This is a genomic window from Halonotius roseus (genome assembly GCF_006861655.1).
Taxonomy (GTDB): Archaea; Halobacteriota; Halobacteria; order Halobacteriales; family Haloferacaceae; genus Halonotius; species Halonotius roseus.
This window is the reverse complement of the sequence record NZ_SESI01000002.1, coordinates 408,775-521,700: the sequence shown is the minus strand read 5'-3', so window position 1 is coordinate 521,700 and position 112,926 is coordinate 408,775. Positions and strand designations below refer to the sequence as shown.

The 112,926-nt window shown below is 62.0% G+C and carries 111 protein-coding genes and 1 tRNA gene (1 of these 112 only partly in view); 45 read left to right on the top strand and 67 right to left on the bottom strand.

Annotated elements, in window-relative coordinates; translation table 11 throughout:
- Positions 1-491, bottom strand: the start of a protein-coding gene (locus EWF95_RS08730) for a beta-ribofuranosylaminobenzene 5'-phosphate synthase family protein (protein WP_142443672.1). 502 nt of this gene lie to the left of the window's left edge; 491 of the gene's 993 nt are visible here — the first part of the coding sequence; the start codon lies at positions 489-491; its stop codon lies beyond the left edge, outside the window.
- 78 nt (positions 492-569) lie between these two features.
- Entirely contained in the window at positions 570-2,228 is a 1,659-nt protein-coding gene (locus tag EWF95_RS08725) for a potassium channel family protein (RefSeq protein WP_142443671.1), read from the bottom strand.
- A 157-nt stretch (positions 2,229-2,385) separates the two neighbouring features.
- On the opposite strand from EWF95_RS08725, the gene EWF95_RS08720 reads away from it, so the two are divergent.
- From EWF95_RS08720 to EWF95_RS08710, 3 genes are read left to right on the top strand one after another with little or no spacing between them, the layout of a single operon-like run.
- The gene (locus tag EWF95_RS08720; RefSeq protein ID WP_142443670.1) at positions 2,386-4,062 is read left to right on the top strand and encodes a CTP synthase; all 1,677 of its coding nucleotides are present in this window, start codon (positions 2,386-2,388) and stop codon (positions 4,060-4,062) included.
- The gene (gene guaA, locus EWF95_RS08715) at positions 4,063-4,980 is read left to right on the top strand and encodes a glutamine-hydrolyzing GMP synthase (RefSeq protein ID WP_142443669.1); all 918 of its coding nucleotides are present in this window, start codon (positions 4,063-4,065) and stop codon (positions 4,978-4,980) included.
- Positions 4,977-5,306 (top strand): DUF7126 family protein, encoded by a 330-nt coding sequence (locus EWF95_RS08710; RefSeq protein ID WP_142443668.1) that lies wholly within the window; start codon positions 4,977-4,979, stop codon positions 5,304-5,306. Before guaA ends, EWF95_RS08710 begins: the two co-directional genes overlap by 4 nt.
- Here EWF95_RS08710 and EWF95_RS13550 read toward each other — a convergent pair.
- Positions 5,303-5,461, bottom strand: coding sequence for a hypothetical protein (locus tag EWF95_RS13550; RefSeq protein ID WP_185911747.1), 159 nt, complete (start codon positions 5,459-5,461; stop codon positions 5,303-5,305). The genes EWF95_RS08710 and EWF95_RS13550 overlap by 4 nt on opposite strands.
- A 232-nt stretch (positions 5,462-5,693) precedes the next feature.
- Between EWF95_RS13550 and EWF95_RS08705 the strand changes: the two genes are divergently transcribed.
- The gene (locus tag EWF95_RS08705; protein WP_142443667.1) at positions 5,694-6,674 is read left to right on the top strand and encodes a hypothetical protein; all 981 of its coding nucleotides are present in this window, start codon (positions 5,694-5,696) and stop codon (positions 6,672-6,674) included.
- A 235-nt stretch (positions 6,675-6,909) separates the two neighbouring features.
- On the opposite strand, the gene ppc is transcribed toward EWF95_RS08705, so the two are convergent.
- Positions 6,910-9,603 carry a phosphoenolpyruvate carboxylase gene (gene ppc / locus EWF95_RS08700; RefSeq protein ID WP_142443666.1) on the bottom strand — a complete coding sequence of 898 codons (2,694 nt, stop codon included), beginning with the start codon at positions 9,601-9,603 and terminating at the stop codon, positions 6,910-6,912.
- 161 nt (positions 9,604-9,764) lie between these two features.
- Between ppc and EWF95_RS08695 the strand changes: the two genes are divergently transcribed.
- From EWF95_RS08695 to EWF95_RS08685, 4 genes are all read left to right on the top strand, one after another.
- On the top strand, positions 9,765-10,613 hold the full coding sequence (locus tag EWF95_RS08695; protein WP_142443665.1) for a ubiquinol-cytochrome c reductase iron-sulfur subunit: 849 nt from the start codon (positions 9,765-9,767) through the stop codon (positions 10,611-10,613).
- Positions 10,614-10,679: 66 nt separating this feature from the next.
- A complete protein-coding gene (locus tag EWF95_RS08690; protein WP_185911746.1) occupies positions 10,680-11,054 on the top strand; it encodes a hypothetical protein in 375 nt (124 codons plus the stop codon).
- 49 nt (positions 11,055-11,103) lie between these two features.
- A complete protein-coding gene (locus EWF95_RS13545) occupies positions 11,104-11,280 on the top strand; it encodes a hypothetical protein (protein WP_185911745.1) in 177 nt (58 codons plus the stop codon).
- A gap of 162 nt (positions 11,281-11,442) precedes the next feature.
- The gene (locus tag EWF95_RS08685; protein WP_185911744.1) at positions 11,443-12,624 is read left to right on the top strand and encodes a CobW family GTP-binding protein; all 1,182 of its coding nucleotides are present in this window, start codon (positions 11,443-11,445) and stop codon (positions 12,622-12,624) included.
- On the opposite strand, the gene EWF95_RS08680 is transcribed toward EWF95_RS08685, so the two are convergent.
- Together EWF95_RS08680 and EWF95_RS08675 are read right to left on the bottom strand one after the other, a co-directional pair.
- Positions 12,621-13,805, bottom strand: coding sequence for a hypothetical protein (locus EWF95_RS08680; RefSeq protein ID WP_142443663.1), 1,185 nt, complete (start codon positions 13,803-13,805; stop codon positions 12,621-12,623). The genes EWF95_RS08685 and EWF95_RS08680 overlap by 4 nt on opposite strands.
- A gap of 79 nt (positions 13,806-13,884) precedes the next feature.
- Positions 13,885-14,565, bottom strand: a complete 681-nt coding sequence (locus tag EWF95_RS08675; protein ID WP_185911743.1) for a cysteine hydrolase family protein — start codon at positions 14,563-14,565, stop codon at positions 13,885-13,887.
- Between the two features lie 318 nt (positions 14,566-14,883).
- On the opposite strand from EWF95_RS08675, the gene EWF95_RS08670 reads away from it, so the two are divergent.
- The gene (locus EWF95_RS08670) at positions 14,884-16,149 is read left to right on the top strand and encodes an urea ABC transporter substrate-binding protein (protein WP_142443661.1); all 1,266 of its coding nucleotides are present in this window, start codon (positions 14,884-14,886) and stop codon (positions 16,147-16,149) included.
- A 120-nt stretch (positions 16,150-16,269) separates the two neighbouring features.
- Here the strand turns inward: EWF95_RS08670 and EWF95_RS08665 are convergent, their stop codons facing one another.
- Both EWF95_RS08665 and EWF95_RS08660 read right to left on the bottom strand, forming a co-directional pair.
- Complete coding sequence (locus EWF95_RS08665) at positions 16,270-18,225, bottom strand: molybdopterin biosynthesis protein (RefSeq protein ID WP_142443660.1); 1,956 nt, start codon at positions 18,223-18,225, stop codon at positions 16,270-16,272.
- Positions 18,222-19,490: a molybdopterin molybdotransferase MoeA gene (locus EWF95_RS08660; RefSeq protein WP_142443659.1), complete on the bottom strand. Its 1,269-nt coding sequence runs from the start codon at positions 19,488-19,490 to the stop codon at positions 18,222-18,224. Before EWF95_RS08660 ends, EWF95_RS08665 begins: the two co-directional genes overlap by 4 nt.
- Before the next feature lie 91 nt (positions 19,491-19,581).
- On the opposite strand from EWF95_RS08660, the gene EWF95_RS08655 reads away from it, so the two are divergent.
- The 5 genes from EWF95_RS08655 (at position 19,582) to EWF95_RS08635 (ending at position 25,362) form a co-directional block, all read left to right on the top strand.
- A complete protein-coding gene (locus tag EWF95_RS08655; protein ID WP_142443658.1) occupies positions 19,582-19,941 on the top strand; it encodes an Hsp20/alpha crystallin family protein in 360 nt (119 codons plus the stop codon).
- The gene (locus EWF95_RS08650) at positions 19,942-21,627 is read left to right on the top strand and encodes an ABC1 kinase family protein (protein ID WP_142443657.1); all 1,686 of its coding nucleotides are present in this window, start codon (positions 19,942-19,944) and stop codon (positions 21,625-21,627) included.
- A gap of 264 nt (positions 21,628-21,891) precedes the next feature.
- Positions 21,892-23,451, top strand: coding sequence for a rhomboid family intramembrane serine protease (locus EWF95_RS08645; protein WP_142443656.1), 1,560 nt, complete (start codon positions 21,892-21,894; stop codon positions 23,449-23,451).
- 156 nt (positions 23,452-23,607) lie between these two features.
- Positions 23,608-24,549 carry an NAD(P)H-binding protein gene (locus EWF95_RS08640; RefSeq protein ID WP_142443655.1) on the top strand — a complete coding sequence of 314 codons (942 nt, stop codon included), beginning with the start codon at positions 23,608-23,610 and terminating at the stop codon, positions 24,547-24,549.
- Between the two features lie 90 nt (positions 24,550-24,639).
- Positions 24,640-25,362, top strand: coding sequence for a DUF7530 family protein (locus EWF95_RS08635; protein WP_142443654.1), 723 nt, complete (start codon positions 24,640-24,642; stop codon positions 25,360-25,362).
- A 121-nt stretch (positions 25,363-25,483) separates the two neighbouring features.
- Here the strand turns inward: EWF95_RS08635 and EWF95_RS13540 are convergent, their stop codons facing one another.
- Positions 25,484-25,657, bottom strand: coding sequence for a DUF5786 family protein (locus tag EWF95_RS13540; RefSeq protein ID WP_185911742.1), 174 nt, complete (start codon positions 25,655-25,657; stop codon positions 25,484-25,486).
- 123 nt (positions 25,658-25,780) lie between these two features.
- On the opposite strand from EWF95_RS13540, the gene EWF95_RS08630 reads away from it, so the two are divergent.
- Positions 25,781-26,851 (top strand): DUF5784 family protein, encoded by a 1,071-nt coding sequence (locus EWF95_RS08630; RefSeq protein ID WP_142443653.1) that lies wholly within the window; start codon positions 25,781-25,783, stop codon positions 26,849-26,851.
- A gap of 75 nt (positions 26,852-26,926) precedes the next feature.
- Entirely contained in the window at positions 26,927-27,928 is a 1,002-nt protein-coding gene (locus tag EWF95_RS08625) for a succinylglutamate desuccinylase/aspartoacylase family protein (RefSeq protein WP_142443652.1), read from the top strand.
- A 154-nt stretch (positions 27,929-28,082) separates the two neighbouring features.
- On the opposite strand, the gene EWF95_RS08620 is transcribed toward EWF95_RS08625, so the two are convergent.
- The 9 genes from EWF95_RS08620 to EWF95_RS08580 all read right to left on the bottom strand — a co-directional run bounded on the left by EWF95_RS08620 (position 28,083) and on the right by EWF95_RS08580 (position 37,407).
- Positions 28,083-28,556, bottom strand: a complete 474-nt coding sequence (locus EWF95_RS08620; RefSeq protein ID WP_221886634.1) for a luciferase domain-containing protein — start codon at positions 28,554-28,556, stop codon at positions 28,083-28,085.
- Between the two features lie 57 nt (positions 28,557-28,613).
- Entirely contained in the window at positions 28,614-29,933 is a 1,320-nt protein-coding gene (locus EWF95_RS08615) for an MFS transporter (RefSeq protein WP_142443651.1), read from the bottom strand.
- 481 nt (positions 29,934-30,414) lie between these two features.
- Complete coding sequence (locus EWF95_RS08610) at positions 30,415-31,314, bottom strand: DMT family transporter (RefSeq protein ID WP_142443650.1); 900 nt, start codon at positions 31,312-31,314, stop codon at positions 30,415-30,417.
- 22 nt (positions 31,315-31,336) lie between these two features.
- Positions 31,337-32,230 carry a DMT family transporter gene (locus EWF95_RS08605; RefSeq protein WP_142443931.1) on the bottom strand — a complete coding sequence of 298 codons (894 nt, stop codon included), beginning with the start codon at positions 32,228-32,230 and terminating at the stop codon, positions 31,337-31,339.
- A 154-nt stretch (positions 32,231-32,384) separates the two neighbouring features.
- Positions 32,385-33,182 carry an ABC transporter ATP-binding protein gene (locus tag EWF95_RS08600; protein ID WP_142443649.1) on the bottom strand — a complete coding sequence of 266 codons (798 nt, stop codon included), beginning with the start codon at positions 33,180-33,182 and terminating at the stop codon, positions 32,385-32,387.
- A gap of 3 nt (positions 33,183-33,185) precedes the next feature.
- Positions 33,186-33,953 (bottom strand): ABC transporter ATP-binding protein, encoded by a 768-nt coding sequence (locus EWF95_RS08595; protein WP_142443930.1) that lies wholly within the window; start codon positions 33,951-33,953, stop codon positions 33,186-33,188.
- A 58-nt stretch (positions 33,954-34,011) separates the two neighbouring features.
- Positions 34,012-35,199 carry a branched-chain amino acid ABC transporter permease gene (locus EWF95_RS08590; protein ID WP_142443648.1) on the bottom strand — a complete coding sequence of 396 codons (1,188 nt, stop codon included), beginning with the start codon at positions 35,197-35,199 and terminating at the stop codon, positions 34,012-34,014.
- 1 nt (position 35,200) lies between these two features.
- Positions 35,201-36,142, bottom strand: a complete 942-nt coding sequence (locus EWF95_RS08585; protein WP_142443647.1) for a branched-chain amino acid ABC transporter permease — start codon at positions 36,140-36,142, stop codon at positions 35,201-35,203.
- A gap of 8 nt (positions 36,143-36,150) precedes the next feature.
- Positions 36,151-37,407: an ABC transporter substrate-binding protein gene (locus EWF95_RS08580; RefSeq protein ID WP_142443646.1), complete on the bottom strand. Its 1,257-nt coding sequence runs from the start codon at positions 37,405-37,407 to the stop codon at positions 36,151-36,153.
- A 166-nt stretch (positions 37,408-37,573) separates the two neighbouring features.
- Between EWF95_RS08580 and EWF95_RS08575 the strand changes: the two genes are divergently transcribed.
- Entirely contained in the window at positions 37,574-38,404 is an 831-nt protein-coding gene (locus EWF95_RS08575) for a proline dehydrogenase family protein (RefSeq protein WP_142443645.1), read from the top strand.
- 73 nt (positions 38,405-38,477) lie between these two features.
- Here EWF95_RS08575 and EWF95_RS08570 read toward each other — a convergent pair whose 3' ends face one another.
- On the bottom strand, positions 38,478-39,200 hold the full coding sequence (locus EWF95_RS08570) for a helix-turn-helix domain-containing protein (protein WP_142443644.1): 723 nt from the start codon (positions 39,198-39,200) through the stop codon (positions 38,478-38,480).
- 222 nt (positions 39,201-39,422) lie between these two features.
- Between EWF95_RS08570 and EWF95_RS08565 the strand changes: the two genes are divergently transcribed.
- Positions 39,423-40,943: an aldehyde dehydrogenase family protein gene (locus EWF95_RS08565; RefSeq protein ID WP_142443643.1), complete on the top strand. Its 1,521-nt coding sequence runs from the start codon at positions 39,423-39,425 to the stop codon at positions 40,941-40,943.
- A gap of 262 nt (positions 40,944-41,205) precedes the next feature.
- Here EWF95_RS08565 and EWF95_RS13765 read toward each other — a convergent pair whose 3' ends face one another.
- A complete protein-coding gene (locus EWF95_RS13765) occupies positions 41,206-42,315 on the bottom strand; it encodes a hypothetical protein (protein WP_246055666.1) in 1,110 nt (369 codons plus the stop codon).
- 513 nt (positions 42,316-42,828) lie between these two features.
- Here EWF95_RS13765 and EWF95_RS08555 point away from each other — a divergent pair.
- The 7 genes from EWF95_RS08555 to hepT all read left to right on the top strand — a co-directional run bounded on the left by EWF95_RS08555 (position 42,829) and on the right by hepT (position 50,734).
- Positions 42,829-43,758, top strand: coding sequence for an NAD-dependent epimerase/dehydratase family protein (locus EWF95_RS08555; RefSeq protein WP_142443642.1), 930 nt, complete (start codon positions 42,829-42,831; stop codon positions 43,756-43,758).
- A 100-nt stretch (positions 43,759-43,858) separates the two neighbouring features.
- Positions 43,859-45,091 (top strand): lysylphosphatidylglycerol synthase transmembrane domain-containing protein, encoded by a 1,233-nt coding sequence (locus EWF95_RS08550; RefSeq protein ID WP_142443641.1) that lies wholly within the window; start codon positions 43,859-43,861, stop codon positions 45,089-45,091.
- 46 nt (positions 45,092-45,137) lie between these two features.
- Positions 45,138-46,340 (top strand): alpha-1 4-glucan-protein synthase, encoded by a 1,203-nt coding sequence (locus tag EWF95_RS08545; RefSeq protein ID WP_142443640.1) that lies wholly within the window; start codon positions 45,138-45,140, stop codon positions 46,338-46,340.
- 24 nt (positions 46,341-46,364) lie between these two features.
- The gene (locus EWF95_RS08540) at positions 46,365-47,507 is read left to right on the top strand and encodes an extracellular solute-binding protein (protein ID WP_142443639.1); all 1,143 of its coding nucleotides are present in this window, start codon (positions 46,365-46,367) and stop codon (positions 47,505-47,507) included.
- 1 nt (position 47,508) lies between these two features.
- Positions 47,509-49,746 (top strand): DUF7846 domain-containing protein, encoded by a 2,238-nt coding sequence (locus EWF95_RS08535; protein WP_246055664.1) that lies wholly within the window; start codon positions 47,509-47,511, stop codon positions 49,744-49,746.
- A gap of 125 nt (positions 49,747-49,871) precedes the next feature.
- Complete coding sequence (gene mntA, locus EWF95_RS08530; protein ID WP_185911740.1) at positions 49,872-50,297, top strand: type VII toxin-antitoxin system MntA family adenylyltransferase antitoxin; 426 nt, start codon at positions 49,872-49,874, stop codon at positions 50,295-50,297.
- A complete protein-coding gene (hepT, locus tag EWF95_RS08525; protein WP_142443637.1) occupies positions 50,297-50,734 on the top strand; it encodes a type VII toxin-antitoxin system HepT family RNase toxin in 438 nt (145 codons plus the stop codon). The genes mntA and hepT overlap by 1 nt, the downstream gene beginning before the upstream one ends.
- 65 nt (positions 50,735-50,799) lie before the next feature.
- Here hepT and EWF95_RS08520 read toward each other — a convergent pair whose 3' ends face one another.
- The 3 genes from EWF95_RS08520 to EWF95_RS08510 form a co-directional block, all read right to left on the bottom strand.
- Positions 50,800-51,447 carry a dolichyl-phosphate hexose transferase gene (locus EWF95_RS08520; RefSeq protein WP_246055677.1) on the bottom strand — a complete coding sequence of 216 codons (648 nt, stop codon included), beginning with the start codon at positions 51,445-51,447 and terminating at the stop codon, positions 50,800-50,802.
- A 215-nt stretch (positions 51,448-51,662) separates the two neighbouring features.
- Positions 51,663-53,288 (bottom strand): GMC family oxidoreductase, encoded by a 1,626-nt coding sequence (locus EWF95_RS08515; RefSeq protein WP_142443635.1) that lies wholly within the window; start codon positions 53,286-53,288, stop codon positions 51,663-51,665.
- Positions 53,285-53,818: a gluconate 2-dehydrogenase subunit 3 family protein gene (locus EWF95_RS08510; RefSeq protein ID WP_142443634.1), complete on the bottom strand. Its 534-nt coding sequence runs from the start codon at positions 53,816-53,818 to the stop codon at positions 53,285-53,287. The genes EWF95_RS08515 and EWF95_RS08510 overlap by 4 nt, the downstream gene beginning before the upstream one ends.
- 111 nt (positions 53,819-53,929) lie before the next feature.
- Between EWF95_RS08510 and EWF95_RS08505 the strand changes: the two genes are divergently transcribed.
- Entirely contained in the window at positions 53,930-55,552 is a 1,623-nt protein-coding gene (locus tag EWF95_RS08505) for an ABC transporter permease (RefSeq protein ID WP_142443633.1), read from the top strand.
- Between the two features lie 19 nt (positions 55,553-55,571).
- Here the strand turns inward: EWF95_RS08505 and EWF95_RS08500 are convergent, their stop codons facing one another.
- Positions 55,572-56,651: an anthranilate phosphoribosyltransferase gene (locus EWF95_RS08500; RefSeq protein ID WP_142443632.1), complete on the bottom strand. Its 1,080-nt coding sequence runs from the start codon at positions 56,649-56,651 to the stop codon at positions 55,572-55,574.
- Positions 56,652-56,741: 90 nt separating this feature from the next.
- Here EWF95_RS08500 and EWF95_RS08495 point away from each other — a divergent pair, with 90 nt between their 5' ends.
- The 3 genes from EWF95_RS08495 (at position 56,742) to EWF95_RS08485 (ending at position 58,408) form a co-directional block, all read left to right on the top strand.
- The gene (locus tag EWF95_RS08495) at positions 56,742-57,080 is read left to right on the top strand and encodes a ferredoxin (protein WP_142443631.1); all 339 of its coding nucleotides are present in this window, start codon (positions 56,742-56,744) and stop codon (positions 57,078-57,080) included.
- A gap of 44 nt (positions 57,081-57,124) precedes the next feature.
- A tRNA-Leu gene (locus tag EWF95_RS08490) sits at positions 57,125-57,209 on the top strand.
- Positions 57,210-57,913: 704 nt separating this feature from the next.
- On the top strand, positions 57,914-58,408 hold the full coding sequence (locus tag EWF95_RS08485) for a DUF5813 family protein (RefSeq protein ID WP_142443630.1): 495 nt from the start codon (positions 57,914-57,916) through the stop codon (positions 58,406-58,408).
- 20 nt (positions 58,409-58,428) lie between these two features.
- Here the strand turns inward: EWF95_RS08485 and EWF95_RS08480 are convergent, their stop codons facing one another.
- Together EWF95_RS08480 and EWF95_RS08475 are read right to left on the bottom strand one after the other, a co-directional pair.
- Positions 58,429-58,659, bottom strand: a complete 231-nt coding sequence (locus tag EWF95_RS08480) for an Lrp/AsnC family transcriptional regulator (RefSeq protein WP_142443629.1) — start codon at positions 58,657-58,659, stop codon at positions 58,429-58,431.
- A gap of 2 nt (positions 58,660-58,661) precedes the next feature.
- Positions 58,662-59,351, bottom strand: coding sequence for a potassium channel family protein (locus tag EWF95_RS08475; protein WP_142443628.1), 690 nt, complete (start codon positions 59,349-59,351; stop codon positions 58,662-58,664).
- Positions 59,352-59,493: 142 nt separating this feature from the next.
- On the opposite strand from EWF95_RS08475, the gene EWF95_RS08470 reads away from it, so the two are divergent.
- Entirely contained in the window at positions 59,494-59,811 is a 318-nt protein-coding gene (locus EWF95_RS08470) for a hypothetical protein (RefSeq protein WP_142443627.1), read from the top strand.
- Between the two features lie 29 nt (positions 59,812-59,840).
- On the opposite strand, the gene tmk is transcribed toward EWF95_RS08470, so the two are convergent.
- Positions 59,841-60,422 carry a dTMP kinase gene (gene tmk, locus EWF95_RS08465; RefSeq protein ID WP_142443626.1) on the bottom strand — a complete coding sequence of 194 codons (582 nt, stop codon included), beginning with the start codon at positions 60,420-60,422 and terminating at the stop codon, positions 59,841-59,843.
- Positions 60,423-60,547: 125 nt separating this feature from the next.
- On the opposite strand from tmk, the gene EWF95_RS08460 reads away from it, so the two are divergent.
- From EWF95_RS08460 to cofG, 4 genes are all read left to right on the top strand, one after another.
- A complete protein-coding gene (locus EWF95_RS08460) occupies positions 60,548-61,447 on the top strand; it encodes a complex I NDUFA9 subunit family protein (protein ID WP_142443625.1) in 900 nt (299 codons plus the stop codon).
- A gap of 310 nt (positions 61,448-61,757) precedes the next feature.
- Complete coding sequence (locus EWF95_RS08455) at positions 61,758-62,936, top strand: tubulin/FtsZ family protein (protein ID WP_185911739.1); 1,179 nt, start codon at positions 61,758-61,760, stop codon at positions 62,934-62,936.
- Between the two features lie 39 nt (positions 62,937-62,975).
- A complete protein-coding gene (gene cofC, locus EWF95_RS08450) occupies positions 62,976-63,620 on the top strand; it encodes a 2-phospho-L-lactate guanylyltransferase (RefSeq protein WP_142443624.1) in 645 nt (214 codons plus the stop codon).
- A 64-nt stretch (positions 63,621-63,684) separates the two neighbouring features.
- Complete coding sequence (gene cofG, locus EWF95_RS08445; RefSeq protein ID WP_142443623.1) at positions 63,685-64,845, top strand: 7,8-didemethyl-8-hydroxy-5-deazariboflavin synthase subunit CofG; 1,161 nt, start codon at positions 63,685-63,687, stop codon at positions 64,843-64,845.
- A gap of 1 nt (position 64,846) precedes the next feature.
- Here the strand turns inward: cofG and cofH are convergent, their stop codons facing one another.
- On the bottom strand, positions 64,847-66,250 hold the full coding sequence (gene cofH / locus EWF95_RS08440; RefSeq protein ID WP_142443622.1) for a 7,8-didemethyl-8-hydroxy-5-deazariboflavin synthase subunit CofH: 1,404 nt from the start codon (positions 66,248-66,250) through the stop codon (positions 64,847-64,849).
- A gap of 212 nt (positions 66,251-66,462) precedes the next feature.
- Here cofH and EWF95_RS08435 point away from each other — a divergent pair, with 212 nt between their 5' ends.
- The 3 genes from EWF95_RS08435 to EWF95_RS08425 all read left to right on the top strand — a co-directional run bounded on the left by EWF95_RS08435 (position 66,463) and on the right by EWF95_RS08425 (position 68,760).
- Positions 66,463-67,218, top strand: a complete 756-nt coding sequence (locus EWF95_RS08435; RefSeq protein WP_142443621.1) for a hypothetical protein — start codon at positions 66,463-66,465, stop codon at positions 67,216-67,218.
- 139 nt (positions 67,219-67,357) lie between these two features.
- A complete protein-coding gene (locus EWF95_RS08430; protein ID WP_142443926.1) occupies positions 67,358-67,603 on the top strand; it encodes a PRC-barrel domain containing protein in 246 nt (81 codons plus the stop codon).
- 131 nt (positions 67,604-67,734) lie between these two features.
- The gene (locus EWF95_RS08425; protein ID WP_142443620.1) at positions 67,735-68,760 is read left to right on the top strand and encodes a phosphoribosylaminoimidazolesuccinocarboxamide synthase; all 1,026 of its coding nucleotides are present in this window, start codon (positions 67,735-67,737) and stop codon (positions 68,758-68,760) included.
- Between the two features lie 18 nt (positions 68,761-68,778).
- Here the strand turns inward: EWF95_RS08425 and EWF95_RS08420 are convergent, their stop codons facing one another.
- From EWF95_RS08420 to EWF95_RS08400, 5 genes are all read right to left on the bottom strand, one after another.
- Positions 68,779-69,885 carry an agmatinase family protein gene (locus EWF95_RS08420; RefSeq protein ID WP_142443619.1) on the bottom strand — a complete coding sequence of 369 codons (1,107 nt, stop codon included), beginning with the start codon at positions 69,883-69,885 and terminating at the stop codon, positions 68,779-68,781.
- Positions 69,886-70,037: 152 nt separating this feature from the next.
- The gene (locus EWF95_RS08415; protein ID WP_142443618.1) at positions 70,038-71,087 is read right to left on the bottom strand and encodes an AbrB/MazE/SpoVT family DNA-binding domain-containing protein; all 1,050 of its coding nucleotides are present in this window, start codon (positions 71,085-71,087) and stop codon (positions 70,038-70,040) included.
- Between the two features lie 124 nt (positions 71,088-71,211).
- Positions 71,212-72,780: a sodium:solute symporter family protein gene (locus EWF95_RS08410; RefSeq protein ID WP_142443617.1), complete on the bottom strand. Its 1,569-nt coding sequence runs from the start codon at positions 72,778-72,780 to the stop codon at positions 71,212-71,214.
- Positions 72,781-73,059: 279 nt separating this feature from the next.
- Positions 73,060-73,491 carry a hypothetical protein gene (locus tag EWF95_RS08405; RefSeq protein ID WP_142443616.1) on the bottom strand — a complete coding sequence of 144 codons (432 nt, stop codon included), beginning with the start codon at positions 73,489-73,491 and terminating at the stop codon, positions 73,060-73,062.
- 49 nt (positions 73,492-73,540) lie between these two features.
- A complete protein-coding gene (locus EWF95_RS08400) occupies positions 73,541-74,509 on the bottom strand; it encodes a formyltetrahydrofolate deformylase (RefSeq protein ID WP_142443615.1) in 969 nt (322 codons plus the stop codon).
- Positions 74,510-74,653: 144 nt separating this feature from the next.
- Between EWF95_RS08400 and EWF95_RS08395 the strand changes: the two genes are divergently transcribed.
- Positions 74,654-75,778, top strand: coding sequence for an ORC1-type DNA replication protein (locus tag EWF95_RS08395; RefSeq protein ID WP_142443614.1), 1,125 nt, complete (start codon positions 74,654-74,656; stop codon positions 75,776-75,778).
- Between the two features lie 72 nt (positions 75,779-75,850).
- A complete protein-coding gene (gene rpiA / locus EWF95_RS08390; protein WP_142443613.1) occupies positions 75,851-76,543 on the top strand; it encodes a ribose-5-phosphate isomerase RpiA in 693 nt (230 codons plus the stop codon).
- A gap of 118 nt (positions 76,544-76,661) precedes the next feature.
- On the opposite strand, the gene EWF95_RS08385 is transcribed toward rpiA, so the two are convergent.
- Positions 76,662-76,829 carry a DUF1931 family protein gene (locus tag EWF95_RS08385; RefSeq protein ID WP_021041298.1) on the bottom strand — a complete coding sequence of 56 codons (168 nt, stop codon included), beginning with the start codon at positions 76,827-76,829 and terminating at the stop codon, positions 76,662-76,664.
- A 214-nt stretch (positions 76,830-77,043) separates the two neighbouring features.
- On the opposite strand from EWF95_RS08385, the gene EWF95_RS08380 reads away from it, so the two are divergent.
- Positions 77,044-77,349 carry a GIY-YIG nuclease family protein gene (locus tag EWF95_RS08380; protein WP_142443612.1) on the top strand — a complete coding sequence of 102 codons (306 nt, stop codon included), beginning with the start codon at positions 77,044-77,046 and terminating at the stop codon, positions 77,347-77,349.
- Between the two features lie 89 nt (positions 77,350-77,438).
- A complete protein-coding gene (gene serA / locus EWF95_RS08375; RefSeq protein WP_142443611.1) occupies positions 77,439-79,025 on the top strand; it encodes a phosphoglycerate dehydrogenase in 1,587 nt (528 codons plus the stop codon).
- A gap of 133 nt (positions 79,026-79,158) precedes the next feature.
- On the opposite strand, the gene EWF95_RS08370 is transcribed toward serA, so the two are convergent.
- The 6 genes from EWF95_RS08370 to EWF95_RS08345 form a co-directional block, all read right to left on the bottom strand.
- On the bottom strand, positions 79,159-79,740 hold the full coding sequence (locus tag EWF95_RS08370) for an archaellin/type IV pilin N-terminal domain-containing protein (protein WP_142443610.1): 582 nt from the start codon (positions 79,738-79,740) through the stop codon (positions 79,159-79,161).
- Positions 79,741-79,958: 218 nt separating this feature from the next.
- The gene (locus tag EWF95_RS08365) at positions 79,959-80,540 is read right to left on the bottom strand and encodes an archaellin/type IV pilin N-terminal domain-containing protein (protein WP_142443609.1); all 582 of its coding nucleotides are present in this window, start codon (positions 80,538-80,540) and stop codon (positions 79,959-79,961) included.
- 216 nt (positions 80,541-80,756) lie between these two features.
- Positions 80,757-82,151: a threonine synthase gene (gene thrC / locus EWF95_RS08360; RefSeq protein WP_142443608.1), complete on the bottom strand. Its 1,395-nt coding sequence runs from the start codon at positions 82,149-82,151 to the stop codon at positions 80,757-80,759.
- A 39-nt stretch (positions 82,152-82,190) separates the two neighbouring features.
- Positions 82,191-82,571, bottom strand: coding sequence for a helix-turn-helix domain-containing protein (locus tag EWF95_RS08355; RefSeq protein ID WP_142443607.1), 381 nt, complete (start codon positions 82,569-82,571; stop codon positions 82,191-82,193).
- A gap of 30 nt (positions 82,572-82,601) precedes the next feature.
- Entirely contained in the window at positions 82,602-82,853 is a 252-nt protein-coding gene (locus EWF95_RS08350) for a hypothetical protein (protein ID WP_142443606.1), read from the bottom strand.
- Between the two features lie 39 nt (positions 82,854-82,892).
- Complete coding sequence (locus EWF95_RS08345) at positions 82,893-83,600, bottom strand: DUF5828 family protein (protein WP_142443605.1); 708 nt, start codon at positions 83,598-83,600, stop codon at positions 82,893-82,895.
- A 500-nt stretch (positions 83,601-84,100) separates the two neighbouring features.
- Between EWF95_RS08345 and upp the strand changes: the two genes are divergently transcribed.
- Both upp and EWF95_RS08335 read left to right on the top strand, forming a co-directional pair.
- Positions 84,101-84,778 (top strand): uracil phosphoribosyltransferase, encoded by a 678-nt coding sequence (gene upp, locus EWF95_RS08340; RefSeq protein ID WP_142443604.1) that lies wholly within the window; start codon positions 84,101-84,103, stop codon positions 84,776-84,778.
- A gap of 115 nt (positions 84,779-84,893) precedes the next feature.
- Positions 84,894-85,280, top strand: coding sequence for a hypothetical protein (locus EWF95_RS08335; protein ID WP_142443603.1), 387 nt, complete (start codon positions 84,894-84,896; stop codon positions 85,278-85,280).
- Positions 85,281-85,286: 6 nt separating this feature from the next.
- Here EWF95_RS08335 and EWF95_RS08330 read toward each other — a convergent pair whose 3' ends face one another.
- The 20 genes from EWF95_RS08330 to EWF95_RS08235 all read right to left on the bottom strand — a co-directional run bounded on the left by EWF95_RS08330 (position 85,287) and on the right by EWF95_RS08235 (position 102,528).
- Positions 85,287-85,919 (bottom strand): IMPACT family protein, encoded by a 633-nt coding sequence (locus EWF95_RS08330; RefSeq protein ID WP_142443602.1) that lies wholly within the window; start codon positions 85,917-85,919, stop codon positions 85,287-85,289.
- 39 nt (positions 85,920-85,958) lie between these two features.
- On the bottom strand, positions 85,959-86,408 hold the full coding sequence (locus EWF95_RS08325; RefSeq protein WP_142443601.1) for a hypothetical protein: 450 nt from the start codon (positions 86,406-86,408) through the stop codon (positions 85,959-85,961).
- Position 86,409: 1 nt separating this feature from the next.
- Positions 86,410-86,910 (bottom strand): amino acid-binding protein, encoded by a 501-nt coding sequence (locus tag EWF95_RS08320; RefSeq protein WP_142443600.1) that lies wholly within the window; start codon positions 86,908-86,910, stop codon positions 86,410-86,412.
- A 4-nt stretch (positions 86,911-86,914) separates the two neighbouring features.
- The gene (gene hisB, locus EWF95_RS08315) at positions 86,915-87,526 is read right to left on the bottom strand and encodes an imidazoleglycerol-phosphate dehydratase HisB (RefSeq protein WP_142443599.1); all 612 of its coding nucleotides are present in this window, start codon (positions 87,524-87,526) and stop codon (positions 86,915-86,917) included.
- Positions 87,527-87,859: 333 nt separating this feature from the next.
- Positions 87,860-88,594, bottom strand: a complete 735-nt coding sequence (hisA, locus tag EWF95_RS08310; RefSeq protein ID WP_142443598.1) for a 1-(5-phosphoribosyl)-5-[(5-phosphoribosylamino)methylideneamino]imidazole-4-carboxamide isomerase — start codon at positions 88,592-88,594, stop codon at positions 87,860-87,862.
- Between the two features lie 51 nt (positions 88,595-88,645).
- Complete coding sequence (flaJ, locus tag EWF95_RS08305; RefSeq protein WP_142443597.1) at positions 88,646-90,391, bottom strand: archaellar assembly protein FlaJ; 1,746 nt, start codon at positions 90,389-90,391, stop codon at positions 88,646-88,648.
- A 9-nt stretch (positions 90,392-90,400) separates the two neighbouring features.
- On the bottom strand, positions 90,401-92,077 hold the full coding sequence (locus tag EWF95_RS08300; RefSeq protein ID WP_142443596.1) for a type II/IV secretion system ATPase subunit: 1,677 nt from the start codon (positions 92,075-92,077) through the stop codon (positions 90,401-90,403).
- A 2-nt stretch (positions 92,078-92,079) separates the two neighbouring features.
- The gene (locus tag EWF95_RS08295) at positions 92,080-92,838 is read right to left on the bottom strand and encodes an ATPase domain-containing protein (RefSeq protein WP_142443595.1); all 759 of its coding nucleotides are present in this window, start codon (positions 92,836-92,838) and stop codon (positions 92,080-92,082) included.
- 3 nt (positions 92,839-92,841) lie between these two features.
- A complete protein-coding gene (locus EWF95_RS08290; protein ID WP_142443594.1) occupies positions 92,842-93,297 on the bottom strand; it encodes a flagellar protein G in 456 nt (151 codons plus the stop codon).
- A 2-nt stretch (positions 93,298-93,299) separates the two neighbouring features.
- A complete protein-coding gene (locus EWF95_RS08285; RefSeq protein ID WP_142443593.1) occupies positions 93,300-93,731 on the bottom strand; it encodes a flagellin in 432 nt (143 codons plus the stop codon).
- Positions 93,721-95,676, bottom strand: coding sequence for a FlaD/FlaE family flagellar protein (locus EWF95_RS08280; RefSeq protein WP_142443592.1), 1,956 nt, complete (start codon positions 95,674-95,676; stop codon positions 93,721-93,723). Before EWF95_RS08280 ends, EWF95_RS08285 begins: the two co-directional genes overlap by 11 nt.
- A gap of 103 nt (positions 95,677-95,779) precedes the next feature.
- Positions 95,780-96,286 carry a chemotaxis protein CheD gene (locus EWF95_RS08275; protein ID WP_142443591.1) on the bottom strand — a complete coding sequence of 169 codons (507 nt, stop codon included), beginning with the start codon at positions 96,284-96,286 and terminating at the stop codon, positions 95,780-95,782.
- 16 nt (positions 96,287-96,302) lie between these two features.
- The gene (locus EWF95_RS08270) at positions 96,303-97,487 is read right to left on the bottom strand and encodes a chemotaxis protein CheC (protein ID WP_142443590.1); all 1,185 of its coding nucleotides are present in this window, start codon (positions 97,485-97,487) and stop codon (positions 96,303-96,305) included.
- 1 nt (position 97,488) lies between these two features.
- Positions 97,489-97,851, bottom strand: a complete 363-nt coding sequence (gene cheY / locus EWF95_RS08265) for a chemotaxis protein CheY (RefSeq protein WP_142443589.1) — start codon at positions 97,849-97,851, stop codon at positions 97,489-97,491.
- Between the two features lie 75 nt (positions 97,852-97,926).
- On the bottom strand, positions 97,927-98,676 hold the full coding sequence (locus EWF95_RS08260; protein ID WP_142443588.1) for a DUF7500 family protein: 750 nt from the start codon (positions 98,674-98,676) through the stop codon (positions 97,927-97,929).
- A gap of 101 nt (positions 98,677-98,777) precedes the next feature.
- On the bottom strand, positions 98,778-99,251 hold the full coding sequence (locus EWF95_RS08255; RefSeq protein ID WP_142443587.1) for a hypothetical protein: 474 nt from the start codon (positions 99,249-99,251) through the stop codon (positions 98,778-98,780).
- 131 nt (positions 99,252-99,382) lie between these two features.
- Entirely contained in the window at positions 99,383-99,961 is a 579-nt protein-coding gene (locus EWF95_RS08250) for an archaellin/type IV pilin N-terminal domain-containing protein (RefSeq protein ID WP_142443586.1), read from the bottom strand.
- A 334-nt stretch (positions 99,962-100,295) separates the two neighbouring features.
- Positions 100,296-100,883: an archaellin/type IV pilin N-terminal domain-containing protein gene (locus EWF95_RS08245; RefSeq protein ID WP_142443585.1), complete on the bottom strand. Its 588-nt coding sequence runs from the start codon at positions 100,881-100,883 to the stop codon at positions 100,296-100,298.
- A gap of 206 nt (positions 100,884-101,089) precedes the next feature.
- On the bottom strand, positions 101,090-101,665 hold the full coding sequence (locus EWF95_RS08240; protein ID WP_142443584.1) for an archaellin/type IV pilin N-terminal domain-containing protein: 576 nt from the start codon (positions 101,663-101,665) through the stop codon (positions 101,090-101,092).
- Between the two features lie 284 nt (positions 101,666-101,949).
- Entirely contained in the window at positions 101,950-102,528 is a 579-nt protein-coding gene (locus tag EWF95_RS08235) for an archaellin/type IV pilin N-terminal domain-containing protein (protein WP_142443583.1), read from the bottom strand.
- 302 nt (positions 102,529-102,830) lie between these two features.
- On the opposite strand from EWF95_RS08235, the gene EWF95_RS08230 reads away from it, so the two are divergent.
- Complete coding sequence (locus EWF95_RS08230) at positions 102,831-103,163, top strand: ArsR/SmtB family transcription factor (RefSeq protein WP_142443582.1); 333 nt, start codon at positions 102,831-102,833, stop codon at positions 103,161-103,163.
- A 6-nt stretch (positions 103,164-103,169) separates the two neighbouring features.
- On the opposite strand, the gene EWF95_RS08225 is transcribed toward EWF95_RS08230, so the two are convergent.
- Entirely contained in the window at positions 103,170-103,913 is a 744-nt protein-coding gene (locus EWF95_RS08225) for an RAD55 family ATPase (RefSeq protein WP_142443581.1), read from the bottom strand.
- Between the two features lie 221 nt (positions 103,914-104,134).
- Here EWF95_RS08225 and EWF95_RS08220 point away from each other — a divergent pair, with 221 nt between their 5' ends.
- Positions 104,135-104,731, top strand: coding sequence for a HalX domain-containing protein (locus EWF95_RS08220; protein ID WP_142443580.1), 597 nt, complete (start codon positions 104,135-104,137; stop codon positions 104,729-104,731).
- Between the two features lie 4 nt (positions 104,732-104,735).
- Here EWF95_RS08220 and EWF95_RS08215 read toward each other — a convergent pair whose 3' ends face one another.
- From EWF95_RS08215 to EWF95_RS08190, 6 genes are all read right to left on the bottom strand, one after another.
- The gene (locus EWF95_RS08215) at positions 104,736-106,208 is read right to left on the bottom strand and encodes a single-stranded-DNA-specific exonuclease RecJ (protein WP_142443579.1); all 1,473 of its coding nucleotides are present in this window, start codon (positions 106,206-106,208) and stop codon (positions 104,736-104,738) included.
- A 236-nt stretch (positions 106,209-106,444) separates the two neighbouring features.
- On the bottom strand, positions 106,445-107,191 hold the full coding sequence (locus EWF95_RS08210; protein WP_142443578.1) for a uroporphyrinogen-III synthase: 747 nt from the start codon (positions 107,189-107,191) through the stop codon (positions 106,445-106,447).
- A complete protein-coding gene (gene cobA, locus EWF95_RS08205) occupies positions 107,188-107,979 on the bottom strand; it encodes a uroporphyrinogen-III C-methyltransferase (RefSeq protein ID WP_142443577.1) in 792 nt (263 codons plus the stop codon). The genes EWF95_RS08210 and cobA overlap by 4 nt, the downstream gene beginning before the upstream one ends.
- The gene (gene hemC, locus EWF95_RS08200; RefSeq protein ID WP_142443576.1) at positions 107,972-109,159 is read right to left on the bottom strand and encodes a hydroxymethylbilane synthase; all 1,188 of its coding nucleotides are present in this window, start codon (positions 109,157-109,159) and stop codon (positions 107,972-107,974) included. The genes cobA and hemC overlap by 8 nt, the downstream gene beginning before the upstream one ends.
- Before the next feature lie 51 nt (positions 109,160-109,210).
- Entirely contained in the window at positions 109,211-110,548 is a 1,338-nt protein-coding gene (hemL, locus tag EWF95_RS08195; RefSeq protein ID WP_142443575.1) for a glutamate-1-semialdehyde 2,1-aminomutase, read from the bottom strand.
- Between the two features lie 218 nt (positions 110,549-110,766).
- Positions 110,767-112,452: an ammonium transporter gene (locus EWF95_RS08190; RefSeq protein WP_142443574.1), complete on the bottom strand. Its 1,686-nt coding sequence runs from the start codon at positions 112,450-112,452 to the stop codon at positions 110,767-110,769.
- Positions 112,453-112,926: the final 474 nt, after the last annotated feature.

Genomic DNA, 112,926 nt, shown 5'->3' with positions numbered 1-112,926 from the left:
ACCGGGTGGCGGGCGGCGACCGGCGGCACCGTCCAGTCGCCGTCCTGTGGCCGGTCGGTCGTGAACCGCGCGGTCGGATGGCCGCCGTCGAGGACGAAGCCGCCGGCCTCGAAGGTCGCCACGCCGATCCCCGAGCGGCCCCCGCGACCAAGAGCGGGGGCGATCTCCCGAACTGCAATCCCTTTGTCGTACGCGCCGGCGACCGCCGTGGCGACAGCGAGTGCCTGCTGGGTACCGCTTCCGAGACCGACGTGTGCCGGGAGCTGCTGGTCGACCCGCAGTGAGACCCCGTCGACACCCAACTGCTCGCAGACCGTTTCGGCGACCGATTCGATCGCCGGCGGCGCGTCGACCGCGTCGGCGGGGGTTGCCGACAGCGATACCTGCGGCCCCTCAAGGGCGACACCGAGCGCCCCGTAGAGTCGGCTGTGGGACAGCGAGAGGTTGCTAAACCCGAAATGAAGCCGCCCACCGACGGCGACCTGTGTCATGTGACCGCTTCGACAGCCGGGGGTATTCAGGTTTCGACAGCGGCAGCCTCCGGGGGTAGCGGCCGCGATCGATCGCGGCTATCCACAGAACTCTTCGAGGAAGGTGTTGACACCGCTGTCGCTGCCGGCGATGACAAGGCGGTCGTCGGCGTCGATCCGGAAGTCGGCATCGAGATCGGTCAGCGTCGTGTCGTCGCGTTCGACGGCGACGACGGTACAGCCGGTTCGCGCTCTGATCTTCGCGCCCTCCAGCGTCTCGCCGGCAAGCCCCGGTGCTGTCGTCTTGATGATCTCGACGTTGGTCTCGATGCCGAGGATCTCCTCGTCGTCGATGACAAGCGACGCGATCGATCGGCCGCTGACCGTCGCCAACGAGAGCACGTAGTCCGCGCCCGCACGGTAGGTTTTCGGCACCGCGCCTCCGGTTTCGGCGCGAGCGATGATCTCCGTCTCCGGATCAAGATCGCGGACGATCAGCGTCGCAAACTCGGTGGCGGTCTCATCCGGGATCGCCAACACAACCGACGCGGCCCCGTCAACACCGGCCGATTCGAGCGTCTCGGTGACCGTTGCGTCGCCGACGATGTCGACGCCCGGTTTCTCCTTTTTGTCGACGACCGTATGTGCGATATTGGCCGCCGAAAGCAGCTCCGAGACGGCCTGGCCGACCTGCCCGTAGCCGACGATGATCGTCTTCCCGCGGCCGAACTGCCGGATGCGAGAGCCGGTCGCGCTGCGGAGCCGATCTAAGGCGGCTCGATCGCCGGTCACCAACAGTGTCATCCCGCGCGCCAAGGGGGTCTCCAGCGGCGGCGGCGTCGTGAACTCGCCTTTGTACCACACGCCGACGACGTTGACGCTGTACCGGTCGCGGATGTCGCTGTTGGCCAGCGTTTGGCCGGCGAGTTCGCTGTCGCCCCGGACGGGGATCTCGCCGAGTTCGAGATCCTCTCCCAGCCGGATCGACTCACCGAGATCGGCCTCGACGGTGGTCGTTACCTTCCGTGCCAGCCCCTCACCGAGCAGCTGTCGCGGTGTCACGACGTGATCCGCGCCGGCCAGCTCGTGGTAGCTGGTGTGGGCTGGCTCCTCGACGACGCTGACGACGGTCACCGTCTCGCTGAGCTCCCGGGCCGCAAGCACGATGCTCGCATCGACCCGATCGGAGACATCGGCGACGAGCGCGCGGGCGGTGTCGAGATTCGCGCTCCGCAGGGCTTCCGTCGACTGTGGATCACCGGTGATGACGCTGTAGCCGTCGGTGTAGAGCTCGGCCGCCTGGTCGTCGTCGGGTTCGACAAGCACGTAGTCGGTATCCGCCGACTCAAGCTCGGCGATCAGCTCGCGGGCGCGATCGGTGTAGGTACAGACGACCACGTGATCCGCCAACTCGTCGTCGACGGCGGTCGGCACCGAGACCGAAAACGCATCCCGAAACCACGGCAGCAACACGGCCGGCAAGGCGAGAAAGAACAGGCCGACGCCGGTGAGATCCAACAGCACGACCAGCGCGTTCATCTCCGGGCTTTTCCAGGGGGCATCCGAGCCGTAGCCGGTGGCGGTGATCGTCTCGACGACGACCTGTCCCGAGTGAAACAGCGAGATCTCCGTCCCCGGTGGCGGGTAGGGGCCGGGCTCGAAGGCGCGCATCCCGGCGTCGTAGACGACCGCCATGACAACGACAAAGACAGCGACAAAGACGACGAAGTAGGCCACCCGCTTCCGGAGACTTCGCATACCCGAGCAATGTGGTGGGTGTAGAAAACACCGGCGTCTGGCGGCGACGAGAGCAGTCATCTTCGTGTCGGCGTGGTAGCAAACAACAGAACCCAACGATCCGACAGCCCATCGCGTCCATCGAAACCGTTTTCATGAAACCTGCCGCACAGTCGGTATGCCACCCGAACCGACCACCGAATACGACCCCACGCTGGGGGAGAAGTTTATTTTCGTCACAGGCGGCGTGATGTCCGGGCTCGGAAAGGGGATCACCGCCGCGAGCACGGGCCGCCTGCTGGCGAATGCCGGCTTCGACGTGACCGCGGTCAAGGTAGACCCCTATCTCAACGTCGACGCCGGGACGATGAACCCCTACGAGCACGGCGAGGTCTACGTCCTCAAGGACGGCGGCGAGGTCGATCTTGATCTTGGCAACTACGAACGCTTCCTCGGGATCGACATGACCTCCGACCACAACGTGACGACGGGCAAAACCTACCAGAGCGTCATCGAAGCCGAGCGCGCCGGCGACTACCTCGGCAAAACCGTCCAGATCATCCCGCATGTCACCGACGACATCAAACGCCGCATCCGTGAGGCCGCCGAAGGCACCGACGTGTGTATCGTCGAGATCGGCGGCACCGTCGGCGACATCGAGTCGATGCCGTTCCTCGAATCCTTGCGACAGTTTGCCAGCGAGGAACGTGACGAGGATCTGCTCTTCATGCACGTCACGCTCGTCCCGAACTCGATGAACGGCGAGCAGAAGACCAAACCCACCCAACACAGCGTCAAGGAACTGCGATCGATCGGGCTTCAACCCGATATCCTCGTTGGGCGCAACGAGGAGCGACTCAACACGAAGACGAAGACGAAGATCGCCCGCTTCTGTGACGTGTCGACCGATGCCGTCTTTTCGAACCCCGATGTCGACGACATCTACAAGGTGCCGCTGATGGTCGAAGACGAAGGCCTCGACGAGTACGTGATGAAGCGGCTCGGGATCGACGCCGACGCGGTGCCGAAGGCCGACCGATCCCAGCGGTGGCGGGATCTGGTCACCCGCGAGCGAACCGGCAGCGTCGAGATCGCCCTCGTCGGCAAATACGGCCTCGAAGACGCCTATATGTCGATCCACGAGGCCCTGAAACACGCCGGCATCGAACGCAAAACCGACGTGGACGTGCTGTGGGTTGATGCCGACGAAATGGAAGAAAAACACGCCGAGCGGATGGAGTCGGCCGACGGGATCATCGTCCCCGGCGGCTTCGGCTCCCGTGGCGCGGAGGGAAAGATCGACGCCGTGCGCTACGCCCGCGAGAACGACGTGCCGTTCCTCGGGCTCTGTCTTGGCTTCCAGATGGCCGTTATCGAGCAGGCCCGCAACGTCCTCGGCCTCGATGGCGCGCACTCCGCCGAAATCGACGAGGACACCCCCCATCCGGTCATCGACATCCTGCCCGAACAGAAGGAGATCGACGACATGGGCGGGACGATGCGCCTCGGCGCGCACGAAACCCAGATCGAACCCGCCACGCTGGCCGCCGAGATCTACGAGGCTGACTCCTGTACCGAGCGGCACCGCCACCGCTATGAGGTCAACCCCGAGTATATCGACGAACTGGAATCCGGGAACATGGTCTTCTCCGGTGTCTCGGGCCGCCGGATGGAGATCCTCGAATTGGAGGATCATCCGTTCTTCCTCGGGACGCAGTTCCATCCCGAGTTCCGCTCACGGCCCGACCGCGCGAGCCCGCCGTTCGTGAGCTTCCTCGATGCGGTGATGGAGCGCAATCAGGCACCGGATCGTACCGAAACCGACGACGACACCGAAACCGAGGCGACCATTTAGATGGTAAACCCAACCGAGTTCATCGACGAGGCAGTCGAATCGATCAGCGAGCAGATCGGCGACGACAACGCGATCATCGCACTCTCCGGCGGCGTTGACTCCTCCGTGGCGGCGACGCTGGCCTATCGGGCGGTCGGCGACCAGCTAACACCGGTCTACGTCGACACCGGCCTGATGCGAAAAGGCGAAACCGAGCAGATCCGCGAGACGTTTTCGTTCATGGACTCCCTCCAGATCGTCGACGCCCGCGAGCGGTTCCTCGACGCGCTGGAGGGCGTCACCGACCCCGAGGAGAAACGCAAGGTCATCGGCGAGCAGTTCATCCGCGAGTTCGAACGCGAGGCGAAGGAAACCGACGCCAAGCAGTTAGTGCAGGGAACCATCTACCCCGACCGCATCGAGTCGGAAGGCAACATCAAATCCCACCACAACGTCGGCGGGCTGCCCGACGTGGTCGATTTCGAGGGGATCGTCGAACCCGTTCGCGACCTCTACAAGGATGAAGTCCGCGAGGTCGCCCGCGAACTCGACCTCGAAGAAATTATCTCCGAACGCATGCCGTTCCCCGGCCCCGGCCTCGCAGTGCGGATTATCGGCGAGGTAACCCCTGAGAAGGTCGAAGTCGCCCGCGAGTCCTGCCACGTTGTCGAAGAAGAGCTCGAAGAGTACGAACCGTGGCAGGCTTTCGCCGCCGTGATCGGAAAAGCGACGGGTGTCAAGGGCGACAACCGCGTTCACGGCTGGGTCGTCGCCGTCCGGTCGGTCGAGAGCCGCGACGGGATGACCGCCCGCGCCCAGGAGATCGACTGGGATACGCTCCAGCGCATCCAGAGTCGCATTACGGGTGAAAACGACAACGTCGCCCGCGTCGTCTACGACGTGACCCACAAACCGCCGGCGACCATCGAGTACGAATGAGCAAGACCGCAATCGTCGCCGGCCCTGATCCCGACGGCCTCGGCAACGCACTCGCAAGCGAGGGCTTCAGCATCACTCAGATCGAGGATGTGGTGTCGTCGTCAACGCTGGAAGCCGCCGGCATCGACGCCGCCGCGATGTTGGTACTGACCGATGTAGGCGAGGCCAGCGGGATCCCCGTGGCGAAGGAACTGAACCCGGATGTGCGCGTGGTCGTCTACAGCGAGCAGTCGCTGCCAGAGGTCGCCACGCGGCAGACGGATCTGGCTGTCGATCCCGCGTTGTTGGATGTCAGCGTCGTCGCCGAGGAGTTGGCTGCGGACTAGCTTTCGTCGTCGAACGTTTCACGAACCGACGCAAAAACGAGACTGTCGTGATCGAACGGTTCAGCGCGCCCGAAGGTCGCCGCTCCAGTATCGCGGAACGCTTCTTCGCCCCACTCATCGCCGTAGGTCACTGTCTCCAGTTCAGTTTGACTCATGGGACATCACCTGTTTACTCGAACACAGTCTCTCAGCATAATTCTTCTTGCGCAGCTCAAACGGTGTCGCCGAGGAGTTGGCTGGCAGCGATCAGTAACTCCTATAAATTTCTTTTGACGCTTAGTCCGAGTTGTAATCCGACGAAAACGGGCGCAACTGTGGCTAAAACACGGTAATTCGAGGCTACTGCTATCCGGGTTGAAGTGGGAACCGCCGGTAGGCCGAATCGCAATGAACCGAACCACGATCATGGCAGTGGTGATGGCCGTCTGCCTGCTGGCCGTCCCGATCGCCTCGGGTGCGGTCGCAGCCCAGACCGCCGACGAGGCGACCAACGAGACGGAACCCAACGAGACTGAGGAGGGCGACGATACGTCCGATGACGACGCGTCAGATGCTGACGGGTCAGAGGATGCTGACGATAGCGACGCTGAGAACGAAACCGACGATGCCGACAACGAGAACGACGATGCCGACGATGCCGACAGCGACGACGCCAACGATGCCGACAACGAGACCGATGTCGCGTACGACGCGACGCTCGACAACGGCACGGTCACCGTCTCGGTGACCGAAAACGACTCGGCTGTCGCAAACGCGACCGTCGCGGTCAACGAGACCGTGGTCGGCGCGACCGACGGGAACGGCACCGTCGCCTTCGACCTCGGCAATCGCTCGGCGGTTGCGCTCTCGGTGACCGTCGACAACGTCACCCAGACGACCGTCTACGCGGTTGAGGACGGCTCGCTCGTGGCCCAAGACGACGAGGGCCCGCCGACAGCGATGCCGGAGCCGGTGCCTGATCAGGTCTCAACGATTCACGAGATCATCAGCGCGTTCCAGAACGGCGAGTACGACAAGCTCGGGCCGATCGTCTCCTCGGCAGCCGGCAACGGCAACGGGCCTGAGAACCCGGGCAACGGCTCGGGGAACGCCCCCGACCGACCGGGCAACGCTGGCAACGCGCCACCACAGGCCGGCAACGCCGGGAACGCACCCGGGCAAGCCGATCGCGGTGCCGAGAACGCGCCTGGCAACGCCGGAAACGCGGGCGCGGTCGACGCTGACGATGCCGGTGACGCCGCCGACAGTGACGAGAACGACAGACCGGGTCGCAACGGCAACGGCCCGAGCAACGCCGGAAACGCCGGCAACGGAAATCCGGGCAACAGCGGTAACGGAAACGCCGGCAACGGAGGTGGTGCCCCCTAATCGGTAGCAGTACGCACACTCTGTGATCGGTGTCACTCCACTCCGATCATCTTCCGGGCACGCCCACACGCCATCTGAGGCACTCCTCGGCGTGTGGGTTGCGGTTCTCGCTGACGCCCTCCACGATTGCGGTCACGCTTTTGCAACCGTATGTTCGGCTGTTGAGCGAGAGCGTTCGACGACAGCAACGCAACAAAAACAGCACCGACCGACTCAAAACCGCCGAGTCGACGCGTTATCCGGTATTTTTCATCCCGGCAGCGATCCCATTGACCGTCAGCCGCAGGGTTCGCTCCTCGGCCTCGGTGAGATGCGTCTGGCTCAACAGGTGGGTCTGCAGCAGATTCAGCGGATCGACGTAGGGGTTCCGGCGTTCGAGACTCTCCTCGAACCACTCACGCCGCAGCAGCGAGCTTCGGCCGGTGATCTCCAGCATGTATTCGACGGTCTGTTCGTACTCGGCTTCGAGCCGGGGTTGGAACTCCTCGCGCAGCTCGCTGTCGGCGAGGGCGGCGTACTCGTCGGCGATCTCGAGATCCGTTCGCGCAAGCGCGATCGTCGCCCGATCGAATGTCGTCCGGAAGAACGGCCACTCCTCGTACATCTCGGCGAGCGTGTCGAGATCGCCGCCATCGTCGAGATAGGCGTCGATCCCTGCGGCGATCGAGTACCACCCCGGCAGGATACACCGCGATTGGGTCCAGGAGAACACCCACGGGATCGCCCGCAGATCCTCGACCGATCGCTCCTCGGAGCGGGAGGCCGGCCGCGAGCCGAGGTTGAGGTTCTCGATCACCGTGATCGGCGTCGCCTGCTCGAAGTAGGAGACGAAGCCATCGGTTTCCAGCAGGTCGCGGTAGGCCTCGCGGGCGGCGGTGGTCATCGTGTTCATCGCGTCGCTCCACTCGTCGGGCACCTCCTCGATCGGCTCTTGGATCGCGTTGTGGCGGGCCCGAATCTGGGCGTCAAGCATCTGTTCGAGGTTGCGCTCGGCGATCCGCGGGGTGCCGTACTTCTCGGCGATGACCTCACCCTGCTCGGTGAACTTCACCTGACCGGTCACGGTCTCGTTGGGCAAGGCGAGCAGCGCGCGGTTCATCGGGCCGCCACCCCGTGAGATCGAGCCGCCGCGGCCGTGGAACATCCGCATCGTGACGCCGTAGTTCTCGGTGATCTCCGCGAGGCGACGCTGGTTGTTGTAGAGATCCCAGTTGGCGGCCATGAACCCGTTTTCCTTGTTTGAGTCCGAATACCCCAGCAGGATCTCCTGGGTGTTGCCGCGGATCTCAAGAGCCTGTTTGTAGGCCTCGTTTTCGAACAGCGTCCCCATGATCCGATCGGCCCCGTTGAGCGCGTACTCGGTCTCCAACAGCGGGACGATGTCGATGCCGACATGGTCGGGCAGCGAGACCACATCGACCTGATCGGCGAGGAAGAGGACTTCGAGGGCGTGGCTTGGCTCCTCAGCCATCGAGATACAGTAGGTGTCGATGGCCTCCATCCCGTACTCCTTCTGCCAGTCGCCGAGCGCGAGAAACCGGTCGATGACCTTCTGGGACTCCTCGCTGAGCTCGCCCGGTGACTCCATATCGAGCAGCGGTTCGTCCTGAAGGATGGCGTCGGTCAGGAGCTCGACGCGCTCCTCTTCATCGAGGCCGCGGTAGTCGATCCCCTCGTTTGCGAGGGCCTCATCGAGGGCTTTGGTGTGTTGGATGCGGTGATCCCGGAGGTCGAGGCTGGCCAGCGAGAAGCCGAAGGTGTCGACCTGTCGGATCAGCGGCTGGATGTACGTGTCGGCGATGTCGACACCGCCGTAGGCCCGCAGGCTGGCGTCGACGGTTTCGAGATCCGCCAGCAGCTCCTCGCTTTCCTCGTAGCCGCCGGGCCGGACATCGCCGACGCGGTCGAGTCGCTCCCGCATCAGACCGAACTTCTGGCGGTAGGGCTCCTCGGGGTACCGCTCCTTGGCTTCCTCCGAGACCGAGGGGAAGCGTTCGATGTCAGCCTCCAGTGAGGATTTGAACGCGCCGGTCGTCGCATACCGGTCGCCGTCCTGACTCAATACGGCCGAGAGCCGCTTGAGCCGGGTTTTGTACCGATCAAGGACGATATTCCGCTGGGTTGCCAGCGTCTCGTCGGTCACGTCGACGGTGACGAAGGGGTTGCCGTCACGATCGCTGCCGGCCCACGACCGGAACTCGAAGAGCTTGGGGATATCGATATCGGGGTACTCGTCGGTGACGGCCTCCTCGAACTCGGAGTAGACCTCGCCGACGACATCGAACAGCGTGTTTTCGAGATACCACTGGATGTTGCGCGCCTCGTCTTGGGGTTCGGGCTGTCGCTGTCGAACCTGCCGGGTCTGCCAGAGGCTTGTCACCTCGGCGTTGATATCCTCCCAGACATCCTCGGCTTCCTGGTCGGTGAGGTTGTGTTCGTCCAGCGTCTGGAGGTGGTCGCCGATCGAGCGGAGCTTGGCCTTGATCGTTCGGCGGCGGGCTTCCGTCGGGTGGGCGGTGAAGGTCGGCTCGATCAACACATCGTCGAGGATGCCCTCGACGCCGTCGGCGTCGACATCGGCCTCGGTCAGCGTTTCGACGGTTCGATCGAAGCTGTCGTCGAGGGTGCCTTCCTGAGAGCCTGTCCGTACTGCCCGGACGCGTTCGCGCTCCTCGGCGAGGTTGATGAGCTCGAAGTAGGTGGTGAACGCGCGGGCGATCTCGCCTTCCTCACCCGGTGAGAGCTGATCGATGGTTTCTCGCAGCTCCTCGCGGGAGTCGATCTCGTCGTCGCGGTAGGCGATCGCCGTCTTTCGGAGGGATTCGACGGTTTCGAACGCGTCGCTTGAGGTTTGTTCTTTCAGTACGTCACCGAGTAGGGCACCGAGTTCACGGACATCCTGCCGCACACCTCGGTTGTGCAAAGACATACCGTATGGTAGAACAACCCACTCGTAAAAGTCTCACCACATCGGCTATCTGTTCGATTTCGACAGATATACCACGCGAGAGGAGACAAGCAGGCTGATTTCGGTTGGTTCGGGGGGCGGATATTCGTCATGCTTTTCACGCCCGCGACCAACCGTCAGTTATGAGCGAAGACGACAAATATCCCCCAGAATCCGGGCGACGGCGGTTCGTCAAAGGCGTCGTCGGCGGTGGCGCGCTCGCCGGCGTTGGCGCGACCGGTGCGGTTTCTGTCAACTCACTCACCACCGCCTCAGGTGCGGGTGGTGGGACGGTCGAAGCCCGCGTTATCGAGAACACAGCCGGCCCGGCCCCGCGCGGGATGCCACAGATCCCCATCGAGATCGACGATGAGGGGTTCATCAAGGGTGTCTGGCCGGAAGTAACAACGGAGACACAACAGGGGGTTGAGTTCGAGGTCGCCAAGGCGGAGGATTTCAAGGGTTCGGGTGTCACCTACTCCCAGGAGTGGTTCCAGTACTGCGGGCTCGAATCGAACAACGCACTCGTTCCTAGCTACGAGTCGGACAACTACTTTGTCGCCGTCGAAGGGCCCGATTACGCGTGGCAACAGGAGGCGAAATCGGAGGGCGATCAGTTCAACATCAGCGATTTCGAGGATTACACCGAGTGGGGCAACGGGATCGGCCAAGCAGGGCTCGGCAAACCCGCGGAGGCAAAGTGGCGATCCGCCGATTCGGAAAACCTGGTTCCGGTGAATATCATTCGATCCGACGCTATCGAAGAGGCCGCCCAGGATGATCCGTGGCTGCAGGCCAGCACCGACCAAGGCGTTATGGCGTGGCTGAACAAGTGTACGCACTTCTGCTGTGTGCCGGGATACAAGGAACTCACCGGCTCGGCGAACTACGACGCCGAGGATCGGGTCTACTGTCAGTGTCACCAGTCGGTGTACAATCCGTTCTCGATCGTCAGTGCGATCTACGTCGGCCGGCCGCGACCGGACGACTAACGCTGTAGCATAACGGCCACCGTCGCCGACCCGCGTCTTTTTCAGCGTTCTCCGCCGAAGGCCGCTATGAGCGACCGCGCCGCCTTCACCGACGACCGCGACCGTGCCCGCACGCTGTTGGACGACGACTCCATCACCGCGCTCCATCTGGGCGTGATCCGCGACGACGAGACCGTCGACACCGTCGTCGCCAGAGATCCGACCAGCGATTACGAACCGAGCATTCACACCCTCTCGTTGTTGGCGACCCACATTCGGGCGGTCGCCGCCGAGGCCGGTGCCGACTACGAGGCTGTCGCCGCCGACGCGGCAGCGATCGCCGGCCAGCTCGATGAGCTGCCGATCGAAGGGGCGGCTGACGAGATCGACGAGGCGATGGCCGATGCTGAGAACACCACCGATACAGCGACCGATGTCGACGAAGACACTCACGACGAGTGACTCGGGTGGAGAACAACCGTTTTGTGTCGGGCTGATCGGAGCGTCGTGTATGAACGACAGCCAGCTACCGGACGGATCGCTCCCCGCAAAAGTGGTCGCGCTGCCTGCGTTTGTGGGGCTGTTGGTACTCGGCATCGCAAACGGCGGCGGGTTCACGCCGCTCGGGATCGCACAGGCGGTTCCGGCGGCGGTCGTCATCGGCGGTTTGATCGTTCGGTTTCTCTGATCGAGCCGATAGCCGCAGCTGCCGATGAGCTTGGGGAACGAGTTGTCGACACTCCTGTTGATGAAACGGGGCGTGACCGCGCTGAATCCGATTTATTTGTCTTTTTTCACGATGACAGAACATAACAGCAGAGATTTACCAATATATATTGTGAGTTGTTGCATGCAAGAAGTAATTCCAGTTACGCTATTATCAGGAACACTTGGAGCTGGTAAAACGACATTTTTGAAACAAATCATAACATGTGAACATAATTATAGGATGGGAGTTGTGATTAACGATGTAGGTGAAATCAATGTGGATGCAAACTTAATAGAGAGACATGTTGAGAGCGACGAAATGATTGAGCTCTCAAATGGATGTATCTGTTGTAGTATGCGAGGAGATCTGGAAGATTCATTAATTGAGTTAGCAACCACGGAGGAACTTGACCACCTACTTATTGAGCCTTCTGGTATAAGTCATCCAAAACCGGTTGCAAAAGAACTGATTCAGGGGCGTTCTTCTGCATACTATGATCTTGATAGTATCATAACTATTGTTGATGCTCGGAATTTCTACGATAACTTAGTTGATAAAAAAATCGGCACGGACGGTAATTCAAATAACAAAAAACCACTCCCGAATCAGATGATAGATGGAATAGAATTTTGTGACACCATACTAATAAATAAAAAAGATTTGGTAAATCAGATTGAACTTACGAACGTTACCGAGACGATCGAGAATATCCAATCAAAAGCCGAAATAAAGGTGACTGAATTTGGCGACGTAGAGCCAAAAGAAGTTATTAACACTGGTCGATTTGACCCAGAGGACGTAGCAAATTCTCCGGTATGGAAACAAGTTCTTCATGAGAAAGAAACTGGCGCAGAAGATACCAGAAACTCCGATCAGGGGAACCACCAACACCTGTCGGATGAATATTCTATTGATTCTTTTGTATTTCAGTGTCATCAACCAATGGATCCAAAACGATTGGCTACTACACTGAAATCGTTACCAGATGAAATTCTCAGAATCAAAGGACGTGTACACGTTGCTGGAATTAAAGACTATGCGTTGAATCTTTCAGTGTCCGGTAACCACGCTTACCTTGACGTTTCTGGACGTTGGATAGCATCACTACCACAGGCTCGTCAGAACAACTATCAAGAAACGAGGGAAATAGAATGGCATGAAACGTGGGGCGATCGAGAAACAAAAATCGTCATAATTGGCCAGGATATGGATATCAATTCATTCAAACAGACGCTTGAAAACTGCGTCTGCTCCAGCACCGATTATGAGCAGGTTTCTGCTGATCCATTCCCACAGACAGAAGGTGAATTTATAAATTTTTAATCTGTTTTATTATCCCTGAAAAATACAGGCTGCGTCCAAGCAGTAGCCCCGTCAGATCCTTCAATCCGAGCTCGAACATACAGCTCAGAGCCGGTGAACGAGTATGATGGGTGAGTTGAATTATCTCTTTTAAGCACTTCGGCTGGATCATCACGAATCTCATCTGCCGGAGAGCCTTTTTTTCCAATAAATGTCGTTCGATACTGGGTCGGGTTATGTATTCCAGATGTCCACCCAATGTCTTTGCTTGCTGTTGGGAGCTGAATTTCAAAGACATTATCAGTTACTGTTATTTCTTCAAACTTAATCGGAAGCGTCAGATCATGTTTAACACAATAAAAGTCCCCCCTGCTAACAGCATTAAGGATCTGTTCTGTTGTGAGTTCACGGGCGCGAACAAACACTGAGGTTCGTCCTGGTAATGACGGTGCATACGTCCGCATTTCTCCTTCAACTGGTCTTGTTTGGGGGCCAAACCGATCAAAATGGTGAGAATCATCAGCGGCTATTGCGTAGAGGGTACGGCCTGTCGAGAGTACTTGATCCCAGATTTCTGTGGTTGACGGGTGGTCGCCACCACCTCTGTCGTTCATCCCAGGTTCAGTCGTAATCATCTCAAAATGGCTGAGTATATCAGGATCGACACTAAGGATCTCTTCAGCACCGGCTGCCCATGTCAGGTTTGGGTGTGCAATCGCTGTCAAACATCCAGCCTCCGAAAGACGCTGGGCTTGAAGTTTGTATGTTTGCTTGGCGGGCTCTGATGGGACGGTCACAGAACGGCTGTTTGCTGATCCTTGATCTGCTGTGCCCGTTAATTCGGTATCATCTATCGCCGGAACAACGCTATCAAAATGTACTTTCTCAGGTGTACCGCCGTAACCCATTACATCATGGATGTTTCCTTCATGATAGGTACTGGTCTCCATCCCCTGTAATATGATAAACTGTTCTGGCTCATCGTACACTGATTTAAGATCTGAAACAGGGGTAGCGTAGTTGAGATCAGTTATTGCTGCAAAATCATAGCCATGTTCTTTGTACCACTGTACTACGTCGGATTTGTCATGGACGTTGGTATGGACATGGAGCTGTCCACGATACCACTGATAGTCGCTACTATTATCGTTTGAAGTGGTATGAGGAGAAAAAACCTGGTGATTGGATGTATTTGAACTCACACGCCTACTTTTGTACGATATAATTTATATTTTGTCCATGTTCGTTTCTCTTACCATATTTGAACGAATGTGCGTTAGTCTATCTTGTTATTACACTGCCATTAGATCTCACCCGCCGCAGAATATCATTGCCGTCATGCTGTTTGAGCGCGGTCTCTACATCAGTAAGTTGTTGAACACCACCTGGTTGCAGGTAATTTAGCATGTCAATAGCGGCATCATGGAGATGCTGATCACTACCAGCCGTCGTTTCTTCAACTACACGAAAGACATAATCTCGCTCATGAGCCCCTTGAGCTGTATAATGGACGCACACATTTGTCGTGACACCAGCAATAATGAGTGTATCAATATCATACGTAGATAATAAATGGGTGAGGTCAGTGTTATGGAAGCAGTTATACCGCCGTTTTTTTATTAGATATTCGCCAGCAGGGAGATCTCCCTCGCTGATATCGAACGCTGACGAAATTTGCTCGCCCTCTGTTCCAGCGATCGTATGTTCCTCTTCTATCGAAAGTAATTCCGCACCATAATCACTGAGATCTGGTCTGTGAGATTCTTTCGTCCATATAATCGGAATTTCTGCGTCTCGGGCAGTGTGGACAAGGTGACGAATATTTCCAATTACCTTCTCGATGCCGTCAACTGACGAGGATGGACAATACACTGCACCATCCTCCTCAAGAAAATCGTTTTGTGGGTCAATCACGAGTAAGGCTGGCTGGTTGCCGATTGGGCCTGGATTCGTTGGAAGCATTATGATCATATCGATGTAATAGCGGTAAATAAGCAGGGGATCACAGATTGAATAAATAGCCAATTTTATTAATTTATCATCCGTACTTTGGTGGATTATGGCCTATCGATTATCATATTAGGTATCAAAGGTCTCAGGTAGAATACGAATAAGTAACAACGGTAGGTGCCTACAATAAATAGATTAATAATACTACTTCGGATTAGGAGAACTCTTTTATATACAAAAATCTCTGACTTAATCGGATGTTTGAATTACAGTCGCAGAACTGTAATAAAATATTAATCAACAGCTTACAATCGCAAATAGAGAACAAATATGAGTGAAAATAAACAGACACGAAGAAAGTACATAGCAACGACAGCGACGATAGCAGGTGCCGGATTAGCAGGGTGTACAGGTGGTACAAGCTCTGGTTCGGCAAATGAAGACGATCCGATTAAAATCGGTGTGTTGGAGGATCAATCTGGTCGTTTTGCAACGATAGGCAAGCCAAAGTGGCAGGCCTCAAAACTCGCAATTGATGAAATAAATAGCAACGGTGGGATTAATGGAAGACAGATCGAGCTCTTTGATCCAGATCCACAATCAGATGCTAACAGGTATCAACAACTAACAGAACGCTTGATTACTCAAGAAAATGTTGATGCATTGATTGCTACGTATGCAAGCCCTCATCGGGAAGCAATACGCCCAATTGTCGATAGAAATGAGCAGCTGTATTTCTACACAACTCAGTATGAAGGTGGAGTCTGTGATTCATACACCTTCTGTACCGGTGCAACAGCACGCCAGCAGATCGAACATGTTGTCACTCATTTGCTGAACAAGTATGATGCTGAAACGATCTACACTGTAGCACCTGACTATAACTTCGGACAAATATCAGCTGATTGGGTAGAAATCATCGCGCAAGAGAATGATGCTGAGGTAATCGATGAAGAATTTATCCCTTCATCGAATAGTCAGTTTGGTTCAACAATTAGCAATATCTCTGAGGCTGACCCAGATATAATTATGTCGTTCTTGACCGGACAGTTCCAGACAAGCTTTTTCTCACAACGAGCCTCTGCCGGCCTCTCAATCCCAATTGGAACCTCCATTACAATGGCGCAGGCATATGAACACACACGCTTCGACCCACCTGCCTTAGAAGACGTGCATGTTGCAACGAATTATATGCAAGAAATGGAGGGAGAATCCGCCGTTGATTATCGTGACGCGTTCCAATCGAAATTCCCAGACGCGCCATACGTAAATCAAGAGTCACAAAACAATTACTTTACACTTTATCTGTACAAGAAGGCGGTCGAGGAGGCTGGAACCACAGACCAACAGGAGGTAATTAGTACACTGGAAGAGGGTATGAGTATTAGTGCGCCGGAAGGAGAACTTACCTTAGACGGTGAAACTCACCACATGTCCCATAACATGAATATTGCTCGAGCAGATGAAAATCATAATATCTCCTTCTCAAATGAAGAGATGATTCAAGAGCAATTCCTGTCTCAGACAGTTGGTTGTGATCTAACTTCTACCGAGGAAACAGAATTCTATACCCCATCAGAGTTTTTCGACTTGTAAACTGCCCTGGGGTCAAGCCTCGTGGCACTCTCCTTGCTCATCTATAGTAAGAAAATACAGACACTAACTAACGATCTGGGTGGTTAAAACCGTCTACGTTCGTTAGCGATATAGAACGCGTCACCCAAACTGATAGCCCGCAAGCGACGAGCAGGCCGCCGGCAGCGTTTCGAGCGCGTCTTGAACCGCGTCGATCGCGGGTTTCCCAACCCGATCCGGATTACCGAGCAGCCGGACTGATTGTGTCCCGATCGAGACGAAGCCGAGGTCGTGGCGGTCGGCCGTCGCCCGCAGCCCGAGCCCGACAGCCGCCCGATCGTCGGCGACGCGGCGGGCGGGGCTTTCGACCCCACTCACAGTCGCTTCGTAGCCATCGATCGCCGTCGTCAAATCGTGGCGGTCGACGCCGCGAGCATCGGCCAGCGCGTCGAGTTCGGCATCGAAGCTGACGCGCAGCCCGGACTCGCGGTTGCGGTTGACAAACCGGTGGTCGTCGTCGACGAGATCAGCGAGCCCGTCGATCCCATCGGGATTTCCATCGGCGACGATCAGCCCCCACTCCCGTGACCAGCCACCGAGCTCGACCGCATCGATCTCGCGGTCGGTCGGGCCGGCGACGACGGCGAGATCAGGAACCCCGTTCCGGAGCCGACGCAGCCCCTCGCGGCTCCCGACCGGGAGGAATCGCGGGCGATCGAGGATATCCAGCAGCTCGGTGAGCCCCGGATCGGCCTCACCGACCGCAAGCAGGCCTGGCGTGCGCACGTCAGGATCGAACAGCTGTACGGTCACCGACTCGCCCGCCGCGAGGTAGTCGGTGTCGGGGCCGATCTCGACAACGCCGTCGGCATCAACGAGGCTCGTCGTCGCCCCTGACCCCTTGTCGACCGGGTACACCAGCGTGTTGCCATCGGCGTCCTCGATCAGCCCGACAGACAGCAGCCGAAGCCGGCCCTCATCGTGTCGCTGCTGGGCGATCAGCTTGCCGTCGACGGTCGCGGTCGTCGGCTCGGGCTGGCCCGTGGCGGCCCGGATCGCCGGCGCGACAAAGATCCGGAAGATCGTCAGCGCCGAAACGGGGTAGCCCGGCAGGCCGATGTAGGCTGACCGTGCCGTCTCGTCGCCGTTTTTCGCCGCGGTCTCGCTGTCGCCGCCCTCCGGCTGATCGATCCGCCCGACCAGCATCGGCTTGCCTGGTTTGACCGCCACACCGTGCAACAGGAGTTCGCCGCGTTCCTCGATGACGCGATAGATCACGTCGACCGCGCTGGCTGAGGTCGACCCCGAGGAGAGCACGAGATCACATTCGTCGGCGGCTTGCCGGAGCAAGTCCTCCATCGTCTCGAAATCGTCGCCGGCGTGGGGGTAGACAACCGGCTCGCCGCCGGCCCCCTCGACGCCCGCGGCGATCGTGGTCGTGTTGACATCGTATATCTCGCCGCGCTCGCTGTCGAGGGACTCACCTGGCGGGACGAGCTCGTCGCCTGTCGAGATGATCCCGATGCGTGGGCGCGCCCGAACCGGCACCTCGTCGACGCCGAGTGCCGACAGCAGGCCGATCTCCCGCGGCGTCAGCCGCGTTCCGGGGCCGAGTGCGCGCGTGCCGGCGGCGATATCCGCGCCCGCGAGCATGATGTTCTCGCTTGGCGCGACCGCGGTTCGGATCTCGATGGCGGTGTCGTTGTTGTTGGCGTCGCCACCGATCTCGTCGGTTCGCTCGACGACGACGACCGCGTCGGCTCCCGGTGGCATGACCGCGCCGGTCGAAATCTCGACGCAGGTGTCGGGGTTGACCGATACGTCCGGCTTCTCGCCGGCATGGACTGTCCCAGCAAGATCGAGCACCGTGGGATCGGCTTCACCCGCGCCGACGGTGTCGCTGGCCTGCACGGCGTAGCCGTCCATCGCCGCCCGGTCGAATCCTGGCACGTCGATCCCGGCGTCGACCCGTTCCGCCAGCACGCGGCCGCGGGCGTCGCGGAGATCGACGTGTTCGACCCCGCCGCCGAGATCGAGGTCGGCGATCGTTTCGCGGACGGTTTCGGGATCGGCCAGCGTGCGGAACTCCTTGGTCATGACATTGCCTCCCAGTGTTCGACTTCGACGCTCTCGCCCGCGCTGTAGCCCTCCCGCTCCTCGGGGACGACGACCCAGCCATCCGCGAGCGCGACGCTGGAGAGGATGCCCGCGCCGCCGGTGCGGACTGGCGTTGCGGTGCGGTCTGGGTCGTCGCCATCGTCGCCGATGGCGGCGTTCTCGCTGTCGCCGTCGCCATCGCTCGTTTCGACGCGAGCAAAGGTTCGGGTGCCGGGCTCGCTGGGGAGTTTGCGTTCCAATGTCGCCGACTGCGTTGGGATCGGCTCGACGGGCATGTTGCCCGCTCGTTTGAGCGCGGGCCGGAGGAACTGCTGGGCGGTGACGATACAGGCGACCGGGTTGCCGGGCAGCATGAGCACGGGCGTCTCCTCGACGACGCCGAGGCCGACAGGGTAGCCGGGTTTGATCGCCACGCCGTGGACGAGCACCTCACCGAGTTCGTCGACGACCTCCGGGAGCAGGTCGCGCTCGCCGACCGAGGAGCCCCCTGTCGTGACGATCACGTCCTTCGTGAGATCGCGCTGGATCGCCGCCCGGAGTGCCGCTTTGTCGTCGGTGACGGTGTTGCGGTAGGTTGCGACGCCGCCCCAGCGGTTGACCAACTGCGAGACGGTCAGCCCGTTGGTCTCGATGAGCTCGCCCGGTTCGGGATCGCGTTCGACGAGCTCCTCGCCGGTCGGGACGACCCCGGCGGTCGGCTCCTGGTAGGCCTCGATCTCGTCGCAGCCGACCGATCTCAGCAGGCCGAGATCCGATGGTCGAAGCCGGTGGCCCGGCTCATAGAGCGACTGGCCCTCGTTGACATCCTCACCAACGGGGCCGACGTTGCTGCCCTTAGCGAGTGCGGTGAAGACCTCGATCTCGCTGCCGATCTCTTCGACTTGTTCGATCTTCATGACGGCGTCGGCTCCATCCGGGATTTCGCTGCCGGTGTGGACGGGAACGGCTCCGCCGGGTCGGCAGTCGGCCTCACGGTCGAGGGCATCCAAGACGACGGGGCTGTGAGCCGACGCGCCGACGGTGTCGCCCGCCTGGACAGCGTAGCCATCCATCGCGGCGCGCTCGTAGTTCGGCACAGGGTTCGGCGCGGTGAGCCCTGTCGCCACCACACGGCCGTCGGCCAGCGACAGCCGCAGGCGTTCGGTGCGATCGTGTGGCGTGATCGCCGACAGCAACTGCTCGCGGGCGGCCACAAGGCGGGTTCGCTCCTTGAACCCGGCGCGGCGTCGATCCTCGGTTGACATGGGCCCCTTTGTTGGGCAACCCTCTTAAGCCGCGGCCTCGCGGCACACCCCGACCGCGGGGTTTTTCGACCTCCCGACCCTACACCGGAGCATGTCACCATTACGCGATGCGTTGCAGGAGCTGCCGGATGCGGTGTTCGCCGATCTGCTTGAGTCCGACGACGCCTACCTGCTGGTGCTCGATGTTCCGGGGGTGACCGCCGAGACCGCCGACATCCGCACCGAAGGGGGACGGCTGATTGTCGAGGCCCGCCGCGGGAAGTCGGTACCGCCGGAGTTCCAGTATCTTCGGGAGGATCGGCCGCTGTTTTTGGACGCTGAGTTGCCGCTGCCACGGGAGGCCGACGGGAGCGCGGCGACCGCCGAGATCGACCGCGGCGTCTTGGAGATCCGGCTGCCGAAAGCGGCGACCGACGGGGAGTCGATCCCGATCGACGACGCCTCGGCGTAGGTGATCGCTCTGGTCTCCCTGCGTGCCTACCGACGGTTCGTCGTCGTCGCCTACCGGTTTCTGCCCCTGATCGTCGCCTACCTGCGGGATCGGCGGCGGTTCCTCATCTTCGGGCGGAGCCGGCAGGTCAGCCGGGAGATGCAGCGCGAGCGCGCGGCAGTGCTGTTGGACACGCTGTTGACACTCGGACCAACGTTCATCAAGCTCGGCCAGCTGCTGTCGACGCGGCCTGACATCCTGCCGAAGGCCTACATCGAGGTGTTGTCGAGTCTGCAGGATGACGTGCCGCCCGCGCCGTGGGACGAATCAAAGTTGGTGATCGAGGAGGAGTTGGGCGACGTTACGGAGGTGTACGACGAGTTCGACACCGAGCCGATCAGCGGCGCGAGCCTCGGCCAGGTGTATCTCGCCGAATACGAGGGCGAGCAGGTCGCCGTCAAGATCCGTCGGCCGGGGATCGAATCGCTTGTCGAAGCCGATCTGAAGGTGTTGCGGTGGTCGATCCCGCTTCTCGTGCGGTTCATCGGTGAGGGACGGGCCTTCTCGCTTGACAGTCTTGCCGACGAGTTTGCGAAAACGATCCGCCAGGAGATGGATTACAGCCGCGAGCGCGACATCCTCGAAGAGATCCGCGGCAACTTCGACGGCAACGAGGACATTGACATCCCCGAGCCGATCGATCCGGTCTGTAGCCCGCGGGTGCTCACGATGGAGTACATCCCCGGGACGAAGATCAACGATGTCGAGGCTCTCGACGAGAAGGGCCTCGACCGCACCGAGTTGGCGACGACGCTCCAGGAGGTCTACCTCCAGATGATCATCGAGGACGGCGTCTTCCATGCCGACCCCCATCCGGGCAACCTCGCGGTGAAAGACGACGGGACGATCATCTTCTATGATTTCGGGATGTCGACGACGGTCGATCCCTTCATCCAGGAGAAGATCGTCGAGTTCTACATCGCCGTCGCCAACCAGGATATCGATGCGATCCTCGACACCCTGATCGATATGGGGACGCTCAGCCCGACGGCCGACCGGCAGGTCATGGGCGACGTGTTGGAGCTCGCGATCGCCGACGCCCGCGGGGAGAATATCGAGCAGTACCGTGTCAACCAGATCATCGAGCAGGTCGAATCAACGATATATGAGTTCCCGCTGCGACTGCCTCGGAATCTCGCGCTCGTGCTCCGGGTGGCGACTGTCGTCGAGGGGGTCTGCGTGACCCTCGACGAGGACTTCGATTTCATCTCGGTGGCGACCGACTATCTGACCGAGGAAGGTTACCGCGAGGAGACGATCAAGCGGCTGGCACAGGACGCCGGCGAGCAGGTACAAGATACCGCCGAGGCCCTCTTCACTGTTCCGCCGAAGCTGAACCGGGTGTTGGATACGGTCGAACGCGATAATCTCACGGTCAACGTCCAGATCGACGACGAAAACCACGTCCTCGACAAACTCGCAAAGCGGATCTCCTACTCGATCATCGTCGCCGTCGGGCTGCTGTCGGCGTCGATCATCTACTCGTTCACGGGTCAGTGGCGCATCTCGGTGGCGATTCTGGCGTTGACAGTGCCGATGGTGTTCTTCCTCTATCGGTCGTTCAAGCAGCCGACCGGGCTGCGGGCGCGCCCGCAGTTCACACGGCAGAGCATGCGCCAGCAGCGGCAGCGTGACGAGGAGCGGTAAGTCTTACAAGCGGTTCAGGTTCGACTCTTGGTTACTGTAGTGATTGCAGTATCAGATGGCGGATGTTGTTACAGATTAGCGTGCAAGATGGAGGGCGCGGGTCTTGTACGATGTTTCAATTTGTTTGAATTGGCTGTGTCTGATCTGTCCAACCAATTATCCTAATGGACATAATAAGCACAACGCTAATGAGTATTTAGTAATCCCATTTTGCCTCTAAACGCATGGAACGTTTTATTTTGTAGCTGTTTGAAAACAATCATTATGGGTCGAGTACAGGCTTTCCTTTCAAAAAAGCGTGTTACATTTTCACTAATATTGGTTTTTCTCGTCACCTATCCATTGGAACTCCTCATCATTACCCAATTTGGAATAGAAACATTCGAGTTCTGGTTTCTCTTTCCTCCGGGTTTTGAACCAACACCGGCATGGATACTCGCGCTATTTGCTCATGGGACAACGCTACATTTAGCTGGAAATATTCTGGGGGTTCTGGTGTACGGACTGGTATTGGAGCGGTACGTGGCGGGAAGTACGTATCTTACTGTTTATATGCTAACTGGTATCCTCGCAGGACTAATCCACACTAATTTTACCGGCAGCACCGGAGCTGGGGCGAGCGGTGCGATTATGGGTATATTCGGCTTCTATGCCATTGTATATATAGCGATGTACCGACCAGATGAAGAGATTGATCCATCGGAGAGTATACGCTATACCTTAGCAATCTTAGGACCTCCAGTGATTGTTGCACAGTACGCTATAGACATCTACGTCAATAATGGTGGATATGTTCACGTGGCCGGTGGAATTATAGGTATTCTTTTGGGACTCGTATTCGTGGGATCTCAGGTTGAAAATCCGGTCTCAAATTTAATCGAGTTAGCTAAAGAAGCTCCGTTCCGAACGGCACTCTTAGTACTGGTCGTTGCCGAGACGGTAGTGATAGTTTACCTGCTGATAGCGACCCCAGAGAACCCATCAATCTCTACCGCAATCCAAGCTGGAGCCACGATAATCTTGGTACTCATCACGATCTGGTATGCAAACCACACAAGGCGGAGTGCCAAACTCTTTCGTCGTGAACTGGAGTTAGAGACTCAACGGAACCATGCTGAAACTCTCCAGAGTCGTATTAGCACGTGGTTAGAAGATTTTCCGGCTGTTGGTGAGACTGATGTCCCGCTATTCGCAGATAGAGATTCGATGTACGCAGTTCCGGAGAGCCTCCGAGATGATCCGTACTTCGAAGACCTCACAACGAATCACGCCTCAGATATCCAAGATTCTGTAGGCCGTATAGACGACCTGTACACTGAATTTCTAGATATTCGTGATGATTTCGTCGATAACCTGAGCATCGACGAGCATACTAATATGAGGCAGATCGATATTCTTGAGGAGAACTACGCCAAATGGTTGTTTGAGCGAGTGTTACTGTTAGAGCGTACGGATAAGGATAAAAAGGATCTCAAATCAGCAGTTGGTGACGCCTTCGAAACCAAAGCACTGGAGGAAGACGACTACTTCCGACTGATTGGAGATACTGACCAATTCCGGAAGAGAGCGATCATGCTCTATCACTACAAGCGATCCTTTGCGAAGGGCCGGAAGGATCCATACATGTTCCGTATTTACGCCACAGGTCCGCAGAGGCATATTGACGAAATTGAATCTGTAACAGGATACTCTGATGCAGTGGGTGCCTCTGAACTGCTTGATGACATTGAGACGGAACTCAGAGAGTTGGAGAAGCAACTGATTGAGTACAACGAGGCTCCTAGGTTCGAGGGTGAGTGCGATCTAATACTGGATATCGATTAGCGGATTCATCTTCTGTATCTTGCACTACTGTATTTGACAGCTTCATCAGGAGTCAACTCACACCGGCTGATCTCGATGCCGATGCCGACGCTGCCGACCGCCTCTAACGAGTCCTATCGAGCCAACAGTTATTCGCGTCCCGACCCAACATCATGTATGCAGATACTCGTCACCGGCGCGACCGGCTTCGTCGGCGGCAACCTCGTCGACGCCCTCCTCGCTGCCGACCACGAGGTGACGATCCTCACCCGGAGCCGCGAGCGATACGACGGGCCCGAGGCGGTGCGGGTCGTCGAGGGCAACGTCTTGGAGCCGGGCAGCTTCGATGACGCCCTTGATGTCGACCTCGCCTTCTATCTAATCCACTCGATGGGCGCGGGCGGCGACTACGCCGAACGCGACCGCCGGGCCGCCCGCAACTTCTCGGAGGCCGCCAGCGACGCTGACCTCGACCGCGTTGTCTACCTCGGTGGGCTCGGCGCCGACCGCGACAATCTCTCGCCACATCTGCGCTCTCGGCGGGAGGTCGAGCGTATCCTCGGGCTGGGCGAGTACGACCTCACCGTCCTCCGGGCGGCGATCATCATCGGCGCGGGCTCGATCAGCTTCCAGCTGATTCGCCAACTCGCCGGCCGGCTGCCGGTGATGATCACGCCAAAATGGGTACACACCGAGTGCCAGCCGATCGCCATCGACGACGTGATCGGCTATCTTGTCGGCGTCGCCAAAACCCCCGAAACCGCGGGCGACACCTACGAGATCGGCGGCCCCGACGTGTTGACCTACGCGGAGATCCTCAAGGAAACCCGCCGCCAGCTCGGTGGCCGGCTCCGGATCGTCCCGGTGCCGGTGTTGACCCCGCGGCTGTCGTCGTGGTGGATCCGGTTTGTAACTGATGTCGACCCCGCGGTCGCCCGGCCGCTGATCGACGGCGTCAAAAACTCGGTCGTCGTCACCGACACCCGGATTCAGGAGCTGCTGCCCCGCGATCGACTCCCCTTCGAGGCGGCGGTCGCCGACGCGCTTGCCGACGAGCCGGCGGCCTCGCCGACGCCGAAAGCCCGGCTCGGGCGGCTGCTCCGCGGAGGAAAGCCATGATCGGGAGCGGCAAACGATGAGCCCGAGCATCCGAGCGACGACCGCGAAACCGATACATCCGAGTGTGTGGCGGCCAACCAGAGGATACTGATGGCCAAGGAGTACGGTGATACGTGGGTTTACGAGGGGATCGTCGGCGGGCTGCCGGGGATCGAGCTTTCGAACACTCACGCCGTCGCCATTCAGTTTGGGCTCTTTCAGGTCGGCATCCTCGTCTTCGCGGCGATCTACGATCTCTGGTCGGCCGCGCTTGCCGGCACGGCCGCCGTCGTCGTCGCCGCGATCGGCAGCGTCGCCATGCACCGGCTGGGCACCCAAAACCGCGCTGTCGACGCGCCGGCGGCCTACTACCGGCTGTTGTTTGGTTCCAGCATCGAGGTCGTCCTCTCGGTGCTGGCGTTTATCGCGCTTATCACCCACCTGTTTGTGTTCGATGTCCAGTCATCTGGCGAGCCGCTGATCGCCGCGCTGTTCGGCGCCGAACCGCCGGTGATCGTCGTCTATCTCGTGTTGTTGGTCTGTTGGGATCTCTGCTACCGGATCGGTACCTCGTGGTGGGCCGCTGTCGTCTCGCTGTGGCGCGCGCTGACGATCCCCTGTGAGCCGGGCGTTACAACCCAGTTCGTTCGGATTGATCTGGAAAACGTTGGGTTTGCGGCCTCACAGATCCTCCTGTTGCCGTTTCTTCGTGAACAGACGGTGTTGTTCGTCGCTGTCAGCGGTCACATCGTTGCTGTCGCTGTCGTCTCTGCAGCCTCGATCTGGCTGACGCGGACGACGACCAAGCCCCTTCTGGCAACGACAAGCGACTAACGGTGGCTGTCTGAGCCGCCGCTAGGCGTTCCTGAGATAGCGAAATAGCGATACTGCGGCGACCCGGGTGATCGGATACAGCGATGACCTGTGAGGTCAGCTATTGCGGCGACCCGGGCGGTCACCCGTTTTGGAGCTGTTCGAACTGCGCCAACAGCTCGTCGGCGGACTCGCCGGTATCGTACTCCATCGACCCCTCGTACTCGTTGCGGGCCTGCTCGAAATCGGCATCAACCGTCGCGTTCTTCCGCTCCCGGCGTTCGTGTTCGTCCTCGTCGTAGTCGCCTAGTGACATGGTATACCATACCTTGGATGCTGCCAAATAAATATATATCGGTCACCATCAGTTCCGCCAGCCAGCCCCGACCGAGCTGCCGAAGCCAGAACACGTAACTGTCCCGCCAGTGACTGTGCGGCCGTGGCACGACCGCTTCGCTTCCGGTATGCCCCGGGCAGGTGGTCGGACGACCGGCTCCGATCCGAGCTGTTCCAGCCGCTGGACGACAACCTCGGCGCGACGATGGACGAGCCGTGGTACCGACCGCCGAGTGGCTACGATGCCGTCCGCTTTGCGATGGACAACGGCGATATCGCGCTGTTTGCCTGGACGGATGGCGATGACGGCCCGGCCGGCGTCGAGGGTGGCCCCGCCGGCTACTGGCTCGGCAACACCGAAACGCCGAGCAGCCTCTGGCGAACCGAGAAATACGGGTTCGATGAGGTTCCGTACCCGGTTTCCCGGTGGGCCGAGCGCGAACTGCTGGCGCAGCTCCGGATGGAGTCGCCGTGGCTTGAGCCCTACGACCACCTCGCGTGGTTCTTTCTGCCGGTCTTCCTGTCGAAGGACGGCCGGGAGAGCACCCGCTCGTTTTTCATCGATCACGCCGCCGGCTTTCCGGACGCGACCGCCGACGAGGCGCTCCAACACTACGAATCTGTGCTCCACACCGGCGCGCTCGACGACAACCGCGAGGAGATGGCCGGCAAGCTCGGCACCTCCGAACAGCTCGATCTGACCCGGATGACCGCCGCGATGGGCGAGTTCAACGTCGCCAAACTGCTCGTGGAGGCGGGCTACGATATCACCCCCGAGATCGAGGTGACGACCGGCCACTCCATCGATTTCCGGGCTGATCCACAGGGAAGCGACGGCAGCGACGCCGTTCTCGTCGAGGTGACCCGACCGCTCCCGCCGGATCGCCGCGCGGCATCCTCCGCGATCGCCGCGATCCGGGAGACGGTCAAGACAAAAACCGAAGGCCAGCTTGATGCCCACGCCGGCGGTGTCGTCCTGCTGGTCGACTGTTCGTCGTTTCCGGCCGCGGAGTGGCAGTCGATCATCGACGAACAGCCGGATGTCGGCCACCGCCCGGCGGTCGTCTTCCGGCTGCGACCCAACGAGCGGGCGACAGGATACCGTATCGGACGGCTCCCGCTGTCGCTTGCCGATGTCATCGAGTTTGCCGCCGACAACGAGCCCGCCGCTTGATCGAGCCACGCCCCACCGCCGCTGGCACCGTCGGTAACCCTGACCCCTACAAGCATCCATCCTCTATCGGCTCCCATGCACACCGCCACCCGAGTCACGCTCGCGCGGCTCCCCTCCGGCGTCCCCATCGAGACAACAATCCACCGCTACGGGATCGGCGACGGCCCCACGTGCTATGTTCAGGCCGCCCAACACGGCCGGGAAATCAACGGCACCGACTGTTGTCGCCGACTCCATGAGCGACTCACCGGCGACGCTACCAGCTCAGCCGCAACCGACAGCGATGGCTCGCTCGCGGCCGATCTCGACGGTACGCTGATCGTCGTTCCAGTTGCCGACCCGCTCACGTTCGATCGGGTCTCCTACACCACGCCGGAACCAATCGACTCGGCGGCCCCCAACATGAACCGGTGTTGGCCCGGCGACAGCGAGGGGACGATCCACGAGCGGATGGCCGCCCGGCTGTGGGCTGAGGCGAGCGATGCCGACGCCATCGTCGATCTCCACACCGGCAGCCCCGAGATGCAGACGCACACGGTCTACCTCCGCGGCGACGACGCCTCCCGGAAACTGGCCGAGGCTTTCGGCACCGACCTCCTGCTGGCGGAGGCTGCCGGCGACGATGCCGACACCGAGTGGGACGAGCGCAATTTTGGGGGTAAGCTCCGCGTCGCGGCGACCCGCGAGGGGATCCCCTCGATCACGCCGGAGCTCGGATCGAACAAACAGCTCGACGACGAGGCGATCCAAGCTGGCCTCGATGGCCTCTTCGGCGTCCTTCGCCACCTCGGACTGCTCGCCGGCGACCCCGGCCCTTGGGATGGTGTTCGCGCGCGCAACCACCTCGGCCGGGTTCGAGCGGCCGACTCAGGGCTCTTCGTTCCCGACGCTGAGGCCGAACTCGGAGCCGACGTTGACGCCAGCGAGACGTTCGGGACGGTCTACGATCCGGCGACCTACGAGCCATTGCAGACGGTTACCGCCGATCGCGCCGGCGTCGTCTACTCGATCGCCCGCGAGGCGACGGTGACGGCGGGCCAGACGCTCGTCGGGGTCGCCGAGCGACTGGACGAGTAATCAACACCGCTACCGAAGCCAGCGAAGCTGCAGTATCTGTCTCAACATTGTGATATCGAGTTGCACAAGAGATAGAGATTGGAGTCGACGAGAGCGACAATGCATTCCGCCTGTGGGCAGACACCGAAGTCTCGAAACGGTCTGCCGGCCGCGGTTATCGTTCGACGGCCCCTGCCTTCCCGGGACGACGACGTTCGAACGCCGACCGAACGGCGTCTGTCGGATCGAGCGATTCGAGTTCGCGTTCAACATCGACAGCCGCGTACTCCTCCGTGCCGGCAGGCGTCTGTTTGAGAATGTTCACGTGATACAGATACGAGAGTCGAACGAGCCACCGAGCATGGTCGTAGTCCTCCGAGTGTTCGATGTAGAACGTCGTCCACCCTGACTGATCGAGCATGTGGTGGACGCCCGTCTGACCCACTTCGATGAGCACATCACGAAGCGCGCGGAGATAGGCGACATCGAGCATCCCCCAGGCGTGGACGTGGCCGATCTCACGCGGGCCGACGCGCCACTCGGTTCCGCCGAACCGGTGTTCGCCCGTTGTGACGCCCTGCCACGAGTCCACCTCCTCGATAAGCTTCTCAACGGTCGATTCAATCGCTGCTCTGTTCGAATCTGACATACGAGCGGTACGGGCCCAGTAGATATGAGTCGTTGGTTGGTGATACCCAAGACACGCTCACCGTCGTAACAACAGTGCTACCGGCACGAGGAGGAGCGCGCCGGCGACGAACGGTGACCAGTAGACCACGACGTAGGCAGCCGCAGCGAGCGGTGGCCCGACGGTTCGCCCGAGGCTCCCCGCACTCTGCGTGACGCCGAAGGCTGCTCCCTGCCCATCGTCAGTGGCTCCCTCAGAAACGAGGGCTGCGAGCCCGACCGTTATCGCGCCGTTTCCGAACGAGGCCAGTGCCCCGAACGCTACCAGCACGACGAGCCCGCCGGTCACCCAGCCCGGACCACCACTGAAGAGTGCGGTCGTTCCCGCCAGCGGGGACACCGCGAGCAACACCAGCGCGAGAAACAGCGACACGACGCCCGCGCGAACCACGTATCGAACACCGACTCTCCGCGAGAGCCAGCCGATGAGCACCCCCTGATTAACGATCCCGAGCGCGCCGATATAGGCGAGAAAGATCGCCGCAGCGGTGGCATCGTACCCAAAGAAATCAGCCAGAAACGGCACGAACATCACGGTCATGCCGGCGAAAGCGAGCGAGGTCAGAAAGAATCCGATAACGAGCGGCCGGAGTGTTTGGTCGGCGAGGGCCGTCCGAAACTGCTCGACGAACGTGACACGACGCGCTGGAGTCCGTATTCGATCCGGCTCTTTCAGCACGACCGCTGTCGCCCCGAGTGCGAGAAACGAGAAGCCCGCTGCGGCAAAACTCGGCAGCGAGAAAGGGGTCACCGGAATGAATCCGGGCAAGAGCGTGCGAGCGGTCGATACCACCGTGTCGCTGGCGAGGAGGCCACCGATCGCCGGGCCGAACACGAACCCGAGTCCGAAGGCCGCTCCGACGAGCCCGAGCGCGCCGGTTCGCTCCGCCGGTGTCGTCACGTCGGCGATATACGCCTGTGCGGTGGCGATATTCCCGCCTGCCGCGCCGGCTAGCAACCGGGCACTGAACAGGACGACAAGGCCGACTGTCACGCCGAGGGCTGCACCGATCTCCGCGGCGAACCCGAAGAGAATCCAGGCAACCCCTGCGACACCGACCGAGAGCATAAGCACCGGCCGCCGGCCACGTTCGTCGGAGATCCGGCCAAGCACCGGCGCGGCACCGAACTGTGCCACTGAATACGCCGCCGCGAGTAATCCGATGAAAACGTCGCTCACTCCGAACGAGCGGACGTAGAACGGAAGGATCGGGATGATGATGCCGAAGCCAAGCAGGTCGATGAAGACGATTCCGACGACGACCGCGACGCGGCGACGTGTTCCTGACGATGTGGCTAGCTCTGCCTGCTCGCTTGTCGCCGCTTGAGTAGAAGCCACGGGTACGAGCGTTTGGCACGGACGAATATACCGATACCGGAATCCACAGCTGTCCTCCTGTCAGTTTGACCTGTGAGGGGGCGGCAGGGGACAAAATATGCACCCGCTATTCAGCAGTTGGCGACTCAATCCTACAGTAGCTGATAGAAGCCGAGTGACCGATAGAGAGGATGTAGTCATCAGGGTAGCTGTGTCGGCAGTAGAACTATTGCGTACCGGTTCCAGAAATAGGTATGGGCGAACGGCAAGGGCGTCTCCTCGGTATCGTCGGTATCGTCCTGTCTATTTTGACGTTGACCTATACGGTTCTCTGGTTCGCTGGAATCGTTTGAACTGTGCGACCGACTCGCGCGTTCTATTCAGCAGTTGGCGACTCAATCCTACAGTAGCTGATAAGCAGCCGAGTGACCGATAGAGAGATTTTATCTTCCAAACGAACTACCGGTCTGTCTCATTACCGTCGGCGGTCACGCGAGCAGACTCACCGATCGGATGCCGTCAGGCCGATGCCGACCAGCACGACCGCGCCGCCGAGCATCGTAAACAGCGTCGGCGACTCACCGAGCAAGACAAGCGCGAGGATCGTCGAGCCGACCGGTTCGGCGAGCAGCGAGACCGAGACGATACTCGACTCGACGTGGGCGAGCACCCAGTTGATGACCGTATGCCCGAACAGCCCCGGCCCGACTGCGAGGCCGACAAAAAGCAACCACTCGCGTGGCGCGTACCCCGTCAGTGGCGCGCCCTGTGCGAGGACGATCACGAGCAGTACGACCGAACACACGCTGTAGACGACTACGACATACGGGACGAGCGAGACGCGCTGGCGCAGCGAGCGGCCCGCGAGGACGTAGCCGGCCGCCATCACCGCGCCCAGCAGCGCGAGGGCGTTCCCCAGCATGGGGTCGGGGCCGACGAGAACGCCACCGAGCAGGTCGCCGACAGACATCGTCACCATCCCCGCGATAGCGACAACGATGCCGGCGACGATTCGTTTCGAGAGCCGCTCCGAAAGGAGGAGCCACGCCCCGACGGCGACGAAGAGCGGCTGGGCCTGCACTAACGTGACGCTTGCGGCGACGCTCGTCCACGCGAGGCTCTCGAACCACGCGGCGAAGTGCACCGCGAGAGCAACCCCCGATAGCGACGCGAACACGAGGTCTCGGCGACCGATCCGGGCGAACTCGGTGCGGTACTGCCAGCCCGCGACCGGCAGGAGCGCGAGCGTGGTGAACAGGACGCGGTAGAACGCCGCTACCGACGATGGCGCGGTCGTCAGCCGGACGAGGATCGCGGCGGTGCTGATCGCCACGATAGCGACGGCGAGCCCGGCCGCCGGGGGCACTTCCTCGTCGAGCGTCCGCAGGAGAGCGACCGTCATCAGCCCACCACTCTCTCGCCGATCATTGGTCGTGGCCGCTCCGTTGCTCGCGGTCGTTGTCCGTGCGATCACGGCTGACGATCCAGACGCCGATGCCGACGACGAGACTCCCGACGACGAAGCCGGCCCCGATCTGTTCGCCCAACAGGAGGGCTCCCAACGAGATGCCGACGACCGGCTGTAGGAAGTAGAACACGGCGACGGTGCCCGCCGAGACGAACTCTAAGCCTTTGTACCAGAGATACCACGCGGCGGCCGTCGAGGCCAACCCGAGGTAGGCGGTTGCGAAGATCGACTCGGCGGTCACCGGAATCGAGCCGATGCCGCGACCGAGGACGGCCAACTCGATTGCGGCCAACACGGCGAGCATTGGCGTCGCCGCGATTGTCGAGTAGGTGGCGGCGGTCAACGCCGAGTACTTCCGGACGACCGAGACGCCCCAGACGGTGTAGCCGGCCCAGGCGAAACTCGCCACGACGAGCAAGCCGACGCCGACGGCGTTGCCGGCGGCGATGGTCGTCAGATCGTACTGGCCCGCGAGGACGACTGCGGTTCCCACCGCGGCGAGGGCGATGCCGCCGGCTTTGCTCCGCGTGATGCGTTCGCCGAGGACGCTCGCGCCGAGAACGACGGCGAAAACCGGCGTCAGCACCGTTAGCAGCGAGCCCTGGCTGGCGTTCGTGAGTTCGGTTCCGAGGAACTGCGTGGCGATGGTGACGGCTACCCAGCCACCGAGGCCGACGAACGCCGGCCAGTCCGCGCGGTCGATGCCCGCCCCGCCATCGCCGCCGCGGGAGCCACGTCTGTTGGTGGCAACGACGCCGAGCCAGAGTGCGAGCGCGCCGAGTGCGACCCGAAAAAACCCCATCGTGACCGGCGGGACGAACGCGAAACTCCACTTGCTGACGACGAACATCCCGCCCCACAGCGACGCGGCCGCCAGCGGGCCGAGCGCGAAGGCGTACGGACGGAGTCCCCTCACGAGTCGACATCAGCACGGACGCGAATAGGTGTCTCGACCCCGGCGGCAACGTGTCGCTGGAACTGCTGGTTCGACGACGCCACGCGAGTCAACCTCCACCGAGGTAGAGCTTCGAGACCTCGTCGCTGTCGAGCAGCGAGTCGGCCGCACCGTCGAACCGGACGGTTCCCTGGTCGAGGACGTAGCCGCGGTCGGAGATCCCGAGGCCCTTCTTGGCGTTCTGTTCGACCATCAACACGGCCGTATCCATGTCGTTGACTGCCTCGACGTGGCCGAAGACTTCCGCTGCCGTGTTCGGTGCCAGCCCCGCCGAGGGCTCGTCGATCAACAGCACATCGGGCTCCATCACGAGCGCGCGAGCGAACGCCAGCACCTGTCGTTGGCCGCCCGAAAGCGTACGCGCGTTCGCGTTGCGCTTCTCGTCGAGCAGCGGGAACCGCTCGTAGAGCGTGTCGATGACGGCTTCGAGCCCGTCCTCGCGGGCGACGCCGCCCATCCGGAGGTTCTCCTCGATGGACAGCGAGCCGAACACGTTGTCCGTCTGGGGAACGTAGCCGATCCCCTCGCGGACGATGTCCTCGGGTGCCATCCCGCCGATATCGTCGCCGTGGTAGTGGACCGTCCCCTCCCACGGCGTCAGCATGCCAAAGATCGTCTTCAGCACCGTCGATTTCCCCGCGCCGTTCGGGCCGATGAGACAGACGATCTCGCCGGCGTCGAGATGCAGCGAGCAGTCATCGAGCACCTGCACGTCCCCGTAACCGCTGTCGACGCTGTCGAGTTCGAGGACGTGGTCGCCCGTCGGATCGGTGCTGGCCGCGGTTCTGCTGTCGGTCTCACTCGTCTCGTCCGTGGGAGCGTCGTCCGTAGTGTGGTTCGTACTCATGAGTTAGCCTCCGAGATACGCATCGATGACGCGTTCGTCGTTTTGCACCTCATCGGGGGTGCCCTCCATGAGGACGTGCCCGCGGTCGAGGACGATCACCGGGTCGGCGAGACTCATCACGAACTCCATGTCGTGTTCAATGAGCAAGAACGTCGTCCCCTGCTCGTTGAGCCGCCGGATCTGTTCGGCAAGTTTGTTCCGCAGCGTCGGGTTGACCCCTGCTGCCGGCTCGTCGAGCAACAGGATCTCCGGCTCGGCCAACATCGCGCGGGCGAGTTCGACGAGCTTCAGCTGGCCACCCGAAATCTTCGTCGCGGGCTGGGTCGCTAGGTGGTCGATCTCGAAGTCCTCAAGGATCTGTTCGGCATCATCGAGGTTCTGTTGTTCCCGTTGACGAACCGACTCGGGATCGGTGAACAATTTAATGAATGACTCGCCGGGCTGTTCGCGCGGGCCGACGAGCATCGCCTCCCGGACAGTCATCCCCTCCAGTTTGCGTGGGGTCTGGAACGTCCGGATGAGGCCGTGGTCGGCGATGTCGTAGGGCTCCATGTCGGTCACGTCGGTGCCGTTGACCTCGACGCGGCCCGCGTCGCTCTCGTAGAACCCCGAGATGAGGTTGAACAGCGTCGATTTCCCCGCGCCGTTCGGGCCGATCAGCCCAGTGATCGTGCCACGTTCGACCTCGAAGGTCGCGTGGTCGGTTGCGACCAGCGCGCCGAAGGATTTGACGAGGTCGTCGACGCGGAGGACGACGTTCTCCTTGTCCATGTTCGCGGCGACCTCTTCGCTCGACGAATCGCTGTTGGCTACCTGTGACGCTTGACTATCAGTCATCGTTCTCACCTGCCTTGGCTCCGCGAACGCCGCTGTCCGGCTGTTCCGGCGCGTCGTCGACGACGCTGGGCCAGATGAGTTCCCGCTGCGGCGGCAACACGCCCTGTGGCCGGAACCGCATCAGGAGGACGATGATGACGCCGATCAACAGGAGCCGCAGCGGCGCGATATCGAAGGGGATGAACTCGAAGGCGTTGAGGAACCGCGTCCCCTCGCGGATGGCGACGATGACGAACCCGCCGAACAGCGCGCCCCGGTTCGAGCCGCTGCCGCCGAGCATGACCGCAACCCAGACGTAGAACGTCGTGATCGGATCGAGATCGCCGGGCGCGACAAACAGGTTCAGATGGGCGTAGAACACCCCCGCGAGTGCCATGATGAGGCTGCCGAGGACGAACGCCTGCATCTTGTAGCGGTAGGTGTTCTTCCCGAGTGCCCGCGCGAGATCCTCGTCGGAGCGAATCGTTCGCAACACGCGGCCCCACGGCGAGCGGTGGGCCCGCCTCAACACGAAGTAGCTGGCGGCGATAAACGAGACGACGACCACGACGTTCAACAGCGCGCTCCAGAACGGCTGGCGGAGCACAACCGTTCCGCCGGGGAGCCACGAGACCGCAATATTCGGCATCGTTTGCGGGAACGTTTCGAGCAGCGGCCAGCCGTCGAAGAACGCCGGAATTCCCCGGACGCCGGAACTCCCGTTTGTCACCTGTTCCTCGTTGAGGATGATGATCCGTACCACTTCGGCCAGCCCGATGGAGGCGATAGCGAGGTAGTCCGCCCGGAGCCTGAGCGTCGGAATCCCGATGAGCAGCGCGAGGATCGCCGCCAGTGCGAGTGCGACGAGTAACCCGACGACGGGTGCGAGGTTCCCTGCGATCGGCGATGAGCTCGCCGAGGCGAGGGCCGTCCCGTAGGCCCCGATCCCGAAGAAGGCGGCGACGCTGAAGTTGATCAGGCCGGTGTACCCCCACTGCACGTTGAGCCCGAGCGACAGCAGCGAGTACATGCCGGCGAGCCCGACGAGAAACAGGAAGTACGTCGGTGCGAGAATCCCGGTAAAGAGCCCGCCGACCAGCAACACGACGAAACCAATGATAAAACCGCTGACGCCCTGTTCGGCGCGGGTGAGCCCGCTCCAGTAGGCTTTCGGATCGTCGGCGATCTCTCGAACCGACATCTCAGACCGCCTCCCCGGCGATACCGCTCGGTCGCACCAGCAGGACGGCGACCATGATGACGAACGCGATAGCGTTCGCGTATTCGATCCCGATTGGAATCCCCCAGGAGTCGGGGACGAGCGGGAGTATTGTGCCCAACTCCGAGAGGATCGGCGTCAACTGCGTGACCATCCCGATGAGGACGCCGCCGAGCATCGCGCCGTACACCGAGCCGATGCCGCCGAGGATGACCGCGGCGAAGATGATGAGCAGCAGATCGAACCCCATCCGCGGCGCGAGCCGGCTGAACAGCCCGAGGAAGACGCCGCCCGCGCCGGCGAGGCCAGCCCCGATGACCCATGTCGCCAGTTTGACCCGGTCTGTTCGGATGCCGCTGACGCGGGCGAGATCGGGGTTGTCGGCCATCGCGCGCATTTTTCGTCCAAGGTCGGTGTACTGCAACAGGACGTGCAGGCCGACGACGAGAACGGTCGCCGAGGCGACGATCGCCACGTCGTGGAGTGTCACGCGAATCCCGTACGGCAGGAGCGCGTCGATAGGTCGCAACGCCGAGATGTCATAGCGGGTGAAGTCGGCCCCGAATCCCATCTGGATGACCGCCCGGTAGACGAACGCGATCCCGATCGACGTGATGAGCAGGCCGATCGAGCCGACATCCATCGCCTCGTAGACGACCTTCTCGGTGACGACGGCGACGAGGGCGGCCATCCCGATGCCGACAACGAGTGCGACGAAAAAGCCGTAGGGCAATCCGAGGACGGTTCCGCCGAGGCTGCCGACGGCACCGAAGGTCACCAGTGCCGCGTAGGCACCGACGGTCATCGTATCGCCGTGGGCGAAGTTGGCGAAGTTGGCGATGCTGTACACCAGTGAGAGCCCGATGCTCCCCAGCACGATGATACTGCTGTACACCAGCCCACTGGCGAGGAGGTCGAGCACCATCTGTCGGGTTAGGACTCGATGAAGCCGATCGGTTCGTAGCTGTGATCCTGAACCTCCTGGATCTGCAGGAAGCCAACCGGATCCCCGTTCTCATCGAGGTCGATCGGCCCGCTGACGCCCTGGTAGTCGACATCGCTTGGGCCGCCGCCGTCGGCGAGGATGTCGTGGGCTGCCTGATAGGAGCTGACCTGCTCGCCCTCGGGTCGGGTCACGTCACGGACGACCTCACCCAGTGCTGCACCGGTGAACTCCTCGGCGGCCTGAATCGAGAGTGCTGCCGTGATAACACAGTCGTAGGCGTAGGCCGACCACACGGTCGGCGACTCGTCGTACTCGCTTTCGAACGTCGAGACGAAGTCCTGGTAGCTCTGCTGTTCTTCGGGCGCGGAGGGGACGACGATCTTCATCCCGTCCATGCTGCCTTCCGGTGTGTTCTCGATGACGTTGTCGCCGGAGACCGAGTCGGCCCCGTACAGTTGGGGTTCGTAGCCACTGGAGAAGATCTCGTTGACCATCGTGGCGAACTCGGCCTGATAGGTGATGAACAGCCACGCGTCCGCGTCGGCACCGTTCATCTCGCTGACCACGCCGGAGTACGACGACTGATCTTGGTCGTGGGGGTTGTTGTAAGCGATGTCGCCATCCCAGGCGTTGACGAAGGCCTCGGCGAGACTCGACCCGTAGTTGTTGTTAACGTAGGTGAGCGCGACGCTGTCGTAGCCGTCCTCGGCGATGATGTTCGCCAGCGCGGTCGATTGGGTGCGACCGGTCGGCGACATCCGGAGCAGCCCCGGGAAGTCAGTCAGACCGAGCCCTGTGGAGTTCTGGCTCAGTTGGACGACATCCGTGCCCTGGACGACGCTCTCATAGATCGACAGCGAGACACCGGAGCCGACCGCGCCGATCATGAACGGCACGCCGTCCTGATTGACGAGCTTTTGGGCCGCCGAGACGCCGCCGGAACTCTCACTCCCGGAGTCCTCGACGATGATGTTCAGGTTTCGTCCGTTGACACCGACCTCGTTGACCGCTGCCAGCGCGAGATCCTTCCCGCGTTGGTTGCGCTGCCCGAACGCCGACAGCGAGCCGGTTACCGCATCGACCATCCCGATCTCATAGGGGCCGCTGCCGCCGCCCCCGCCGTCGCCCGAGCCGCCCTCGTCAGTCGCCGAACAGCCAGCGAGGCCCGCTAGCCCCGCGGTACCCACGCCGCCTGCCAGTTTCATCAGTGTCCGCCGATCAATTGTTGTGGTATTCCGTGCCATGGACATATGACCGACCGAGACACGGGTTAATCGTGACCCTACCATGGTCGGGCCGTCGATGACCCTGCCGCTCGGTTACCCCATCGCCCGGATTATTTCACGCCAGTCGTATCAGAATTATTTGGTCGGGTTCCGATATACGGTGGATTAGTTCGTGAGTCCGTGTATGATACCCCCGATCGCCAGCAACTTCGTGGCGGGTGAGACGGCTGGGGAGGCGATGGATCACGTCGAGGAGCTAAACGACCGCGGCGTCGGCGGCATCCTGAACCTCCTCGGCGAGCATTACGAACAACGCGAAAACGCGGACGCGGATGCCGACGCGTACATCGAACTCGCAAACGACATCGCCGACCGCGATATCGACGCCTGTTTTTCTGTCAAGCCGAGCCAGATCGGCCTCGGGATCAGCGACGCTGTCTTCGAGGAGAACCTCGCTCGCATCGTCGATGCCGCCGACTGTTTCGTCTGGATCGATATGGAAGACCACCCGACGACCGACGTGACGCTTGATGCCTACGAGCGACACGCCGTCGAAACCGATGGCAACGTCGGCGTCTGCGTCCAGGCCAATCTCAAGCGCACGGGTGATGATCTCGAACGCCTCGCCGACCTCCCCGGCAAGGTTCGGCTTGTGAAAGGGGCCTACGACGAACCCAAAAAGATCGCCTACAAGAAGAAAGCGAAGGTCGACGAGAGTTACAGGGAGTATCTGACCTACATGTTCGAGGCCTTCGACGACGGCATCGCCGTCGGGAGTCACGATCCCGAACTGATAGACCTCGCAAAAGAGTTGCATGCCGAACACGGCACCCCCTTCGAGATTCAGATGCTCACGGGCGTCCGTGAGAGCGCGCAGTTCGAACTCGCCGCAGAGGGGTACACCGTCTACCAGTACATCCCCTACGGCACCAAGTGGTTCTCCTACTTCTACCGTCGCGTCCGCGAGCGCAAGGAAAACGCCCTCTTCGCGCTTCGTGCGGTTATCGGTCGCTAAACTGACCGTTGCCGATCGTTGATTCGTCACCGATCGTTGATTCGTCGCCGACCGCAGTTGGACACCCGACTGGCTAGGGGTTGAGGAGCTTCGCCTCGGCCTTCCGGAGGTGTTCCAGCAGCGTCGTCTTCGAGACATCGAGATCGCTGGCGAGTTCACGCGTCGTGGTCTCCCGCGGCCATTCGTAGTAGCCCGCCTCGCATGCGTGCTCGAAGACGCCTCGCTGTTGGGTGGTGAGCGTGTCGAGTCGCTGGTCGCGTTCGGTACCGCCGCCGTTCTCGGTCGTCGTGATCGAGTTGATCGTGACCTCCGCGCCGGCCTGCTCGCGGACGCTATCGAGTGCGTCCTGAACCTCGGTGCGGTCGTTGACGAAACACACCTGCCACTCCTCGCGGCCGTCCTCGATGCGCACGGGCGCGCTGTGGACGAACCCGTGTTCGAGCAGGGTCGGACAGACCATGTCGCTGGGGTCGTATTCGAGGAAAAACTCTCGGACGACGTTGCCCGGCGCGTTCCGCTCACGACCGAACCGCTCCTGGAGCTCCGAGAGATCTCCCGAGTGCTCCGAGTCCCGAATCGCCGCGAGCAGTCGGTCGACTTCGGCTTCGTCGTCGCCGAACGCGGTGAACAACCCCTGAACCGTCCGACTCAGATCGCTCCCCGCGGTCGGCGAATTGTAGATGGCGTGAGCCAACACCCCGCCATCGGTCTGGCCGGTCGCCTCGATTGCCCAACAGTTGGGATGCCAGAGATCGAGCGTCAGCCGTGTCGTGGTTGTCTGGTCAGCGATGGCCATAGTTTGAATATTGGTCTACTGGCTATATCCCTGTGCCGGTGTCACAAAGCCCCGGGCGACCATGGTCGGCACCGTTGTGATTCGGCCGTTCTTGGCGGCGTGAACAGCGATTACGTCCTTTCGGGTGGCCGCTGCTCGTTCCTCCAACCATGACAGTTGGTCGCTGTCTGGCCGTCCATGGTCGGACGGGTGTTTTCGAGGGTGTGTGAAGACATACCAACAATGGCAGAACCATACCAGCATTACATCGACGGCGAATGGGTCTCCGGCGACGGCAGCGAGACCTTCGAAAGCGAGAACCCCGCTACCGGCGAAACCCTCGCCGAGTTCGAACGCGGGAGTCCAAGTGACATCGACCAGGCGATCACGGTCGCCGAGGCGGCCTACGAGGAGTGGCGCGAGCTCTCCCGCATCGAACGAGCCGAGTATCTCTGGGACGTCTATCAGGAGCTCCGCGACCGCACCGACGAACTCGGCGAGATCGTCACCAAGGAGTGTGGCAAGGAGATCAGCGAGGGGAAAGCCGATGTCGTCGAGGCCGCCCACATGGTCGAGTGGGCCGCCGGCGACGCCCGCCATCCCAGCGGCGATATCATCCCCTCCGAAATCGCCGCAAAGGACGCCTACATGCGCCGCAAACCCCGCGGCGTCACGGGCTGTATCACGCCGTGGAACTTCCCCATCGCCATCCCCTACTGGCATATGGCCGTCGCGCTGGTCGAGGGCAACACCGTCGTCTTCAAACCCGCCGAGCAGACGCCGTGGTGTGCCCAGATCATCGCCGAGATGTTCGACGACGCCGGGATTCCGCCCGGCGTGTTCAACATGGTACAGGGGTTCGGCGACGCCGGCAACGCCATCGTCGAGGACGACCGCGTCCCGACGGTACTCTTCACGGGCTCCGCCGAGGTCGGCCACAAGATCGCCGGCAAACTCGGCGATGTCTCCGGTCGCCGTGTCGCCTGCGAGATGGGCGGAAAAAACGCCGTCGTCATCACGGAGGAAGCCGACCTCGACATCGCCGTTCACTCTGCGGTGATGTCGTCGTTCAAGACGACCGGCCAACGCTGTGTCTCCGCGGAGCGACTCATCGTCCACACCGACATCTACGATGAGTTCAAAGACCGGTTCGTCGAGATTGCGAGCAACGTGGCGGTGGGTGACCCACTTGATGAGGAGACGTTCATGGGGCCGCTCATCGAGGCCGAACACGCCGAGAAAGTCGCCCGCTACAACGAACTCGCCCGCGAGGAGGGTGTGAACATCCTCGTCGACCGGACGGAACTCGACGCCGCGGAGATTCCAGACGGTCACGAGAACGGCCATTGGATCGGGCCGTTCGTCTACGAGGCCGACCCTGACGCCGATCTGCGCTGCATCAGCGAGGAGGTCTTCGGTCCCCATGTTGCCCTGCTGGAGTACGACGGCGACATCGAGCGCGCCGTCGAGATCCAAAACGACACGCCCTACGGCCTTGCGGGAGCCATCGTTTCGGAGGACTACCGCCAGATCAACTACTACCGGGATCACGCCGAACTCGGCTTGGCCTACGGGAACCTCCCCTGCATCGGCGCGGAGGTGCAACTCCCCTTCGGCGGCGTGAAGAAATCCGGCAACGGCTACCCCTCGGCCCGCGAAATCATTGAGGCCGTCACCGACCGCACGGCGTGGACGCTGAACAACTCCAAGGACATCAAGATGGCCCAGGGCCTCTCGGCGGACATCATTACAGAAAACGACTGAGACACAAGGCTACCGGGCCCACGTGGCATCCTAACTGCTTTGTCAACGGTGTGTCGCTCGGGTTCGTTTGGTTGCTCTTAGAATGCAGGGTGTGTCAGTCGGTTGGCTGCGGGATACGCGCTGTCTATTCATCACTCGGCGGATCATTCCATTCAGTTGTTGACAGGTAATTCAGTGACCGATACAGAGGGTGGATTGAGCACAGAGATACCGTTCGAGAACTCAGATCGTCACCGGGAGTACCATGGTGCCACACGGATAATCAGTTCACGCTCTTCGACAGTTCAGCCCCTGCCTTGAATTTCACTTCCTCTGACGCACTCGCAGCGTTCACCAAGTGCAACACTGGCGCATCCACCGCCACGTGCGTCACGAACCGATAATTCTCTCCTGCCTCACCATCATCACCTCTGGTCTCCCCACCTCGACTGGTGATGATATCGAGGATATCATCCGCCAACCCATCGTCCTCACGCTTAACGAACTCCTCAACAGTGCCTGAATCAATCCGCGCCCCCCGCAGCGAACGCTCACCAGACACCGACCGCTTCAACACGTCACCGAACCCATCACCATCAGTCGAGAAATCGAAGCAGCACTCGATACCAACCACCTCCGTCGAACCGGCCATCGACAACACCGTCACCGACTCCTCGTACAGCGCAGCGTCGTCGATGACCCATCCACCCGTGTACACAAGCTGGCTGTTGCTCTCACACCGCTGGACGTACAACAACGCCGGAAATGGCTTCGGACACCGCGGCGGCTGCACCATCACCTGATACACCGACACGCCCGACCCAGCCCCCGACTCAGTCGTACGAGCCCACACCCCCGGCCCACACGGGTCATCATCCGCAGCAACACACACCTTCGCAGACTTGTCGTCCACCGTCGGCGGTGTATTGACGACAGTCACCGTCCCACCCTCACCCCGAACGACCTCAAGACTCCCGCCCGTCGCCACCGGCCCCGCCACCTCCGCAACAAAGTGAGGCGTCGTCCCGCACACCGCACCCGGGTACACATCAGAGTCTGTATCATCACAATCACCACTCTCATCCGAACCAGCATACTCCGACTTCCCCCACGCGTACAACTGACCCTCACCATCAGACTGACCCGTCAAGTAAGCAAAAAGCCGCTCCGGCGTCACCTCCTCACGGAGACTCCCATTCCCACCCGGAACCTCCGCATCAGGCAAACAGACCGAGAACCGCTCAGCAACAATCGGTTCACCACCCAGATACGCGACGAGGTCAGCGTCCTCCTCAGAACCGTCGCCGACACCATCACCATCAGAATCTGAATCCGTATCACTCGCCTGCGTCTTCCGCTTGTTGCTCCGCGACGAATTGTAGTCCTGAGCCATCACCGCAGAAGACGTAACCCACCCCTCCAACTCGACATCCCCAAGCTGCCCGGCAGACACCGTCGGAGTCAACCGACTCACGTGCGGGCTCCCCGGAGCCATGATAAACGTGACTTCCGTATCATCATCATTCCAGTCTGTCCCTGCGAACACTGCCGCAGGCGACGAGCCCGTGTTCGTCACTGACGACGCAACTTGATTCAGACAGCCAGCGAGTCCCCCAACTACAATAACCCCGCTCGCTGCGAGTAGTGACCGACGGCTGACGGTCGTACGTGGCACAGTATTTCGGTGGCTGTTGCGTCTCTCTGAACACATACTCAAACAGTAGAGGGCACACGCTATGATAAGCGTTCTTATATTTGTGTCTTGTTAACAGGAAAATTGGAGACCGACTCGCGCCCTCCATCTTGCACGCCAACCAATGTCACTCTCGCTACGCTGATCGTTCGCTCAGTGAGAGACGCGCGTCGACAACAGAATCCTTAGGTGGTCGATAGCGACTCACTACGTATGGATCTCGCTGACCGACACGTTCTCGTCACGGGGGGTGCCGGCTTCGTCGGCTCCCATCTCGTCGACCGCCTGCTCGCCGACGGCGCGACCGTCACCGTCGTCGATAACCTCTCGTCGGGCTCCCGCGACCGCCTCGCCGACGACGCCGAGTTCGTCGAGGCCGACCTAACCGAGCCCGACGCCCTCGATGGCGTCCTCGACGGCGTTGACCTTGTTTTCCACTTCGCGGCCTCGAAACTCGTCGACACCGACCGCCCACACGGCCAGTTCGAGGACAACACCCAGATGACGCTCAATCTGCTGGAGGCGATGGCCGACGCCGACGTAACGCAGATCGCCTACACCTCGTCGTCGACGGTGTACGGCGAGGCCCCGCGGCCGACCCCCGAGGACTTCGCACCCCTCGAACCGATCAGTGCCTACGGCGCGAGCAAGCTCGCCGACGAGGGGCTGCTCTCGGCGCGCGCTCACAGCCACGACCTCACAGTCTGGAACTTTCGGTTTGCGAACGTCGTCGGCCCCGGCCTGCGCGGGGCCGTGATCCCGGATTTCATCGAAAAGCTCACTGACGACCCCGAGACGCTCACGATTCTCGGCAACGGCCGCCAGGAGAAATCCTATCTCCACATCGGCGACTGCGTTGACGCGATGCTGCACATCGTCGCCAACGCTGACAGCGCGATGAACACCTACAACCTCGGGACGCGAACGACCACCTCCGTCGACCGGATCGCCGCTATCGTCGCCGATGAGATGGGCCTCGATCCCGACTACGAGTACACCGGCGGCGACCGCGGCTGGACGGGCGACGTACCGAAGATGCGGCTCTCGGTCGAGAAACTCGCCGCGCTGGGCTGGGAGGCTGACCTGTCGAGCGACGAGGCCGTCCGGCAGTCGACCCGCGAGCTGATCGACGAACTCTGCTGATCGCGGGCTCATCGCTACCGATCCTGTCGGTACGAGCCACAACGCGTGGCTGCTGTCGAGTTTTAGGTGGGCTTAAATATCTCGCTACAAACGGCCGTGTATGACCAACGGCGACGACCCCGATGACCGCGGCGGCCTGCGAGCCCTGCTGACCCGCCGTAGGCTCACGATCGGCGGCACCGTCCTCGTCGTCGCCGGCCTGCTGTTTGCGTTCCGGGAGGTCGAGTTCGACCGCGTCGTCGGCGAGATGGCGGCGGCCGACCCGTGGCTGCTGGCGGCTGCCGTCGGCGTTTATGCCGCCTCGTGGCCCCTCCGCGGGCGACGCTACGGCGACGTGTTGACGACGACGGGCCACCCGCTCGGCACCGCGTTTCTCACTCTCGCCGTGTTTCTCAGCCAGACGGCGAACCTCGTCGTACCCGCTCGCGGCGGCGACGCGGTACGCGCCTACGTCCTCCGAGCGCGCCGCAACGTGCCGTACCCCGCCGGCTTCGCGTCGCTGGCGGTCGAACGCGGCTTCGATCTCGCCGCGATTGCGGTGCTCGGAGCCGGAGCGACCGCGTGGCTCCTCAGCAGCGGCGACCCGGCCACACTGACGGCCGTCACCGCCGCGGGCGATGCTCGCACCGCGATGTTCGCGGCGACCGGCGTCGCAGCGGCGACGCTCGCCGCTGGGCTTCTCACGCTCGTCGTCGCCAACGCAAACCGCTCGCGCAGCCGTCGCCTCGGTCGGCGGCTCCGCGAAACTGTCGCTGGGCGGCCACGGCTCCAGCGGGTCGTCGCTGCCGGGCTCGATTTCGTCGGCGACATCGCAGTCGTCGCCCGCAACCCGCGAGCTGTCGCCATCGTCGGTGGCGGCAGCCTGCTGATCTGGTCGTTGGATGTCGCCACCGCGGTGCTCGTGCTTGCGGCTCTCGACAGCGGGCTCGCGGTCGGCTCGCTGCTCGCGGTCGGCACGCTCGCCGTCAGCGTCGGCAACCTCGCCAAAGTGTTGCCGCTGTCGCAGGGCGGCGTCGGCCTCTACGAGGCCGCGTTCACCGGGTTGGTCGTCGCGCTGACGCCGTTGGGTGCGAGTCTCGCCTTGGCGGCGGCGGTCGTCGATCACGCGCTAAAAAACGCGGTGACGCTGGTCGGTGGCGGAGTCGCCGTCGCCGTCCTCGGGATCGACCCCTCGACGGCCGCCCGGCGCGGTAGCGACGCTGATGCTGGTGGTGATACTGCCGCAAAAACGACGGCTGCCGACCCGGCAGCGACGACCGCGGCGGAGCCGCCCGTCACCGGCGAGGCCCGGGCAGACGGCAGCGGCGAGGCGACCAGCAGTGCCGACGACTGATTCCGACACATCTTTTAGGATGACCTAAAGACAGGTGAGTACCCAAATGAGCCGAGACATCTGCGTTATCGTGCCGACGATCCGCGAGTACGAGTGCATGCGGTCGTACTTCGACAACGCCCGCCAGCACGGGTTCGACCTCTCGCGGCTGGACGTGATCCTCGTCACCGAGGACTTCTGTGACACCGACGAGATGGAAGCGATGTTAGAGGAGGAAGACGACGTTGCCGGCGAAGTCTTCGACGGCAGCCGCCGCGAGGAGTGGTACGACGCCCACGACGTGAGCGAGTACAGCCACATCGTCCCCGCCGCCAGCCACGCCGAGACCAGCTTTGGGCTCTTGTACATGTGGGCCGGCGACTACGACTACGGCTTCTTCATCGACGACGACACGCTGCCGCACGACGAATGGGACTTCTTCGGCACCCACATGGACAATCTCGGCTTCGAGGGCGAGATCGAGACCGTCTCCTCGGACGAACAGTGGGTGAACGTCCTCTATCAGAACGCCGACGAACACGACCTCTACCCCCGAGGATACCCCTACTCGGCGATGCACGAAACCGTCAGCACCGAGCAGGCTCACGCCGACAACATCGTCGCTTCGCAGGGGCTGTGGACGAACGTTCCCGACCTCGACGCCGTCCGGATTCTGATGGACGGCGACCTGCAGGGACAGGCCCAGACCCGAACCTCGAAGGACGACTTCGACGGCGATTTCGTTGCCGCCGAGGGCAACTACCTCACCGTCTGTTCGATGAACCTCGCCTTCCGGCGTGAGGTGATTCCGGCCTTCTACCAGCTCCCGATGGACGAAAACGAGTGGGACGTGGGCCGCTTTGACGACATCTGGTCGGGCGTCTTCCTCAAGCGCGCCTGTGACATCCTGGGAACCCAGATCTACAACGGCGAGCCGCTGTGTGAACACAATAAAGCCGCACGCAGCACCTTCGACGACCTCAACAACGAGGTGCCGGGACTGGAACTCAACGAACACCTGTGGGAGATTGTCGACGACGTGGGCGAGGAAGCAGCCGCCGCCATCGACCAGTCCGGCGATGCGTTCGGTGCCGACCCCAAGGCCTACGCGGCCGTTTTCGAGGCAATGGCCGACGAACTCGAAGGCGGCGACTGGGAGGAGTACAACAACGGCGAGTTCTTCAACTACGTCGGCGAGTTCATGGGCGACTGGCTGGACTGTCTCGACGCCATCGCCGAGACGACGCCGACGGCGAACCAACGGGTATAAGTTGTTTTAGGTGAACCTAAAAATATGACACGAAACGAAGACGGTTCGACGGACAGCAGCCGGCGGCGGTTCCTTGCCGGTTCAGCAGCGATCGGGGCGGTCGCACTGGCCGGTTGTGCCGGCGATGACGGCACCGACGGCGAGTCAGCTGAGGGCGACGCGAGCGATTCGCCGGTCGGCCAGATCGGCTCCGGCCGGGCTGGGCGACCGGCACCGGGCGGGACGCCGGTCGCCGAGTTACCCGATCTCGAAGGCGAGTTGACGCTGTACTCCGGTCGCAACGAGTTCCTCGTCGGCGAGCTGATCGAGTTCCTCGACGACACCTACCCGGATTTCACGCCGGAGGTTCGCTACGGCGGCAGCAGCGACCTTGTCAACACGATCGACACCGAGGGTAGCGGCTCACCGGCCGACGTGTTCTACTCGGTCAACTCCGGCAGCCTCGCCTCGCTGGCCCAGATGGGCCGCACGCAGGCCCTCTCCGAAGAGATTCAGGACACCGTCTCCGAGGAGTTCCGCACCGACCAGTGGGTCGGCACCTCCGGCCGTGCGCGAACGGTGCCGTTCAACACCAGCGAGTTCAGCGACAGCGACATCCCCGACGACGTGATGACCTTCCCTGACTTCGAGGGCGACCTCGGCTGGGCACCCAGCTACGGCTCCTGTCAGGCGTTCGTGACGGCGATGCGGCTGCTGGAAGGCGAGGAGGCGACACGGGAGTGGCTCAACGGCGTCGTCGACGCCGGGATCACGGCCTACGCCGACGAGTTCCAGGTCTCCCAGGCGGTCGCCAACGGCGAACTCGACGCCGGCTTCGCCAACCACTATTACATCCAGCGCGTGCTGGACGGCTCGCCGGACGCCCCGATCCAGACCGCATTCACCGAGGGCGATGCGGGCTCGATCTTCAACGTCGCCGGCGCGGCCGTCCTCGATACCGCCAGCGACAGCGACCTCGCCCAGAACTTCGTCCGCCACCTGCTGTCGGCGGAGGCTCAAGAGTACTTCGCCGTCGAAACCTTCGAGTACCCGCTGATCCCCGGCGTCGAGCCTATCGGCGACCTGCCGACGATCGACGAACTCGACGTGCCGGAGATCGAGTTCTCGGAACTCGGCGATCTCGAACCGACGATCGACCTGATGCGGGACGTGGGCATCAACGTCTAACGTGGCCGCCGACCCGCGTGACCGGCTGGCGACGCTCGGACGGTGGCTCCGAGAGGCCATCGCACGCGTCGGTCGCGGCGGGTTCGGCGGTCGATGGAATAGAGCAACAGCCAGCTATCTCGCGCTCGGCGCGGGCGCGGGGCTTGCAGTGTTTCTCATCGCCGTCTTCGTCTTCCCGTACCACTCGGTGAACCACGACGAGGGCGTCTACCTCATGCAGGCGTCGATGCTGCTTGAGGGCCAGCTTACGCTGTCGGCCGGCGACCTCGCCGACGTGTTCCGGCCGTGGTTCTTCATCGAGGACGGCGGCGACCTCTACTCGAAGTACAACCCCGTCCCGTCGGCGATGTTCGCGGTCTCGATGGCCCTGTTTAACGAACCGCGGGTGACGCTGGCGGCGATTGCCGCCGGCAACGCCGTTCTCGTAGCGATCCTCGGCTCGATGGTCGCCGACCGCCGGGTCGGGCTGCTGGCCGGCGGGCTCTTTGCGATCTCACCGATGACGCTGTTCACGTCGTCGGTGTTTCTCCCCTACGCGCCGACGACCCTCCTCAATCTCGCGTTCGCGGTCACCTACCTCCACGGCGTCCGCACCGGGTTGCTGCGGGCGGCCGCGGCCGCCGGGATCGCCGTCGGACTCGCCGCGTTCTCCCGACCCTATACGGCGATCCTGTTTGCGGCACCGTTCATCCTCCATGCGGTGTGGACAGTCGCTCGAAGCCTCCGGGGCGACGACCGCTCGCTGATCCGGCAGGTGCGGTTGTTGGCGAGCCGAACCGGCTTTCGGTCGCTGCCGAACGCAGTCCAGCGCAACCTCCTCACCGGCATCGGCGGAAGCGCGTTCGTCGGACTCACGCTGGCCTATAACGCGGTGCTCACCGGCGCGCCCTTCGTGTTCCCGTATCAGGCGTTCGCACCGCTGGACGGCCCCGGGTTCGGCTTCCGTGAAATCCTCGGCCACGAGGTCGTCTACACCCTCGATCTCGCTATCGAGTCGAACCGCTACGCGCTGCAGTTCCTCGGCACGCGATGGTTCGCCGGCGGCGTCATCGGCACACTGGCGGCGGCTGCCGGCCTGCTCGTCGCCGCGCGATGGTGGCGAGCGCGCGACCGCGAGTGGGGGTCGACAACCGGCCTGTTGCTCGCGGGGCTGTTCGTCTCGGTGCCGCTCGGCAACATCCCGTTTTGGGGCACCCACAACATGCTCGCCGAGTTGGACGATCCGGCCAACGGGCTGGTCTCACATTTCGGCCCGTTCTACTACTTCGACCTCCTCGTGCCGTTGTCAATCTTTGCCGCGCTCGGCCTCGTCGCCGGCTGGCGGTGGCTCCGCCACGGGGGTGTTTTCGACCGACTCGTCGCCGCCACGTCGCCGACGACCGCCAAGCGGCTCGTTGTCGCACTCGCCCTCGTCGCCGCGCTCGCGGTCGGGGGCGTGACAGCAGGGACGGCCGCCGAACCGCTGGAGCGCAACACCGCCTACACCGACAAATACGAAACCCTCTATGAGCCGATTGAGTCGGCCGACTTCGACAACGCCCTCGTCTTCATTCCCGATCCCTACGGCCCATGGCAGAACCACCCCTTCCAGTCGCTGCGGAACGATCCCGGCTTCGACGGCGAGGTGGTCTACGCCCGCGACCGCGACCCGGCGGGTAACTTCGAGGTGCTGGGAGCCTACCCGAACCGCTCGGTCTATCGGTTCGCCTACCGCGGCGTATGGACGCCCGAGCCCGATCAGGACGTGTCGCCGAAACTGGAGTCGCTCTCGACGCCGACCGGCGAATCGCTGACCGTCGGGACGCAGGTTGGCGTCGCCGACCGGGTGAGCCGTGCGACCGTCGCCGTCAGAGCCGACGGCGAGCGAGTGACCCGCGGCCTCACGGCCCCCGGCGAGACGATCACGGCGAACTGGACGCTGACCAACGGCACCGCTCGCCTCGATTCGATTGACGGCGAGCCGGTCGCCGCTGGCAACACGTCGGTGCCAATCGACGCGACCGAGGATGTCGGCCTGCGGATCACCTTGGTCGACAGCGGCGGCAACACCTACACCTACCAGCAGTGGACGGCCGTGCAGTCGACGCCAGCGGGCCTACAGGCGTTCGCGCCGCCGGAGCGACGCGTCTGTCGGCTCACGACGGATTGCGATCCGGAGGACGCCTATCTACCCGACGATCCGACGGCGCATCCCGAGTGGGTCGATTTTGAGACGGAGATCGACACTGCCGAGGGATGACTGCCACGCGGATCGACTCTCACTACACGACTGCGAACACAAGTACAGCGATCTGACCGGCTGATCGACTCAGCTGCGGTGGTGCCACCGAGTATTTATACAGCATGCAGGGCTATCTATCACATATGGGATCTGGTGGCACACTCGATGGGCGGACACGCGACCGCCTCCAAGCGGTGCTTGCTGAGCATCCGATACGGCTTGGCGTGTTGTTCGGCTCCCAGGCCACCGGCGCAGCCGGACGCCACAGCGATATCGATGTTGCTGTCGAGTTTCTGCCGTCAGTCGAAGATCAGTTCAAAGCGCGGTTGGAGCTCGGTGTCGATCTCAGCCGCGCGCTCGGCACTGACGATGTCGACGTTATCAACCTGCAGACCGTGCGGCCAGCAGTCGGCTACTCGGCGCTGGATAGCGGGATGGTTCTTGTCGGGGATTCCGAACGGGTTGAAGAGCTTAGAGCGCGGTTCGAACGGAAACGCGATCACTCAACCAGCACGGAGCGTCGTGAACGGTTCGACGACGCACTCGGTCGATTGAATGAACTCGTCTGATGGCTCTCGACGACGAAACCGAATCGAGGATCGTTGAGAAAGTCGAGTACATCGAGGAAGCGGTGACGGTTCTGTCACGGAAGCAATCGCTTAGTTTGTCGGCGTATCTCGCCGACCGAGAACAGCAGGCGATTGTCGAGCGGGAGTTTCAGACCGCCTTAGAGGCGTGTATCGATATCGCCGAGTTACTGCTCAAATCAGTGTCCGGTTCCGTCCCTGAGGCCAACGCTGAAACGTTTGCCAAACTCGGACAGGTCGACATCCTTTCACAGGAGACAACAGCGGCGATGCAGGAAGCAGCTCGCTTTCGGAACGTCCTCGCACATACCTACGGACACGATATCGATACCGAACGAGTCTATCGACACCTGCAATCAGATCTTCACTGGTTTCCGACGTTTCTGACCGAAGTTCGTGCGACGCTGACAGATAACTGAGTGCGCACCCACGTCTTGCACCAACGAAAAGAGTAGCAGTCGATGTCTGAACCGCAACCGCCGTCCTACCGGAACCGTTCTTCGAGACAGACTTTGACGATCGATTTCGCTATCTCCGCGCCGCCCTGAATCGGATCGAGCTTCGTTTCGCCGGCGCGCTCGGCGTAGCTGATCGGCTCCTCGCGGATCTCATAGCCTCGCATGAGCGGCCGGATGAGGAGCTCCGCCGAGAGGCCGGTGTTTTCGGTCCACTCGATTGACTCGATGACCTCCTTTCGATAGGCGCGCATTCCGGTCGTCGTGTCGTGGACGCGCTCGCCCATCAGCACGCTCGCAATCGCCGCAAAGACCTGATTGCCAAACCGATTAAAGCCGGGCATTGCTTCCGCGCCGTAGTAGAGTCGGTCGCCGCTGACAACGTCCGCGCCGTCGTTGATCTCCGCGAGGAATTCGGGCAGCTGCTCCATCGGGTAGGTGTCGTCGCAATCGGTCGTGACGACGACCGGCCGGTCGGCGGCGTGGATTGCCGCGCTGACGGCGACGCCGTAGCCTTGTGGCTCCTGTTCGATGACGCGAGCCCCGTGCTCGCGGGCGATTTCCGGCGTGCGATCCGAGGAGCCGTCGACGCAGACGACCTCGGCTTTGCCGTCGGTAATGCGCTCGATATCGTCGAGGACGGTGCCGATAGCGGCCTCCTCGTTGTAGGTGCCCATCACGACGCTCAGGTCGTCGAACGTGAACTCGCCGGGCTCGGCGGTCGCGTCGTCGTCGACATCGGCGTCGGCATCGACATCGCTGTCGGCGGTTTCGGCTCCGTTCGTTCGTGGCTCGGCCTCTCCCTCGTGCTGCAATCCGTGACTCATTACCCGCCGTTTCGGCCGCTCCGGTTTATAATTTTAGGTTTCCCTAAAGCGGCGGCGTGGCGGCGTCACAACGCTTCATCGACGGTGTCAGCGACCCGGAGCGCGAGGGCGGCGATCGTCAGCGTCGGGTTCATCGCGCCGCTCGTCGGAAACACCGAGCTGGAGGCGATCCAACAGTTGTCGAGGTCGTGGGTGCGACAGTCGGCGTCGACGACGCCGTCGGCCGGATCGTCGCTCATGCGCGTCGTGCCCATGTGGTGGTAGGCCGGGCCGGTGCTGTCGGGGCCGGCCGTCCATTCGATCTCGACGCCGAGTTCTTCGAGAACTGATCGCTGGATCTCGTTTGCGCGTTCGATGGTGCGCAGCGCGCGGTCGCCGACGTTCCAGTGAACATCCGGCACCGGATTACCGTGGTTGTCGGTCGTCGATTCGTCGAGGCCGATGTAGCTGTCCTCGCGGGGGAGCTGTTCGACCAGCCCGCCCATGGCGATGTGGGTGCCGTAGCCGTCCTGCAGCCGCTTTAGCAGGTCGTCGCCCCAGTCGTCGCCGGTGAGGGCCATCTCGACCGGCGACGGGCCGGCGTAGTTGAAGAATTCGAGTTTGAAGGGGGCAAACTCGTCGTCGGCGTCGTCGTAGAACTGGTGGGTTTCGCTGGTGAGAAAGCCGACGTGGTTCTGCCGGGTCGGCTCGTCGAGCGTGCCACCCATCCCGGCGAAGAGGTGATCCATGAAGAACTGCCCGACCCGCCCGCTGGAGTTGGCTAGCCCCTCGGGATACTGCTCGGATTCGGAGAGCAACAGCAGCCGCGGGGTTTCGACGCCGCCGGCGGCGATCACGAAGGTGTCGGCTTCCTGCCGGTGTTCGCCCTCGGGCGTCGCGTAGGTCGCGGCGGTGATCCGGTCGGCGTCGTGTTCGAGCCGCTGGACGGCCGCGCGGTCGATGACGGTCACGCCCTTCTCTTCGGCCGATTCGATATGGACGGTGCCGTCGTATTTCGCACCGGACGGACACACTGGCTGGCAGGTGCCGTAGCCGACACACCCGCTGCGGCCGTCATAGACCTCGGAGTTGCGCGCGTTCGGCACCGGATGCATGGCGATTTCGAGTTCGTCGCAGGCCTCCGCAAACAGACTGTCGCTGTAGGAGGGTTCAAACGCCGGCATGGGCCGGGGTTCCTCGCGTGGCGGCGCGAAGGGGTTGTCGCCGCCGGCGACGCCGATCGCACGCTCGGCAGCGAGGTAGTACGGCCGGAGGTCGCTGTAGTCGATGGGCCAATCAGTACCGACACCCCGCTCACTTGCGCTGTTGAAATCGGCCTCGTGGAGCCGCATCACCATCCCCTGCCAGTGGAGCGTCGAGCCGCCGACGCCGCGAGCGCGGGCATGGTTCAGCGGGTAGAACCACTCCCCGGAGTTCGAGTGAGCGTCGCGTTCGGGATCGCTGTCCCACACGTCAGGGCGACTGTAGGTGGGTCGGATCGCCTTCTCTTGGCGGGCGAGGCGGTCGTCAAAATCGAACCGCGGGCCGGCTTCGAGCACGACGACCTCGTGGCCGGCGTCGGCCAGCCGGTCGGCGACGAGCGCGCCGGCCGGCCCCGCGCCGACGATACACACGTCGGCGTCGTCGACTGGGGTGCGGTCGGTCGCGCCCGCGCTGTTTGCGATATCCTCTGCTGGCGGTCGCCCGCTCACGCCTGCGGCCCCCGTTGGTAGCTGTCGACCCCGCCGGCGTACCCCTGTGGGTTCTCGATACCGACCAACTCGCCGCCGGTCGGTGAGGAATACAGCGCGAGCAACAGCTCGTTGACGACGTAGTACCGCACTTCCTCGGCGGTCGAGCCCTCGCGGCGCGGTTCGGCGGTGTCGGCGGCCATCTCCCGGAGCACTGAATCGCGCGTGTCGGCGTCGAGGGCGGCAAACCGGTCGTCGTACCACGACTCGGCGCGGTCGTTGACGGCGGCGACCGCGTCGGCGACACCGGCAGCGTGGGTTTCGCCGGTCAGCCGGCTGTCGACAAAGGTAGTGACAAAGTCGTCGATTCCGGTGACAGCATCGGGATACAGCACCTCGGCGGCGGCGACCATCGTTTCGCGGATCGCCGCCTCGTCGAGGTCGTCGTCGGATCGGCGACCGTCCTCACTGTTGTGACCGACAGCGACGGCCGCGCCGCCGGCTCCGAGGGCGGCGAGCGCGGCGGCGGCGTCGCGGCGGGTCAGTTTCACGGCGGAGTTAGGCAAACCTAAACCTTATATCCGTTGGAATCCGACCGCCGACAGGCCGGAACCGACACGGTTGTCCCGCCGGAGCGGTTCCGCTCAGCTACCTCTCAACCGATGACCTCACGTCTCGACCGACTCCGTGCCATCGCCGACGGCGACGCCGACCGCCCGGTCGGGCTGATGCTGCTGGCCGGCGCGATCGCGGCGACGCTGTTGGTGCCGCTGACGTGGCTGGTGCTTGAAGCCGTCCGCGTCGAGCCCGGGCGGGCGTGGGAGCTCCTTGCCCGCCCGGCGACGATCGGGATCCTCCGAAACACGCTGCTGTTGGTGGTCGGCGTTACCGTCTTTTCGATCCTGATCGGCGTCCCGCTGGCGTGGCTGACCGTCCAGACCGACCTCCCGTTCCGCCGGTTCTGGTCGATCATCGTCGCCCTCCCGCTTGTCGTCCCGAGCTACATCGGCGCGTTCACGTTCGTCTCGGCGTTCGGCCCGCGCGGTGAGTTTCAGGAGATCCTCCAACCGCTCGGGGTCGAGCGACTGCCGGAAATCTACGGTCTGCCCGGCTCGATTCTGGTGATTACACTCTATACCTATCCGTACGTCTATCTGACAGCCCGCGCCGGGCTGTTATCGTTCGATACGACGCTGCTGGAGGCCGCCCGGACGCTGAACCACGGCCGGTGGCAGGCGTTCCGCCGGGTGACGCTGCCGCACGTCCGGCCGGCGATAGCCGCGGGCGCGTTGCTGTCGGCGTTGTACGCGGTGTCGGATTTCGGGACGCCGGCGATCATGCGGCTGCCCGTCTTTACCCGGCAGATCTTCGTCGAGTTCCAGACGTTCAGTCAGGACTACGCCTCGCTGCTCTCGCTGCAACTGCTGGGGATCGTTCTCGTCGTTCTCGCCATCGAATCCCGATTGCGGGAGGAAACCGGTGGCCACGGTGAGGGCGTCGGCACGGCCGACGAGACACAGCCGATCGAGTTGGGTGTCTGGCGGTGGCCGGCGACCCTGCTGCCGGCGACGGTCGCGGGGGTTGCCCTGCTCGTGCCGCTGTGGATCCTCGGGCTGTGGCTCGTGACCGCCGATTTCACCGCCCGCGATGAGTTGGCTCTCCAACTGTCGACGGTGACGAACTCTGTCGGCATCGCCGCCGCCGCCGCGCTCGTCGCCGTCATCGTCTCGATCCCGGTCGCCTACCTTGCGGCCAGAGACGACTCCATTGCCGCGCGGCTCTTCGAGCGGGCAACGTACGTCGGCTTTGCTGTTCCGGGGATCGTGCTGGGGCTGGCGTTGGTCTTTTTCGCCACCGGGTTCGACGGGCTGGATCTCCCGCTCATCCCGTCGATCTACCAGACGGTGCCGCTGTTGATCTTCGCCTACGTTGTCCGGTTTATGCCGCAGGCGGTCGGCTCGATCCGCACCTCGACGCTGCAGGTCGATCCCCAGCTCGTCGAGGCCGCCCGAACGCTCGGGGAGACGCCACTGCGGGCCTTTCGGACGGTCACGCTGCCGTTGGTCACCCCTGGGATCGTCGCCGGCGGCGCGTTGGTATTTCTGACGACGATGAAGGAGCTGCCGGCGACGCTGATCCTCCGGCCAACAGGGTTTGAAACGCTGGTGACATTGATCTGGCGCGCCCAAGCCAACGCCTTCTATCAGTACGCTGTGGTGCCGTCGCTGTTGCTTCTGGTTGTCTCCGGACTCTCGATGCTCGTGTTGTTGCGCCAGGACCGTTGATCCAGATCGCCGGTACCGATCAGAACCCCCGGAGATCATCGAGGACGGCGGCTGCACTCCCGTCGGCGATCGCGTCGCGGGCGGCGGTAAGCCCCGCATCGAGGGAGTCGACATCCTCGCGGGCGTAGATCCGGAGAGCCGCGTTGAGCGCGATCGCATCCGCGAACTGGTCGTCGCGCTCGCCGGCCACCACCGCTTCGGTGATCGTCGCGGAGTCGGCGGCCACGTCGTCGACGTGGAGATCCTCGCTGTCGAAGTTCATCCCGTAGTCGGCGGTTTCGATCTCGAAATCATCGAACGTGGCTTCGTCATCGCTGTCGCCCGCATTCCATTCAGCAACCTTCGTGAGCCCAGGACGGATATCGTCGTAGCCTTCCATCCCCTGAAACATGAGGACGCGGCCGAGGTCGTGGTGTTCGCTTTCCTGGAATGTCTCGACGATCTTTTTCGCAAAGGCGAGATGGTAAAACGAGCCCAGATGCACGTCGGCGTCGGCGGGGTTGGCCAGCGTCTCGATGGTGTTGACGAAGGTACGGACGCCCATCTGATCGCGGCGATCGAACAGCTCGTCGACGGTGGGGTTGAACGCGGGCTGGTAGTAGAACCCAAACCCGGTCGCATCGACCATCTTGGCAGAGGTCTGGGGGCTCAACTCGGTCGGGACGCCGAGCTCGTCGAGAACGTGTTTGTAGGCGTCCTGTTTCTGTGTCGGGACGCGGTCGCCGGAGTGGACGACGACCGGGGTGCCCGCGGCGGCGGCGACGACGCCCGCGCCGACACCGAGGATCGCCGACCGGCCCTTGCCGTCGTAGTTGGCACCGCAGTCGACGGGATCGCAGTCCGGCGCGGCGGTGTCGACGTGTTCACACATCAGGTCGGTGTAGGCCGCCAGCTCGGTCGGGGTGTTGCGCTTCCAGCGGTTGGACAGCCAGAACGCCCCCAGCGTCGTCGGATCGGGTTCGCCGGCGATGATCCGCTCGAAGGCCTCCAGGGCTTGCTCGCGGGTGAGATCGTCAGCGGATTTGTGCCCGGAGCCACAGACCTCCGTCATCAACCGTTTCAGGGGCCACTCGCCGAACGTCGCCATCTGTTTGGACATACCACCGGTTTGTCTGTCGAATCCAAAAGCTTCCCGCTGTATGCCGCCGAAACCAACACACGAAAGATCCCGCAGCGACAATGTTGGTTCATGAGTGACGATCGCCCTCGTCCGAGCGATGTGGGGGCCGTTGAGGATGCCCCACCGATCGAGGAGAAACCGTACAAGATCATCTTTGAGGCCAACAAATGCTTTGGCGCGGGCAAATGCGCCGAGGCGTCCCGCAACTGGGAGCTTGATCTCGAAACCGGCGTTGCCAACCCCCGAGCGTACTTTCTCGATGAATCCGAACTCGATGAGAACATCCGGGCCGCCGAGCTGTGTCCGGCAAAGAAGGATCGCGGCGTGATTCACATCATCGACCGCGAGCAGGACATCGAGATCGCGCCTGATCCTCACGGCGACGGGACGCTGAGCGTCGACTGGTAACTAATCGAAACCGACTTTTGTGCGATCGGAGAACGGATAGACGCGCGAGGGTGGCTGAGCTAGGCCAAAAGCGGCGGGCTTAAGACCCGCTCCCGTAGGGGTCCGAGGGTTCGAATCCCTTCCCTCGCATCGCGTGCCCGAACGATAGTGAGGGCCGCGTATCGTTCTGGAAGGATTCGAAACAGGGAGCAGCTTCGCTGCGACCGTGGTTCGAATCCCTTCCCTCGCATGAGTGTGGTGGGAGCGACCGTGGTTCGAATCCCGTCTTTCGCAGTTCGAATCCCTCTATCGCCGTTCATACCCAGACGACAGCCATCGGTGTCTGTCGGTTTCGACGCGATAAAAATGGGATTCGGTGGTGTTGTAACCGCGGCCGATTCAGAGCCCCATCAGTTGGAGCAATTGCTGTGACAGGTATCCTGCAACGATGGCTGCGACAAACGCCATCGTGATGTATACTACGAACGTCTCTATCCGTTTCCGACGGTGTGCGTGCGTGCTGAACATGGTTGACCCCGCCTGAACCGTAACTGCACCAGGCGTTATCTGATAATTACCTTCCAGGTATTTAAAATGAGGCGGTGCCAGTGGGGTATCCTGTCGCTCTCTGTTGATCGTGTTGTGAAAAGGCAATACCGCCCACGCGGCAAGAAAAGTCCCGCGTAGGCGAAGTGCCTCAGATTGGTCCCCGCTGACGCTTCGGCCCTCCAAAGCGAAGCGTCACCTGTGGTTAATCGTGGACAATACTTAATGATTCCGGGTTCGGCGAGCACCGCTGTCGCCGACGCCGCCCGAAGAGAGGGCTTTTTTCGCCGCGGCCCCTTCGATATCCCATGTCACCCGCACCTGATGGGCTCGCCCGCGCTGTTGACTCCCACCGCGCGTTTGACTCGGAGTCGGATGCCGAGACAACGTTTGTCTCGACGACGACCGCCTTCGATGGCGTTGTCGATGCCGAGTCAACCGACGACGGCGTCTCGTTCACTGTGACGGTGATCGTCCCGATGCTCAGTACGGTAACCGACGACGACCTCGCGCCGATCGTCGAGGACGGCTGGTATGAGACCTTCGAGCGGCGTGTCACCGACGTTGGGGCGATCTTCCGCATCGAGCGAGAGCTCACGCCAGCTGTCAGCCACGACGGCAGCGAGGCCGTCGTCACCGCCACACTCACCGATCGAAACGTCGAGCGCGGCGTCGACGATGCGGCCGCGCTCATCGATTTTGTCGAGGGTACCTACGTCCAGGGGATCATCCCGGGCTACACCTACACCGACCCGGTCGCGGGGCTGCTCGAACAGGCTCGGGCGGCCGGTGGCAGCAACTGAGCAGACGGGACTGTCGCCTGTCAGGTCATCGCAATGTAGGTCTGGGTGTCCTCGATCCCGTCGATCGAACCGATCCCAGTGGCGACGATATCCTTCACCGCCGCCGGCGAGTCGACCGATAGCGTGGCGATGAAATCCACGTCGCCGGCGACGACATCGGCGCGTTCGATCCCCTCGAAGCTCTCGATGGTCGATTTGACGCGGTCGACCTCGCTTGTGTTTGCCTTGATCAGGACGTAGGCGGTCACCATCGTTAGGCACCTCCCGCCGCGACCGCGGTGGCCGGTTTTTCGCCGACAAGGAGCTGGCGTACCGCTGCCAACTCCGAGAAGTCAGCCAACACGGCGAGTGAGTCGCCCGCCTCAATGGAGTCGTCGGGAAGCGGGATCCCCATCGGCTCGTCGCCTTTGCCGAAGGCGAGGATGCGGGATTCCGAGGGGAGGGCGACCTCGCTGAGCGTGTAGCCGCGGATCGGCGACTCCTCGGTGATCGTGATCCGAAGGATCTGGAGATTTTGGGCAACGTCGGCGATCGCGGTCAGCGACCCCCCGAGAAGCGCGTTTTTCGCGCCGATCGCGCCGAGTCGCTCGGGGTAGACGACCTCGTCGACCTCGTCGGCGTACTGCTGGTAGATGCTCTCGCGGTAGTCCTCGTCGATCCGCATCACCGTCCGGCAGCCGTGGTGTTTCCCGATCAGACAGGCCGCAAAGTTGACGTTTAGATCGCCGGTCAGCGCGCCGACCGCGTCGGCCGCATCGACGCCGGCCGATTCGAGCACCGACTCCCGGGAGCCGTCGCCCTCGATCACGTCGAAGCCGGCCTCGCGGCCGCGCTCGGCGGTCGCCGGATCAGCCTCGATTACCGTTACATCATGGCCTTCCTCACGGAGGACGCGGGCGGTTCGGAGGCCGACACGCCCGGCCCCAATGATAACAAATTCCATGTGGCTGTCTAACACGCTCGGCCCGCATAACTGTATCCCTGACTGCGACAATATCCAGTCTCTGACTGCGACAATATCCAGTCTCTGACTGCGACAATATCCCAGTCGACACCGCAAAGAGTCCGCATCACGTAGTCGGCGTATGCTCGCAGTCATCAACTACGGCGTCTTTTTCGGGCTTGTGGTCGTTCACACGATCCTCGCGGCGGTCATGACGCGGTTTTTCCGGCTCCGATTGGATACACAGGCCGGCTGGATCGGCTACTCGCTTGGGCTGTTGCCGATCGCCTTCTTTCTCTCGACGCTGGTGGTCACCGGCGCGCTCGGGCTGGGGCCGAACCTCGGCTCGCCGCTGGTCGTCTTCGCCATCCTGATCGGCCTGCCGGTCGCCCTCGGGATGACCATCGATCTGCTCTATGTTGCCCAACCGGAGGACGTTGAGCTTCCCCAGCGACAGTAAAATCCGGCCGTCGACGGTCGCCGATGGTCTTACAGGATCGCCGCGAGCTGCTCGCGTACCGCCGTGGCGACCGCCTCGGGTGACTGACTGGCGTCGATCCGCACAAACCGTTCGGGGTCGGCATCGATCAGTCGCTCGTAGTTGTCCCGCACCTGCCGCAGATACGCCGCTCGCTCGAATTTGTTCGTGCCACCGCTCCGCTCGGCGGCGGTTTCGGGATCGATATCGAGGTAGATCGTCAGATCCGGGCGGCGGGTAAAGGGTTCGTGGATCGATCGGACGTAGTCGAGGGGGTCGTCGATCTCGCCGTCGGCCAGTGTTGCCCCCTGATAGGCATACCGGGAGTCGCTGTAGCGATCCGAGATGACAACGTCGCCGTCGGCGAGGGCCGGCCGCACGACACGGGAGAGATGGTCGGCATGGTCGGCGGTGTACAGAAACAGCTCCGCCAGCGGGTCGGCGTCGTCGGCGTTGATCGATCGGTAGACGGCGTCGCCGTACCACGACTCGGTCGGCTCACGGGTGAAGACGGCATCGGGGTACGTCTCCTGGAGGGACTCCCAGACGGTCGTCTTCCCACTACCGTCAAGCCCCTCTAGCGTTACGAGCATACAGGCCACTCCGCGCGCCGACCTATCAACCGTTCGCTCCGCGGCGACGCTCCGGCGGCTGCTCGCCACCTCGGTCACCGCGAGCCACGCGCTACTTTTAGGTCGGTTCGGTGATAAGATACGGTATGGACATCCTAGTCGCCGGCGGAAACGGTTTTATTGGGAGCCACCTCGTCCCCGAACTGCTCGATGCTGACCACGAGGTAACTGTACTAGCCCGCAACCCCGACAGCGACGCACTCCCGGACGGTGTCGAGACTGCTAGCGGCGATATCACCGCTTACGACTCCATCGAATCGTCGGTTGCGGGCCACGACGCCGTCGTCAACCTTGTCGCGCTCTCGCCGCTGTTCAAGCCGAAGGGTGGCGATAAGATGCACGACGAGGTGCATCGCCACGGCACCGAAAACCTCGTGCGGGCCGCCGAGGCCGGCGGCGTCGGCCGCTTCCTCCAGATGAGCGCGCTCGGGGCCGACCCCGACGGCGCGACCGCCTACATCCGCGCGAAAGGCCAGGCCGAGACCCACGTCACCGACTCGGATCTCGACTGGACGATCATCCGACCCTCGGTCGTCTTCGGCGACGGCGGCGAGTTCGTCTCCTTCACAAAGAAGCTCAAGGGGATGTTTGCGCCCGGTGTTCCGATCTATCCGCTGCCCGGCGGCGGCAAAACCCGGTTCCAGCCGATCCATGTTGACGATCTCGTCGGGATGCTGGCCGAAGCACTCACCGACGACGCCCATGTCGGCGAGACCTACGAACTCGGCGGCCCCGACAATCTGACACTCCGGGAGATCACCAACATGGTCTACGAGGCCGAGGAGAAATCGGTCTCGATCGTCTCGGTGCCGATGGCCCTTGCTGGGGTCGGCCTCACGCTCGGCGGGAAGATCCCAGGGTTCCCGATGGGGGCCGATCAGTACCGCTCGCTGCAGTTTGACAACACGACCGCCGACAACGATATCGGTGCCTTCGGTGTCGACGAGGCTGATCTGACGACGCTCGCCGACTATCTGGGCGTGTAACGCCGTTCGTCGCGCGCTTGCAACACAGTAGCCCATGTCAACCCAACAGTCCATGTCAGCCCAGGTATATATACCGGGGTAAATAAGCGAAAATGTGCGTTGACCGACATTATCGATGAAATCCTTACTCGGAACCGAATACTGATAAAATCGGTGTTTTTGAACGGTCTATCCCGCTATTTCCGCTGTGTGTTGGTGTCTCACGACACACAATCGCACGAACTGTGAACGACCGATCCGAGCAGCGCAGCCACAAGCTTTATCACTTTTTTCGTTCTCTATCGTTACTAATGGAGAGGGAGCGTACCACATGAAACTCGCGATGATCGGCTTCGGACAGGCCGGTGGGAAGATCGTTGACAGGTTCCTCCAGTACGACAAGGAGACGGGCTCTAACATCGTCCGGGCGGCCGTCGCGGTCAACTCCGCGAAGGCCGACCTGATGGGGTTAGATCGCATCCCCGAGGATCAGCGCATCTTGATCGGTCAGTCACGGGTCAAAGGCCATGGTGTCGGCGCGGACAACGAACTCGGCGCGGAGATCGCCGAGGAGGATATCGACGAGATCCAGTCGGCGATCGACAGCATCCCGGTACACGAGGTCGACGCCTTCCTCGTCGTCGCCGGGCTCGGCGGCGGCACCGGCTCCGGCGGCGCGCCGGTCATCGCCAAACACCTCAAGCGGATCTACACCGAGCCGGTCTACGGCCTCGGTGTGCTGCCGGGCAGCGACGAGGGTGGGATCTACACGCTCAACGCGGCCCGATCCTTCCAGACGTTCGTCCGCGAGGTCGACAACCTGCTCGTCTTCGACAACGACGCCTGGCGGAAAACCGGCGAATCAGTCCAGGGCGGTTACGCGGAGATCAACAGCGAGATCGTCCGGCGGTTCGGCATCCTCTTTGGTGCCGGCGAGGTCGGTGAAGGCGAGGAGGTCGCCGAAAGCGTCGTCGACTCCTCGGAGATCATCAACACGCTTTCGGGCGGTGGGGTCTCGACGATCGGCTTCGCCGAGGAGGAGGTTGAGGTCTCCTCGTCCGGCGGGCTACTTTCGCGCTTTACCGGCGACGACAGTGCCGAGGAACTCGACACCGCCAACACGACAAACCGGATCACAAGCCTCGTGCGGAAGGCCGCACTCGGGCGACTGACCTTGCCCTGTGAGATCGACGGAGCCGAGCGCGCACTGGTCGTGCTCGCGGGCCCACCGAACTATCTCAACCGGAAAGGGATCGAGCGCGGCCGGAAATGGCTCGAAGAGCAGACCGGCAGCATGGAGGTTCGCGGCGGCGACTACCCGACGAAGGCCACCGGACGAGTCTCCGGTGTCGTTTTGCTGTCGGGCGTGACGAACGTCCCCCGGATCAAGGAGCTCCAGCAGGTCGCCATCGAGGCTCAGGATAATATCAAAGAAATCAATCAGGAAAGCGACGACAATCTCGAAGAGCTTGTCAACGACGACAGCGACGAGCTCGAATCGCTGTTCTGAGCCGTCCTCGCGGCTCCGTTTTCATCACTCCTCTCAGCTATGCGTAGCCTCATCCCATTCGCCGCTGTCGATCCGAAAACACGCCTCGACAGCGTGCTTACCGCTGACGAACGCGCCGCGTTTGCGCGGGTGATGCTGCGCTCCGTGTGTGCGACACTCCACGAAACTGGCTACGAGCCGACGGTGCTTTCGACGGCCTCCCTCGATGACACCGCGCTGCCGGCGTCGACCGCGGTCGTTGTCGACGACCAACCACTGACGGCCGCGGTCAACGATCAACTGGCGGCCACCGAGCCCCCGACGCTGATCGTGATGGCCGACCTCCCGCTGGCAACGCCGGACGCCATCCGCCGATTTATCGCCGCCAGCGACGACGCTGGCAACGACGCTGATATCGCCATCGCACCCGGGCTTGGCGGCGGGACGAACGCGCTCGTCGTTCGGGAGCCGGCGTTTCGGGTCGACTACCACGGCGCGTCGTATCTCGATCACCACGAGATCGCCGCCGATCTCGGCGCGACCGTTGAGACCGTCGACTCCCGCCAGCTCGCAACCGATATCGACGAGCCGAGCGACCTCGCCGAGGTGTTGATCCACGGCGACGGCCCGGCTCGGGAGTGGCTCGTCGAGGCTGGCGTTGAACTCGATACGGGCGATGGCCGGGTCGGGGTTCGGCGGTCGTGAGCGGGGCGGCGGCGGGGCTGACCGCAGCCGAGCGGTTTTTGCGCCCCCCGCCCCGACCCTCGGTATGTTCCCGGCGGCCGACGACTACGACATCGACATCGCGGTCGACGAGTCGGCCGTCGCCGACCTGCTGGCCGTTACGCCGAGTGACGTTGGGCCGCCGACCGAACTCACCTTTTCGAGAAACGTCTTTGTCCCGCTGACGACCGCCTGTCGGTACACCTGTAGCTACTGCACCTACTACGACGTGCCCGGCGAGGCGACGTTGATGTCGCCCGCGGCGATCCGCGATGTCGTCGAAACCGGCGTCGACGCCGGCTGTACGGAGGCGTTGTTTACCTTCGGCGACAAACCCGACGATCGCTACACCGAGATTCACGACCAGCTCGACGAGTGGGGGTACGACTCGATCATCGACTACCTCTCTGCGGCCTGTGAGATCGCTCTCGATGCGGGCCTGCTGCCGCACTCGAATCCCGGCGACATCACCGAATCGGAGTTCCACACCCTCCGCGATGTCAACGCGTCGATGGGCGTCATGCTGGAAACAACAGCCGACGTTGACGCTCACAGCGGCGGCCGCCGGAAGACCCCCGGCCAGCGGCTCAACACGATCCGCGCCGCGGGCCGTGCGGGCGTCCCGTTCACGACGGGCCTGCTCGTCGGCATCGGTGAGACCTGGCGTGATCGCGCCGAGAGCCTGCTTGCGATCCGCGAGCTCCACGAGCGATACGGCCACATCCAGGAGGTGATCGTCCAGAACGTCGTCCCCAACGAGCGATCCGATTTCGACCAGCCCTCCGTCGACACGATGCGCCGGGCGGTGGCGATGGCCCGTGTCGCCCTGCCTGAGGAGATCTCGGTGCAAGTTCCCCCAAATCTCTCGCCGACCGGCGAGCTGATCGACTGCGGCGTCGACGACCTCGGCGGTGTTTCCCCGGTCACCGACGACCACATCAACCCCGACTACGCCTGGCCCGCCTTGGAGGAACTCAACTCGATCGCCGACGACGCTGGCCTCCCGCTGTACGAGCGACTGCCGGTGTACGACCGGTATCTGCCGACGGCGGTTCGGCGTGCCGATGTCGCGCCCGCGACCGATCCCGCCGACACCGACGCGTGGCTGTCGTTGCGGATTCGGGACGCGATAACGGCCGACAGTGATGCCGGGCGTCAGTATCGTGCTGTCGCCGGCCGCACACGGCAGCCGGCTGCATACCCGTGAGTCAGTCGTCGGCAGCCAGCGTCTCCTCGGCCGGTTCGATCATCGGCGTGCCGTCAGCGCGCGGCCCGAGCGTCGGCCCGTAGCTGTCATCGCTGTCGTCGCTGTCGCCGGCAACGCTGATCGGCCGTTTCGTCCGGTAGTCCGTTGAGCGCTCGACGGGCCGGCGGCCGATGGCGGAGATCATCTCAACGTAGTCGCCGACGCTCCGGAACTCGCCGTAGCTCCCGCCGGCGCGTTTGGTGATCTCCTCGGAGAGGATCGTTCCCATGAAGTCGTTCGCGCCGCAGTTCAGGAGTTTGAGCCCCTTCGCGTCGCCGTATTTGACCCACGAGCTCTGGATGTTGTCGATGTTGTCGAAAAAGAGCCGCGAGACCGCGATCATCAGCTCGTCTTCGGCGTCGCTGGCCCCGCCGTCGACGACGCCGTGCTCGTAGAGCGGCGTGTTCTGGTGGACGAATGAGAGGGGAACGAACTCGCGGATGCCGCCGGTGCGATCCTGGAGGTCGCGGACGCGCTTGAGATGCATCGCCCGATGCATGGCGTTGTCGACGTGGCCGTACATGATCGTCGCCGTGGTGTCGAGGCCGGCGGCCATCGCGCCCTCCATCGCCTCGATCCACTCGTCGCTGCTGATCTTGCCGGGACAGACCACGTCGCGGACTTCCTCGACGAGAATCTCGGCGGCCGTGCCGGGTGCGGAATCGAGGCCAGCATCGTGGAGTCGGCGGTAGACCGATTCGTAGCTCCAGTCGGTGCCCCGGCGGGCGTGGTAGGCCTCCTCGGGTGTAATTGAGTGAACGTGAATCCCGTCGACCGACATCGCGTCGATCTGGTCGACGTAGGTGCCGGGATCGGTCTCGTAGACCGCGGGTGGTTTGTAGTTGACCTCGCGGGCTGGCTCGTCGTAGCCCGCGAGGATCTCGTGGTGTTCGTCGTTGAGGGCGAAGGCAGGATGGAGCCCCGAAACCGAGCAGACCTCCGAGATACCAAGATCGAGGGCATCGTCGACGATCCGCCGGGAGTCGGCTGGTGTCTTGGTGAAGCCCGCGTGGTCGGCGTCGTGGTCGGCCTCGAACTGGTGGGCGGTGTCCTTGAAATTACAGAACAGACAGCCGACGTTGCAGGCGGTGGTGACGTTGTTGTTGAGATTAGCAACAAAGGTCACGTCGTCGCCGACCTCCTCGGCCCGTCGGCGGTCGGCGAGTTCGAGGACGCTCTCCTTGCGCTCGTGGTCGATGCCGTCGCGGTCGGTGCCGGTCGTCAGGAGTTCGACGGCGTCGTCGACGGTGAGTCGGTTGCCGTCCCGTGCCTTGGCGAGGGCGTTCTCGAAGGCCTGATCGCTCTCGGCGGTGTGCTCGAAGCTGATGTCGTCGGCGTTGAGATCGGCGGCCGACCGGCGGCTCATTACCGGAGGGTTGGCCGTCGCCAGTAAAAAGCGGTCGGTCGCCGGCGGGGGCCGCCGGTGTCGATCGGTGGTGAGATTGCCGCCACCCCAGCCGCTCGACAGCCGACCGGTAGCACAGGATTACTCGGCCATGAGCGGCTGTTCCGGCTTATTTACACCGGAACGAAGGGTTCAAGTAATCACACGCTAACAGACGGTAGTTCCGGGTACCAATGGATGGTCTCTCAGTCGACTTCGATTCGGATCCGCGGGTGACCGGCGAGTACGTCCGACAGCTCCCGAGCGACGACGGGACGCTGACGCTCGTCGGCGTCGTCCACGATCACCCGGCGAGTAGCTACCGGGTTCGACACGTCATCGAGCGCGTCGATCCCGCTGCCCTCGCATTGGAGTTGCCGCCGATATCGATGCCGCTGTTCGAGCAGTACGCGGCGACCGACCGAACCCCGCCGCGCTTCGGCGGCGAGATGAGCGCGGCGATCCAGGCCGCCGAATCCGAGACCACCGTCGGCATCGACCGACCCACCGGCGGCTTCCTCCGGCGGTTGGGTCGAGCCGTGCTTCGTGAGCGGCCGTCGTGGGAGACAGTACGAAACGTCGTCGACAACGTCATCGAAACGACGGAGCACGCGCTCCGCTGTCGGGCTGCCGCGGCCATCGGGGCCTACACCGCGGTTCGTCTCGATGTCGACACGCCAACGCCTCACGATATCGACCCGACGGCCACCGCCGCCGAGCAGGCCCGCGACGAGCGCGAGCAGGTTCGTCGCTCCCGCTCGTTTATGAGCGCGTTTCGAACCGCGAGCCGCTCGCGGGCTGCCCGTCTTGAGGACGACGCCCGCGAGGCGGCGATGGCGACCCGGCTTGCGGCACTCCGCGGTGACGCGATCGTCGCTGTGGTCGGTATCGATCACCTCGATCCGCTGGTCGAGCGACTTGACGGGAACGACTCGACGGAAGCGACTTGACGGGAGCGACGAGTAACACCGAAACGCGAGAATACCGCGGTGTATGGCCGCCATACCTGCTGAAACGCGACGTTACTATCTCGGTCGTCCGGATACCACCTCTATAACAATGCTTGCCGGCGGTATCCGTCAGGATGCGATGGATCGAAACCACGTTACCGACGACGATCAGGGTAAAGCAGTAGTTGATTCCATGGGACAAACGATCGGGAGAGTCACGGAGGTCAGATCCGGCACCGCCTACGTGGATGCCGATCCGGGGCTCACCGACACGATCCGCTCGAAGCTCGGCTGGGGCGGTGCCGGAAAGGACGACTATCCGCTCGAAGAGGAGCGAATCCACACCGTCACCGACGACGAGATCCGACTCAAAGACGAGTTCTAACCACCCCGTAGCCGCGGGGAGACCCTTTTTTCCCGTTCGACGAATCAGTGGCCTCACCGGCCGCCCAGCGCGCATCGTGTGTTTACACCGAAGAGCCAAGATTGATACACCCGGCCGTCGCCGATTGTGGCATGACCAGCGTCAAGGAGTTTCGGATCGACCGCGAGCCGACCGCCACCGATCTCGGCGCGGGCCGGTTCGTGTTTACCGACGCCTACTCCGTCTTCGACTGGGGACAGATGCCCGACGCGATCCCCGAAAAGGGGGCCAGCCTCTGTACGATGGGCGCGTTCAACTTCGAACACCTCGCCGACGCCGGCGTGTCGACCCACTACGAGGGTGTTGTTGACGCCGACGGCGAGATCGTTGGGTTGGCCGACTGTGCGGCCCCGCCGACCGAGATGGCGATCCAACTCACGCAGGTGCCCGATCTCCCCTACGACAGCCGGACTGGATACGGCTACGACGCCTACCACGACGCTGTCGGCGACCATTTTTTGATCCCACTGGAGATCGTCTTCCGCAACACCGTCCCGGTCGGCTCCAGCCTCCGCAAACGTGGCGACCCCCGCGAGTACGGCCTCGATACCGACGAGTGGCCCGACGAGAAGGTCGCACTGCCCGACCCGGTCGTCGAGTTTTCGACCAAATACGAGGAGCAGGATCGGTATCTCAGCCGCGCCGAGGCCGCCGACATCGCCGGCGTCGCCGACATCGGTTCCCTCGAATCGATCGCGCTGTCGGTCAACGAGCTGTTGAACGAGCAGGCCGCCGCCGCGGGATTCACCCACGAGGACGGGAAGATCGAGTGTCTCTACGCCGACGGCGAGGTTCGCGTCGCCGACGTGGTGGGCACCTTCGACGAAAACCGGTTTTCGGTCGACGGCCACCAGCTCTCGAAGGAGGTGATCCGGCAGTACTACAAGCGCGAACAGCCGGACTGGGTTGAGGCTGTCGCCGCGGCGAAAAAAAACGTCGCCGACGCCGACGGCGCGGACTGGCGGCCGCTCTGTGAGATCGACCCGATCACGTTGCCCGATTCGGTGCTGACTGCGGTTGCCGACATGTACACGGCCGGAGCCAACGCATACACGGGAGATGAGTGGTTCGACGCGCCGCTGCTGGACGACGCAGTTGAGGCGATAAAAGGGCTGTAGGACTGCGGTTGTCGTCGATCAGTCGTCGGCTGCCTGCGGCGACTCGGTCGGGCCGAGCGGCTCTTTCGGTTTGATCGGTGAGCCCTCCTCAAGTCCTTTCTCGGCGAGGGCCATGCTGCCCATCACCTCGATGATGAGGCGGTTGGCGAGCCCGCTGGTGACGCCGCCGTTGTAGGAGTTGCTGTCGCTGGTGTCGTAGGCCGGCGAGACCTCGACGATATCGAAGCCGAAGTCCTCGGGATCGAGGGCCTTGACGACCTCACGCACCATGTAGATCGCTTCTCGGGGGATCAGTCCACCAGGCTCTGGCTCGCCGGTACCGGGCGCGTAGGCTGGCTCCATCACGTCGACATCGAAGGAGACCCAGACCGCGTCGGTGCCGTCGGTCGCCCGCTGGACGGCGTCGGCGACGATCTCATCGAGATCCATGTTGCCGACCTCCATCGAGGTGTACCATTTCATGTCGGCTTCGCGCATCTCCTCATAGGTGTCCGGGCCGGGCCAGAAGCCACGCGGGCCGATCAGGGTGTAGTTCTCCCCGTCCATGATCCCCTCATCGAAAACTCGCTTGACCCACGCGCCGTGGTCGTACTCGAAGCCGGTCAGCCCCTCGTCGCCGGTGTCGGCATGGCAGTCGAAGTGGATGAGGCCGATGTCGTCGTAATCGTTGGCCTCGGCCCATCCCTTGATGTCGGGGTAGGAGATCGAGTGGTCGCCGCCGATGACGATCGGCGTTGCCTGCTCGCTGATCTCGGCGACGGCATCCTCGATGTTGAGCTGGCTCTGTCGGGTGTCGCCGGGTGAGACCGCCGCATCACCGGTGTCGGCGACGCTGAACGTGTCGAAGGGGTCGACACCGGTTTCGATGTTGAAGTGCTCGTATGGCGGCGAGGGCACCGTTGAGGCCGCGCGCACCGCACGCGGTCCGTAGCGGGTGCCGGGACGGATCGTCGTCGCCGTATCCAGCGGCGCGCCGATGATGCCGATGTCGACGTCCTCCTCGGCCAGCTCGTCGCGGTCAACCTCGGGCAGCTTGAGGAAGGTTGGGATGCCGCTGAAGATGGGCTCGTTTGATTCCTTATACTGATCGCCGTAGATGTCTTCGCCTGATCGGTCGTCTGTCATAGTTGTTGTCTCGTGCAATCCCGAGCCTGCGGTGACTCGTTGTTGCCCACTCCGATGGAGATTCAGATTATACTAAAGCGTTTCTTGGGTGGTATTCAAGCTATCGGGGTGATTAGGTGCAAACTCGAACAGTTTGAGTCACCTTATATTCCTTAATGACCGTTCTGGGTGACGACATCCGGGCTCTCCCGGAAGGCGAGATGCGTTGCCACATCAAGGGTGTCCTCGGTGTGGCGCGCGCTGCGCTCGAAGAGGAGATGACACCGGTGGAGCGCGAGCAGCGGCTCCGGCCGGGCGGCTTCGAGGTGGTCGATGGCAGCCGTTGAGGCCTCGTCGAACCGTCTGAGCCGCTCGCGGGCGGTTGTTACCTGACTGTACTCCGGGTCGATCACGGCGTCTCTGACAGTTTCGGCGGCCGTATCAAGGGCCTCATGTACCGACGTGACTCCTTCGGCGACCTCGTCGTCCAGTGGCTCGGTTATCTCCTCGGCGGCGATGGTGGCGATCTCGTCGGCGATCCCGGCCATCAGGGCGATATCCTGGGCCGCCGAGCGGTAGCCGATCAGCGGGAACCCCGAGCCGACACCGACGGCTTGGTTGAGCTGAGGGTTCCGGTAGGTCGTAAACACGAGCCGCAGAAACAGCGAAAACAGCTTTTCGAGCTGTGGGCTCCGATCCTGCGCCCGGCGGGCCGCCTCGGGGTCGGCCGCCAACAGCGCGTCGACCGCGCTTGAGCGGATCGTTGCCTCGGTACGGCCCAGCCGCCCGAACAGCGTCGGCAGATCAAAGTCGTCGGGATCGACCGAACACCGGATGGTGATGTGGGTTGCCGACTCCTCGACGATCCCCAACCCCATCAGCCGGCGTTCGGCATCGAGAACGGCGTCGTACTGCGCCGCGGTGAGCGCCTCGTCGGCCTCGATCCGGATGAACCCGCGACCGAGCACATACTGGGTGACAACCGCCCGCGAGAGCGCGTCGGCGCTCATCGTGTCGGCGGAGATCGTCGTTTCGGTCTCGGTCAAGGCGGGTTGGGCCGGCGTGACGAGCAGCGAGTTGCCGTTTTCGTCGCGCTGAACGATCAGCTCATCACCCTTCATGAGGTCGTGGCGATGGGCCCACTCGGCCGGCACCGTTACCGCCAATGTTGATGAACCCAACTGCTGGGCTTTCCGGCGGATCTGCCGATCGTCACCTTTCATCTATGGCACCTCAGAAGTTGTGTATACGAAACCATGTGGCTGAAAAAGCAATCGTACTTGTATTGTATAAACGTCAGGGTACTCGGTTCAATAACTATAAGCCAAAATCCGAAAACAGCTGCTGTTACTCCTCGTCCTCGCCGCCGGCGACGATGGTGCGGCGGCCGTCGCGGTCGAGGGTGCGGACGCCGTAGCTGTCCTTCGTGGCGTAGGCGACAGCGACGAAGACAACGAGGCTGACCCCAGCGGCGATAAACGTCGGCAGCCCGTCGAAGGAGGCGGTGAAGATGTCGTTTTCGATGTACAGCAGCGTGTTCTCGTAGGCGTAGGTGGTTGGAACCAGGACGAACAGGACGAGCCGCGTCAGCGAGCCGCCGACCATCGAGGCCAGCGCGGCTGGGGTCGTCGCCATATCCGGCCAGTAGAGTCCCATTACCAGCGGAACGAACGCGCCTGCCAGCATGATGTCGAACGCCAACACGAGCAACATCCCGGTCGCCGAGACCCGAATGGCGAAGAAGATGCCAAGCAGCGTGATCGGAACCGACATCAGCCGGGTGACTGTCAGCAACTTGTCGCTGTCGGTACCGAGCAGTCCGTCGTCGCTGTCGTCGTCGCTCGTGCCGCCGTCGGTGGCGACCGCCTCGCTTTCGTCAACGCGGATGTTGCCGATGTTGCGAGCGATGACCGCCGAGGTGCCAAGGATCGCCCCGTCGCTTGTTGAGAACGAAGCTGCGAGAATGCCGGCGATGACGAGCGCGCCGAGCCACGGCGGCACCGCGTTCTGCAACAGCGTGTAGAGGACGGCTTGTCCGCCGCTTTCGACGCCGAGGGATGCAAGGATCGGGTTCGCCGACAGCGCGACGATCGAAAACGGAATTCCGATGATCAGCGTGCCGGCCGCGCCGATGAAGCAAGCCTTTCGGGCGGTTTCGGGGCTGTCAGCCGCAAACACCCGTTCCATGAAGTCGATGGCGACGATGTCACCCAGCCCGAGGGCGACGATGGTGGCGAGGTTGATGTAGGCACCCTGACTCGGGTCGGTTAGCTGTCCGAGGTTTGTCGGCCCCATCCCCTCGGGGATGGTGAGCCCGTACTGGCTCGTCACGAAGATGATGAGCGCGATCGAGCCGACAAGGGCGACGCCGGCCTGCAGGAAGTCGGTGTAGGCAACCGAAAACAGGCCGCCAGCAACCGTGTACGCCAACACGAGGGCGGCGATGACGAAGACGCCGACCTGGAAGCTCGTGCCGACAAAGATCTCAAAGAGGAAGCCGCCGGCGACGAGGTTCCCCGCCAAGAGGAACGCGTAGGCGACCGACATGATGACGCTGGCGAGGATCTCCGCCGTCCGGCCGTACTTTCGGCGATAGAAGTCCGGCAGCGTCGTGAGATTCATCCGGTTCATCGGCTTGGCGAAAAACAGTCCGGTTAGGAACAGACAGGTCGCCAGTCCGACTGGGAGTGCTGCCCCGGCCCAGAACCCGAAGGACGCGACGAGATCCGTGTTTCCTAATGTCGCATTCGAGTCCAACGATTGGGCCATCAGCGTCGCCGCCGCCAGCGGGAGGATCAGTCCCCGGCCGGCGACGATGTAGTTGACGCTGTCACCTTTCACCTTCCGGGCGACATAGAAGCCGATCCCCAGCATCGTGACGATGATGCCGATGATCCCATAGAGGATGACGCTCATCGAATGCTCACCCCGGTTTCGACGGTGTGTGATACGTGTTTGTCTATTCTCTCTCGCAAGCGGCATTCTTTCGCGTGCATATTATCGACAAAGATGGAGATTCGTTCATCAATAAAAAGCTCTGGCCTGTATTTGTATATTTACTTGTGCACCGCGGGTGTAGGCATGAACTACGCCCATCTGTACCAGTATGTATAAACAGTTTGTACACTCACAACCACGTTTCCGGTCGGTAGTGAGTGCCCAGAATCAACTGCGGTTCCGGTCGGTGGTGAGTGCTCAGAGCCGCGCCAGCCGTCTGCCCGTGTCGGCTTCGACCCGGAGCTCCCGCCACTCAAGGAGGCCGCGTTTGAACCCGCGGTAGCTCAATGCCTCCCCGCGTGGGGCGAAGATGACGAGGGCGAACGGCTCCGGGATCGAGCGTTTGTCGATCCGGGTAAGCCCCGAGATCGACTCCGGGCTGGTGTGGGAGTGATAAAACACGCGTGGCGGCGGTGGCACCCGGTCGTCGACGGTCGTCTCAAACCGGCGTTCCGGGATCGTCGACTCGTTTGCGATCGGGATATGGCGGGTTGCCCGTAGCCGACGCCCCTGTCGTCGACAGCCGAGAAAGCCGCCGGCCTCGTTGGGGTGGTGGGTTGCGACGTGGCTCTCGATGGACGCACGGATCGGCGGCGGGATGACAACTGTCCGGATCGGCCACGGAACCACACCACTGTTTCTCGCCGCTGGGGCACAGTCCTTTCGCCTTGCCGACCCCTCAGTCGTCGGCGATCCCCGGTGTCTCGCTGAGGTCGAGATCGTCGTCGACCGGTTCGGTCGGGTTGGCGTCCTGTGCTGTCGGCGACAGTCCGAGTTGGTAGCTGTCGGGATCGGCCCCATCACGCAGACTCGTCCGGCCACGGTGGACAGCGACCGCGTCGTCGAGGTGGAGTTCGACCGCCTCCAGCAGCGCCTCGGCCTCAAGCGGCTGGCCGCGGGCTTTGATCTCATCGATGAGCGCGTCGTCCGGCACGTCGAAGGCTCGCTGGGTGATGATCGGGCCCTGATCGAGATCGGTCGTCACGTAGTGAGCGGTGACGCCGGCGATGCGGACGCCCTCCTCCTTCGCTTGCCGGTAGGCAGCTGCCCCGGGGAAGGAGGGGAGCAGACTCGGGTGGATGTTGATGATCCGATCCTCATACCGGAAGACGATCTTCGGGCCGAGGATGCGCATGTATCGCGCGAGGACGATCAGATCCACGTCGTGTTCGGCCAGGATATCGAGCATCCGATCCTCGTCGGGTGAGCCCTTGCCGTCGCCGATATCATAGAAGGGGATGTCGGTCGGCTCGACCACCTCCCGGAGGGTTCCGCGGTTGCTGATGACCGCCGAGATCTCAACGTCAAGCTCGCCGCTCTCGGCGGCCTCCATGAGGGCTTCGAGGCAGTGGGATTCCTTGGTGACACAGACGGCGATCCGCCGGGTTTCCCGGTCGCTGGGGAACCGAACCTGGATCTCGACGCCGAGTTCCCGTCCCAGCTCCGAGAGGGCATCGCGGAGGTCATCGCGCTCGCAGGTCATCTCGCCGGTGTCGACACGCATCGACATCCGGAAGAGGCCATCCCGAACGGCCTGATCGAGATCCTCGATGTTGATGCCGCGCTCGAACAGCAGCGTGGTGACCCGGGCGATCAGCCCGGTTTTGTCCCCCCCGATAACGGTGATCTCGGTGAGTTCGGTCGTCATCGCCACACCTCCGTCTGGTCGTTGCGGTGGGTCATGCCCGGGCGAACGCCACCGCCAGTCAAAAGCGTGTTCATCCGGTCTGTGGCCGGCTGTATCGACGCTCCGGGGAACGATTAAGTGGACAGCCGCGGTTGTGATAGCCAGATGGCTGACGATCCCGAAGGGATGCTGTCGTGGGATGAATCCGTGTTCCGCAACGAGCACGTCTTCGAGGTCGACTACCTCCCCGAGACCTTCCATCACCGCGAGAGCCAACTGGAGAGCCTGAAATACGCCCTCCGGCCCGCCGTGCGTGGATCGCGGCCGCTCAATACGATGATCCGTGGCCCGCCGGGCACCGGAAAAACGACCGCCGTCCAGAAGCTCTTCGGCGAGCTCGGCGGCGAAAGCGACATCGAGGTCGTTCGGGTCAACTGCCAGGTCGATTCGACGCGATACGCCGTCTTCTCGCGGCTCTTCGAGGGCGTCTTCGAGTACGAGCCGCCGGCCTCCGGCATCTCCTTCAAGAAGCTCTTCGGCCAGTTAGCTGACCGTCTCGTCGAAGAGGAGACCGTCCTTGTCGTCGCCTTAGACGACATCAACTACCTGTTTTACGAAAACGAGGCCGGCGACACGCTGTACTCGCTGCTGCGGGCCCATGAGGTGCATTCGGGCGCGAAGATCGGCGTTATCGTCGTCTCCTCGGATCTCTCTCTCGATGTCATCGACGACCTCGACGGTCGGGTGCAGAGCGTCTTCCGGCCCGAGGAGATCTACTTCCCTCGGTACTCGACCGATGAGATCGCCTCGATCCTCCGTGAGCGCGTCAAACGCGGCTTCCATGAGGGGGTCATCGGGAGCCCGGAGCTCGATACGATCACCGAGTACACCGCCGACAGCGGCGATCTCCGGGTCGGCATCGATCTGCTGCGCCGGGCCGGTCTCCACGCCGAGATGCGGGCTTCCCGCACTATCACCGACGAGGATATCGAAGCCGCCTACGAGAAATCGAAACACGTCCACCTCTCGCGGTGTCTTGAGGGGCTCTCGGAGTCCGAACGCGCGCTGATCGAGGTACTCGTAGAGCACGACGGCAAGCAGGCCGGCGAGGTCTACGAGGCCTTCAGCGAGGAAACCGGGTTGGGGTACACCCGCTACTCAGAGCTGGTCAACAAACTCGATCAGCTCGGGCTGATCACCGCGACGTATGCCGATGTCGACGGCCGTGGGCGATCCCGGGAGCTCAGTCTTGACTACGAGAGATCGGCCATCGTCGACCGGCTTGAGTGAGCCCGACGCGGTCTTACAGCGATGTCGACTGCCTCCGATAGCTGTTTGTCCCTCCGTGAGACACTCTCGGGCATGAAATCGACTGGCGGGAGCGACGACGCGAAACGACGCGCCGGCGAGGCCGCAGCCGACGCCGTTGACGCCGGCATGGTTATCGGCCTTGGCACCGGCAGCACCACGGCCTACGCGATCGAGGCACTGGGTGAGGCTGTCGACAACGGGCTCGATATCGTCGGCGTCCCGACCTCCTTTGGGGCGCGCCAACGCGCTATCGACTGCGGGATCGACCTCCGTGGGCTCGATGAGGTCGACGGGATCGATCTCGCCATCGACGGCGCGGATCAGCTTGTCCGTGAGACCGGCGTCTGTCTCAAGGGCGGCGGCGCGGCTCACAGCCGCGAAAAGCTTGTCGCCAGCGCGGCCGCCGAACTTCACCTCGTTGTCGACGACACAAAGCTCACCGACACACTTGATCAGCCGGTACCGCTTGAGGTGCTGCCGGACGCCCACACCGTCGTTGCCGACGCCGTTCGATCGCTTGAGGGGGAGCCAACGCTCCGTGCGGCGGCCAACAAGGATGGCCCGGTCGTCACCGACAACGGGAATCTTGTCTGCGATGCCGATTTCGGTCGGCTCGACGATCCGGCCTTGCTGGCGAAACGGCTGTCGGCGATCCCCGGCGTCGTCGAACACGGTCTGTTTGTCGACTACACGACCGCTGTCTCGGTCGGCCGCTCCGATGATGTCTCGACGACGACGTACTGACGCCTGGGAGATGTGACCTCGGTGTCGACTCTGGGCTGGTGATGTGACCTCGGTGTCGACTCTGGGCTGGCGATGTGACTCCTCGGTCGTGAAAAAAGCAGGAACAACAGACGCCGACTTAGAGGTCGCGCGGCTGCACCGTCTTCCGATCGTTATCCTCGGCGCGTCGGGCTGCGTCTTCGAGCAGCTCCTCGACTTCCGCGTCGAGTGCGTCGTAGAAATCCGAAGCTACGTTCTTGTCGCTCAGGGCCTCTTTGACCGCTGCTTTGACGATAAGATCTGCCATGCAGTCGCTCGTACCCAAGCCTCCATAATAAGGATTACCATGTCCCGACGCACATCTCCGCGGATCCGGTCGGCTTGAGTGCTGTGTGCACCGAATCGCCGACCCATCGATCTCCGGAGACGGTGGGTTTATATACGCCGCGAACAGCACAGCCGTGACAGCAACCGATGGCTCCCGCTCTCGACAGCGTTCCCCATCGACCATCCCACTGTGCATGACCACTCCTGACGCTGACCACTATGTCTACATCGTTCAGTGTGCCGACGACAGCTACTACACCGGGTACACAACCGACCCACAACGCCGGCTCGCCGAGCACAACGCCGGCGAGGGAGCCAAATACACTCGCGGCCGAACGCCGGTCGAACCCGTCTACCTCGCCGCCTTCGACTCCCAATCCGCCGCGATGAGCCGCGAATACGAGCTCAAACAGCGCCGCCGAAGCGAAAAGGAACAGCTCATCGCCGACGCCGACGAGCCATCGTGGCCGGATGACGGCAGCGATGCGGGCGACGCGTAATCGGTCGCCTTCGGCGGTGTGACAACGTCTCTCGCGGGTTGCGCGCCGAAGTGGAAACGCTTTACCCCGCGCCACGGGATCGGTTCGGTATGAAGGTACTCGTCACGGATCCGATCGATGACGCGGGGCTTGATCGGCTGCGTGAGGCCGGCCATGAGGTGCAGACCGAGTATGAAATCGACGGCGACGACCTGCTTGCCGCGGTCGCCGACGCCAACGCATTGATCGTCCGCTCGGGCACCGACGTGAACGAGGCGGTTTTTGAGGCCGCTGAGGATCTCGTCATCGTCGGTCGCGCTGGGATCGGCGTCGACAACATCGACATCGAGGCCGCCACCGACCACGGCGTCATCGTCGCCAACGCGCCACAGGGCAACGTCCGTGCGGCGGCCGAACACACCGTCGCCATGGCGTTTGCCGCCGCTCGCTGGATCCCGCAGGCTCACACCCGGCTCAAAGCCGGCGAGTGGGCGAAATCCGACTATCTCGGCCGCGAAGTCAACAACAAGACGCTCGGCATCGTCGGCCTCGGCCGCGTCGGCCAGGAGGTCGCCAAACGCCTCGACAGCCTCGGCATGGATCTCGTTGTCTTCGATCCCTACATCTCCGAGGAACGGGCCGCCCAGTTCGGCGCGGAGCTCATCGACGACCTCGATGAGTGTCTCGAACTCGCCGACTTCGTCACGATTCATACGCCGCTACTCCCCGAGACGGAGAACATGATCGGCAGCGACGAGCTGGAGCTGCTCGACGACGGGTTCCTCATCAACTGCGCTCGCGGTGGGATCGTCGACGAGGCCGCCCTCGCTGAGGCCGTCGACAACGGCCCGATGGCCGGTGCCGCCCTCGATGTGTTCGCCGAGGAACCGATCAGCGAGGACTCGCCGCTGCTCGATGTCGATGAGATCGTCGTCACCCCACATCTCGGCGCGTCGACCGAGGCCGCCCAGGAAAACGTTGCCGTCGACACCGCCGACCAAGTGATCGCCGCGTTCAACGACGAACCCGTCCTCAACGCTTTGAACGCGCCGTCGGTCGACGAGACCGCCTTCCCGCGGATCAAGCCCTACCTCGGCCTTGCGGAAACCGCCGGCAAGATCGCCGCCAATCTGCTCGGCGAGCGTATCGAATCGGTTGAAGTCCATTATGAGGGCGATATCGCCGGGGAGGATGTCGACCTCGTCACCGCCAGCGCGCTGAAGGGTGTCTTCACGCCGCTGGAGTGGCAGGTCAACGCGGTCAACGCCCCACAGCTCGCCGAGGATCGCGGGATCGATGTCACCGAATCAAAGACCCGACAGACCGACGACTTCCAGAGCCTTGTCAGCGTCACCGTCGAAGATGGCGACAAGGAACTGACCGTCTCAGGGACGCTGTTTGCGGGTGACGATCCACGGATCGTCCGTATCGATGGCTACCGCGTCGACGCCATCCCGTCGGGGCATATGGTCGTCGCACGCAACAAGGACGCCCCCGGCGTGATCGGCTTTATCGGCAGCGTCCTCGGCGACAACGATATCAACATTGCCGGCATGTTCAACGCCCGCGAGACCATCGGCGGCGAGGCCCTGACCGTCTACAATCTGGATGTTGATGTTCCCGAGGATGTCGTTGCACAGCTGCTCGCCGACGACCGCATCACTGATATTACGGCGATCACGTTGGACGACGAGTAGCTGAGCGCGTTGTCATCGGTTGGCACTATTTTTGAACGGACGATAGAGCAGCACAGTAGTCATAGCAGTGTTGCCACCAACCGGGCTTGTTGGATCGATTAAAAATAGTGGAAAATGAAGCGCGACAGCCGGCTTAGAGGATGTAGCTCGCGCCGCTATCGATGTTACGCGGTGTTTTCAGCTCTTTGTAGGTCTGTCCACCAGCAGGCGACTGGATGATGAGCTGAACGGTTTCAGACTCGTTAAGCGGTTGAATTCCGCTTTCTGCCTCAAGATCGATTCCCACGATCAGGAGATCTTCCTGGTCTTTGAGAACCGACTCGCCGTCATCTAAGCCCTGCTGCTGGTAGTGTGAGATTGTACCACTGTTCACCACTTCATTCCCATTCACCACAGTCGCATTGCCTGTGGGGCTGGAAATCGTGTATGATGCCTGACTCACGTTCACCGGATCTGAACCTGACGCGAGTCGAACCGACGCGTTCAGATCCGTGATCGCGCTGTTTCCGTTCTTATCGTAGCCGACTACTTCACCGATCTGGACGACATCGCTCACTTCGCTAGTCGTCTCCTCGCCTGTTTGTTGTGCCTGTGCTTGCAGGAGGCCAGCGGTATTGATAAGCACACCCGCAGCGATTGCTGCGACGAGCACCATCGCGATGAACACGATGAGTGTACCTATCCCTACCTGACCTCGATCGTCAGTGTCGAACATGGGATTAGCACGCCTGCCCGGAATAGGTCAGACGCTATCGAAACAAGACAGAGGATAGGTATATATGTAACTCAGAAAATTTCAAAATTGATAACCACGGTCAGTTGTTTCTCGTATGATGGATAAACTAGTCTGTTACGAGGAGGCGTATACGGCGTTGCCACTCTCTATGATTGATGTCAGGAAATAAAAACCGATGTAAAAGGTCGACAGCCGACTTAGAGGATGTAGCTCGAGTCTGTGTCGATGTTACGTGGTGTTTTCAGCTCCTTGTAGGTCTGTCCACCAGCGGGTGACTGGATAATGAGCTGAACGGTTTCAGATTCGTCAAGTGGGTTGACACCGTTCTCGTTGGCGAGGTCGATCCCAACGATGAGGAGGTCTTCCTGATCTTTGAGAACCGACGTACCATCTTCCAAGCCCTGCTGCTGGTAATGGGTAATCGTCCCACTGTTTGCGTTCGGGTTCCCGTTGACCACAGTCGCATTGCCTGTGGGACTGGAGATCGTGTACGATGCCTGGCTCACATTCACCGGATCAGAACCGGATGCCAGTCGAAGCGATGCATTCAGCACGTCGATATCACTGTTTGAATTGTTGTCGATCCCGACTACTTCGCCGATCTGGACGACATCGCTCACTTCGCTAGTCGTCTCCTCACCGGTTGCCTGTGCCTGTGCTTGCAGGAGGCCAGCGGTATTGATAAGCACACCCGCAGCGATTGCTGCGACGAGCACCATCGCGATGAACACGATAAGTGTGCCTATCCCTACCTGACCTCGATCGTCAGTGTCGAACATGGGATTAGTACGCCTGCCCGGAATAGGTCAGACGCTACCGGAACAAGATAGAGGATAGGTATATACCTATCCCGCGAGTTTTCAGAATTGATATTCAAACGGATAGAAAACATACACAAAGAGCCACTGAGACGGTTGGTACGAGATCTCGAATTCAAAAATGATCCTGAAGCAACAAATCAAAAACACGTCGTCGACGGGCCGGTACTGTCCCCGTCAGGCGTCGTCCGATCGGAGTCGGCGATAGGCGAGATAAGCGAGGCCAATTCCACCACCGATCAGTGCCGGAACTCCTGGTGAGTCAGCCGCCGCTGAGATTTTTTGTGCGATCCCCCCGAGTGTCCCCGTCTCTCCGTCGTTGATATGTTCCAAGACAGCTTCGGTGTCGTTGGGCACCGGTTCGGGGTCGCCGCCGGCCTCGAAGGCGGCATCGGGATCTTTCAACAGGTGGCCGGTCGTGAGACAGACGACTGATTCATCCGCGCTGATCTCCCCGTTTGCTCGGAGCTTGCGAAGCCCCGCAAGCGAGGCGGCCGAGGCGGGTTCGACGCCGATCCCCGATGTGGCAAGGTCGCGCTGTGCATCGGTGATCTCATCGTCGCTGACGGCGACGGCGGTGCCGCCGGTGTTGTAGATCCCCGGCAGGGCTTTCGGCGCGTTGACCGGGTTGCCGATGCGGATCGCCGTAGCACGGGTCTCCACATCGTCCCATCGCCGCACCTCATCCCGGCCGTTCTGGACGGCTTCGACCATCGGGGCCGCGCCCTCGGCTTGGACGCCGGTCAGCGTCGGCACCTCACTCTCGTCGAGCGCGCCGCTTGCGACGAGTTCGCGGAACGCCTTGTAGAGGGCGGCGGTGTTGCCCGCGTTACCGACCGGCAGCACGATCCGGTCGGGGTACTCGCCGTAGTCCTCGTAATGTTCTTCGAGGATCTCGAAGCCGATTGTCTTCTGGCCCTCCAGTCGGAAAGGGTTCAGTGAATTCAGGAGGTAGACCTCACCGAGGCCGGCAAGCTCTTGGACGATGTCGAGACAGCTGTCGAAGTTGCCGTCGACTTCGAGGATACGCGCGCCGTGCAGGCTGGCTTGGGCGATCTTCCCGGCAGCGACCTTGCCCGAGGGCAACAAGACGAGCGTTTCCATTCCGCCGCGGGCGCCGTAGGCCGCGAGTGCCGCGCTGGTGTTGCCGGTCGAAGCGCAGGCGAGTCGGCCGACGCCGAGCTCCTTGGCGACAGCGACGCCGACGGTCATCCCGCGATCCTTGAACGCGCCGGTTGGGTTCATCCCCTCGTGTTTGATCCGGAGGCTGTCGACGCCGATCTCCTCGCGGAGTCGCGGCACCTCATGCAGCGGCGTGTCGCCTTCCGGCAGCGTAACGCCTTCCTCGAACGGGAGGGCTGCATTGTATCGCCAGACACCACTCCCCTCGAACTCCTCGAAGGTCGGCGGGTTGGCGTACCGAACCTCCAGGAGGCCATCGCAGTCGGCGCAGGTGTAATGGATCTCGTCGAACGGCGCAAACTGCTCGCCGCACTCGATACATTCCAACCAGACCCCGTCGTCGGCACACGCCGGCTCCGATCCCGGCGGCGCGGACAGCTCAAGACTCATTACGTTTGGTTGGTCGTGGCGCGGTAAAAAGCCGGTCGGTTACGATTCGGCGGCCGCCCCAAACTGATCGATCTCGTCGTGGACAGACTCAACCCACTCATCGAGGGCCCCATGCAGCATCGCTCTGGCCTCCTCAATATCGACGGCGGTGTACTGATAGACGTAGCCACCCGAATCCAGGAGTCGACGCTCCCGCTCAAGCAGCCCCTTCTGCTGGAGGGTCGACAGCGATCGGTTCACGTTGCTTCGATCCCGGTCGAGCACCCCGGCGAGCTCCTCGACGGTACTGCCCGGATGGTCATGCAAGGCGAGATACGTTCGGCGTTCGTGATCCCGGATCCCGAAGACACACGAGAGGAGATGGGCAAAATCCAGATCGCTGTCCTCAGCGAGTTCTTCGGATGCCGATGAGTGGCTCATACCGGTAGTAGCCGGCAGGGGCCGATAAAACTACGCCGACTCCTCGGGTGGTGCGGCGTAGCCGAGCTCTTCGATACACCCTCGCATCGCGGCTTCGTCGCTGTGTTTGTGGAGCCGTGTCGGCGTCTCACAGTAGTAGGTCTCCCCATCGTACCGGAGGGTGATCTCGTGGGGGCTGCCGAGCATCTCGACGGTAACCCGGAGTCGTTGACCCTGCTGGAGCTCTCTGATGATCGCGTCGGCGGACAGTTCGCCGGCTTCCAAATTGTGGGTCGCTGTCATTGTCCTGTATTTTGACTCAGTCGCTTGGGTTGTTCTCGCTCAGTTCGTCGTCGATTGGGTGTCGTCGCTCGGCGGTTCCGGGGCTTCGACCCCTTCGGCCGCCTCGGCGATGTCGGTATCCTTCTCGGTCGTGACATGCCAGCGGTCGATCGTATCCTCGTACTCGCCGAGCCGCTCGGAGACCGCCGCTTTCAACTCGTCGTCGTTGATGTTGACCTCGAAGACGAACCGCTCGTCGTCGTCACCGCGGCCCTGTTGTTGGATGTTCGCGCTGACGAGCTCGTTGTCGAAGTAGTACGGCGACAGCTGTGTCATGACGTTTCGGTAGACCGTGTTCTCGACGGTGCGGAGTGCCTTCCGTCCGACCGAGTCGGCCGCCCGCGTCACGTAGCCGATCGAATCCTGCCAGTTCTCGACGGCCCCTTCGTCATCGCCGTTTTCCATCTTCTTGTACGATTCCGAGAGCTTCTCGCCGGCCTTTTTCACGTCGTCGCTGGCAGCCTGTCCGGCCTTCTCGCCTTCGCCCTCGGCGACGCTGGCCTGGTCGGCGGTCTTCTCGTTGACATCCGTGCTGAGCCGCTCGTGGGCTTTCGGCCGCCACTCGTCCCACTCGGTGAAGGCCTCCGGAATCGACGCGGCGGCGTCCTCGATATCCTCCTGGCGGAGGGCCTGGGTGATGCGCTCGCCGTGTTCGACCACGTCGTCCCACGCGCCGTGGATCTTGAACCCCGAGATGCTCTCTTCCATTCTGCTACGCCATACTAATGCCGTCCCGGTACATAAACGTCGCTACCGCCGCGTGGTACTGTCCAGATAAGGTCGACTGGATCGAGACCACCTCGAAAGCCCCCGGCGGCTCGGCTTCCGGGACTCGCTGCGCTCCTCGTTCGCTTCGCTCACTGTGGTGCTTACGTCGTCCGGGTACGCCGAGCCGCCGGCCCCTTTCAGTCCCACCCGCGTTGGCGAGCCAAACAGCCGCAGTCGGGCGGGACTGAAAGGGGCGACGCGCTGGCGGAAGGCGGGCGACGCAAGCACTGCAGGGCCGCAGGCCCGAAGCGCGCAGCGAGCGCGTGGTCGACCGTAGGGAGACCACGGTCGCTCGAACGGCGACCGAAGGGAGCCGTGAGAGCCCCTCGACGCCAGCGCGTCGGGGCTTTGGAGATGGTTTCGGTTTCTCTGGATTATCTGAACACGACCGCCGCGTGCCAGCGGGGACGTTTTAGTATCGCCGTCCCTCCTGCTCACATATGCCAATCGAACAGCGCGACGATGCCTTTCTGATCACCCACGCGCTTGCGAAGGATACGCTGTCGACGCTGCGGTCGGTCGACACCGAGCAGGTCGCCTTCCGGGAGGGGCTGATCGAACTCGGCCGGGTCTGTGGCTACGAGATCATCGACGGCGCGATGGACACCGAGTTTGTTCCGATCCGGACGCCGCTGGCCGACACCACCGGCGAGCGCGTCACCGGGCTTGAGGATGTCGTCATCGTCACTGTTCTCCGGGCGGCGACACCCTTTGTCGAGGGGCTGATGAAGGCGTTTCCGCAGGCCAGACAGGGTGTGATCTCCGCGAGCCGCGACGAGGAGGCGGGGATGAACGACGACGGGGAGTTCCCGATCTCGGTTGACTACGTCAAACTCCCCGAGATCACGGCCGACGATACGGTCATCGTCGCCGACCCGATGTTGGCGACGGGGTCGACGATGTGTGCCGTCCTCGATCACGTGATCGACGCCGCTGACGGCTTTGAGGATCTGATCGCGCTGTCGGCGGTGTCGGCTCCCGAAGGGGTGTTGCGCGTGAGTGAGACGGTGCCCGAAGCCGACGTGTTGACGGTCGCCATCGACGATGAACTCGACGAGGACGGATTTATCGTTCCCGGCCTCGGCGACGCCGGAGATCGAGCGTTTGGGACGGTCTAACCCATTCCAGGCGGAGTCGAACAGCCGACGTGGACACAGCCGGTCGCTATCCTACCGAAGCGTGGTTCCTTGGTGGCAACGGGATTTCATTATCCCGCGTGTCAATATAACTGACATGTTTCGCACACTGTTGACCGCCATCTGCGCTCTCGAAGCTGTCGCCCCGACCACCCTGATCAACGTTGCCGAGCGGTTCGCACTCGCTAACCCCGACGACTGCGAGCAGCGGGCGTGGGTGACACCTGGTGCCCGACTCGAAGGACTCGGCTTTATCGGCCTGATGTGGTGGAGCGACGGGTCGTACTCGATGTTCAAGAAGTTCGTCGGCGTCGTCGGCTCTCTCGCGTTTCTCTTCCCGCGTGCGTACGTTGACTACGGGTCGAAGCTGGCCTACACCGGCGAGTCTGCCCCCGAGTGGCGACCGTGGGTGTACACGTGGACGCGGATCGTCGCGCTGGGGTACGTCCTCGTCGGGCTCAAAGAGTGGCGACGCGAATCGTAGGCTGTCTCACCGGGCTTCGATGTCGACACGCCCGCTCGTCGCGTCTCGCAGTCGCTCCCGGAGCGCGTTGGCCTCGGCGACTGGGACGCGAACGACGAACTCGACCGCGGCCTCGTAACTCGCATCGAACTCGACATCCTCGGATTCCAGAATCCCTCGCACCGTTCCCGAATCGTTGTAGTCGACAGCCACTTCGAACTGCTCGTGGGGGACATCCTCAACGACGCCGGTCGCGTCGACGGCCTCCTTGACCCCCCGCGAATACGCCCGCGCCAGCCCGCCGACGCCGAGGTTCGTCCCGCCGTAGTACCGGACGACCGCAGCGACGACATTGCGAATATCCTGCTGGACGAGAACGTTGAGCGCGGGTTTGCCGGACGATCCGCTGGGTTCGCCGTCGTCGCTACACCACTCCCGCAGCATCACCGATCCCGGCTGGTCGGCCGAGGCGGTGCCGGCCGGGACGCGGTAGGCCGGCACAACATGCGTTGCCTCCGGATGTTCGGTTTCGACCTCTTCGATGACTGCCTCGGCGGCTTCGACCGTATCGGCGGGGGCAACGTAGCCGATGAACTCCGAGCCGCTAACCTCGAAGCTGGCCTCCGCGCGCTCGGCGACCGTCCGAAAGGACTCGGGCACACGAGCCGGTTGGCCGCCGTCCGGTTTAAGCGATACTGGTCAGTCGCTGCTGGCGTCGTTGTCGCTATCGCTGTCAGCGGCGTCGGCTGCTGCCAACCCAAATCGGTCGGGATGATGGAAATAGTAGAGGCCGGCGAAGGCAACAACGCCGACAGCTTCGACCACCACTGCCGCCAGCGCGAGTGGCTCGGTCGCCAACGCGTCGGCCGTGGCTCCACCGTGATACAACGGATAGCTGACGAGTAGCGCGGCAAGCGTACCGCCACCAAGCGTGCTGAGTCGGCGGTAGCGATAGCCACGAAAGACGGCGACCGCAACCGCGATCAGGAGGACGGCGGCGGGCACAAAGAGAAACGGCCGGCTGTCGGCGACCGACTCGGCGAGCATTGCGGGCGACAGCCGCGGGATCGCCCACAGCAGGTGGAGTGCGGCCGTCAGCAACGCCGCCTGCACTGCGACGATCCGAACCGCGCGCTCGACACGCTCCATCTCAGAACTCGACCCGCCGGACGAAGGGGAGGTCGCGGATCGCCACCAGCACGTCGCCGGGGATCGATTCGTCGGTGATGATGTAGAGCTTCGGCTCGTCGGTGAACTCCGGATCCTCGCTGATGACCTGCCGGATCGAGATGTCGGCGTCGGCGATCCGGTCGGTGACCGCGGCGACGATGCCGGACTCGTCGGCCGCGGCGACCTCGACTGTCAGGACGGTCAGATCGAGCACGGGCGCGAGATCCCGCAAACTCGGGATCGCGCCGATGTTTTCGAAGATGCGCTGGAGTTCGGGGTCATCGCGGATCGCGTCGGTCGTCGAGTCGACGACCCGGCGGTCGACATCGATCTCGCGGGCAATTTCGGTAAAGGGGATCTCGATGCCGCCGGAGACGACGCGGCCAGACTCGTTGACCGAAAACCCGCGTTCGAGGAGCAGCCGGATCACCGCCTGCTGGCTCGGGCTACCCTCGAACTTCTCCATGATCTCATCGAACATCGCCCTACAGCTGGCCCTTCGTACTCGGCGCGTCGCTCCGGCGGTCGTCGATCCGGGTCGCATCGTCGAGCGCGCGCGCGAAGGCTTTGAACAGGGCTTCGACCTCGTGGTGAGCGTTCTCGCCGTCGACGCCCGCGTGGACGGTCAGCCCGGCGTTCATCGCCACCGACTCGATGAAGTGTCGCGCCATATCGCTGGTAAAGTCGCCGATCGCGGCCTGGGAGAACTCGCCGTCGAAGACGAAATAGGGCCGACCGCTCACGTCGACGACGACCGAGGCGAGTGCCTCATCCAGCGGCACCCGGCGGTCGGCATACCGGACGATCCCCCGGCGGTCACCGAGTGCCTCGTCGATGGCTTCCCCGAGGGTGATCGCCACGTCCTCGACGGTGTGGTGGTCGTCGACCGCGAGGTCGCCCTCGCAGTGTACCGTGAGATCGAGGAGGCCGTGGGTCGCCAGCGCGGTCAGCATGTGGTCGAAAAACCCGATCCCGGTGTCGACTTCGCTGTCGCCGTCGCCATCGAGATCGAGGGTGAGATCGATGGTTGTCTCGCCGGTTTCGCGGCTGACCGCGGCGGCCCGCGAACCCGCGTCGGTCGCTGAGGAATCGCTCATAGTTGTGTTCAGAGCGCGGGGGCCTATGGTGGTTTCCCTCGGCGACGAAGTAGTATGTTGATGAATGGATAGTTTCGACCACAACTTCGAAAGCCCCGACGCGCTGGCGTCGGGGGGCTCTCACGGCTCCCGTTGGTCGCCGTTCGAGCGACCGTGGTCTCCCTCCGGTCGACCACGCGCTCGCTGCGCGCTTCGGGCCTCACGGCCCTGCAGTGCTTGCGTCGCCCGCCTTCCGCCAGCGCGTCGCCCCTTTCAGTCCCACCCGCGTCGGCTGGTTGGCTATCTTTTGATGAGAGGGGAGACGACTGCAACGCACGAGTCTATATCGCAGGATTACTCGCCGACCGCGGCCATCGCTGCTTCGAGCGTGAACTCGCCCTCGTAGAGTGCGGTGCCGACGACGACCGCAGCCGCACCCGCCTCGCGGAGCGCGCGGATATCCTCGATGGTCGCCACGCCGCCGCTGGCGACGACCGGGATCTCGACGGCCCCACAGACCCGCCCGACGAGATCGGTGTTGACGCCGGCAAGCTGGCCCTCAACGTCGACATCAGTGAGGAGGATCGCGCCCGCGCCCAGTTCCTCGTAGCGACCGGCCGCCTCGGCCGGGTCGAGCCCGGTGCTTTCGGTCCACCCCGAGACGACGACCTCGCCGCCTTTCGCGTCGAGGCTGACTATCACCGAGCCGGGCTTGTGATCCGAAATGTCGGCGACGATCTCGGGGGTTTCGACAGCGGCGGTACCCAGAATGACGCGATCGACACCAAGATCGAGCAGGTCGACGGCGTCGTCGACGGTTCGGATTCCGCCGCCGATCTGGAGGTCGACCGATGCGGTCTCGATGATCGATTCGAAGGCGTCGGCGTTGACGCGCTCGCCCTCGAAGGCACCGTCGAGATCAACGAGATGCAGCGTCGACGCCCCGTGATCGACCCACTGTTTTGCGGCGTCGACGGGATCGCCGTACCGTGTTTCGGTGCCGCGCTCACCGGCGACGAGCTGGACGACCTCGCCATCCTGTACGTCGACCGCTGGGATCACCTCGAATTCCGGAAACGCCTCAGACATACGACCGGCTTCGGCGGCCGGCTGATAAAACGCGTCGGTCGCTGATTCGGATTACAGCTGGATCTGCAGGAGGCTGCTGACGACCTCTCGGGTGAAGATCGCCACGCCGGCTCCGAGCCACGTCAACAACACGAAGTGGACGTAGGCGGTCGCCTTGTTACCGCCGTCGATCGTCCGGATCATCAGCGACGACAGCGCGGCGTTGAACAGCACGACCAACAACAGCAGATACTCGATGACGGGGACGTTGTACGCCTGGGTATAGATGAGCTGGCCGAACTCCGCCTGATCCAGCGTGAGCTCCCCGGAGAACTCCCCGAGGATGTTGGCGACCTCAAGGCCGATGAAGAAGGCGAAGACGGCCGCCGCCGAGATCCCGTACAGCAGCCCGATCAGCGTCACCGTCTCCTGGCGTCGCTGCTCGCGGAGCTGATTGATCGTGTTCATGTTCTGGCTGATGAGCTCACCCAACACCTGTGGGGTACCACCCATCTGGCGACCGACGAGATACATCTCGCTGTATTTCTGGATCAGATACGATTTGGCCTCCAGCGAGAAATCGCCCCACGCGTTCTCCGGGCTGAGCCGCATGCTGAGCCGCCGGTACAGTCGGTTGATGACCGGGCTGAGCCCGCCGAAGTCCTTCTGACGAAGCGTTGTCAACACCTCGACGGTTGTCGCCTGCTGGGCGGTCTCGGCCGTTCCAAGCGACCGCATGAAGTTCGGAAACTGCTCGTCGCGTTCCTTGATCCGCTCTTCTTCCATCCGCATGACGATCCCGGTGATCAGCAGTGGTGTCACGGGGATCGAGACATACAGCGGCAGCGGGACATCCTCGATAAAGAAGAGCACACCGTCGATCCCAGGGCCGATCCCAAGGAAGCCAAGCCCCATGAAGAAGATGATGCCAAGCGAGCCGAGGCTGCCGATGAAGATCGCCGCCCACAGCTCCTTGTCCTCGACAAATCGGGGCTGGGGGAAGTACCAGACCGGATCGTAGGGGGCGATGTTGCGGATGACGAAGAAGAACGCCACCTGCACGAGGAAGAACAGCCCGATGACAGCCGAGACGGTCACCGTCGGGTTGACGCCTGTCAGGATCGGCAGGACGATCGCAAACACCAGCCCGAACGTCATCGAGAGGATCATCGAGATGTAGAGATCCTCCATCACTTCGAGGTTCGCTAGCTGGCCCTCGTAGATCGTCTGGTAGTTCTCGATGATGAAATCCTGCTCGTCGAGCATGAAATCCTTGAGCTCCTCGCCGGCCTCAAGGGTGAACGCCAGTCGCTCGTAGAGATCCGACATCACCTCGCTCGGCACCTCCTTCGCTCGGCGGCGACAGGCGTCGTCAATGCTCTGGTTCCAGGTGTCGACGAGGCCGACAACCCGGCCCAACTCATCGGCGAGCGCGCCGTACTCCTCCTCGGATGCCAGCCGACGGAACACCTCGACACGGTCGATGTTGGTTGTCGCCAACACCGTCATATGTGTCATCGCCAGATGGAACTTGTCCTCGATCTCGGTGCGCTTCTGGGTGACGTAGAGCTTCGGGTACAACAAGCCGGTGACCCACACCAACAATCCGAGCAGCGGGATCGGGATCTTTGCGGTCACCGGGATCTGGAGGACGATCGCGGCGGCGATCGACAACAGAAAGACGCTGAACGTTGGCAGAAAGATCAGCAGCATATACCGCCGCCGGGACATGTCCAGCCGGCCGTAGGAGGCTAAGACATCCGAGACAAACGCCAACAGTGAGTTCAGCCGGTCGCCGGAGCCTTCCTGTGTCGCCATCGACGCCACCTACTTGATATCCGGCGCCGATGCCATCGTAAACGGGAGCCCTTCGGAACCGTCACGCTGGAACGATGCGATCGCGTCGTTGACCTCGTGGTAGCCGAGAATCCCCTCCTGGATCATCCGCTCGACGACCTCCGCGCGGTGATCGAGTGTCTCGTAGATCTGTCGCGTATCGGCGTACCCCAGCAGCGGTGCGATCTGTTCTTCCAGCACATAGGAGTTGTTCATCCCCTTGAATGTGTGTTCGTCCTCGACGGGATCCCACTCGAAGACCTGCCGGGTGACGACCCCGCCCATCTCCTTGGAGTAGCCCTCGATCTCCTGGACGCTTGTCACCCGGCGCAACACGTCGTCGCCCTGTTTGACACGGTTTTGGAACAGGGCCACGTCGGCGATCCCCATGAACGTCTCGGGGACGTTGATCGGCTCGGAGGTAAACCGCTGGATCATCGTGACGATGTCGGAGGCGTGGAACGTCAGCATGACCGGGTGGCCGGTCTGGGCGGCCTGGAACGCCATGCGCCCCTCGGCCCCACGAACCTCGCCGACGATAATGTAGTCAGGCCGGGAACGCAGCGCGGAGGCGACGAGATCGAACATGTCGACCTCGTTTTCCTCGTTGCCCATCCCCTCCCGGGTGAGCAGCTGCTGCCACGTGTCGTGGGGTGGGATGACCTCGGCGGTGTCCTCGGCGGTGTAGATCTTTGAATCCCGCGGGATAAACGAGAAGGAGGCGTTGAGCGTCGTCGTTTTTCCGGAGGCTGTCTCGCCGACAACGAAGACGGTCTGTTCGTTTTCCAGACAGATCCAGAGGTATGCCGCCATCAGCGGCGACAGCGTTCCCCAGTTGGTGATCTGGTTGATCGACAGCGGGATCTCGTCTTGTTGTCGGATCGTCAGCGATGGGCCCTTCAGCGACACATCCTCGGAGTAGATGATGTTGATACGGGAGCCATCCGGCATCGTCGAGTCGACGATCGGATTCGAATCCGAGATCGGATCGCCCATCCGCTCACCCATGTTTTTCAGCCAGTTGTCGAACTCCTGGGAGGTGCCGAAATCGACCGTCGTCGGCAACATCCCAAACGTCGCGTGGTCGACGTGGGTCTCATGGGCTCCGATGACGTGGATATCCTCGTTTTGATCGTCGCGCATGATCGGCTCCAACGGCCCGAAGCCGACGATATCGCGGTTGAGCCGGTAGCGGATGCTGTCGTAGGTGTTTTGGTCGACTTTGACCTTCCCGAAGTTCCAGAGCTGTTTGACCCGCTCGTAAAACGACATATCGCCGTCGGTGACGTAGGTCGTCTCTTCGAGCAGCTCCTCGATGAGGTCGTCGTAGCCGGCGTCGTCGTCCGGTGACTCCTTGTGACCGCTCATCGACAGCAGCCTTCGTTTGACCTTCTGGAGGGTGACCGTCTCATCCTCCGACAGCGTCGGCTCGATGGTGTAGTATTTTGTTTTCTGTCCAAGGTCGCCGTAAACGTGGCAGTACACCGCGCCGCCGACCGGATAGATGACGTTCGGGCGGTCGGTCTCGTAATCATCGGGATCCTCCACCAACATCGGGAACTCCCCGGCGATCTGCTTGAACTTCTGGAGGTGTTCCCGCAGGTGGGGCCGCCGGTTGGCAACCTGTCTGAGCTCGTCGGATGGTGTTGGCGTCCCCTGATCGGTCATCGTTAGGCCACACTCCGGCTTTCGATGACGATCCCGGTGCCGGAGCGCACCGAGAACCCGATGCTGTCACCGACCTGTTCGCCCATCCCGGCGAACCGCTTTACCGAGATCGATCGCCGGGTCTCGCTGCCGACCTCGGCCATCTCTAGCTCGATGAACACATCAGCGATCGACCGGAAGGGGTCAATCGTGTCGTCGTCGACCGTTGAGGGGTCGACGGTGATGATGATAACCTTCCCCATCGAGATCATATCTCGGAAATACGAGATGATCTCAAGGGCCGCCTGCCGCCCCTCGTCGTTGCGCACGAGGGATTCGAACTTGGGATCGTTACGGAGGATCGCATCGAAGGTGTCGATGATGATCACCTCTGGCTCCCACATCGCCTCGGCGTCCATCAGGCGTTTGAGCAGCTCCTTGCGCTCCTGTTCGCCGTCGCCGCGGAGCGCGCCACCGCTATCGAAATCCGCGCTCAAAAACAGCAGTTTCTCTTCGAGCAGTTCGGAGGTGATATCGTAGGACAGCGAGTGCATCTGGTTAATAAACCCGCTGACGGTCAGCTCCGTCGACAGGTAGGTTACTGACGTGTTCTCCTGTGTAAAGCCGTAGGTAAACCGCTGGCTCAGCGCGCTTTTGCCCGCACCGTAGTCGCCTTCCATGAGCACGATACTGCCAGGCGGAAGTCCGCCACCGAGCTCGGCGTTCAGCTGGTCGTGGCCTTCGAGCCCGATCGACAGGATATCGCGGCGTGTGGTGCTCATTGGTTAGTTCCTGAACTCATATACTTCCTCATCGCTATTGATTGTTATGTATAATCTATTATCTCCAGTATTGACATAACTATTGTCGATTTCGATCGCCATCACATCGCCGGTGCGGGCTGTCGTCCGGTCGCCGTTGGCGTCGGTGACGGTGAACCCGCTGTTCGGGACGAAATCGCCGTTGAGCACCATATCGATCGAGTCGGGTTGTATGAAGATCCCCTGTGAGCCGGTGTTGCGGACGTGAACCGTGAGGTTTCCGTCGCCATCGATTGTGGGATTTCCAGGGTCGCTCACGATATCGATATCGGTTCGTACCTGTTGGCTGACATCGAGACTGCCGTCCTCGACGGCGTTGCTGACGCGTTCGACCCCGGTTGTCAGCGTGCCGGCCACCCCGGCGGCGACGACAAGGCTGGCGATGAAGATGATCAGGTGGGAAACAGAGACACTAGCCATCGTTAGGCCACCGTTGATGCACTCACGCCGTGTTCGGTAACGACACGAATGTCATCCCCGTTAGTGAGGCTCACACTCGGATCAAGCGTCAGCGTCTCGCCTGGAAGCCAGAGTCCGGTCGTGCTATCTCCATCGATATCTGTCCCAACCGTACTTCGTTCCTGATATGCCCCATTGATGACTAGGTCGGTTTCGTTGATCGAGAGTGCTGTTGACCCTTGATTGACGACATCGACCGCACTATTACCTCCTGTGGTGCTGACGGTGCTGATCTGAATGTCGCTGTTGGCTTGGTCGAGTGCGCGATCAGCTTGGTCGGCATCAGCCGCCTGCACGCGCTCGTAGCTGTTCACCATTGCTGGGTAGAAGATGCCGAGGGCTAAAAACAACCCGGCGAAGATGACTGCGGTCGCGGCACTGACGCTAAAACCCATTGTTGTCTGGGGTGAAGCTGTCCCAGCGGTCGATAATGACCGATGTCGCGGTGGTGCCGTTGAGCTGCATGATGTATTTCAGACTGTGGATGTGGTGTTCGCGCGTTAGGTACTCCGTACCGGGCCGGTCGATTTTGTTGCGATCGACGTTGCCGAACCCGGAGAGGAACGACCGGAGATGGTCGGCGACCGCGGGGTCGACCCACTCGATTCGCTCGTAGTAGTTGACCGCGCGTGCGGCATCGGTCACCGTCGACTCGTCGACGAGGAACTCCAGCCACTCCATAATCACGAGATCGCCGAGGTAATCGCTCGGCAGCGTCGTGAGGTAGGGCTTCTCGCGGGCCGTCGAGAGGTGATCGGAGGTGACGTACTCGAAGTCACCCGCACCGCGCTCCTGGATCGGTGACAACGGCCGTGAGCCACCGGCCTCCTCGTGGTCACCGCGGGCCTCTCCACCAGCTGTTTGTGACTGCTGTCCGGCTGCCTGTTGTTGCTCTTGTTGTTGGGTCTGTTGGTCGTCCATCTGTTGTTGTCCGGCTGCTTGTTGTTGGGTCGACTCGGCGGGATCGGCCTCTGGTTCATCCGCGGCGTCGGCTGGCTCCGGATCGCCGCCGAACTCATCGCCGAAGGTGTCGCCGTCTTCATCGAAGGCATCCTCGCCTTCGTCGAAGGCATCTTCGCCCTCGTCGAATGCGTCGTCGCCCTCATCGAAGGCATCTTCACCCTCATCGAAGGCGTCGTCTTCGTCATCAAAGCCTTCCTCGAAGTCGTCGGCTTCGTCGTCCTCGAAGCTCTCATCGAACGCCTCGGAGTCGGCGTCCGCCTCCATCTCCTCATCGATGTCGCCTTCTCCCTCTTCATCGATGTCGTCTTCGTCGGCCCATTCTGCATCACCGGAGTCGTACTCGTTTTTCAGTTCGCTGAATGATTTTTCGCCGGACATATCTTGATCACTTGCATCTCCTTCGAGGTCATCACCAAAGTCATCTTCGCCGTCAAGGTCGTCCTCGAACCCCTCTGAACCGTCGTCAAGGTCATCTTCGAACCCCTCATCGCCATCGAGGTCATCGGCGAAGTCATCCTCGCCATCGAGGTCGTCGGCAAACCCATCGTCCTCCTCGTCGAGATCGTCGGCGAAATCGCCTTCGCCCATCTCGTCTAAGCTCTCCTCCATATCGCCGGCGTCGGCATCCTCGTCGTCGGCCTCGATCTCCTCTTCGGTCAGTTCGTCGTCAAAGAAGCCGTCGGCCTCGGCGTCCATCACCGAGTCATCGACATCCTCTGCCTGACTCTCGTCGTCATCGTCGAAGAGGCCGAGCCCACCGCCGTCGCCGTCGCCACCGCCAAACCCGCCGGCACCGCCACCACCGCCACCACCGTCGTCGACGAAGGGGTTGATGCCACGAGTAACCATCTCGTAGATGTCAAGGAGATTGCGGACATCCTCTTCGACCTCCTCGACGCGTTCGCTGATCTCGGTGTTCTCCTCGCGGATGGTGCCAACTGTCGAGGAGAGATCGGATACCTCAGTTTCTAACTCCTCGACTTGGTGGGCGATCTCGTCGGTGTTGCCGCCGCCACCGCCACCGAAATCGCCACCGCCACCGCCGAAGTCGTCATCCATCCCACCACCGAAGTCATCGTCCATCCCACCGCCGAAGTCGTCGTCCATCCCGCCGAGATCGTCATCCATCCCGCCGAGATCATCGTCCATCCCGCCGCCAAGGTCATCGTCCATTCCCCCACCAAGGTCGCCGTCCATACCCCCGTCGCCGCCGCCCCCACCGGCTTCTTCCTCGCCTTCGAGGATGCGGTCGATGATGCTCGCCCCGACCAAGCCGATGGTTGCGGTCGTCACAGCCCACACGGAGAACGCTCCCCCCAACTGAGAGCCGATCTCAAACGTGGGTGCTGCGACGAGGAGTGCTATGCCGAGACCCATTGTAACGGTTTATCACCACCGATATACTTGAAACCACCCATTTAACTCTCAGCATTGATAGTTCCCGTCAGACACATATCACAACTGATATTTCTATCCGCCCTTAGATCGTCTGTGTCGTGTTGTCGTCGGCCGTCTGGATCACCACCGACTCGTCTGCCGGATCGAAGCGGATCGATCGCCCGTGGCCGCCGCCGACATCGGTTCCTGCCACATCGATCCCGTAATGCTCGAAGGCCTGTTTTGCGGCGGCGATGTTGCGGCTGCCGATGCTGTCGCCGTCCGAGGAAAACGACAGCATCTCGCTGCCACCGACAACCCACCCCTCCAGCCGGCGTTTGCTTGCGCCCGCCTCGACCATCTTCTCGATCAACAGCGGGAGCCCCGTGTCGACGAACTTCGCGGGGTTGCCGTCGCGGCTCTCGGCGGCCGTCGGAAGCATGACGTGGATCAACCCGGACACGTCGTTGAAGCCATCCCGGAGCACGATCCCAAGACAGGAGCCGACCCCACTGGTCGACAGCCGTGTGTTATCGGTTACCACGGCGTACTCCGCGATGCCGACCTGTTTCGTTGGTGGGCTGTCAGCGCGCCGCCGATCCCGTGTCACGCGATCCTCCCGGCGATTAGTCCCGTGCCGGCAGTGCCGACAGTGCACGGGCGAGTTCTCGCTCGTTGGGCAGTGCGTAGATGTCACATTGTCCCGTGTTGCCGTCGATCTCGATCGTTGAATCGATGACGAAGGCGTAATCCTGCTGTTGGCCGAGCTTACCGACGACAGGGCTCATGATCGACTCACCCATGTCGTGGACGAAGTTCGGCGGGGAGTGTTCGATGCTCGTCTGGAGGACGTTTGCCCACCCATCGATGAAGCCGCTGGTCATGATGTTGCCGAGCTCCTTGATCGCGCCTTCGGTCATTTCACCGATCTCCTCTTCTGCCCCCCCGCCGGGCATCATCGCATTGGCGATCGTTGTCGCGGAGTCCTCGCCGAACAAGACGACGAGATAGCCGCTGGGCAGCCCCGTGAGCTCGAAGACAACGCCGACAAACTGGTCGTTGCCGACCTGTTTCGGCACGCCGCCCAGCGGGACAAACCGCAGTCGACTCACGTCGACGGTGGTGTCGAGGCCGGTCATCATCCCGATCTGGTCGGCGGCATTGCCCGCACCCTCCTTTGCCAACTCCTCGAAGGTGCTGAGTCGGTTGACCGGGATCTGGTTGCCTTGGTCGTTGCCCGACAGCAGTTGGACGAACTGTCGGTACTCCGGCAGCATGTACAGGGAGAAATCAAGATCGACATCCATCCCGGTCAGCTTGCTCTCAAAGAGGAACACCCCGTGTTTTTTGGCGGCCTCGATGGCCTGATCCGGGAGGATGCGCGGCCCGTTGGCTTCGGTGTACCGCGGCGGTGTCATGTTGATCGCCGTATCGAGGTGGTTCGCCCAACCATCGATAAAACCGCCGATCATGATGTTGCCGAGCTCGGTCACGCTGCTTTTCGCCAGCCGCTCCTCGGAGTCGCCGTTGTCGGTAACGCCCATGAGGAGGTCTTGGAGTTTCATCGCGCGCTCGCGCTCGAAGGCCAGCACGGTTTCGCCTTCAAGCCCTCCTTCGAGCCCGAGTTCGACGCCGACAAACGATCGGTCGGTGAACGTCTCTGCGAGCACGTTTTCGGTGACGAGACTCACGTCTGTCACATCGACATCCATCTGGACGCCCGCGAGCTGCGACAGCGACTCCGCGGCGCGCTCGGCGCCCTGTGACGCGAGGTGGTTGAACTGCCCCAGCTCGCGGATATCGACCTTCATGCTAGGCTGGAATGACGTCGTTGATCTCGTTGAGGACGTTCGGTTTCTGGAACGGTTTGGTGATGTATCCCGACGCGCCGGCCTTGATCGCCTGCTTCATCTTCTCCTCTTGGCCGACGCTGGTACACATGATCACCTTGGCGTCGTCGTAGGTGTTCGTGATCTCGTTTGTGGCTTCGATCCCATCCCGTATCGGCATGACGATATCCATCATGGCGATATCGGGCTCCTCTTGCTCGTAGAGGTCAACCGCCTCGACGCCGTTTTCGGCTTCCCCGACGATTTCGAAGTCGTCTTCGAGTATCTCCCGGAGCAGGTTCCGCATGAACTCCGAGTCGTCAGCGATCATCACACGCTTTGCCATATATCGAACATAGGACACCCGAGGTAATATAAACGCTCCCCTATAGCTATCATGTCTGAAAGGAACCCCGGCCGATCACCGGGTGTCTGACGGTGGCACGGTGAACGATCCCTCCTCGCGGATCGCCGCCAGCAGATCGCTGATCGAGTCATCGGGGCCCAGCTCATACTGCTTGAGCATCGCGTAGACGCTCTGTACCGGATACTCGACCTCAAGTGTACTGCCGGCAAGGATGATCCCGAGGGCGGCCTCCGGCTCCATCTCGTCGGTTGTCTGTTCTGCGTACCACCGCAACAGCCCCTCCAAGGTTTCAGCGACATCGTCGGAGCTCATTCGCCCGCGTTTGACATCCCCCTCGATGTTGACCGTGGCATCGAACCCATAGGAGGTCTCCGTGGAGGTCAGCGACTCCGCGAGAAACTGGCTAACCGTCTGTTGGGTTAACTCGACGGCCGGCGGCTCGGCTGGCTCCGTGTCGTCGGTGTCTTCCGATCTCTCAGCTGGCGGCTCGGAACCGGAATCGCTCTCATCGTTGTCGGCTGTCGGTTCCTGATCACCGTCGTCGGTATCGTCCTCGTCGACTTCGTCTTCGTCGGTCTCGTCGGCTGTTTCGTCCGCGTCTGTTTCACCGGCTGGCAGTTGTGTCTTGTCGCCGCTCGACTGCTCGCGTTGTTCTGCGTCTGGACTGTCAGGTGTCCCCTCCGCCGAGACAACGTATCGACCTTCTGAGAGCGATTCGACCTTCGGATGATCGGTGATATCGAGCTCGTCGGGAGCAAGAATCCCTTTCTCTTCGGGCTCGTCCGCTGGATCATCCGAACTCATATCGATGACTTCCGTCGGTATGATAAAGAGTGTTGTCCTCGATTCCCTCGAATATTCCACTGATCAGGCCGTAGCGACGTGGCCGACTACCCTGAAGGGTGCTACTGGCCTTCTCCGTTGAGCGTGGCGGCATCGGGGCCGTACCACCGGTAATCGCTTTCGGTTGGCTCCTCACCAGCTGGGATGAGTGCAGCCTCGATATTGTCGCTAAGACTACTGATCGTATACACGCCTGGGATCGAGAGAATAAATGCTCCGCCAGCATCGCCCGGCGGAATACCGTTGTACGTTTGTGAAAGGGTTTCTTCGGGATTTTGTTCGAGCAGCGCGCTCACCTCCTGTGGCCGTGAGTAGATTCGCGCATAGAGAGTTCGGTCGACCGATTCATCGGTCGGATTTGAGATCTGACCAGTCACCTGTCCTTCGCCAGCGTTCGTTTCGATCCCGATCCGGGTGATCTGTGGTTGTGCGGGTTCCTCGTCCTCAGAGCCACCGCCACCAAGTAGCCCGCTGCAGCCAGCAAGTCCGGCTGTGACCGCTGTGCTTCCGGCTACCAGGAGTCGTCGTCGATCCATACGATGCCCAATTCGTACAATGGTAATAATTGTTGTCGTGGCGACCGAGAGCTATCTCCTGTAGTTGGTCGGCATAGTGCTGCCGCTATCAGTGTGTTCGATAAAAAATGGGGAAAAGAATCGCGGTCAGCTTAGAGGATGTACGACTCGTTGTCGAAGATCCGGCGTGGCGTCTTCAGCTCCGTGTACGTGTTACCGCCGGCGGGAGCCTGCGCGATGATTTGGACTGTTTCCGAGGATTCAAGCGTATCGATGCCGTTCTGTGTGTCAAGCTGGAGTTGGACAACCATCAGATCCTCCTGATCCGCGAGGATCTGGGCACCATCTTCCAAGCTCTGTTTCGAGTAGAGATCGAGTGCCCCGTTTGTGTTTTCGTTTCCGCTCACGACTGTCGCATTCCCTTGCGGACTGGAGATCGTGTACGACGCCTCGCTGACATTTATCGGATCGGAGCCCGATGCCAGTCGCAGCGTCGCGTTCAGCGTTTCGATCTCATCGTCAGTGTCTTCATTGATTCCGACGATTTCTCCAAACTGGACGACATTGCTGACTTCGGCAGTCGTCTCTTCACCTGTTTGCTGTGCTTGTGCTTGCAAGAGGCCTGCAGTGTTGATCAGAACACCGGCCGCGATCGCTGCGACCAGAACCATCGCGATGAACACGATGAGTGTTCCGATCCCCACCTGACCTCGGTCGTCTGTGTTGAACATGGTTTGGTACGCCTGAGCCCGTAATTGGACCAGACGGTACCAAAACGATGACAGTGGATGGTTATAAAAATGACTACCAAATTATCTGTACTGATAATAGTGCAATTGGTAGTGACTGTCCCTGTAGCTAACAGCAATCGACAACCAGAATTGATCGGATCTGTCGCCACTCTTGGCAGTAGCGGTTTTCGCATTCCTTCGGAAAAGCCCTGAACGAGAGTGTTCAGGCGCAGACGTACCAAACCCATACACAGTAACCCGGTACCAGTGATGCCGACGTTACTGTGTTAACATTGACCCACGTGGAAGCGCGGGTCGTGACTCGCAGCTGCGATTAGAGGATGTATGATTCACCCTCGTTGATTCGCCGTGGTGCTGACAGTTGCTTGTACGTAGTTCCACCTGCAGGTGCTTGGGCAACGAATGTTACCTCATCGTTGTCCTTTAGGGGTTCCAGATTCCCCTGCGTGAGGTCGAACTTAACGACCGCAAGATCCTCTTGCTCTGAGAGGATGTCTGTTCCATCCAAGCTTTGTTTCTCGTAGATATCAGTAACGACGTTGCCGGATCCATCTGGGTTTCCGTTGACGACAGCTGCATTCCCGTTTGTTGATAGCGTGTACGATGCCTTGCTTAGGTTGATCGGATCGGAGCCTGATGCAAGGCGAATGCTAACATTGAGTTGATCAATCACCGGATCACCACTTCCTCCGGTGCTGGTGTTTTCGCCGACGACCTCGCCGATCTGAATAACATTACTGACCTCGGCGGTCGTCTCTTCGCCTGTTTGCTGTGCCTGTGCTTGTAGGAGGCCAGCGGTATTGATAAGCACGCCTGCAGCTATCGCTGCAACGAGCACCATCGCGATAAACACGATGAGCGTACCTATCCCTACCTGGCCGCGGCGTTCTGTGCTGAACATGGTTGACCCCGCCTGAACCCACTGAAGGTCAGACGTTAGGCTACCTTTGTTGGTACATGATAATAAAAATGACGGTGATCCGGCCGCTATATTATGTCCCGAAGTAATAAAATCTCAGTTCAAACCGATGATTCAACCGATCGATCATCGGTCACGAGGACACTCACCCCACAACAAGCCAGCACCGACGGTTCAACGCATCCCTGTCAGAGGATGTATGAGTTACCGTCCTTGATCCGGCGGGGTGCTTTGAGCTGCTTGTATGTACTCCCACCCGCGGGGGCCTGCGCGATGAGGGTGATCGTATCCGACTCCCCGAGTGGATCTAGCTCGGATGATTCCTCCAGATCGAACTGGACGACCATGAGATCCTGCTGCTCCGAGAGGATGCTTGTCCCATCCTCAAGGCTTTGTTCCTGGAACAGCGAGATCGCGTCGTTTGTCTGGTTGTTTCCGTTGATCACGGCTGCACTGCCGTTTGTTTCGACTGTATAGGAGACCTCACTCAAGTTAACCGGATCGGAGCCGGATGCGAGCCGAACGCTCGCGTTGAGGACATCGATCGTCCCATCGCTGGTGCTGTCTTCACCGATCACCTGATTGATCTGGACGATGTTGCTGACCTCGGCGGTCGTTTCTTCGCCGGTTTGCTGTGCTTGTGCTTGGAGAAGGCCGGCCGTGTTGATGAGGACACCGGCCGCGATCGCAGCGACCAGTACCATCGCGATGAACACGATGAGCGTCCCGATGCCGACCTGACCTCGGGTGGTTGACTCGAACATAGTGTGACTTGCCTGACCCGGAACAGGGCAGGCGTTACCTGAACACCAACCGAGGAGTTACATAAAAATGAGCTTCAAATTATCTTTTCTGAGAATAATGTAATCCAAACAGAATTAAGTTGGGTTGGTGATCTTGTAGGAGAATACTGGCCAAATCGAGCCAGTTACTGGATCCTAATACCGAACTGACTCTGCTAATTATCGAGTAGCGATGTTACAAGCACGATACAGCCAAAGTAGAATCCGAACGGTAGTTGTAAATACTTTAGTGGGAGAACTGGGGCCTATGAGAGGATGTAGGACTCATCTGTGTCGATCCGCCCCGGTGCTCTCAGTGTGGCGTATGTGCTCCCCCCTGCTGGGGCCTGCACAATGAATGTTACATCATCACCGTCTTCGATAGGGTCGATACCCTGTATTGAATCAATATCAAATTCAACAGCCATCAAATCTTCTTGCTTTGCCAGAATCTCTGGTTTATTATTGAGTCCCTGAACCTGATAGAACTCTATATTATTATAATCTTCATTCCCTTGAATCACCCTTGCACTCCCATCGGTATCGATTGTGTACGAGGCTTTGCTCAGATTGATTGGATCAGCACCGGCTGCCAGCCGCATTGTGATATTTATTGTATCGATCTTTGCTGGGCTAGAGCTAGTTGAATACCCAACCGCTTCACCGATCGCTATCCGATCACTAACCTGTGCCGTTGTTTCTTCACCTGTGGACTGTGCTTGCGCCTGTAGGAGACCAGCGGTGTTGATCAGAACCCCCGCAGCGATAGCTGCGACTAAGACCATCGCGATGAACACGATGAGGGTACCGATACCCACTTGACCCCTGCTTGCTGTGCTGAACATGGTGTGTTCCCCCGACTGGATACCGCCCGCACTCCAGTCTGATACCATCACGTTAGACGGCTATGGTGTTAAAACTAACGACGATCCATTCTGCTCTGTGCGCCGGCTGGTAATACAGCACTACTCGGGTGATACAGCCAAATAAACGACTTGACTGGGGTGGTATCGATTACTAACATCCCACCTGTGCTGTCGTTGATTAACCGCATCCTAACTATTAGCCGTGATAGCTCCGATTGTCACACCTCCTATCTTCCCACCACCGATACGCTTTTTGCTCAGTCGCTGGTAGTTATCATAGAATGGCATCGGAGGAGCTTATCGAGGTGCTTGGCAACAAGTACAACACGGACATCCTGTCGGCGACGACCGAGCCGAAATCTGCCCAAGACCTCAGCGACGAACTCGACGTGCCGATCGCCACCTGCTACCGGCGGATCGATGAACTCACCGACGCCGATCTGTTGACGCTCCACGATCGGCCGCTGTCGGATGAACACCGCCGGATCAAGGTCTACCGCCGGAACGTCGACAAGGTCGAGGTCAACTTCGATGGGGGTGTCTCCGTCGATATCGCCGAACGCTCGGCGGTGAAAAACAAACTCGACGATGTCTGGCGGACGATGTCGAACTAATATCGATTAAAACGACGGCCCATCGTTGCCGGGGCCGGATTCCCCAGCCATCATCGAAAACCCGCTTGCCTTCTCGTAGACTGTGATCCCGCCGTCGCTGATCTCCATCGGGAAGATGTCGGTGTCGATATCCTGTTTTCGCATCTTGGCAACCCAGACGTATCGATTGACCCCGGAGTCGGTCGGCGTCTGGATGAAGTAGATGTTGCCGTCGGTGAGGAAATTTTCCAGGCCGATCTCGGTGTCGGGAAACACCGCCCCCTGTTCGTTGATCAACAGCGAGGTCAGGCCGTGTTGTTTGAGGATGTCCGAGAACTTCAGCAGGTAGGTGCGTTTCTCGCGTTCGTCCTCGAAAAACAGCTGGAACATCGTCAGCGAGTCCAAGACGAGCCGGTCGTACTCCGACTCGGTAAACACCTCCAGCAGTCGATCCATCGTTTCGCTGAAGTTGCCGTCTTGGAGCATCTCGCGTTTGTCGTAGATCTTGATGTCGTCGTTGTCGACAAGCTCACCAAACCGATCGAAGCCGATCGATTCGGCGGCAAGCCTGATGTCCTCGGCGTTTTCCTCAAAGGAGATGTAGATCCCGCGCTCGTCGTGGTCAACGACACCCGAATACAGGTAGTTGATCCCAAAGAGGCTCTTGCCGGTGCCGGGATTGCCGCTGACGAGGACGGTCGCGTTGTTGACGATCCCCCCGCCGAGAATCGAGTCGAGGCCGTCGACGCCGGTTTGTACTGTCTCTGGCATGCGGAGCCATACGACCGCCCCCTAAATGAGCCCACCGGCTCCGGAGCCCCACCGGCCGCAGTGCATACCTTTATTTCTCTGAAACATCCATACATGCCCAGAGTCGTCAGACGACTGTCTGACACGGATTTATGCTGCGTCATGAGCCTCACAACACATATGCGGGTGGATAGCGTCCGACCGGCCGATCATACCGGGGTGGAGCCGTGGGTGGGCCGACGATGAGCGACGAAACGATCCTCGTAGTCGAGGACGATCCGACCGTCACCCACCTCTACAACAAGTTCCTCGAACCGGAGTACACCGTCGTCACGACGACGACCGCCGCGGAAGCGATCGATGTGCTTCACGGTGAGACCGCCCCTGACGGCGAGGAGCTACCGGACTCGATCGATGCTGTCCTCTTAGATCGGCGGCTCCCGGACGAACCTGGAGAGGTCGTTCTCGACGTTATCGAAGAGGAAGCGATGGAGTGTCGTGTGGCGATGGTCACCGGTGTTGAGCCCGACTTCGATATCATCGATATGGGATTCGATCTCTACATCCTCAAACCCGTCACGCGGGATGAGCTAATGGAGGCCGTCGACACGCTGTTTACCCGATCGGAGTACGGCGATCTGCTACAGGAGGCGGCGTCGCTGGCCTCGAAACGCGCGTTGCTCGAATCGCAGAAATCCGATTCCGAACTCGAAGCCAGCGACGAGTACGACGAGCTACTCGATCGTCTCGAAGCCCTTGACGACGAACTGCTTGATCTCGCCGACACGCTGTCGGCCGACGATTACCGCGTGATGTTTCGGGATATCGGCGGCCAATAATTCCTTACGACGACAGCTGCTCGCCAACGATCTCGTCAGCAACAGCGACGAACGCTGCTTGTTCTCCGGCCGGGATCGTCGCCCCGGCTGCCACGTCATGGCCGCCGCCGTCGCCGTCGACCGCGCGGGCGGCATCCCGCATCACAACCGAGAGATCCAGCCCCTCGGCGGTGAGCGCGTGGTTTCCGCGTGCGGAGACCTTGATCTCCTCGTCGGAGTCCTCGGCGAACCCGATGATCGGCTGATTCCGGCTGATCCCCGATTCGCCGATCGCCATGCCGGCGATGATGCCGACGATCGTCGCCCGGATCTCGTCGCCGGCGTCGAACCACTGGATGTTGTCCTCGGTGGTGACGCCCTCGTTTGTGACCCAGTCGACGCCCTGTGAGAGGTTTTTGCGGTGGTTTCGGAGCAGCGTTCGGGCCTGCTCAAAGGCTTCCTCGCGGTCGCCGAGACAGACCGCCAGCCCGACATCCGCGCGCTCGTACCGGGCGGTCGCGTTCAACAGCGTTGAGAACTCGCTGGCATCCCGCAGGACGGTGCCGGGCTCCTCAGCGGCCAGCTGGTAGCTCGTCCCGACGAGATCGTCGATCCGATCGGCCGGCACGCCGCTGGCGACCGCGCGTTGGATCAGCGCGCTGAGTAGCGTCTGTCGTTCCTCATCGGTGAGATCGACCCAACACCGCCAGCCGTCGTCGGTTTCGAGCTGGAGATCCAGCTCGGAGAGAAACTCGATCGCGCCCGCGGTGTCGTTTGAGATCCCCGGGATTCGGGCCTCGGTCGCGTACTCCAGCAGCTTCGGCAGCGGCCGGGTCTGTTTGCCGTAGAGGGTGATGTCGGTGCCGGCCTCGACGACGCCGGCGGCGACACCCTCCTCGACGATCCCCTCGTTTGCACCGGTCAGCCCGTCGACACCGGCCTGTCGGTCGCCGACCGCGCCGACGACCGCGAGGGCCGCGAGATCGCGGTTGTCTCGGGCCGGCTCATCGGTCACTGACGCGTCGGCGGTCACGCCGCCATCCGTCGCTGACTTGGTCTTTCCCAACGCGCGTGCGAGAACATATGTTGCACCGGCCCCCGAGAGTTCGGTCGCGCCGTCGAGCCCATACAGCAGCGGATTGAGATGGTACTCGGTCGTCGCGTCGGCCGGCTGGTGGTGATCGGCGATCACCGGCGTAAAGTCGCCAGCAGCCTCGTGGTCGGCGATGATATCGAGCTGGCCGCTGCCGAAATCGGTGAACAACGCGGTGTCGTGGTCGGTTGCGGCGATCGCGGCGATCTCATCCTCGTCGAGCTGTTTGGCAAACACAGTTTCAAAAGGAATCCCCGCACGCTCGAGTGCGGTCGCCGCGATGGCGGCACTCGTCAGCCCGTCGGCGTCGATATGCGAGGCCAGCAACACGCTATCGGCCGCCAGCAGCCGTTCGGCGCAGGCGGCCGCCGGCTCGGCGAGTTCGGGAACGGGGCTCGAAGCCATCGACTGTGGCTTGTGCGGTATCGGATATAAGCCTCCGGCTCTAACTCGATGTGATATTCAGCAGCTTCAGAAGAGAAGCAGTTGTAGAAAGCCCTCGACGCGATCGACTCCCGCGGCTCGTTGCGCGCTTCGTCGCTCGCTGCGCTCGCTCCTGTAGTGCTTACGTCGCCGGGGTTCGTCGATCGCGTCTCGCCCTTTCAGTCCGCCAGGAATGCGGTTAACCCGAGAGCTACTCCTCATTCCGTGTAACTCGGGGCGGCCGCCTCAACAACCCGGGTTGCCAACGCCTCGAAGGTCGCCTCCTCGGGGACGATGTCGACATCGATCCCGTGGTCGACCGCGGTTTCTCGGGTCGGCTCGCCGATCGCGCCGACAACAGCCCCATCGAGTCCGTCGACGGCGGCAGCCTTCAGTCCGCGGTCGGCGGCAGCATCGAGGAAGTGTTCAACCGTCAGCGAGGAGGTGAACGCGACCGCCTCAAGCTCGCCGTTGGCCGCTAACTCGGTGCTCTCGCCGGCGCCGGCCGGCCGAACCAGACGGTAGAGAACCGTTTCGGTCACGTTCGCGCCGGCCTCTTTCAGCCCATCCAGTAGCACCTGACTGCCGTGATCACTACGGGCGACGTTGACGTGGCTGTCGGCGACCTCCTCGGTCAGCAACTCGACGAGGCCAGCGGAACTGTATGTCTCGGGCTCGCGGTCGACCGTCCAGCCGGCGTCGGTGGCGGCGGCGGTCGTCCCGGAACCGATGCTGACAAGCGTCACATCGCCGGGCTGCCAGCCCGCCTCGGCGGCAAGTTCGATCCCGGTTTTGCTTGTGAAGACGACGTAGTCGGCGTCCGACCGCGGGGCCGCACCGGTCGGTTCAATCTCTAGCATCGGGTCGGCTATCGGGGTCGCTCCCAGCGAGTCAAGGAGTTCGACGGCCGTGGTCAATCGGTCATCGTCAGGCCGAAAGACGGCCACGCGAACCTCCTGGCTCATCGGTCGGCCGCCCCCGACTGGGTGTCGTCGCTCCGATTCAACAGAAAGTCGACAACCTCCTCCCGGGTCGCAGCCACGTCGCCGATCACGGTGATCGCCGGCGGTTCGATCCCGACCTCGTCGCGTACCTCGACGATGGAATCAAGGGTGCCGGTGGCGACGGTCATCTCCGGCCACGTCGCCCGCTCGACAAGAGCGACCGGCGTCTCGGGAGCCATCCCGGCATCCCGCAGTGCCTGGGTGTACAACGGGAGCTTTCCAACGCCCATCAACACGACGAGCGTCCCGCCGGTGTCGGCCAGTGCCTCCCAGTCGACGGCCGATTCATCCTTGCTTGGATCCTCATGACCGGTGACAAAGGAGACACTGGAGACATGATCGCGGTGGGTCAGCGGCACCCCGGCAACACCGGGGGCGGCGGTCGCTGAGGTGATCCCGGGGACGACCTCGAAGGGGATCTCGTTGGCCGCGAGATGTTCCATCTCCTCGCCGCCGCGGCCGAAGACGAACGGGTCGCCACCCTTCAGCCGGACGACAGTTTTGCCCTCTTCGGCGAGCTCGACAAGCCGGCGGTTGGTGTACTCCTGTGGCGTCCACTCGCCGTCGGCGCGTTTGCCCACGTCTTCGCGTTTGTGTTCGGGGATCGCTTCGAGGATCTCCGGGCCGGGAAGCTTGTCGTGGAGGACGACATCGGCATCCGACAGCAGGCGGTTTGCCTTCACGGTCAGGAGCTCCGGATCGCCGGGGCCGCTCCCGACGAGGTAGACCGTCGCTGGCGCGTCAGTCATCGTCCTCCTGTGTTCCGGGGTCGGTTGTGGCCGCGTTGGCCGCGGCGGCGTCGATCAGCTCGGCAGCCCCTCGCTCGCGCAGCTCGGCGGCGAAATCGGCGGCCGCCTCGGCGTGGTCGGTGACCGGGAGATCCCGCGTTGCCTCGACCGTCTCCTCGCCGTCGGGGCCGAGCACCTGTACGCGCGTGTGGACATACTCGCCTTGCAGGATCGCGTTGACGCCGATCGGCGCGATACAGCCGCCGCCGAGCTCGGCCAACACCGTTCGCTCGGCGGTTGTTTCGATCCGGCTGCGAGGGTGGTCGACGACCTCTCTGAGCTGATCGATCACGTCGCTGTCGACGGCGGTGACCGCGATCGCGCCCTGGCCGGGTGCGGGGACGAACCGCTCTCTGGGCAGCCGGTGGGTCGGGACGGTCTCAAGCAGGTCGCTGCGCTGGAGGCCGGCCTCCGCGAGGACGATCGCATCCATCTCGGTGTCGACCTTCCGACCCATCGCGTCGCGTTCGAGGTCGGTGAGATCGTTGAACCACTCCTCGGGTGAGCGGTCGTAGTCCGCGTCGTCAGCGTCGGCGTCGGTGTCGTCGTCAGCGTCGTCGACAGCGTTGTCACCGTTGTCGACAGCGGCCGCGTCGCCGACGATCTCGTCGAGTTTGCCGACCGCTTCGAGTCGCGCCTGGTGTTCCCGTTGCAGCGACGGCGCGAGCAGCTTTTCGAGGCGGGTGTCAACGTTGCCCCGGAGGGCGACGATCTCCAGATCCGGGCGGGCGGCCAGCAGTTGGGCCTTCCGCCGGAGCGAGCTTGTGCCGACGATCGCACCCTCGGGTAGGCTATCGAGATCGCGGCCGTCGGGTGTGACGAGCACATCGCCGGATGGAGCGCGTTCGGGGACGGCGGCGACGACAAGCTCGTCTGGCATCTCGGTCGGCATATCTTTCAGAGAGTGCACTGCCGCGTCGAGGTCACCCGTAAGCACCTTCTCATCGAGCGCGCGGACGAACGCGCCGGTCTTCCCGAGGCGGTGGATCAGCTCATCGCGGATCTGGTCGCCTCGGGTGTCGACCTCGGTGAGCGTCACCTCCCGACGTCGGGAGTCGAGCGTGGATTTGACCGTCGTCGCCTGCCGGCGGGCGAGCTCCGAGCCCCGCGTTGCGAGTCTGACGGTCGTGGCTGATGACATACAGCCCTCTCTGGGCTCACCGTCTAAAAGCCCATCAGTTCCGGCAGCGACCTACAGGGCCTCGGCGTAGGCGGCAAGGGTTTCCTCGATGTCGGCCTCGGTGTGGGCATAGGAGACGAACTGCGATTCATACTGGTTGGCCGTCAGGAAGACGCCCTGGTCTTTCATCGCCTGCCAGAACAGCCGCTCCCACCGCTCGGTGTCGGCGTCGGCAACGTCCGCGCCGGTCTTCGGGCAGTGATCGTAGTGCGGACAGTCCGGATCCTGTTGACAGCCCGCGCCACACTCCCCTCCCCGAGCTGTCGCGCCATCACGGGTAAAGATCACCTTGAACATGCTGTCGGTACCGACGACGGTGTACTCCGGGGCCTGCTCGGCCAAGATATCCCGGAGGCCGCTCCGAAGCTGCTCGCCGAGGCTGTTGACATGGTCGTAGACATCGTTTTCGGCGGCGTACTCCAGGTTCGCCAGCCCGGCGGCCATCGTCACCGGATGCCCGGAGAACGTTCCCGACTGGAACACCTCGCCGGAGGGCGCGAACTGCTCGATGAGCTCGGCGCGGCCACCGATCGCCCCAACCGGGAACCCGCCGCCGACGATCTTCCCGAACGTCGTCAGATCCGGTGTGATCCCGAACTTGCCTTGGGCACACTGGAGGCCGCCGACCCGAAAGCCGGTGATGACCTCATCGAAGATGAGCAACGATCCGTGGTCGTCGCAGAGCTCTCGGAGGGTGTCGTGGAAGCCATCGACGGGCATGACGATCCCCATGTTGCCAAGGATCGGCTCGGTCAGGACGGCCGCGATGTCGTCGCCGTGCTCTTCGAAGACCGCTTCGGCGGCTTCCGGGTCATTGAACGGCACCGGCAGGGTATGCTTGGCGAACTCCTCAGGGATACCCGCCGTCGAGGGTCGTGGGTTGTTGGCGTCGCCCTCGACGAGCGTTGACTCCTGGGCGCCGTGGTAGCCACCCTGCATGACGACGATCTTGTCGCGGCCGGTGTGGCCGCGGGCGAGTCTGACCGCCGAGACGGTTGCCTCGGTGCCGGAGTTGACGAATCGCAGCATCTCGACGCTCGGGACGTGGCGGGCAACGAACTCCGCGAGTTCGACTTCGATTTCCGTTGGCGCGCCGTACATCGGCCCGTCGGCGGCGTGGGATTGGATCGCTGCGGCGACCGGCTCTGGGAGATCATGGCCGTACAGCAGCGGGCCATACCCCATCACATAGTCGAGATACTTGTTGCCGTCGGCGTCGACGACGTGGGCACCGTCGCCACGTTCGATAAAGAAGGGATACGGCTTGGTCGCCCGCACCGAGGAGTTGACACCGCCGGCCAACACCGAGAGGGCCCGGCCGTACAGCTCGCGTGACCGCTCGTGGTTCATACCGGCTTTTTTCGCCCCCCGAACTTGTGGCTATCGACAGGGCATCGTTGCGGCCGACCGTGTGACAGCGGCTATTCGAGTGCTGCCGCTTGTGAGGTGATCGAGTCGTGAAAAGGAACGACAGGCCAGAAGCCTGTCAGGTGAATTGACGGGAGTATCGTCGGATTCGTTGGGCTTGGTGTGGTGAAATCAGTCAGCGGTGTGTCCGCAGTTGTCGATCAGACCGCTTCGGTACCCTCCTTACCGGTGCGGATCTGGATCGCGTCCTCGACATCGAGGATGAAGATCTTGCCGTCGCCGGGCTCGCCGGTGTTGGCAGCCTCCTTGATCGCGGTGGCAACCTCCTCGGCGTTGACATCGGCGACGACACACTCGATTTTGACCTTCTGGTGGAGATCGACCGTGTACTCCTCGCCGCGCCAGCTACCCTTTTTCGCGGGTTGGCTGCCACGACCGGAGACGTTGGTGACCGTCAGCGAGGGCGCGCCGACCTCGGCGAGCGCCTTCTTCACGTCACCGAGCTTCTCCGGGCGGACGACCGAGAACACCATCTTCAGATCGGCTTCCTCGCCGCCGTCGGTGCGGATCTCACGGCCGCCGTCGGTTCGGAGTTCGACATCCTCGCCGCCGTCGGTGCGGATCTCCTCGTCGTCAGTTGGGCCGAAGCCGTCGGTGGCAACGCGGTCGCCACCGAACTCGGGGTAGGTCTCGACGCCGTGCTCGGCGAGATCGAGGCCATCCTGCTCGTGATCGGGGGTGACGCGTGCCTCACCCATCGCTTTGAACACGTACCAGATGATCGCGGTCGCGGTGAGCGTCCAGCCGCCGATGATGACGACACCGGTAAGCTGGGCGATGAACTGACCGCTGATCGAATCAACCGCGCCCGGCACCGCAACGAACGGCATCAGAAGCGTCCCGAGCACGCCAGCACTGCCGTGGACGGGGAAGACCGCACAGACATCGTCGATCTTGAGCCTCTCGGAGACGAACTCGAAGACGATCGGCAGCTGCGCGCCGGCCAGCAGGCCGACGACGATGGCACCCCACCAGGAGGTGGTGTTCGTGATCGCGGTGATGCCAGCCAGTCCGGCGAGCATCCCGTTTGCGGTGTACAGCGTATCGACCTTGCCGGATTTGAGGTAGGCAACGCCGGCCGCACCGATCGCGCCTGTCGCCATGGCGATCGTCGTCGTCATGACGATGAGGCTCAGCGTGTTCGCGCCGTCACCGAGATCGAACGCTCCGGCGGTGCCGACGTTGAAGCCGTACCAGCCGAAACACAGCATCAGCGTGCCGAGAACGGCGAAGGTCATCGAGTGACCGGGGATAACGTTCAGCGAGCCGTCATCGCCGTAGCGATCCATCCGCGGGCCGAGGATCGCGGCGGCCGTGAGGCCGGCGATACCGCCCATGCCGTGGACGATCATGCCGCCGGCGAAGTCAGCGAAGGCGTAGCCGGTGAGCTGTTCGACAAGTCCCGCGCCGGGGGATGACCACGTCATCGCAATGACCATGGGGTAGATCACCGCGGCCAGCAGGAACGTGTAGGTGACGTAGGCGCGGAGCTTTGCGCGTCCGGCAACGGCACCTGAAACGATTGTTGCGGCGGTCATGGCGAAGACAGCACCGTAGAACCAGCTGACGTAGCCGCCGGAGCCGGCGGCGGGCGCAAAGCCGCCACCGGTCACGAGGCTGGTAAAGCCGGTGCCGATCAGGAAGAACACCGTGACGCCGACCGCCCACGTCAGCATGTTCTTCGTAAGCTGGTTGGCGACGTTCTTCGAGCGAACCTGCCCTGCTTCGAGCATGGCGAAGCCCGCGTGCATGAAGAAGATCAGGAACGATACCGTCAGGATCCACGTGTTGTTGATCGCTTCGACCGCTGTGGCTAGCTCTGTCATTGTTGTTGCTCCGTTGAACTGCGTGTGCTTGGTTTACAATTCGGTTTCATTTTGTGATCACGCCGTGTGTTTGTGCTCTGAATCACGGTCGTGACTCATGGAGCGGATATATATAATGGTAACCGTTTACAATTCAAGAAATAGTACCCAAATTATATACGAGCGTCAAATATGAAACCAAATAATATGCATATAAGGTTGCGGATGCTCGATGCGGGAGCTGTCTGTCGCCGAAAAACGAAACAGATGTCGACCGACCATGGCGACCGTTTCGTCTGGAGATCACGGCACCGCCGCCGGCAGACACGGGGCGGCGGCACGTCTCGCTGATCGATCACCACAACGCTTCGCTGATCGATCACCACAACGCTTCGCTGATCGATCACCACAACGCTTCGCTGATCGATCACCACAACGCTTCGCTGATCGATCACCACAACGCTTCGCTGATCGATCACCACAACGCTTCGCTGA

Excerpts from the sequence above, each read along its gene's own strand:
- EWF95_RS08725 (WP_142443671.1), bottom strand. The coding sequence starts at position 2,228 with ATGCGAAGTCTCCGGAAGCGGGTGGCCTACTTCGTCGTCTTTGTCGCT.
- EWF95_RS08720 (WP_142443670.1), top strand. The coding sequence starts at position 2,386 with ATGCCACCCGAACCGACCACCGAATACGACCCCACGCTGGGGGAGAAG.
- guaA (WP_142443669.1), top strand. The coding sequence starts at position 4,063 with ATGGTAAACCCAACCGAGTTCATCGACGAGGCAGTCGAATCGATCAGC.
- EWF95_RS08710 (WP_142443668.1), top strand. The coding sequence starts at position 4,977 with ATGAGCAAGACCGCAATCGTCGCCGGCCCTGATCCCGACGGCCTCGGC.
- EWF95_RS13550 (WP_185911747.1), bottom strand. The coding sequence starts at position 5,461 with ATGAGTCAAACTGAACTGGAGACAGTGACCTACGGCGATGAGTGGGGC.
- EWF95_RS08705 (WP_142443667.1), top strand. The coding sequence starts at position 5,694 with ATGAACCGAACCACGATCATGGCAGTGGTGATGGCCGTCTGCCTGCTG.
- ppc (WP_142443666.1), bottom strand. The coding sequence starts at position 9,603 with ATGTCTTTGCACAACCGAGGTGTGCGGCAGGATGTCCGTGAACTCGGT.
- EWF95_RS08695 (WP_142443665.1), top strand. The coding sequence starts at position 9,765 with ATGAGCGAAGACGACAAATATCCCCCAGAATCCGGGCGACGGCGGTTC.
- EWF95_RS08690 (WP_185911746.1), top strand. The coding sequence starts at position 10,680 with ATGAGCGACCGCGCCGCCTTCACCGACGACCGCGACCGTGCCCGCACG.
- EWF95_RS13545 (WP_185911745.1), top strand. The coding sequence starts at position 11,104 with ATGAACGACAGCCAGCTACCGGACGGATCGCTCCCCGCAAAAGTGGTC.
- EWF95_RS08685 (WP_185911744.1), top strand. The coding sequence starts at position 11,443 with ATGCAAGAAGTAATTCCAGTTACGCTATTATCAGGAACACTTGGAGCT.
- EWF95_RS08675 (WP_185911743.1), bottom strand. The coding sequence starts at position 14,565 with ATGCTTCCAACGAATCCAGGCCCAATCGGCAACCAGCCAGCCTTACTC.
- EWF95_RS08670 (WP_142443661.1), top strand. The coding sequence starts at position 14,884 with ATGAGTGAAAATAAACAGACACGAAGAAAGTACATAGCAACGACAGCG.
- EWF95_RS08665 (WP_142443660.1), bottom strand. The coding sequence starts at position 18,225 with ATGACCAAGGAGTTCCGCACGCTGGCCGATCCCGAAACCGTCCGCGAA.
- EWF95_RS08660 (WP_142443659.1), bottom strand. The coding sequence starts at position 19,490 with ATGTCAACCGAGGATCGACGCCGCGCCGGGTTCAAGGAGCGAACCCGC.
- EWF95_RS08655 (WP_142443658.1), top strand. The coding sequence starts at position 19,582 with ATGTCACCATTACGCGATGCGTTGCAGGAGCTGCCGGATGCGGTGTTC.
- EWF95_RS08645 (WP_142443656.1), top strand. The coding sequence starts at position 21,892 with ATGGGTCGAGTACAGGCTTTCCTTTCAAAAAAGCGTGTTACATTTTCA.
- EWF95_RS08640 (WP_142443655.1), top strand. The coding sequence starts at position 23,608 with ATGCAGATACTCGTCACCGGCGCGACCGGCTTCGTCGGCGGCAACCTC.
- EWF95_RS08635 (WP_142443654.1), top strand. The coding sequence starts at position 24,640 with ATGGCCAAGGAGTACGGTGATACGTGGGTTTACGAGGGGATCGTCGGC.
- EWF95_RS13540 (WP_185911742.1), bottom strand. The coding sequence starts at position 25,657 with ATGTCACTAGGCGACTACGACGAGGACGAACACGAACGCCGGGAGCGG.
- EWF95_RS08625 (WP_142443652.1), top strand. The coding sequence starts at position 26,927 with ATGCACACCGCCACCCGAGTCACGCTCGCGCGGCTCCCCTCCGGCGTC.
- EWF95_RS08620 (WP_221886634.1), bottom strand. The coding sequence starts at position 28,556 with ATGTCAGATTCGAACAGAGCAGCGATTGAATCGACCGTTGAGAAGCTT.
- EWF95_RS08610 (WP_142443650.1), bottom strand. The coding sequence starts at position 31,314 with ATGACGGTCGCTCTCCTGCGGACGCTCGACGAGGAAGTGCCCCCGGCG.
- EWF95_RS08605 (WP_142443931.1), bottom strand. The coding sequence starts at position 32,230 with ATGTTCGTCGTCAGCAAGTGGAGTTTCGCGTTCGTCCCGCCGGTCACG.
- EWF95_RS08600 (WP_142443649.1), bottom strand. The coding sequence starts at position 33,182 with ATGAGTACGAACCACACTACGGACGACGCTCCCACGGACGAGACGAGT.
- EWF95_RS08595 (WP_142443930.1), bottom strand. The coding sequence starts at position 33,953 with ATGGACAAGGAGAACGTCGTCCTCCGCGTCGACGACCTCGTCAAATCC.
- EWF95_RS08590 (WP_142443648.1), bottom strand. The coding sequence starts at position 35,199 with ATGTCGGTTCGAGAGATCGCCGACGATCCGAAAGCCTACTGGAGCGGG.
- EWF95_RS08585 (WP_142443647.1), bottom strand. The coding sequence starts at position 36,142 with ATGGTGCTCGACCTCCTCGCCAGTGGGCTGGTGTACAGCAGTATCATC.
- EWF95_RS08580 (WP_142443646.1), bottom strand. The coding sequence starts at position 37,407 with ATGGCACGGAATACCACAACAATTGATCGGCGGACACTGATGAAACTG.
- EWF95_RS08575 (WP_142443645.1), top strand. The coding sequence starts at position 37,574 with ATGATACCCCCGATCGCCAGCAACTTCGTGGCGGGTGAGACGGCTGGG.
- EWF95_RS08570 (WP_142443644.1), bottom strand. The coding sequence starts at position 39,200 with ATGGCCATCGCTGACCAGACAACCACGACACGGCTGACGCTCGATCTC.
- EWF95_RS08565 (WP_142443643.1), top strand. The coding sequence starts at position 39,423 with ATGGCAGAACCATACCAGCATTACATCGACGGCGAATGGGTCTCCGGC.
- EWF95_RS13765 (WP_246055666.1), bottom strand. The coding sequence starts at position 42,315 with ATGGCTCAGGACTACAATTCGTCGCGGAGCAACAAGCGGAAGACGCAG.
- EWF95_RS08555 (WP_142443642.1), top strand. The coding sequence starts at position 42,829 with ATGGATCTCGCTGACCGACACGTTCTCGTCACGGGGGGTGCCGGCTTC.
- EWF95_RS08550 (WP_142443641.1), top strand. The coding sequence starts at position 43,859 with ATGACCAACGGCGACGACCCCGATGACCGCGGCGGCCTGCGAGCCCTG.
- EWF95_RS08545 (WP_142443640.1), top strand. The coding sequence starts at position 45,138 with ATGAGCCGAGACATCTGCGTTATCGTGCCGACGATCCGCGAGTACGAG.
- EWF95_RS08540 (WP_142443639.1), top strand. The coding sequence starts at position 46,365 with ATGACACGAAACGAAGACGGTTCGACGGACAGCAGCCGGCGGCGGTTC.
- mntA (WP_185911740.1), top strand. The coding sequence starts at position 49,872 with ATGGGATCTGGTGGCACACTCGATGGGCGGACACGCGACCGCCTCCAA.
- hepT (WP_142443637.1), top strand. The coding sequence starts at position 50,297 with ATGGCTCTCGACGACGAAACCGAATCGAGGATCGTTGAGAAAGTCGAG.
- EWF95_RS08520 (WP_246055677.1), bottom strand. The coding sequence starts at position 51,447 with ATGGGCACCTACAACGAGGAGGCCGCTATCGGCACCGTCCTCGACGAT.
- EWF95_RS08505 (WP_142443633.1), top strand. The coding sequence starts at position 53,930 with ATGACCTCACGTCTCGACCGACTCCGTGCCATCGCCGACGGCGACGCC.
- EWF95_RS08500 (WP_142443632.1), bottom strand. The coding sequence starts at position 56,651 with ATGTCCAAACAGATGGCGACGTTCGGCGAGTGGCCCCTGAAACGGTTG.
- EWF95_RS08495 (WP_142443631.1), top strand. The coding sequence starts at position 56,742 with ATGAGTGACGATCGCCCTCGTCCGAGCGATGTGGGGGCCGTTGAGGAT.
- EWF95_RS08485 (WP_142443630.1), top strand. The coding sequence starts at position 57,914 with ATGTCACCCGCACCTGATGGGCTCGCCCGCGCTGTTGACTCCCACCGC.
- EWF95_RS08480 (WP_142443629.1), bottom strand. The coding sequence starts at position 58,659 with ATGGTGACCGCCTACGTCCTGATCAAGGCAAACACAAGCGAGGTCGAC.
- EWF95_RS08475 (WP_142443628.1), bottom strand. The coding sequence starts at position 59,351 with ATGGAATTTGTTATCATTGGGGCCGGGCGTGTCGGCCTCCGAACCGCC.
- EWF95_RS08470 (WP_142443627.1), top strand. The coding sequence starts at position 59,494 with ATGCTCGCAGTCATCAACTACGGCGTCTTTTTCGGGCTTGTGGTCGTT.
- tmk (WP_142443626.1), bottom strand. The coding sequence starts at position 60,422 with ATGCTCGTAACGCTAGAGGGGCTTGACGGTAGTGGGAAGACGACCGTC.
- EWF95_RS08460 (WP_142443625.1), top strand. The coding sequence starts at position 60,548 with ATGGACATCCTAGTCGCCGGCGGAAACGGTTTTATTGGGAGCCACCTC.
- EWF95_RS08455 (WP_185911739.1), top strand. The coding sequence starts at position 61,758 with ATGAAACTCGCGATGATCGGCTTCGGACAGGCCGGTGGGAAGATCGTT.
- cofC (WP_142443624.1), top strand. The coding sequence starts at position 62,976 with ATGCGTAGCCTCATCCCATTCGCCGCTGTCGATCCGAAAACACGCCTC.
- cofG (WP_142443623.1), top strand. The coding sequence starts at position 63,685 with ATGTTCCCGGCGGCCGACGACTACGACATCGACATCGCGGTCGACGAG.
- cofH (WP_142443622.1), bottom strand. The coding sequence starts at position 66,250 with ATGAGCCGCCGGTCGGCCGCCGATCTCAACGCCGACGACATCAGCTTC.
- EWF95_RS08435 (WP_142443621.1), top strand. The coding sequence starts at position 66,463 with ATGGATGGTCTCTCAGTCGACTTCGATTCGGATCCGCGGGTGACCGGC.
- EWF95_RS08430 (WP_142443926.1), top strand. The coding sequence starts at position 67,358 with ATGGATCGAAACCACGTTACCGACGACGATCAGGGTAAAGCAGTAGTT.
- EWF95_RS08425 (WP_142443620.1), top strand. The coding sequence starts at position 67,735 with ATGACCAGCGTCAAGGAGTTTCGGATCGACCGCGAGCCGACCGCCACC.
- EWF95_RS08420 (WP_142443619.1), bottom strand. The coding sequence starts at position 69,885 with ATGACAGACGACCGATCAGGCGAAGACATCTACGGCGATCAGTATAAG.
- EWF95_RS08415 (WP_142443618.1), bottom strand. The coding sequence starts at position 71,087 with ATGAAAGGTGACGATCGGCAGATCCGCCGGAAAGCCCAGCAGTTGGGT.
- EWF95_RS08410 (WP_142443617.1), bottom strand. The coding sequence starts at position 72,780 with ATGAGCGTCATCCTCTATGGGATCATCGGCATCATCGTCACGATGCTG.
- EWF95_RS08400 (WP_142443615.1), bottom strand. The coding sequence starts at position 74,509 with ATGACGACCGAACTCACCGAGATCACCGTTATCGGGGGGGACAAAACC.
- EWF95_RS08395 (WP_142443614.1), top strand. The coding sequence starts at position 74,654 with ATGGCTGACGATCCCGAAGGGATGCTGTCGTGGGATGAATCCGTGTTC.
- rpiA (WP_142443613.1), top strand. The coding sequence starts at position 75,851 with ATGAAATCGACTGGCGGGAGCGACGACGCGAAACGACGCGCCGGCGAG.
- EWF95_RS08385 (WP_021041298.1), bottom strand. The coding sequence starts at position 76,829 with ATGGCAGATCTTATCGTCAAAGCAGCGGTCAAAGAGGCCCTGAGCGAC.
- EWF95_RS08380 (WP_142443612.1), top strand. The coding sequence starts at position 77,044 with ATGACCACTCCTGACGCTGACCACTATGTCTACATCGTTCAGTGTGCC.
- serA (WP_142443611.1), top strand. The coding sequence starts at position 77,439 with ATGAAGGTACTCGTCACGGATCCGATCGATGACGCGGGGCTTGATCGG.
- EWF95_RS08370 (WP_142443610.1), bottom strand. The coding sequence starts at position 79,740 with ATGTTCGACACTGACGATCGAGGTCAGGTAGGGATAGGTACACTCATC.
- EWF95_RS08365 (WP_142443609.1), bottom strand. The coding sequence starts at position 80,540 with ATGTTCGACACTGACGATCGAGGTCAGGTAGGGATAGGCACACTTATC.
- thrC (WP_142443608.1), bottom strand. The coding sequence starts at position 82,151 with ATGAGTCTTGAGCTGTCCGCGCCGCCGGGATCGGAGCCGGCGTGTGCC.
- EWF95_RS08355 (WP_142443607.1), bottom strand. The coding sequence starts at position 82,571 with ATGAGCCACTCATCGGCATCCGAAGAACTCGCTGAGGACAGCGATCTG.
- EWF95_RS08350 (WP_142443606.1), bottom strand. The coding sequence starts at position 82,853 with ATGACAGCGACCCACAATTTGGAAGCCGGCGAACTGTCCGCCGACGCG.
- EWF95_RS08345 (WP_142443605.1), bottom strand. The coding sequence starts at position 83,600 with ATGGAAGAGAGCATCTCGGGGTTCAAGATCCACGGCGCGTGGGACGAC.
- upp (WP_142443604.1), top strand. The coding sequence starts at position 84,101 with ATGCCAATCGAACAGCGCGACGATGCCTTTCTGATCACCCACGCGCTT.
- EWF95_RS08335 (WP_142443603.1), top strand. The coding sequence starts at position 84,894 with ATGTTTCGCACACTGTTGACCGCCATCTGCGCTCTCGAAGCTGTCGCC.
- EWF95_RS08325 (WP_142443601.1), bottom strand. The coding sequence starts at position 86,408 with ATGGAGCGTGTCGAGCGCGCGGTTCGGATCGTCGCAGTGCAGGCGGCG.
- EWF95_RS08320 (WP_142443600.1), bottom strand. The coding sequence starts at position 86,910 with ATGTTCGATGAGATCATGGAGAAGTTCGAGGGTAGCCCGAGCCAGCAG.
- hisB (WP_142443599.1), bottom strand. The coding sequence starts at position 87,526 with ATGAGCGATTCCTCAGCGACCGACGCGGGTTCGCGGGCCGCCGCGGTC.
- hisA (WP_142443598.1), bottom strand. The coding sequence starts at position 88,594 with ATGTCTGAGGCGTTTCCGGAATTCGAGGTGATCCCAGCGGTCGACGTA.
- flaJ (WP_142443597.1), bottom strand. The coding sequence starts at position 90,391 with ATGGCGACACAGGAAGGCTCCGGCGACCGGCTGAACTCACTGTTGGCG.
- EWF95_RS08300 (WP_142443596.1), bottom strand. The coding sequence starts at position 92,077 with ATGACCGATCAGGGGACGCCAACACCATCCGACGAGCTCAGACAGGTT.
- EWF95_RS08295 (WP_142443595.1), bottom strand. The coding sequence starts at position 92,838 with ATGAGCACCACACGCCGCGATATCCTGTCGATCGGGCTCGAAGGCCAC.
- EWF95_RS08290 (WP_142443594.1), bottom strand. The coding sequence starts at position 93,297 with ATGGCTAGTGTCTCTGTTTCCCACCTGATCATCTTCATCGCCAGCCTT.
- EWF95_RS08285 (WP_142443593.1), bottom strand. The coding sequence starts at position 93,731 with ATGGGTTTTAGCGTCAGTGCCGCGACCGCAGTCATCTTCGCCGGGTTG.
- EWF95_RS08280 (WP_142443592.1), bottom strand. The coding sequence starts at position 95,676 with ATGGGTCTCGGCATAGCACTCCTCGTCGCAGCACCCACGTTTGAGATC.
- EWF95_RS08270 (WP_142443590.1), bottom strand. The coding sequence starts at position 97,487 with ATGAAGGTCGATATCCGCGAGCTGGGGCAGTTCAACCACCTCGCGTCA.
- cheY (WP_142443589.1), bottom strand. The coding sequence starts at position 97,851 with ATGGCAAAGCGTGTGATGATCGCTGACGACTCGGAGTTCATGCGGAAC.
- EWF95_RS08260 (WP_142443588.1), bottom strand. The coding sequence starts at position 98,676 with ATGAGTTCGGATGATCCAGCGGACGAGCCCGAAGAGAAAGGGATTCTT.
- EWF95_RS08255 (WP_142443587.1), bottom strand. The coding sequence starts at position 99,251 with ATGGATCGACGACGACTCCTGGTAGCCGGAAGCACAGCGGTCACAGCC.
- EWF95_RS08250 (WP_142443586.1), bottom strand. The coding sequence starts at position 99,961 with ATGTTCAACACAGACGACCGAGGTCAGGTGGGGATCGGAACACTCATC.
- EWF95_RS08245 (WP_142443585.1), bottom strand. The coding sequence starts at position 100,883 with ATGTTCAGCACAGAACGCCGCGGCCAGGTAGGGATAGGTACGCTCATC.
- EWF95_RS08240 (WP_142443584.1), bottom strand. The coding sequence starts at position 101,665 with ATGTTCGAGTCAACCACCCGAGGTCAGGTCGGCATCGGGACGCTCATC.
- EWF95_RS08235 (WP_142443583.1), bottom strand. The coding sequence starts at position 102,528 with ATGTTCAGCACAGCAAGCAGGGGTCAAGTGGGTATCGGTACCCTCATC.
- EWF95_RS08230 (WP_142443582.1), top strand. The coding sequence starts at position 102,831 with ATGGCATCGGAGGAGCTTATCGAGGTGCTTGGCAACAAGTACAACACG.
- EWF95_RS08225 (WP_142443581.1), bottom strand. The coding sequence starts at position 103,913 with ATGCCAGAGACAGTACAAACCGGCGTCGACGGCCTCGACTCGATTCTC.
- EWF95_RS08220 (WP_142443580.1), top strand. The coding sequence starts at position 104,135 with ATGAGCGACGAAACGATCCTCGTAGTCGAGGACGATCCGACCGTCACC.
- EWF95_RS08215 (WP_142443579.1), bottom strand. The coding sequence starts at position 106,208 with ATGGCTTCGAGCCCCGTTCCCGAACTCGCCGAGCCGGCGGCCGCCTGC.
- EWF95_RS08210 (WP_142443578.1), bottom strand. The coding sequence starts at position 107,191 with ATGAGCCAGGAGGTTCGCGTGGCCGTCTTTCGGCCTGACGATGACCGA.
- cobA (WP_142443577.1), bottom strand. The coding sequence starts at position 107,979 with ATGACTGACGCGCCAGCGACGGTCTACCTCGTCGGGAGCGGCCCCGGC.
- hemC (WP_142443576.1), bottom strand. The coding sequence starts at position 109,159 with ATGTCATCAGCCACGACCGTCAGACTCGCAACGCGGGGCTCGGAGCTC.
- hemL (WP_142443575.1), bottom strand. The coding sequence starts at position 110,548 with ATGAACCACGAGCGGTCACGCGAGCTGTACGGCCGGGCCCTCTCGGTG.
- EWF95_RS08190 (WP_142443574.1), bottom strand. The coding sequence starts at position 112,452 with ATGACAGAGCTAGCCACAGCGGTCGAAGCGATCAACAACACGTGGATC.